Below are 113,669 nucleotides of genomic sequence, written 5' to 3' on the forward strand. Positions count from 1 at the left end.
CGACACCGAACGCTGCGCCGAATACCCCAGATGGTTACACAACTACAATCACCACCGCGGCCACACCGCACTCGGCGGCCAACCACCGGCCACCCGCGTACCTAACCTCTCAGGTCAGTACATCTAGTCGGCCAGCTCCAGCCCGGACTTCAGGCCGGACAGCTTGAGCGGCCAGGCGTGCGAGATCTTGTCCCGCACGGTGCTGCCCGGGTCGAATCCACCGTGGGTCATGGTGAGCTTCACCTGATCCGCGACCGGGTCGATGTCGAACGACACCTGCGACCGGCGTTCGGTCGCAGGTGGGGTGACGGGGTGCTCGCTCAGATCGGGGGCGACCTGCTCCAACTCGGGCGTACACGTGTGGAACGTGAAGGCCAAGCGCTGATAGGGATCGGACTCGACGATCACCTGCTCGGGGTCCTCGATCCGCAGGCCGTCCTCGACCCAGACGTAGGACGAGCCCTTCTGCCATTCGGATTCGATGGCGTGCCCCATGTAGCTGTGGGAGAACGCCGGGTTGGTGATCGCCTGCCACAGTCTTTCCGGGGTGGTGCGGATGTAGGTGGTGTACGAGAACTCGCCGGCCATGGTGGGACTCTCCAACACCGTCTTGACCTCCGCGAGCATCTCCAGCCTCGTGGCGTCGAACCGGTCGATCCAGCGGTCCGCTATGTCAACGATCGGTTCGGCGTTGACGTAGTGCAGCTTTTCCCGGCCCCGGCGGAGTGTCGTGACAAGGTTGGCCGTCTCCAGCACTGCCAGATGCTTGCTCACTGACTGCCTGGCCATCGACAGGCCGCCGCAGAGTTCTCGCAGAGTCTGTCCGTTCCGGTCGTTGAGGCTGTCCAGCAGCAGCCGCCGGTTCGGGTCCGCCAACGCTCTGAAGACCTCGTCCACTCTCACCGTCTCCCTTTCGCGCCGGCGCCGACCGCCTCAGACAATCATGCAGCCGACAGGCTGCATGTCAAGCGCCGCCGACGCCACACGTAAAGGGGCGGACCCCCGAATCGACGCTTCCGGCCGGGCGCGGCCAGCCACCTTCGAAGCCGGTGCCGACGTTGCCGGACTCACCGCACCCCGTGCCGTCCAGATGGGAGGCATCACCGTGCACCCGGTCGACCGTGCGCAGACCTCCTCCGAGCCCGCGGCTGGCGGACCAGGTGCCGAAAACGCCCTTCCATCAATGTGTTTCGCGATGTTCTTGCGTACTGCAAGATCACAATCATCACCGCGATTCACAGCACAAGCCCAGTGCCACAGCACTATTGGCGATGGCGTGGAAGCGTCGCCGCCCCACTGGCAAACAGGTGTCAGTGGCAACTGAATTACCCGCGCAGCCAACCCCGCTCAAACCCGAAATGGGTGAAGCAGTCCATATGCGGCAACCGTTGTGAACGGAGTCACATATTTTGCCCGCCCAAAATCGGCTCTGCTAGCGTCCCGCCGCATGTTTGCTATCGCGACGCTTATGGCGCTTGTCCAGCAAGTTTCGGGCACGCCGTACATCTCCGGTGGAGACTCCCCGGCCGGCACGGACTGCTCCGGCCTGGCTTCCTGGGTCAGCAACATGGCCACGGGTCGCCCGGTCTACGGGGACCGCTTCAACACGGGTAATCAGGAGCGCGCCCTCCTGGCCCGTGGCTTCAAGTACGGCACCCAGCCCGGCGCCCTGGTGATCGGCTGGAACAGCGGCCACACCGCGGTGACCCTGCCTGACGGCACGCCCGTGTCCTCGGGTGAGGGCGGCCACGGTGTGAGGGTCGGTGGCGGCGGTGCCTATCAGCGCCAGTTCAACCACCACATGTACCTGCCCGTGGCACCGGAGGCCCCGCAGGATGCGCCTGTGGATGCGCCCCTGCCCTTCGGCGCACCGCCGCCTCCCCCGGCCCCCATCGAGCAGATGGCCGCTCCGGCCCCGGTCGACCCCTTCGCGCCGCCGCCCCCGGCCGATCCCTTCGCGCCGCCACCGGCCGATCCCATGGCCGCTCCGGCACCGGTCGACCCCATGGCCGCTCCGGCACCGATGGACCCCTTCGCGCCGCCGCCCCCGGCCGACGCGATGCCCCCGGTAGCCCCGATGGACGCTCCGGCACCGATCGTCCTGGACGTGCCGCCCCCGCCGGCTCCCCCGGCTCCCGAGGAACCGGCGCCGATCGCCATCTGACATCACACCTGTCGGTGGCCAGGGGGCCACGATCGTTCGGATAACGTCTGGATGTGATCGTGCTCCTGCCACCGTCGGAGACCAAACGCACCGGCGGGGACGGCCCACCGGTGCGTTTGGACGTTTTGAGCTCGCCGGAACTCAACCCGCTTCGCCAGTCACTGATCGACGAGCTGGTCGATCTCGCTGCCGACCCGCCCGCGTGCCGCAAGGCCCTCGGCATCTCGGCAAGCCAGGACGCTGAGATCCAGCGCAATGCCGGTCTCCGACTGGCGCCCACCATGCCGGCCATCGAGCGCTACACCGGAGTGCTGTACGACGCCCTCGACGTAGGTTCACTACGCGGCAGCGCTGCCACGCGAGCCCGCGCCCGGTTGGCCGTCGGATCGGCGTTGTTCGGTCTGCTTCGGGCCGACGATCCGGTGCCGGCGTACCGGCTCTCCGCCTCATCCAAGCTCCCGGCACAACCCGGCCTGGCCAAACGGTGGCGCCCGCTACTGGAGCCGGTGCTGGCCGACCTCGCCGCCGATCAGCTGATCGTCGATCTTCGTTCCGGCTCGTATGCGGGCCTGGGCAGAATCCCCGGTGCCGTCCGCGTGCAGGTTCTGGCCGAACACGCCGACGGGCACCGCACCGTGGTGAGCCACTTCAACAAGGCCCACAAGGGTCACCTGGCCCGCACGCTGGCGAGCTCCCGAAGTGAGCCCTCCGACGCCGCCGCGGTCGCCGGGGTCGCCCGCCGGGCGGGGATGCACGTGGAACGCGACGGGAACGAACTCACCGTCGTGGTGCCGGCCTGACGGCTCGCCGGACAGCCAGCGGTGGGTGTATCCCGACAACTGGCTGATCGCGAGTCCAGACGAAGACCCTCCGGAAGACGATATGGCCCCACTCCCCCTCGAAAGCGGCTGCAAATATCGGCGATTCGCCGCTAGCGAGGCCGGCCCCAGGGCTTTACCGGTTTGAATCGGCGTGACTTGAATCCTCCCGACCGTGAACGATCGGGATTCCTGGCTTAGGCTGCCTGGTCGCTCGGCGAGCGTTCAGGTCTTACGCCGTCGACACCAGCCGGGTTGAAACCAGCCCGGTTGAGCATGACGTGTGCGGAGTTCTTGTCGCGTTGGGCGACGTGTCCGCACTGGTCGCACCGGTAAGTGCGTTGCGACAGCGGCAGGCGGTGTTTGGCTCTGGCACCGCAGTTCCCACAGTCGGTGGTGGTGTACTTCGGATCGATCAGCATCAGTTGGCGGCCATGTTTGCCTGCCATCTCGATCAACGCACGTTTAGTGGCGGCGATGGCGCCGTCTGCAGCTTTGCGCGCCATCGTTGAGCGCGCCAGGAACTTGGGTCGGAAGTCCTCGACCGCGATCCGATCGAAATCAGTCACCACGGCTTTGGCCCATTTGCGGCCGGTGTCGGCACGCTGGGCCGCGACGTGAGCGTGCTGTTTGGCCGCGGCGCGTTTCGCGGACTTGTAGCCACCCGAGGCCGATTGTCCAGGGACAGGTTTACGACGGGCCATCATGCGCTGATACCGAGCTAAACGGGCCGCCGCTGTGCGGCCGTGCTGCCGGTGCGGCAGGTCGTGCTCGTCACTTGTCGTGGTCGCTACATCGGTGACGCCCCAATCGATCCCGACCGACCGGCCCGTCGCAGGCAACGGCTCCGTCTGCGGTCGGGCTACGACAAATGAACACCACCACCGACCCAGCGCATCGCGGTAGATGCGCACACTAGACGGCGAGGCGGGTAGTTCGCGCGACCACACCGGCCGCACAACAATCCCGCCCGCGACCTTCAATTGCTTTCCGTCGAGAACAAATCCGCGCAACGTGTAGTTCAGACTCGGGGCCGCACGGTGCTTGGCCTTGAACCGTGGCAGTCCACGCCGCTGCCGCGGGGCCAGCGCCTTGTCTTTACGATCCTTGAGGGCTTTCGCACGTGCCCGCGCGAAATCGCGGATCGTCTGCTGGGCAGCCACACTCGACCCTGCGGCCAACCACTCATGTTCGCCGCGCCACCCGGTCAGCCGCTTATCGAGTTGCGCCGGCCCACATTCGACCTTCACGCCGGTGGTCACCGACTCGCGGTGCGCGGCGTTGGAAGCCTCGACGCACTGATTCCACACCCAGCGGCAGCGGTCCCATTCCGCCAGCAACAACCGCTCCGTTGAGCCCGCGAGCCGCAGCCGGTACTTGTACCGCACCTTGCCCTCGCCGATGGTCGAGCCCACAGGACAACGGTAACGCCCGACACCGACAACCGGGCCGGACCGCCAACCGTGCCGGACACGATGCCCACCCTGAGCCCGTGGCACCGGCCAGAACGCAACTTGAGGTGCAACGTCGCCGCAGCTCGGTCTACACGTTGCACGCTCATCTGGTGTTCGTCATCAAGTATCGGCGTCCGGTGTTCAACGACCGGATGCTCACTTTCGGTGAGCGCCTCATGACGACATCTGTGGCGATCTCGGCGTCGAGCTGCGAGGGTTCAAACGGGGAGAATGATCACCTGCATCTGGTCGTGAACTATCCACCGAGCCTGTCGATCTCGACGATGATCAACCCGACTCAAAGGGCGCCTCATCTCGCCGGCGACGCCAGGACCACTCTGCGCACGTTCGGAAACACCTATGGGGCAATCACTTCTGGTTCCCGTCCTACCTCGCCGCCTCCTACGGCGGCGCTCCGCTATCGCTCATAAGCAGTACATCGAACAACAAGACCGTCCCGACTAACACGGCCAGCTACGCCGGCCACACAAAACGGGATCTGCTTCCGCCCAGCCGCAAACGGCCAGGCTTCCGCCGAAGAAAAGTCGGTGAATGACGCTCGGCGCTTGCGGAACCGCGGCGGCGTTGCCGGCCGCGGTGCGAGCAGACGGCCCAAATCGCTTCTGCCTGCGGCGCACTGGCTCACCAAAGGACTATGAGTACGAATCTCGCTGTTGCCGAGCTAATCTCAGCTCGCACGCGCGCCCGTCCCACGCCGAAAGGACTTCTCACCGAATTCCCGGGTGTTGCCCACAACGCCCCACCTCGTCGTGCACAATATGACCTCGCGTCAGTGCCTGCCGCCTGACGCCTTTCGCCTGTGCCCACCACACCGCCGTTCCCGGGGAGCAAGCTTGGCCACCTGCCTCGTTTCCACACCGCATCCGCCGTATCAACCGGCTCGCCGTGGACGGCACAGGAAGGCGCCGCAACGACGCTGGCTGCCCGTCGGCATCGGAGTGGCGGCCACAGCCGTGGTCAGCTCCTTGCTCACCGCGTTCGTCATCCTCACCACGTTCGCCTCCAAGTTCTCGGCCAAGGATTCGGTGTACGCCGTCGGCGCCAGAACATATGAGGTGAAACCCAACCGGGCGCCGCAACGCGGCGACTCCGCGCAGACCGCTGCTTCGGCAGTCGCGGCGTTCGCCTCCGACGGATCAGGTTTCGTCGATTCCGCGGCGCGGTGCCGTGACACCCAGACGGCGCGGGCCATCGGCCGCACCGAGCGGTCACTCGTGGTCATCTGCCTGGACCGCACCGGCCGGCTGGAATACCACGGTGTCCGACTGTCCGACCGGGCCGCACTGGCCGCGTCGGCCGATGTCACGCCCGGCCGCCGCTTCGTCGCGCGCAACTATCAGGTCGATTACGCGGTCTCGCCGACCGAACTGCTCGTCACCTCGGGTAGCTCGGTGCTCAAACGCGAACCGATGGTGGAATACCGGGAGATCCTGTCCGCACCGGTCGTCGTCGCACCCCGGTAACCTCAGCCATCGCACCTCGCGCCGACCCGCAGCACCCTACGGCCGGACACACCAGCGATCTCCCGGAGTGACGTGAGTATGGATTCCCCGTCGGCATTCGAACTGGCCCGGACCGACGCGATCGGCCAGGCGGCGCTGGCCGCGAACGGTGAGCTGACCGCCCTCGAGTTACTCGACGCCGCGATCATTCGGGTCGAGGCAACCCGTGGTCTGAACGCCGTGATCACCGACCTGTTCGAGCGGGGGCGCGCGCAGGCCGCTGCGCTCGACGCCTCCGGTGTGCTTCGCACCGGGCAGGCCGGTCCGCTGGCAGGGGCGCCGTTCCTGCTCAAGGATCTCGGGGCAGCCCTCGCCGGTGCCCCCGAAGCCATGGGGTCACGCGCGTTGCGCGACCATGTCGCAACGGAATCCGCGTGGACCGTGGACCGCTATCTGGAGGCCGGCCTCGTCGTGTTCGGCAAGACCAACACCCCGGAGTGGGGCAACCATTGCACCACCGAGCCATTGTTGTCCGGCGCCACGGTGAACCCGTGGTCCTCGACCGTGACCCCGGGAGGATCCAGCGGGGGGTCGGCGGCGGCCGTGGCCGCGGGCGTGGTGCCCGCGGCGTCGGGCGGGGACGGCACGGGTTCGATCCGGGTGCCGGCCTCGTGCTGCGGCGTCGTCGGCCTCAAACCGCGGCGCGGACGGTCCTCCTTCGCCCCCGACAGCGGCCACGGACTCGAGGGCCTGGTGAACGGTCACGCACTCACCCGCACGGTGCGCGACTGCGCGGCTCTGCTGGATGTCATCGCCGGCACCGCACCCGGTGACCCCTACAGTGCGGCCGTGCCGGAGGTCTCCTTCCTCGAGGCGGCGACCCGAACCCCGTCGGCACAGCGCATCCTCATCGCCACCTCGTCGCCGTTTCCGACCGACCGGATCGACCCCGAGGTGGTGTCAGCCGTCGAGGCGACCGGCCGGCTTTTGGAAACCCTCGGCCATCACCTCGAGCCAGGGACCCCTTCGATCGACGCGGATGCGGTGGCCGAGGCCATCGCCGTGCTGCACACCGTGAGCAACGCCGAACTGCACGAACTGGCCCGCCAACACCTGGGCCGAGCGCCCCGCGAAGACGAATTCGAGGCCAGCACGTGGGTGATGATCCGCGAGGGCTTCACCACCACTGGTATCGCCTACGCCGAAGCGATCTCGACCATCCATGCCCAGACCCGTCGGTTCGCCGCCGCAATGGCCGGTCACGACGTGTTGCTCGTGCCGACCCTGCTCACCGGACCACCGCCGTACGGGCTGTTGAACCAGCCCCGCGGCACCACCCGAGCTTTCTTCGACGTCGAGTTCGCCACCACCGGATGGACCGCATTGGCCAACGTGACGGGTTGGGCTGCGATCTCACTGCCCTTGGGGCAGACCCGCGACGGCCTGCCGATCGGTGTCCAGTTGATGGCTCCCGACGAATCGGTCCTGCTCAGCCTGGCCGGCCAGCTGGAACATGCTGCCCCGTGGGCGGCCCGCACCCCACCTCGATGGGTGGCCGCTGCCGCCGGGACGTAGCCGCCTATCCTCTGAGTCGAACTGTGCGCCACTGTGGTGTGCGCCTCAGCAGCAGAACAAAGCAGGACACCGTCTTCAAAGGAGTAGACAACCTCATGGCGAACCAGCAGCAGGCCGACAAGATGACCACGGGCAAGGGCTTCATCGCCGCGCTCGACCAGAGCGGTGGATCCACCCCCAAGGCGCTGCGTCTCTACGGGGTCGAGGAGAGCGCCTACTCCTCCGAAGAGGAGATGTTCGACCTGATCCACCAGATGCGCTCGCGCATCATCACCTCCCCGGTGTTCAACGGTGACCGCGTGCTGGCCGCGATCCTGTTCGAACAGACCATGGACCGATCCATCGAGGGCAAGCCCACCGCCACCTACCTCTGGGAGGACAAGGGCGTGGTGCCGCTGCTCAAGATCGACAAGGGCCTGGCCGACGTCGAGAACGGCGTGCAGGTGATGAAGCCGATGCCCGGGCTGGACGATCTGCTGGCCCGCGCGGCCAAGAACGGCATCTTCGGCACCAAGGAGCGTTCGGTGATCGGCGCGGCCAACGCCGAGGGCATCGCCGCCGTGGTGGCCCAGCAGTTCGAGGTGGCCAAGCAGGTGCTCTCGCACGGCCTGATCCCGATCATCGAGCCCGAGGTCACCATCTCGATCACAGACAAGGCCGAGGCCGAGGACCTGCTTCGCGACGAGATCACCAAGAACCTCGACGCGCTGCCCGCCGATCAGAAGGTCATGCTCAAGCTGACCCTGCCGACTCGTGCCAACCACTACCAGTCGCTGGTCGAGCACCCGAAGGTGATGCGGGTGGTGGCGCTGTCCGGTGGTTACTCACGCGACGACGCCAACAAGAAGCTGGCCGAGAACACCGGCGTGATCGCCAGCTTCAGCCGCGCGCTCACCGAGGGCCTGTCGGCCCAGCAGAGTGATGACGAGTTCAACGCGACACTGGACAAGTCCATCCAGTCGATCTTTGATGCCTCTGTCGCTTCTGGCGCAGAGTAATCCGGAACGCGCAGATGGTCATCCCGATCGATCGCCCCAAACTGGAGGGCAATGTCGCCGTCGGCGACGGCCGTCAGCTCGGCTTCGCCGAATTCGGTGACCCGCAGGGCCGTGCGGTCTTCTGGCTGCACGGCACCCCGGGTGCGCGCAGGCAGATCCCGACCGAGGCCCGGATCTACGCCGAGCGCAACCACATCCGGTTGATCGGGGTGGACCGTCCCGGCATCGGTTCCTCGACCCCGCACCAGTACGACCGCGTGCTGGATTTCGGTGACGATCTGCGCACCATCGCCGACACGCTGGGCATCGACAAGATGGCCGTCATCGGCTTGTCCGGTGGCGGCCCCTACACGCTGGCCACCGCGGCCGCCATGCCCGACCGGGTGGTGGCGGCCGGGGTGCTCGGCGGTGTGGCTCCGATGGTCGGCCCCGACGCCATCAGCAGTCCGCTGATGAGGCTGGGCGCGGCCGTCGCACCGATCCTGGAAGTGGCTGGTGCGCCGATCCGGTTGGCCGCCTCCGGGTTGATCCGGCTGATCCGGCCGGTGGCCTCCCCTGCCCTGGAGATCTACGCGCGGATCTCGCCCGAGGGTGACCGACGCATGCTCGCCCGGCCTGAGTTCAAGGCCATGTTCCTCGACGATCTGCTCAACGGCAGCCGCAAGCAACTGGCCGCCCCGTTCTACGACATCGTGGTCTTCGAGCGTGACTGGGGCTTCCGGCTCGACGAGGTCAAGGTCCCGGTGCGCTGGTGGCACGGCGACCACGACCACATCGTGCCGTTCGCGCATGGTCAGCATGTGGTCTCCCGGCTGCCCGACGCGGTCATGACCGAGCTGCCCTATGAAAGCCACTTGGGCGGGCTGGGCTGCGCCGAAGAGATCATGGGCACCATGATCTCGATGTGGGACGAGGCGAGCACGGACTGAACTCCCCCTGGGGGTTGACCTCAACCATTGTTGAGGGTCGAGGCTGGTGTCATGGCAACTCCGATCTCCCCGCCGATGACCCAGATCCGGACCGACCTGTGGGAAACCCGTACCGACACACCGTTTCCGGGTTTGACCACCCATGCCTACCTATGGACGCCGGGCGGCCCGAACGCACTGTTCTACTGCCCCGTCGGCGACGCTGACTTCGCCGCACTGGATTCACTCGGCGGGGTCGACGACCAATACCTGTCCCACCAAGACGAGGCGGGCCCGATGCTGGCCCGCATCGCCGAGCGGTTCGGCTCCCGCCTGCACGCTCCCGCCGCCGAGCGCGAGACCATCGAGCGGCACACCCCGATCGACGTACCGCTGAGCACCCGGCACATCGATGACCGCGGTGTCGAGGTGATCCCCACCCCGGGGCACTCTCCCGGCAGCACCAGCTACCTCGTCGAAGGCGCCCAGGGCCGGTACCTGTTCACCGGAGACACCATGTTCGTCGCCGCCGACGGCCGATGGTCGACGTTCGTGATCCCCGGCGTCGGCGACGCCGCGGCCATGGCCGACAGCCTGCATCTGTTGGCGAGCCTGCGGCCGGATGTCGTGATCTCCAGCGCCTACGGGGCGCGTGCGGTCACCGTCCTCGACGAGGGGGCCTGGCCGGCATGCGTCGACGAGGCGTTGCTGTCGATACCGGCGACCCGGTGACGTTCGAGTAGCGCACTACTCTAGGCCCGGCCCCGGCCTGCTCCGATACTTCGAACAACTGGCGACGTGCCAGCTCGGTCCGGAGGTCGGCAATGGCAACGATCGGCAAACACGCAGTGGTGCTGGGCGCGAGCATGGGCGGGCTGCTCGCCGGCCGCGTCCTGGCCGATCACTTCGACACCGTCACCCTCGTTGAGCGCGACGTGCTGCCCGACGGCCCCGCCCAGCGACGCGGCGTCCCGCAGGGCAGGCACGCCCACGGCCTGCTCAGCGGTGGGCTGCAGGCGCTGGCCGAATTGTTTCCCGGGCTCCCCGAGGAACTGGCGGCCGACGGTGCGACGGTGCTCGACGGGGCGACTCTTTCGCTGATCTCGTTGACGCTGGGCGGGCACACCCTCCATCTCGATGGCGCGCCCGCCAAACCGATCGCCTCGTATCTGGCCAGCCGACCGTTCCTCGAGGCCCACATCCGGGACCGCGTGCGCGCCATCGACAACATCCACATTCTCGACGGACACGATGCGGTCGAGTTGCTGATGGACGAGGCCCGGCGGGTGACGAGCGTGCTGGTGGCCGATCGGAACGGTGGTGACGGCCGGGCGATAGCCGCCGATCTGATCGTCGACGCCATGGGTCGCGCCGGACGGACCCCGGCGTTCCTGGAGAGCGCGGGATTCGGGCGGCCGGCCGAACACCGCATCGCCGTGCAGGTGGCCTACTCCAGCCAACTGTTGGGCTTCGGCGACAACGTCCCCCGCGATCGACTCACCCTCGTGGGCGCTGTCCCTGAAAGACCTTATGGTGGTTCGCTGTTCGCCTACGAGAACAACACCTGGCTGCTCACCACCGCCGGGATGGCGGGCCAGGAGCCACCGGCCGATCTGGCCGGGATGATCGACTTTGTCGAGGAGATGTTCTCACCCGAAACGATTGCTGCCCTTCGCGACGCGCGACCGATCGGCCCGCCGGCCACCTTCCGGTACCCGGCCAGTGTGCGGAGGCGCTATGAACGGATGGCCCGGTTCCCCGAGGGCCTGCTGGTCTTCGGGGACGCGATCTGCAGCTTCAATCCGGTGTACGGGCAAGGCATGTCGGTGGCCGCGCTCGAGGCGCTCGCACTGCGCGACTGCCTCTCCCACGGCGGCGACGATCTGGGCCGCAGATTCCTGCGGGCCGCGGGCACCTGCGTCAACACGGCATGGCAAATGGCCTGCGGCGCCGATCTGGCCCTGCCGCAGGTCGCCGGTCCACGGCCGACGTCGGTGCGACTTTCCAACTGGTACACCGAGCGGGTACTCAAGGCCGCCGAGCACGATCCGGCGGTGACCGAGGCGTTCTTCCGGGTGATGAACCTGGTTGATCCGCCCAGCCGGCTGCTGCACCCGTCGATCGTGCGGCGGGTGGCCACCGGCGGCTCCCGCCGGCACCGAGAAGCGTCCCGGCGCCAACCCGTTGCCACAGCCGCGGCGGCCCGCGAGGAAGTATCGGGCTAGGCGGCGGTTCCGGCGAGCGCCCGACGCAGCAGGTGCATCGCCACCGTGGTGGCCCGCTCCCGGATGTCGGATCGGTTGCCGGGCAGGTGAAGCGTACGGGTGATCGCCGCCGATCCGGATCGGACCGCGAAACACACAGTGCCGACCGGCTTGTCCGGACTGCCGCCGGCCGGGCCGGCGATACCGCTCACGGCCACCGCCGTATCGGCACCGAAGTGATGCAACGCCCCGCTGACCATCGCTTCCACCACCGGTTCGGAAACCGCGCCGTACTCGGTGATCAGCACCGGATCCACGTTCAGCAGTTCGGCTTTCGCCTCGTTCGAATAGCTGACCACTCCACCGGTGAAGTAGTCCGAGCAGCCGGGGATGTCGGCCAGCCGGGCGGCGAGCAACCCGGCGGTGCAGGATTCGGCGGTGGCGATCCGGTGCCCCGCCAACAGGGCCGCCACCTGCTCGTCCACGGTCGAACCGTCCTCGGAGTACAGCGCGGCGCCGTGCCGATCGCGCAGCAGCGCGACCACGTCCCGGTAGGCGCGTGCCGCATCGGGCTCGTAGCGGGTGACGATCTCGAGTTCGCCGCGCCGCAAGCAGGTCGTGATCTCGAGCGCGTCGAAACCCGCGATCGCGGTCTCGGCCTCACGCAGGGTCTCGGCCAGGCCGGATTCGGCCAGGCCGAACATCCGAACCGTTTCCTGCCGGTAGTCGGTCCGGGCCGAAATAGCCTGTTGCACAGCCTCGGTCGCCAGCGCGGAAAGCCACATCGGCTGCAACTCCCTCGGCGGCCCGGGCAGCACGACAACTGTTGGGCTTCCGCTGACAACCACCCCTGGCGCCGTGCCGACGGGTGCGAGAACCTCCGCACCGACCGGCACCATGGCCTGCTTGCGGTTGGCGGCGCGCACGGCGTCGAAATCCACGCCCGGGCGGTCGCCGATCAGCTTCCGCAGGATGCCCGCGATCCGCTCCTCCATGGCCTCGTCCAGAACGAGTTCACGACCGCAGAACTCGGCGACCGTTGCCACGGTCAGATCGTCGGCCGTCGGTCCGAGCCCGCCGCTCGTAACGATCAGATCCACGCCCTCGGCCGCCAGGAACCGCAGCTGTGCCTCGATGTCCCGAGGACGGTCACCGCAGATGGTGATGTGGGCGAGTTCCACGCCCAGCTCGAGGAGCTGGTCGGCCAGCCACGGACCGTTGCGGTCCTGAACCCTTCCGGTGAGTACTTCGGTCCCGGTAACGACGATGCCTGCACGTGCGCTCACCAGGTGAACACTACGCAGCGGCTTGCCGCGTGGCTCAGAAGCTGTAGCCCAGCTCGGCCGGAACGTCGCTCGCGAAGGCAGCGCCGAGCCGCTGCACCGCCTCTGGGTCCTTGGCCCGCAACCGGTTTGCCGCGACAAAGGATTCCGGCCGGTGGGTACCGAGATACAGGCTCCCCAGTACATCGAGGTCGAGCGCGATGTCGGCCGGTGCGTCGGTGGATTCGCACCGGGCCTGGCCGCCACGAATCCGCAGGGCGAACCTTCCGCCGTCACCGCGGAAACCGTCGGTGACATCCAGCACGGTGTCGAGGTCAGCCTGATACCTGCGGCCCTCAAGCGCGACCGGGATGTTCATGATGCGGATCCACAGGTCGTCGCTGCTGGAGGTCACCCGGGCCAGCCGGGAGTTGGTCAGCAGGTAGGGCACGATGTCGCCGGGATGCGTCCAGACGCTCACCTTCTCCATGAGGTCCATTCCCAGCAGCGCCCGCCACAGTGCGATGTGGGCGTCGGTGGTCACGGCGGTGACCTCGCGCACACGCAACGTCCTGGACTCCTCGCCGTGCACGCGGTACAGCGCGTAGCCGTCGGGGTGCAGGAACGCGAACAACTCGGTGCCGCCGTCGCGGGTGTTCTCCCGGTCGGCGAGGACGTCGTCCCACAGCGCCGTGGGGCACACGAGGCCGCCGGGCGTCCGCTGTCGCCAGCGGTCGTAGATCTCGGCGAAGGTGTCGCGGTGATCGGCAGGTTTGACCAGACGCACGCCACCGGGATCGGGGACGCGGGCATGGAACTCGGCGAACCTGCGGTCGATCGTCATCAGGTGCACGGTGGTGGCGGGGCCGTAGCCGAATCTCCCGTAGATTCCGCCTTCGCTCGCGGTGAGCGCGGCGATCGGATACCCCGCCTCGGCGATCCGCTCGTGCAACTCGGTGTACATCGAGCGCAGGATCCCGCGGCGCCGGTGGGTGGGGGCGACGGCAACGTAGCTCAGGCCGGCCGCGGGCAGCACCGCACCGCCCGGAACGGTCAAGCTGAGATCGAGGAATATCGACTGTCCGACGATGTCGGCGGCCGCGTCCCCGGCCAGGCCACCGTCGCGGGCCACCACGCCGCCCCCGGCGGGAACCATCTGCTGCCACGCCGCCTGCGAATCCGGGTGGCCGACCTCACCGAAGGCGGTGTTGCCGAGCAGTGCCATGCCCGCCCAGTCGGCGTCGGTGACGCTGTGCAGGGTCAAAGTTGTTGTCGGGGAAGCCACGTTGTCGATCACAGAACCTGACGGTGCCACACCGTCGCGGGTCGACGCGACCGATTTTTCGCCCGCCGACCCGGCCGCTAGCTGCTCAGCGCTTGAGCCACGCGTTCAAGGTCGCCAAGTCGCGCGTGTAGGTGGTCATGATGTCGTCCTGGTACAGCGTCGCCCCACTGATCGTGGTCGGCCCCTGCCACACCACCCGGATCCGGTTCGCGCCGCGATGGTAGACGTCCACCCGGTCGAGATCCCGGTGCAGCCATCCGCCGCTCTCGGCCAGCCGGCCGACCTCTTGGCGCTCATCGGTTGTGGTCATCAGGCGATCCTATCGTCGTGCCCCCTGGTCGATCGGTACCACCGCCGGTGCGCTGTTGTAGCCGCCGACGCGGACCCAGTTCGCCTCGGGCTCGGATCCCGTCACCGTGCCGGTCACCTCCACGGTCTCCCCTGGATAGACGGTGACGTAGTTGTCGGTGTATTCGATCGGCAGGATCTCGTCGCCGTCGCGGGTCGTGGTGATCTCGGCACGTTCGAAGAATGCGATCTGGCTGCCGGGATTGTGCAGGCGGATCAGCACGGCGGCGCCGCCATCGGACGACTCGGTGCGCTGCGCGGTCACCTGCAGCGGTGCGGGCGCCATCGTGTTGAGCGGCGTCATGTCGGCCCAGCTGCTCTGCACGAGGTCGAACGCCTGGTCGTTGACCGGCGGACCCACATCGTCGAGTTGCTGGGACTGCCAGTAGGTGTTGTCGGCGACGACGTCGCCGTTCTCGTCCAAGACTTCGCAGCGGACGAACACCACCGGAGAGTCGACGGCCAGACGCGGCAGCGTCAGCCCCGGTGCCACGCCGTTCGACGGCACGGACGGCACATCGGAGCTCCGGTCGTCACGCATGCGGCCGGTCAGGTCGTAGGTGCGCACCCGCACCGTCAGCCCCGTCTGCTCGTGCGGCGACTGGTTGACCACGCTCACGTGGGCGGTGTCGTGATCACCGGTCGCATAGGAATCGAACACCACCGACAGCGGCCGCAGGCCCTTCTTGGCCCCGTAGTAGGCGCCGCCGGGCCGCAGGTAGTAGTCGAAGAGGTGGCCGAAGAACGACGGCCAGTGGTTGTTGAGCATCCAGTAGATGGTCATCTTGTGGTTGTCCCACCCGCCGGCTGCGAAAGCCTCGAACTGCGCACGAGTCGACTCGTAGTGCGCGAGTTGCGCTTTGCGGGCGAATTCCTCTGCGCCACTGGATGATCCGTAACGCTGGACCACCGCGGTCCGGATACTCTCCAGCGCGGCGTTACTGGGGTTCGCGCCGGCATGGAAATACCAGGCCTCGTTGATCGGCCACAGTTTGTCCGGCGGGATGAACTTCCGCAGGCTGGCGAACGGCGGGACGTGCTCGTTGTCGCCCTGCTCGGCGTTGGAACCGCGGGTGGCCTGATACCGGCCGCTGAACCAGTAGCTCGGCGGGCGCCAGGTGTACGGGCCGGCCATGTGGATGCCGTCCCAATCCGGTTCGCCGTTGGCGTCACGGGCCAGGGAGGACACCGTGTCGACGACGGTGTTGGGCCAGTGCAGATCACGCAGGATCCCGTGATAGCCCTCGAGCACCGGCGCCGGGGGCTTGCCGTCGCTGCCGTTGGCCCACAGGAACGCCGACGCGTGCCCCCGTAGCGAGAGGATCTGCGAGCGCATGCTCTCGTCGGCCACCCGCCGATCCTCGTCATCCCACTGCCACCACTTCTCCCACTGGTTGCAGCACATCCATCCGTACATCAGCGGAATGCCCAGCTCGTCGGCCCGCTCGATGATGTTGTCGCCCGGGAACTTTCCCTCAAGGCGCAGCATGTTCAGCCCGAGATCGCGCACGTATCCGAGGATCGCGTCCTCACGTTGAGGGTCGTAGGAGAACAACAGGTCGGGTGTGTACGCCGCGCCGCGGACCAGGAAATCGCGGCCGTTGACCGTGAGGTAGAAGCTGCCGCCGCGGCCGAGGTCGGGATACTGCTCATCGGTGTCGCGGTGCTGCGCCACCGTGCGGATCCCGAATCGGGAATCCAGCGTGTCGGTGGCCCGGCCGTATCGCACGAACTCCAACCGCAGGTCGTACAGGTCAGGCGTGCCCATGGTGTAGGGCCACCAGAGATCCGGGTCGCTGACTCGCAGCGCCTCGAAAGTGTCCGGGTCGAACTGGATTTCACGGCTCTCCCCCGGTGCCAGGCTGATCGCTTGATCCACCGAGATCTCCGGCTTGCCGGGCCGCGTGATGCGGGCCCGCACCACACCCCGCATCGGCACGTCGGCGGTGTTGCGGATGTCGGAGTAGACGGTGAGCCGGGCAGAGTCCGTGGCGGGCAGCGGCAGCTCGGAGATGACCAGCGGGTCACTGAGCACCACTTGCCCCGAGTAGCTCAGGTAGACGGGTTTGAAGATGCCCGCATTGCGGTCGGCGACATAGGAATTGCCGCGCAGCGGGTTCTTGTCCGGACCCTGATAACCGATGCGGTTCCAGTTGAGCCAGTCCCACCAACTGTCGGCCAGTTCGACACCGTCGATGTCCTGCAGTGCCTGCTCGGGAGTGACCTTGACCGCGAGCGTGTTGACACCGCCCGGGTTGATCCACTGAGTCGCGTCGACCTCGTGACTCGTGTGCATGCCCACCAGTAGTGAACTGCCGGCGATCATCGTGCCGTTGAGCCAGACCTCGGCGCGGTAGTTGATGCCGGAGAAATCCAGCCGGTAACTTGAACTGCCCCGGGGCGCTGTGAAGGTCGTGCGGTACCACCAGTCCTGCCGGAACAGGTCGTCTGGCACGTCGGCGAGGTTGTCGCCCACGTAGAGGTCCGGGTAGGTCCCGTCTTCCTGCAGTGCGCCCAACACGGTGGACGGCATGCGCTCGACGGGGTGCCAGTCGGCGTTCACCTCGCCCGGAGTGGACATCGCTGCCCCGTCGGCCGTCACCGTGCGCGCCGAGGCCAGTTGCCAGCCCTGTGCCAGTTCGATGCGTCCGGAGGGCGGCTCCGGCTTGGCGAACTGCGGGAAATCGGCGGCACTCAGCGACAGCACCAGCAGCGAAGCAAGGACAAAGCCCGCAATCCTGGCCCGAGGGCTCAGGCCGGCGCGGCGATTCCGGGCGGAAATGGGCAGCTCCTCACAGACCGGTGCGGCACCGTGTCGATGAGTCGATGCCCTGCGTGGTCATTCTGCCGTGGCAGGAACCGCAGCGTGCGGCCGGTGCGTCAGAGCTTGTGCGGGACGTCGTTGACGAGGCCACCGTCCATGACGAACTCGGCTCCAGTGGCGTAACGGGATTCATCGCTGGCCAGGAACACCACGAAACTGGACACCTCATCGGGTTGCCCGGGACGGCCCAGCGGGATGGTCAGCATGTCCTCGGGGAAGTGCTCGGTCATCGGGGTGCGGATGAATCCGGGATGGATCGAGTTGACCCGGATCTGCTTGGAACCGAGCTCGAGTGCCGCGGACTTCGTCAGTCCGCGAACCGCCCACTTCGAGGCGACGTACGGGTGGACCATCGCCGCACCGCGCAATCCCTCGATGGACGAGACGTTGATGATCGAGCCGCCGCCGGCGGCCTTCATCGCCTTGACGCTCGCCTGCATGCCCAGGAACGTGCCGGTCAGGTTGACGTCGAGCACCTTCTGCCACTGGGCCATGTCGAACTTGCCGATCTGGCCGATTGCCACGATCCCGGCGTTGTTCACCAGCACGTTGAGCAGACCGAATTCCTCGGTCGCCGTTGCGACGGCAGCGTCCCACTGGTCGGCGTCGGTGACGTCGAGGTGCACATAACGAACCGCGTCGCCGAGTTCGGCCGCCAGCGCCTTGCCCTCGTCGTCGAGGATGTCCCCGATCACCACCTTGGCGCCCTCGGCGATCAGCGCCCGGGCGTGCTCGGCGCCCATTCCCCGCGCCCCGCCACTGATGAGTGCCACTTTTCCATCTACCCGTCCCATGACGGGTGAGGCTACCGCCTGCGGCGCGAAATTAGAACCTGTTCCAATTTTGGCGCCCGATCGGCATACTGCGATTGGACCGAACACCTTGAGGAGACCTGTATGGCCATTCGCGTGGCGATCGTCGGCACCGGAAACTGCGGCCGGTTGGCCCTGATCCAGCTCATCGACGACCCTCGGTTCGAACTCGTCGCGGTGGGCACCTCGACCGAGGCGAAGGTCGGCCTGGACGCCGGCGAACTGGCCGGGCTGGGCGGCGTCACCGGGGTCACCGCCACGCTGGGCATCGATGGCGCGATCGCCGCCAAACCGGACTGCCTGGTGTACTGCGCGATGGGTGACACCCGCCCCGTGGAAGCCACCCGCGATGTGATGGCCGCACTGGCCGCCGGGATCAATGTGGTCGGCTCGGCCCCGGGCGGCCTGCAATTCCCCTGGGGCGCCATGCCGGAGAAGGCCATCGCACGGGTCGAAGAAGCTGCTCAGGCGGGTAATTCAAGCGTGTTCATCACCGGTGTCGACCCCGGGTTCGCCACCGACCTGCTGCCGTTCGCAATCGCCGGCACATGTCAGCGCATCGATCAGATCAAGACCATGGAGATCGCCGACTACGCCACCTATGACGGCACCGAGGTGATGTCGATCGTCATGGGATTCGGCAATCCGATCGACCAGCCCGGAATGTTGTTTCTCCCCGGAATCCTCAGCGCTGCTTGGGGAACCGCGATCCGGATGCTCGCCGCCGGGCTGGGCGTCGAAGTCGAAGAAATCACCGAGCACTACGAGTTGGAGCCCGCACCCGAGGACATCGAGGTCGCGACCGGCGTCATCGCCAAGGGCACGGTGGCGGCGATGCGGTTCCAGATCAACGGCATGGTCGGCGGTAAGCCGGTGATCGTCGTCGAACACGTCACCCGAGTGCGTACGGACCTGCGACCGGACTGGGCGCAACCTGCCCAGCCCGGCGGCTCCTACCGCGTCGAGATCACCGGCGAGCCGTCGTATGTCGTGGACATCTGCCCGACCAGCGATCGAGGCGACCACAACCACGCCGCGATCGTGGCGGCGGCCGGACGGATCGTCAACGCCATCCCCGACGTGGTGGCCGCCGAGCCGGGCATCCGCACCACGCTGGATCTACCGCTGGTCACCGGCAAGGGCCTCTACAGGTTGGGTTGACCGGATTCGATCAGGCTCCGGGCCGCAGGCGGCGATCGCCGCGGCGCCTGCCGTTCGGGCGCGGCAAGGTGAGCACCGGCCAATCCCGGTCGGTGGCGGCCGCGGCCAGACCCGGCCGCGGATTCACCGGCCTCGGATTGCCCACCAACCGCATCAGTGCGCGGTCCTCGTCGCCGTCGGCATAGAAATAGCTGTGCGCCAGGTCAACCTGCTCGGTCCGGCAAAAGGCTTGCACCGCAGCGGCTTTGCGGGTGCCCCAGATGATGGGCTCGACGATCCCGCCGGTCAGCCGCCCCCGCCCATCGGTCGTGAAGTGATTGCACAGAACGTGGTCGATGCCGAGGTGCCGAGCGACCGGCTCGGCGTGGATTGTCAGCGCCGAGGAGCTCAACACGACGGTGTGGCCGCGGTCCTGGTGCCGGCGGACCACGTCACGCATATGCGGATAGACGCGTTGCGCGATGCGGTTCTCGAACAGGTACTCCCCCAGCTCGTCGAGTTCGGACAGGGATTCTCCGCGCAGGTACCCGGCCGCCCGCACCAGAAGGCGCTCGAACGGCATCCGGCCGATCCGGTAGCGCACCGAGGCTTCGACGATCCCGAGGATCTCGCCGGCCGCGGCCTGCCGCCTCCGGATGCGGTGACCGGCATGCGCCGTCGCCGTGAAGCCGTCCACCAATGTGCCGTCGAGGTCGAAAAACGCCCCCACCTGCGCCCCGCCCGGACCGGTCCCGATCTCGAGCAGCGACTCGGGTGGCGACAAGGTGCGGCCCATGCAGCCAGTACACCAAGCCGCCACCGCTCTCGGCCAGTTGAGACTAGAAATGGGGCATGACCCCAACCGCACCTTCCATCGCCATCAAGGACGTCGCGGCCGTCATCTCCACCGCACGATTCGAGGAGGCAAAGACGTGGTACGCGCGGCTCCTCGGCCGCGAACCTGATCTGGAACCAGTTCCAGGCGTCGCCGAATGGCAGCTGACAGCGACCGCCTGGCTACAGGTCATCACCGATTCCTCCGGCGCCGGGCGATCGGCAGTTCGATTCGGTGTGGACGATCTGGACGCTACCGTCGACCGGCTGCGCGACGGTGGTGTGGACGTGACAGAACCCCAGGTCATCGCCGATATGGTCGCCGTGATCGACATCGCCGATCCAGACGGAAACGAAGTGTCGTTCGTCGCCGAGCTCGCGTGAATATCCCGGGTCATGTCCCAAACCAGCCACAGGTGGTACTAAACTAGAACACGTTTCACTTCCGTCCGGGTCGCATGACCGAGGACCCTCAGACCGCACCGCCACTCAAGGAGCTCCGAATGCACACCGCACTCTGCGACGAGCTCGGGATCGATGTCCCGATCTTCGCGTTCACCCACTGTCGCGACGTTGTCGTCGCCGTCAGCAAGGCCGGTGGTTTCGGCGTGCTCGGCGCTGTCGGGTTCACTCCCGAACAGCTTGAGATCGAGCTCAACTGGATCGACGAGCACATCGGTGACCACCCCTACGGCGTCGACATCGTGATCCCGAACAAGTACGAGGGCATGGATGCCAACATGTCCGGCGACGAGCTCAAGGGCATGCTGCAGTCCCTGGTGCCGCAGGAGCACCTGGACTTCGCCAAGAAAATCCTCGCCGACCACGGCGTGCCGGTCGACCACAGCGACGACGACGCGCTTCAGCTGCTCGGCTGGACCGAGGCCACCGCGACCCCTCAGGTCGAGATCGCGCTGAAGCACCCCAAGATGACGCTCATCGCCAACGCGCTGGGCACACCCCCGGCCGACATGATCAAGCGCATCCACGCCGAAGGCCGCAAGGTCGCCGCCCTGTGCGGATCGCCTTCGCAGGCCCGCAAGCACGCCGATGCCGGCGTCGACATCATCATCGCCCAGGGCGGTGAGGCCGGCGGCCACAGCGGCGAGATCGGGTCCATCGTGTTGTGGCCCCAGGTGGTCAAGGAAGTCGCCCCCGTCCCGGTGCTGGCCGCCGGCGGTATCGGCAGTGGCCAGCAGATCGCCGCGGCGCTGGCACTGGGCGCGCAGGGCGCCTGGACCGGATCCCAGTGGGTCATGGTCGAGGAGTCCGAGCACACCGAGGTGCAGCACGCCGCATACGCGAAGGCGACCAGCCGCGACACCGTCCGCAGCCGGTCGTTCACCGGCAAGCCGGCCCGCATGCTGCGTAACGACTGGACCGAGGCCTGGGAGAACCCGGACAACCCGAAGCCGCTCGGTATGCCACTGCAGTACATGGTGTCGGGCATGGCCGTGGCCGCCACGCACAAGTACCCCAACGAGAGCGTCGACGTCGCGTTCAACCCGGTGGGCCAGGTGGTCGGCCAGTTCTCCAAGGTCGAGAAGACCTCCGCGGTGATCGAGCGCTGGGTCCAGGAATACCTGGAGGCGACGGGCACCCTCAACTCACTGAACGAGGCCGCCGGCGTCTGATCGGCTCGGCCGCGACAGCGACGAAACGGCTGCGAGAACTTTGGTTCTCGCAGCCGTTTTCTCATTTCCGGGATAGCGCCAACCGCGACCATCCGCATTATGTAGGGTGTCATACATAGTCGGGTGAAAGGATGTCGAGATGGCGGGCCCTCGTGAGCGCATGGTGGCGTCGGCGGCATTACTGATCCGGGAGCGCGGAGCACATCCGACCGCGATCGCCGACGTACTGGCCCACAGCGGCGCGCCTCGCGGCTCGGCCTACCATTACTTCCCCGGCGGGCGCACCCAACTCCTGTGCGAGGCAATCGATTACGCCGGCGACTATGTGGTTACCCGGCTGGCCGAGGCCAAGGGGGCCGAGGCACTGCTCGACGGCATGATCGAGATGTACCGCAAGCAACTTCTCGGTTCCGACTTCCGCGCGGGCTGCCCCGTCGTCGCCGTCGCGGTCGAGGCCGGCGATCCGCAGCAGGCCGACGCGCCCGACCCGGTGCTCGAACGCGCCGGGGCCGCGTTCAACCGCTGGACCGGTCTGATCGCCGACCGACTGCGCGGCGACGGCGCCGACCCGGACCGTGCCGACGAACTGGCCATGTTGATCCTGTCGGCCATCGAGGGCGCGATCGTCGTCGCCCGCGCCACCCGTGACGTCAAACCACTGGACCTCATCCACGGACAACTGCGTGCGCTCCTGCCGAAAGGGACATCGTCATGACCGTCGATCAATGGCAACCGACCGCCTGCATCCTGTGCGAGTGCAACTGCGGCATCGTGGTGCAGACCGAAGGCCGGTCCATCACCAAGATCCGCGGCGACAAGGATCATCCGGCGTCACAGGGTTACACCTGCAACAAGGCGCTGCGGCTCGACCACTACCAGAGCAGCACCAATCGGCTCACCTCGCCGCTGCGGCGGACGCCTGACGGCGGTTATGAGGAGATCGACTGGGACACCGCGATTTCCGAGATCGCCGCGCGCTTCCTGGCGATCCGGGACAGCCATGGCGGGGATAAGATCTTCTACTACGGCGGTGGCGGACAGGGCAATCATCTGGGCGGCGCCTACAGCGGCGCGTTCCTCAAGGCGATCGGGTCCCGGTATCGGTCAAATGCTCTGGCGCAGGAGAAGACCGGTGAAGCCTGGGTCGATGCCTACCTCTACGGCGGGCATACCCGCGGTGAGTTCGAACACGCCGAGGTCTCGGTGTTCGTCGGCAAGAACCCGTGGATGTCACAGAGTTTTCCCCGGGCGCGGGTGGTGCTCAACGAGATAGCCAAGGATCCGGGCCGCGCGATGATCGTCATCGACCCGGTCATCACCGACACCGCCAAGCTCGCCGACTTCCATCTGCGCGTGCGGCCGGGGACCGACGCCTGGTGCCTGGCGGCGATGGCCGCGGTGCTGGTGCAGGAAAACCTTTGCGACGAGGCGTTTCTGGCCGCACACGTCAACGGCGTCGACGCCGTCCGCGATGAGCTGAGGCAGGTGCCGATCGGCGACTACGCGCAGCGGTGCGGCGTCGACGAGAACCTGCTACGCCAGGCGGTGCGCCGCGTCGCAGCAGCCGACAGCGTGGCCGTCTTCGAAGATCTCGGCATCCAGCAGGCGCCCAACAGCACGCTGTGCTCATATCTCAACAAGATGCTGTGGATCCTCACCGGCAACTTCGCCAAACGCGGTGGGCAGCACCTACACTCGTCGTTCGCACCACTGTTCGGCTCTGCCGGTGTCGGGCGCAGCCCGGTGACCGGCGCTCCGGTGATCGCCGGTCTGGTGCCGTCGAACGTGGTGCCGCAGGAGATCGCCACCGACCATCCCGACCGGTTCCGGGCGATGATCGTGGAGAGCAGCAACCCGGCGCACTCGGTGGCCGATTCGGCCGCGGTGCGGACCGCACTCGAATCGCTCGAGCTGCTTGTGGTCATCGACGTCGCGATGACCGAGACCGCACGGTTGGCTCACTATGTGCTGCCCGCGGCCAACCAGTTCGAGAAGCCCGAAGCGACGTTCTTCAATTTGGAATTCCCACACAACAGCTTTCACCTGCGCCACCCGTTGTTCGATCCCCTCCCCGGGACCCTGCCCGAACCGGAGATCTGGGCCCGGCTGGTCCGCGCCATCGGCGCGGTCGACGACGCCGAGCTGCAGCCGTTACGGCGCGCCGCCCGCGAGGGCCTCGATGCCTACGCAGCAGCATTCCTCGGCGCGGTGGGCGCCAACCCGGCGCTGGGTCGCGTGCTGCCGTACGTGCTCTACGAGACGCTGGGACCGGTTCTCCCGGACGGCTTGGCAGGAGCGGCGGCGCTGTGGGGCCTGGCCCAGAAGACCGCGATGACCTACCCCGACGCGGTCCGCCGCGCGGGCCACGCCGACGGGAACGCGTTGTTCGAGGCCATCCTGGCCGGACGGTCCGGGTTGATGTTCACCGAGCACGAGTATCACGACGATTTCGCCCTGATCGGCCACCCGGACCGCAAGATCGCCCTCGACATGCCCGAAATGCTCGAAGCGGTAAGGGCTTTGCCGACCACGCCGGATGCACTGACCACCGCGGAGTTCCCGATGGTGCTGTCCGCCGGGGAGCGGCGCGCCTACACCGCCAACGACATCTTCCGTGACCCCGCCTGGCGCAAGCGAGACACCGACGGCGCCCTGCGGATCAGTGTCGAAGACGCCGAGAGCATCGGCCTGTTCAACGGCGACCGGGCCAGGATCACCACCGCGACCGGCAGTGCAGAGGCCACCGTCGAGATCAGCGAGGCGATGCTGCCCGGGCACATCTCACTGCCCAACGGGTTCGGCACCGACTACACCGACCGCGACGGGCAGGCCGTCGCACCCGGCGTCGCCCCCAATGAACTCACCTCGTCGCAGTGGCGCGACGAATACGCCGGCACACCGTGGCACAAACACGTGCCCGCTCGCGTCGAGCGGATTCCGCTCGCGAGCGTTCCAGTCTGAGCAGTCGAGCCGGCCCGTCAGGGTGCGGGCGCGGGCGCGGGCGCCGGGAGCTGACCGGCGGGAGCCATCGGCGCAACCGGACCTGTCGGGCCCGCGGGACCTGTGGGCGTTGCCGTGCCCACGGGCACGGGCGCTCCCGGCGGCACCGGGGCCTCGGGCGCGATCGGCACGTTCGGGCCGGGCACCTGACCCGGGACGGGCGTGTTCATGCCGCGCTGCGCGAGCCCGAGAACCAAGGCTTCCTTACCGCTGATCTCCTGGTTCTGCACGGCGTGCCACAGATCCTTGAGATAGCTCAGGTTGGGGGTCTCCGTCCCCTGTCCGCTGGGGTCCATCGTGGCTCCCGGTGGCAGCGCATCCGGGCTGGCCAGGTGCGGAACCCCCGCGGGAGCCGCGGCAGCCGGGTCTCCGGCCGCCTGAGGCGTCGGCCCCGGCCCGGGTGCGGGCGCGGGCACCGGACCCGGCGCGGGTGGCACGGCGGGGCTGGGCGGCTCCGCGGCCGCCGCCGCCGCCACTGACAACGCAACGATGGGACCCGACACACAGCACACGACGACAGACGTGAACCTTCGGATGTCGACTCGCATAATTCAGTGGCCTCCTGCTGTTGCTCCAGGGACAGATGGTAGCGCTGAGTGCTTCGTCGCGCTCGTTCAACCGTTACAGATCGAGAATCGGAACACGTTCCAATACCGACGATGTGGGAGTTTCCGAAACCCGCTCCATGGGGCCCCACCTGTGGTGTAGCAATGGCTTACGCCACTACACAACGTCGTCGCGAGGAGCGCCCACGCCATGCCGACACTGCACCTCCCACCTGGATTCGACTTCACCGACCCCGATATCTACGCCGAACGCCTGCCCGTCGAAGAGCTCGCGGAGATGCGAAAGCTGGCTCCGATCTGGTGGAACGAACAGCCGGTGGGTCAAGGGGGCTTCGACGACGGCGGGTTCTGGGTCGTCACCAAGCACAAAGACGTCAAGGAGGTGTCACTGCGCAGTGATGTCTTCTCCAGCCAGGAGAAGACCGCCCTGCCCCGCTACCGCGAGGGCACCATCCAACAGCAGATCGACCAGGGCAGGTTCGTGTTGCTCAACATGGACGCCCCGCACCACACCCACCTGCGCAAGATCATCTCGCGGGCCTTCACACCGCGCGCGGTCGAACGCCTGCGCGCCGATCTCGCCGAGCGGGCCCGCGCGATCGTGGAGACCGCGGCCGCCGAAGGCTCGGGAGACTTCGTCGAGCAGGTGTCGTGTGAACTGCCGCTGCAGGCCATCGCGGGACTGATGGGGGTGCCGCAGGAGGACCGGAAGAAGCTGTTCGACTGGTCCAACCAGATGGTCGGCGATCAGGACCCGGAATTCGCCACCAACGATGCGATCAGCGCCTCCGTCGAATTGATCATGTACGGGATGCAGATGGCGGCCGAGCGGACCAAGAACCCCGGCGAAGATCTGGTCTCGACGCTCCTGCAGGCCGACGTGGAGGGGCACAAGCTCTCCGACGACGAGTTCGGCTTCTTCGTCATCCTGCTCGCCGTGGCGGGCAATGAGACGACCCGGAACTCGATCACCCAGGGAATGATGGCGTTCGCCGATCATCGCGACCAATGGGAGCTGTTCAAGCGCGAGCGCCCCGGTACCGCCGCCGACGAGATCGTGCGGTGGGCCACGCCCGTGACCTCGTTCCAGCGCACCGCGTTACAGGACACCGAACTGGCGGGTGTGCCGATCAAGAAAGGCCAGCGGGTGGTGATGTTCTACCGCTCGGCGAATTTCGACGAAGAGGTTTTTGAACACCCCTACTCTTTCGATATCCTGCGGGATCCCAATCCGCACGTGGGATTCGGCGGCACCGGGGCGCACTACTGCATCGGCGCCAACCTGGCCAGGATGACGATCGACCTGATCTTCAACGCCATCGCCGACGGGATGCCCGACCTCACCCCGCTGTCGGCGCCCGAACGGCTACGGTCAGGCTGGCTGAACGGCATCAAACATTGGCAGGTGGATTACCGCGGCCGCTCGGATAGTCGATGATGGATCGCCAATAGTCCTCGGGGATCTCGGTATTCGATCGCAACACGATCGCCAGACCGGTTGCCATCGCGATGCCGAGGAGTCCGAGCCACAGGCCGGCGGCGGCGATCGCCAGCCAGAGGACGGTGGTCAGCACGGGCCACGGCGATGCCAGCACCAGCGCAGGCGCGAAGAAGAAACCGGTCCCGATGTAGGCCGCCGACCCCGCCCGGTCGGCGGCCATCACGAAGTGCAGCCAGCGTGGAATCGATGGGGGCGACTGACGTGGCTGTCTCATCGTTGACTCCTTTGGTCGTGCCGTACCCCAACGATGACCGGTGCGGGTAATAGCGGCAATTACCCCTCAGGTAGTGGTTATCTGACGTCGGTTCGGTGAGACTCAGGTGGTGACGAGTGCGCCGACCCAGACACCGATCGGTTCACTGATGCGCGACTGGCGACTACGCCGCCGGATCAGTCAGTTGGACCTGGCCATCGAGGCCGACGTATCGGCACGTCATCTCAGCTTCATCGAAACCGGACGCTCGGTGCCGAGCCGGGCCATGGTCCTGAGACTCGCCGAAGCCCTGGAAGTGCCACTGCGGGACCAGAATCAGCTGCTCCTGGCGGCCGGCCTGGCACCGGTCTACGCCGAACGACCTCTGGAAGACCCCGAGATGACCGCGGTGCGCGAGGGCGTCACCCGGGTGTTGGACGCCTACAACCCGTTTCCCTGTGTGGTGGTCGATCACACCTGGAATCTGTTGCAGGCCAACGCCGGTAGCGCGGTCATGCTGGAAGGCGTCGCTCCACATCTGCTGGCACGGCCCAATGCGCTGCGGATCACCCTGCACCCCGACGGTATGGCCCCACGCATTCGGAACCTGGCGGAATGGCGTCATCACCTGATCAGCCGACTGCGCCGCGAGGTCACCGTGAGCGGATCGACCGAGCTTGCCGACCTTCTCGCCGAGATCGAGTCCTATCCGGGCGGCATGGAACCGGTTCGCGACCTCGGCGGCGTCGTTGTCCCGCTCGAACTCAGCGCCGCCGACGGCACCGCGTTGACCTTCCTCAGCACCGTGACGACGTTCGGCACGGCTCTGGACCTGACCGCCGCAGAACTGAGCATCGAAGCGTTCCTGCCCGCCGATGCCGATACCGCTCGCGCGCTGCGCTGAAATCAATTGGTCTTACCACTTGACCTCTGACCGCGTGGTGGGCAGCATGGGACGCATGGCCCTGCAACCGGTGAACCGCCGCTCCGTACCCGAAGACGTCTTCGACCAGATCGTCGGCGAAGTGCTCAGTGGCCAGATGCAGCCAGGAGAGTCGCTGCCCAGCGAACGCAGACTCGCCGAGGTACTCGGCGTGTCCCGCCCGGCCGTACGCGAGGCGATCAAGCGGCTCACCGAAGCCGGCTTGGTCGAGGTTCGACAGGGCGACGCGACCACGGTGCGGGACTTCCGCAGGCATGCCGGTCTCGACCTGCTACCCCGACTGCTGTTGCGCGCAGGCGAACTCGACGTGGGTGTGGTTCGCAGCATCTTGGAAACCCGCCTGCACAACGGCCCCAAGGTGGCGGAGTTGGCCGCTCAGCGAGCCCCTGCCGAAGTGGTCGCCCAGCTCAGCCGCACGGTGGATGCCCTGGCCGCAGAATCCGATCCGGTGACACAACAGCGCCACGCGCTCGCCTTCTGGGACCACGTCGTCGATGGCGCGGACTCCATCGCGTTTCGGTTGATGTACAACACCCTTCGGCAGACCTATGAGCCCGCACTTCCCGCATTGGCCACCATGATGGCCGACGAGGTCGGCCGTCCGGACGCCTACCGTCGGATCGTCGAGACGATCGAAGCGGGTGACCCGGGGGCTGCCCGCGAGGCCGCTCAGGCATTGCTGGAGCCGGCCACCGTCGCGCTCATGGGCGCTCTCGACGCGCTGGAGGAAATCCGATGACACGCAACGCCTTCACATTGGGCGACGCGGTACGGGAATTCGTCCGGCACCCCTCCCCCTGGATGATCGGCACCGCCCTGGTTGTCAGCGCGGGCGCGCGCTACGCCGCCGGGGACTGGCAACCCACCGATGCGCTCGTGCCCGTGGTGATGCTGGCGACGTTCCCGTTCTTCGAATGGGTCGTGCACGTCTTCGTACTGCACTGGCGACCAAGGCGATTCGGCCGGATCTCCGTGGATTCACTGCTGGCCCGTGATCACCGGCGCCACCATGTCGATCCGCGCGACATCCCGCTGATCTTCATTCCGTGGCAGTCGTTGCTGTGGATACTGCCCGTCGCCGTGGCCGTCGCGCTCCTGGCGTTCCCTCGACTCGGGCTGGGCCTGACTTTCCTGTCATTCCTGACCGTGCTGGGCCTGTCCTATGAATGGTGCCACTACCTGATCCACAGCGACTACAAGCCGAAAACCCGCGCGTACCGAGCGATTTGGCGTAATCATCGCCAACACCACTACAAGAACGAGCACTACTGGTTCACGGTAACCACCGCCGGAACCGCCGACCGGGTGCTGGGTACTCATCCCGATCCGGCGACGGTATCCACCTCACCGACGTCGAAGAACCTGCATGCGGCTAAGCCTGCACGACAATAGGATCGCCCAGATTCACCGTGTTGTAGTACCAATCGGCGTTGTCAGGGCTCAAATTGATGCAGCCGTGGCTGACGTTGGAATAGCCCTGCGAGCCCACCGACCAGGGCGCACCGTGCACGTACACACCACCCCAGGTCACCCGGACCGCGTCGTACACCGTGAGCTTGTACCCCTCGGGGTCGCTCAACGGAATGCCGATGGTACGCGAATCCATCACCACCACAGGCTCTTTGCCGAGTGCGCTGAAGGTGCCGATCGGAGTCGGAAACTTGGGCTTGCCCATCGACGCGGGCATGGTGCGGGCCACGGCGCCGTCGATGCTGACGGTGAAGGTGTGCGCGCTGACATCAGCCACACCGAGCACCTCGGCGCCGGTCTCGAAGCTGGTCTTGGCGCCGCCGGCGGATACCGAGATCTTCGAGTGAGCCGGCCACAACTGATCGGGCTTCCACTGCATCACGTCGTCGCTGAGCCAGGTGAAGGTGCCGTCAGGGGTGTGCGGTGAGTTGATCCGCAGGCTGCTCTGTGCTGCGTTCCGGTCGGTGACGGGCCGGTCGAAACTCACGGTCAACGGCATCGCGACACCGACCACCGAACCGGCGGCAGGCTCGATCGTCAGTCCCGGCTCAGGCGTGCTCACTGCGGCCGCTGCGACATTGACCGTGCTTGCGGCGGCCAAGGTGGCCACACCAATCGCCGCAAACACTTTCAGTACCGACGCTCGAACGGTTCCGAATGACGACGATGGGACGCTCAGCATTCCACCAGTGTAGGTGCTCACCGGGACTACACCGTCCAGGCGCAGCGTGACGGCGGGAGATCGGTGTCGGTGGTAACGCAGTGAGTGGCCCATGGTGAACACATCGACACGACGTGTCAGAACGTTTCACCGCAGCAAAGGCGACCTCACGCCGGCCTCAGCAACGTCACGGCGATCAGGGTGCAGGGGCTACCGGCTCCGGAGGCACGGGCTCCGCCACGGGTTGCGCGGGTTCGGCCGCCGGTGGCGCGGCTTCCGGCGCAGGCGGCACCGTTTCGGCCGCCGGAGCCTGGGCAGCCGTCTGCTGTACCGGTGCCGCCTCTTGTGGTGCGCTCGGTGGAGGCGGTGGCGGCGGCGCGACCTCGGAGGGGGGAGGTGGCGGCGGTGGAACCTCAGGGGCCGGAGGCGGCGGAACATCCGATGCCGGGGGCGGTGCCTGCGACATTGCCGCCTCTCCCGGCGGCAGCTGGCTCGGCGGTGCCTGTGGTCCCGCGTCGGGCGCCGGCGCAACAGGTGGCTGCTCGGGTGATCCCGGTGCCGGCTCCGGTGCGGCCGGGAACGGCTCCGACCCGTCAGGGACGAGTTGCTCGCCCGGCACAGCGGTGTTCTCGGATGGGGCCGTTGGGGTTTGGCCGATCGCGTACTCCGGCGCAGCGTCTTGCACGACCGTCTCGACCACCGGAGGTGCCTCGGACGGCACGGGGATCGCGGCTGTAGAGGGCTGCTGCACGGCGGCCGAGTCGCCCGAGGTGCTCACCACCGGACGGGTGCTCCGGTGCGGAGTCGGCTCCGAACCGGGCAACAGCTGCTGACCGATGGCCAGAGCCAGCGATACCCCGAAGGCCAGCACTCCACCGACCAATATCGCCAGCGGCGTCAATTGTCTGGTGGGCCACCGCCATCCGGCTGCGCCCGTGCCGCCCTCGCCCGTCAACCGGCCGCGCCGCACCGAGGCCAACGCGGCGCCCCTGGCCAACGGCAGTCCGGGTTCGGCCGGGGTGAACACCGGCACCGCCAGTGCCTGCTCCAATTTCGGCAGCACCGAGTCCAGGTCGACGGCAGATCCCACGACCACCAGCGCATCGGGACGCCGGTCGGCCGCATCGAATACCTCGGACAGCCAAGTGGTCAGGCCGGCAACGGTTTCGATGCCACGGCTGACCGAGGTCTGCACCGGGTGGTGGCCGTCCACCGTCATCGCCTGCACGACGTCGGGTTCCAGGACACATACACCGGTGGTGTCGAATCCGACGATGCCGGCAACGCGCCGCGCCAATGCGTCCGTCGCTTGCGGCAATCGCACCGGAACCACGTCGGTGAAACCGGCGTCCGCGAACTTCTTCAGCAGCACCGCGGCCTCGGAAGCCGCCCCGGAACTCCAGGTGACACCGATCGCCCCGAGCCGCAAACCATGTTCTGCGGCAACCCTTTCGGCGCGCCGAACCGCCTTCACGACATCGGCGCAGATGTCATCGGTTCGTGCGGGCGCAAGGCCACGGATGTCAAACGCGTCGTGGTCGACGGTCGCCCCGTCAGCCTCGCGGCCCTCGACCAGGACCAGGCCGACGGTCGACGGTGTCATCGAAACACCGAGCACCGCGTCCACATGCACCCCCGAAAAGTGTGGCCGTCGTCCAACGTTTCACGATGACATTACCGGGTGGCAGCATCGCACCGGTCCCCTGGACCTCGGCCGCCGCGGCCCTCACCCGGTGTGAAATGTGCTGTGCCGCAGAACAGCGAGGACAAGACGAAGTATCGGTTTGCCACCGGTACCGCCAAACGTCGGGCCGCAAACCGTTCGCATGGCCAGGCGGTGACCCGTGGTGGTGTAAACGTGGGAGCGGCTCCCGTTCCCTGACCATGGCGCCGGCCTTGTTCTCCGGCGGGCCGGAAACGGCGGTGTCAGGCGTGCTTGCCCAACCTGCCGATGGAGGTGTTCACCGACCGCCGGACAAGATGTCGGCCAGCAACACCGGGTCCACATTGCCGCCCGAGACGATGACGACTGCCGGGCCGGGGGGCGCGGCGGCCTTCCGGTACCCCGCCAGCGCCACAGCACCACTGGGTTCGGCCACCAGGTGAGCACGATGCGCGAGATCTCTGACCGCTGAACGGATCTCGTCCTCGGTGACGGTGATGACATCGTCGAGCACACGTTGCAGGTGCGCGAACGTCAACGCCGACGGCGCCGAACGCAGGCCGTCCGCGATGGTCCGGTTGCGTTGCGCCACAGGCCACTCCACGCGATGACCGGCGGCCAGGCTTTCGGCGGTATCAGCCGCGAGTTCCGGCTCGACACCGAATATCTCGGCCCGCGGGCACAGGGCACGTATCGCCGTACCCACCCCTGAGGCCAGGCCACCGCCGCTGATCGGAATGAACACCGATGCGACATCGGCCAGATCCTGCGCGATCTCCAACCCGATGGTGCCCTGACCGGCGATCACGTCAGGATGGTCGAACGGTGGCACCAGCACACCCCCGGTGCGCTCGACCAGTTCAGCGGCGACCGATTCGCGCTGTCCGGCGCCGCACAGCACCACGTTCGCGCCACGATCCCGGGTGGCCTGAACCTTCACGGCCGGCGTTTCCTCGGGCATCACGATGTGGGCCGCCACGCGAAAGGCCGCAGCCGCATATGCCACCGCCTGAGCGTGATTGCCGCTGGAGTACGCCACCACTCCCCTGGCCCGCACCTCGGGATCGAGCCGGCCCAACGCATTGAACGCGCCGCGAATCTTGAAGGCCCCGATCGGCTGCAGGTTCTCCGGCTTGAGCCACAGCGGCCGATCGGGATCTCCCCAGCCGGCGGCGAGCAGCGGGGTTCGCACGATATGGGAGCCGATCCGCCGGGCCGCGGCGTCGATCTCGTCGAGGGTCACCAGCTTCACCGCACAAGTCTCCCCCGCGGAGCGGGTCGGCGAAACTCCGGGCCGTCGGCGCCGGCCGTTACCGTGGAGCGGTGACCCAGTACAGCTTCGGCATCGTTCCGCGCTACGCCGAGATCGACCAGCAGGGCGTGGTGTTCAACGGTCACTACCTCACCTGGTTCGACGAGGCGTGCACCGCGCTGTTCGACCACCTCGGGATGAGCTACCCCGATCTGATCGCCGATGGACTCGACATGCAGGTGGTACACACCGAGATCGACTTCCGGGCGCCTGTCCGATGGCGGGAGCCGGTACGGATCGCGGTGCGGTGTCAGCGCATCGGTACCACCAGCTTCACCCTGGGCTTCACGGTGCTGGGCACCGACGCTTCCGGTGACGAGCAGCCCAGGGTGTCCGGGAGCAACGTCTACGTGGTGGTCTCGACCGCCGACTGGGCCAAGCGAGACGTTCCGCATGCCATTCGCGTCGCACTCAGTTCCGTTCCCGGCCAATGATTTCCCGGCCGCCGGCACAGCGGCCCGAAATTCGCGTTGAATCGTCAGTTCACAAGTAGCACAATCGGTGTGCACGGCGATGCCGGTCGGTGAGGGGGCAATGATGACGAGCACCAACGGTGGCGGATTCGAGGGCGACGGTTTCGAAGACGACGCGCCCGAGGCAGACGTCGTCGAACAACTGATACCGGTCGGTGTCGACGACGAGGATGACGCGATCTCGGATCTGCGGCGTGTGCGGATCTCGACGGACACCGATGCCACCGAGGCGGACCTGATCGATCAGGCCATCGTGGTGCCACTGGACGACGAGTCCGACTTCGATCGCTGAGAACGAAGGATGCCCAGCATGCGCTTGCCCGATGCGTTCGACAGCATCAACGCTGATGACACGACAACCTCACGGGTGTTCGGCGACCCGTATGTCACGCCCGACGGGGCAACGGTGATACCCGTCAGCAGGGTTCGGCACCGGCCCGACAGTGGACGGTCCGATTCCAGACCGCTGGGGATTTTCGTCGTCAAGGACGGCAAACCCACCTGGGTTCCTGCCATGGACAACACGCGGATCGCGTTGATGGGTGAACTGATCGGGTTGGTGGCGGCCACACTGGCAACGCTCGCTATGGTGCGTCGTCCACCGTGGCCGGATGTGCGTGGCGTGTTCTCGCGACGAATCTGACGCGCCACAGACCGACTGCCAGCAACACCAGCAGAGCGAGCACCCACGGCCACGCGCCGTGCCGATGGACCCATCCCGCGAGCGTGCCCTGCAGACGTCCTGCGGCGGCGATCACCGGGTCATCGGGATTGCCTGCGGCGCTGAATAATTGGACCTCGTACCAGCCGTAGTAGGCGACGTACGCGCCGACGGCGATCAACAGTGCTCCGCTGATCCGGCTGATGTAGGGAACGAGGCGCCGCAACCGGTCGACCACCGCCGTGCCTGCCAGCGCCGTCGCGACCGCCAGCACCCCGACCACCAGGGCGAAACCCGCCGCGTACGCGGCGAACACCGCCGCCCGGTGCAGTGCCGTGTCCGATTCCAGTGTTGCGCCGGTGACGGCCAGGAACGGCCCGACGGTGCACGACAGTGATGCCACGGCGTAGCCGACGCCGTAGCCGGCCATCGAACCGAGCCGGGCAGTCGGCGCCCAGCCGGTATGGCCCGCCACGGCGTCGGGAAGGAGCAACCCGAGCCGGCGGCCGGCCAGCAACCAGACGCCGAGAACCATCAGGACGGCACCGATGATCAGCGTGACGTAGGGCAGGTAGCGCTGAACGGTGCTCGCGGCCGCCACGGTGAGGAGCCCGAACGTGCCGAACACCGCGACGAACCCGGCGGTCATCACCATGGTGGCCACCAGCGCCCGCCCCACCGCGGTCAGCGGTCCGCGCGCCGAGGCTCCCCGCACCACCAGCGCGAGATACCCGGGCAGCAACGCGAACCCGCACGGATTGAGCGCCGCGACCAGTCCAGCGCCGAACGCCAACCCCACCAGGTTGTTGTCGAGCACGCGGGCGGCTAGCTCTTCAGGGCCGCGACCCGGTCGGCCAGCTCCTGCTGCGACATCGCCGACGTCGGGTTGTTGACGAACGTGGACGAACCGTCGGTGCGGTAGAAGACGTAGGCGGGCTGCCACGGCACGTTGTACCGGGCCCAGATGGAGCCGTCGGCGTCATTGAGATTGGGGAAGTTGAGGTGGTACTTGTCGACGAAACCCTGCATGGCGCCGACGTCGGAGTGCGCCGCCACCCCGACGAAGCTGACCTGAGGATTGGCGGCGGCGACCTGGCTCACCGAGGGTGCCTCTGCGTTGCAGAACGGGCACCACGGTGTCCAGAACCACAGCACCGCGGGCCGCCCGGACAAGCTGGACCCGTTGAACGGGGCACCGGACAAGGTGGTCCCGGTGAACTGCAGCCGATCGTCGGCAGCCGCGGTCGGCGCCGCGACCAGCGCGAACACCATCGCGAGCGCGGACAGCAGGCCCGCCAGGCTCGGTGTCAACGGCAGGTGCAACCGCGGAAGTCGCATCCTCATGGCAGTCTCCTTCGCTCAGGGCGCAGCACGCGCACGGCCTGCGCATACCCCCTGACACGACGATCGACACTCCAGAGTTCAACGCAGCGGCGTTTGCGCCCCGCCGTCAGTTCTGCCGGGGCAGCAGCTCGGCGGTGAACCGCTCCAGGAATGCAGTGCGGTCACCGTGACCGGCCGGCCTGATCACGAACTTGGTCAGCCCGGCGGCGAGATAGGCATCGAGTTGGCGGTGCAGGGCCGGCCAGTCCGCGGCGACGAGTTGTTCCGGGTCGACATCGGGTCGACGGCGACGGACCGCGGCGAGCACATCGGCCGGGAGGGTGCCGTCCCCGACGGCCAGGCTGATGCCGTAGTGGTCAGGCTCGATGGTGCGCCCCGCAGCAACCGCTGCGGCCTCAATGCGCAGGCGGGCCGCGCCCGCCTCCTCGGGCGTGAGGAAACTGCCGAGCCACCCGTCCGCGAACTTTCCGATGCGGGTCAGGGCTGCCGGGGCCGACCCGCCCAGCCAGATGTCGATCGGGGTGTCCGGTAACGGCTGTACCTGTGCGGACCGGACAGTGAAGTAGTCGCCCTCGAACGGCGCGTCGTCGCCGCGCAGGGCCGAGCGCAGCAAGGCCAGCGATTCGTCGAAGACGGCGGCCCGGCGGCCGTCGGGCACGACGAAGATGTCCCGCTCGGCGGGCAGGGCCGAATGCAGGCCGAACGCGGGCAGCACCCGCTTGGGTGCCAGCGCCGCCAGCGATGCGAGCTGTTTGGCCACCAGAACCGGATGGCGTCCCGGCAGGATCGCCACCGAGGTCCCGACCTTCAGCCGGCGGGTGCGGGCCAGCGCGTAGGCCATGCCGACGAACGGATCCACCGCAGGGGTGTAGACCAGCTCGGAGAACCACACCGAATCGACCCCGGTGCTTTCCAGGTGATCGACGATGCCGGCCAACTCGTCTGGGGTGGTCTCGGCGCCGAGTCCCACGCCGAAGCGCACCTTCATCGCAGCTTTCCCATGCCATCCATACTTGGCCCAACACCGAGGAGGCCCCTCTTGTGCCCGCTCGTCCGGCGGTTCAGAGTAAGACAATGAGCGAACAATGGATTCAAGGGTGCTTGGTCCAGCGGATCTCGTTTCGTGATGGCCTGGTGCTCGATCTCGACGACTACAACGAACTGGTCATCTCAGTTCCGCTGCAACTGACACTTCCGGCAATCGGTACCGACGATTCCGAAGTGCTGTCGCTCGACCCCCGTGCACTGCGCAACGAGGTCCGCCCGCTGTTCGATTTCGCAGGCCAACGCTGCACGCATGCCGACTGGGAGGACGACGGCAGCCTTCACCTGAGCTTCTCCGACGGCCACCGAATCGATGTCCGGCCGGACGAGGGCCGCACCTCGTGGGAGCTGTACGGGAAGCACCACGGCTACGCCGCATGCCTGCCGCACGGGCGGGTCCGCGTCGTCCGCCACGATCAGGAGGACCTCGATCAGGACGGCGACGACGTCCCCACCCGCGAGAGCGGCTGACCGGCGCGCCGCGGTGCCACGGCACTACCGATGCGGCATCAGCGGACGTCGACCCCGATGATCGGGATCCATACGCCGAACAGCCACACGCCCCACTGCCGGAAACCGTTGTCCCACACCGGGTTCAAGTTGTATCCCCAGTAGTTGACGGTATGCGGCAGCGGTCCGCCGTTCCAATGCAGCGGCGGCGGCGGGCCCCAACCCCACGGCGGCGGACCTTGACGGTCATCCCACCAGTCGTGCCGGTTGTTCGCCCACCAGGGACCCTTGTCGTCCCAGTGATCACGATGGTCGAAATCAGGGCCGCGATCGTGCCCACGACCGTCGAAATCACGGTCGTGACCGGGTGGCCCGCCGTTGCAGAACGGGAAGCAGTCGTCATTGCCGTGCCCCGGCTTGAGCGGAGCCGGCACAGCCGGCGACGCCGAAGCCACCGGCGTCCCGAACACCGTGACCCCCATAGCGAACGCACCGACCGTCAACGCAGCCGCCACGAACTTGGACAGTTTCATACCTGAACCTCCTACCGTCGTGACCCGGGCGCCGGCCATCCCCCAATGACCCGGCGCTGCAACGCCTTGCAACCCAGCCCTGACGCGAGCGGCGAAACGTGCACCCCAGTGAGGTATCGCCACACCTGATCCCGGCGTTACCCACTGTCCGGCCGGCTCCGGTCATACCCTGGCGGAGTGGGTATCGGACCGCGGGTCAACGGGACGCCTCCTCCGGCAGTGCGGCGCTCGGAGATCGAACTAGGGTCATGGCAGTTCTGGCGTGAGGATGACGACATCCGCGACGGCGCGTTCGCGGTACTGCGCCGTGAGGACCCGGTCTCATATCACCCGGCATGTGTCCTCGACGGTTTTCCCGAGAGTCACGGACACTGGGCGGTGACCAGGTATGACGATGTGTTCCATGCCAGCCGCCATCCGGAGATCTTCAGCTCGGCGTCGGGGATCACCATCGGCGATCAGACGCCGGAACTGGCGGAGTATTTCGGCTCGATGATCGTGATGGACGATCCTCGCCACACCCGCCTGCGCAACATCGTGCGCAGCGCCTTCACGCCGCGGGTGGTGGCGCTGATCGAGGATTCCGTCCGCGATCGGGCCCGGCGACTGGTGGCCGACATGGTGGCCAGGAATCCCGACGGCAACGCCGAACTGGTGACCGAACTCGCCGGCCCGTTACCGCTGCAGATCATCTGCGACATGATGGGCATCCCGGAGCAGGACCATCAACAGATCTTCCACTGGACCAACGTGATCCTCGGTTTCGGCGATCCGGATCTGACCACCGACTTCGACGAGTTCCTCAAGGTGGCGATGGACATCGGCGCGTATGCGACCGCGCTGGCAGACGAGCGCCGCGCGGTGCCCACCGACGATCTGACGACCAGCCTGGTTCAGGCCGAGGTCGACGGTGAAGGGCTGACCTCCGCCGAGGTGGCCTCGTTCTTCATCTTGCTGGTGGTCGCGGGCAACGAGACCACCCGCAACGCCATCAGCCACGGCGTGCTCGCCCTCACCCGCTACCCCGAGCAGCGCCGGAAGTGGTGGTCACGGTACGAGGAGTTGGCGCCGACGGCGGTGGAAGAGATCGTGCGCTGGGCGTCGCCGGTCAGCTACATGCGCCGCACGGTAACCCAGGACACCGTCCTCGGCGACACACCGCTGCCGGCCGGCGCCAAGGTGACACTGTGGTACGGATCGGCGAATCGCGACGAATCGAAGTTTGCCGATCCGTGGATGTTCGACGTGACCCGTCATCCCAATCCCCACCTCGGATTCGGCGGCGGCGGTGCGCATTTCTGCCTGGGAGCGAACCTGGCCCGGCGTGAGATCACCGTCGCGTTCGAGGAACTGCACCGGCAATTGCCCGACATCGTCGTGACCGAGGAGCCCGACCGGCTGCAGTCACAGTTCATCCACGGCATCAAGCGCATGCCCGTGGCCTGGGGCCACGAGCCGCGTTGACTCAGCCGGTGGCCGGCGCGCCACGACGATCTGCCGAGGTCACCTCACCGTGAGCGTGCCCAGCATCGCGGGGTGGTAGAGGCAATAGAAGGCGTACTCCCCCGGTTCCGTGGGAGCCGTCAGCGTTGCCCGCCCCTTGCCGTCCACATGGGCGTCGAACAGGCCCTCGGTCCGCGACGTGACCGAATGCTCGACCTCGTCGTTGTTGACGATGGTGATCTCGGCGCCCGGTGCCACCGCGCCGAGGGATCCGAATCCCATCCCCTCGATCGCGATGACCGGCCCGGTGGGCGCGGACGTTCCGGGACTGGCGGTGAGCGTCTCGGAGTGCTCGCCATGGCCGCCCGGTGAATTGGCTTGCCCGCAAGCGACACTCATCCCGGCCAGCAGGAATATCGACACCGTCAACACCACAAGTCGAAACATCCGCGCCCCTGACATTCGTCGTGACCGCGGCCAATTATCCGCCGCGGCGCGCCGTGATGTGCCCGAATCTGCCGATCCGGGCACCCCGGGAAGTTCGGGGCATCAGAAGCGATGCAGGACAATGGTTTACCTTGCCCGGCGGTTTATCTGGCCCGGCGACCCACTGCCACACCGCCCGCGAACGCCGCAACGAGCACACCGACGATCACCCAGGCCAACACGCTGGAACCGCCCACCAAGTCGTTGAGGTTGGTCAGGATCAGCACCAGCGCTCCCAACAGCCCGGCCAGCCCTAGGGCCGGTGCGATACGCACCCGCCACAGCGAATGTCCATGGCGGTCAGAGGCGAAATAGACCAGCACCGCCACGCTGGTGGCGATCATCAGCACCACCACACCGACAGTCGTCGCACCGGCGAACCAGGTGTAGAACTGGGCAGCCGGGTCCAACCCGAACACGACCGCCAACAGGACGCTCACCGCCACCACGCCGGAGATCCACAGCGAGGCCTGGTGCGGCGAGCCGTGCCGGTCGTGCGGCACGCTCAACCGCGCAGGCAGCACGTCGCGCTGCGACAGCGCGAACACGTAGCGCGACGCCACATTGTGGAAAGCCAGGATGCAGGCGAACAGGCTGGTGAAGTACAACACCGTGATGAGGTCGGCACCGACCGCGCCGATGTACCGGTGCGCGGTGTCACCGAGGAAGGTGGAACCCGAGTCGGTGGCACGGGTGACGGCCTGCTCGTCGCCCCAGCCCGAGATCAAGGCCCAGCTGGTGCCCGCGTAGAACACCCCGATCAGGATGAGCGCCAGGTAGGTGGCCCGCGGAATCGTGCGCTCGGGGGTGCGGGCCTCGTCGCGGAAGATCGCGGTCGCCTCGAATCCCACGTAGCTGATGATCGCGAACAGCAATCCGATACCCAGCGAGCCGGAAAAGATCGCACTCGGATTCACGATGCCCGACGACAACCCGGACTGGCCGCCACCCTGCACCACGATCACCAGATCCAGCACCAGCACGATCAATATCTCGGCGGTGAGCAGGACCCCGAGCACTCGGCTGGACAGCTCGATGTTGCGGTAGCCCAGATACGTCGTGACGACGAAGGCTGCCGCGGCGAACAGCCACCAGGGCAGAGCCGGCCCGCCCGCCAGCTCGAGAACGCTGGCTCCGGCCGGGCCGAGCAGTCCGTAGACACCCGCCTCCAGTGCCACGTAGCTCACCAGTGCCACGACCGCGATACCGATTCCGGTGGGCAGTCCGAGCGACTGACGGACATAGGAGAAGAAGGCGCCCGCCTCATCGACATACGGTGTCATCGCGGTGAATCCGACCGCGAACAACAGCAGGACCACCGTGGAGGCGATGAACGTGGCGGGGAAACCGGCACCGTTGCCCGACGCGATACCCAGCGGCACCACACCGCCGATCACCCCGAGAGGCGCCGCCGCGGCCACCACCATGAAGACGATCGAGGCGACCCCGAGCTTGCCGCGTAGCTGTCGACCGGTTGGCGGCGGCTGATAGCCCAAGGATTCTGGGGCTGTGGTGGTTTCGGACATGCTCGACCGTCCTTCTGGCAGCGTGCGCGCAAATATGACCCGCGGAACATAGGGCCGGGGCTTACCGGCACACCAGGTCTGGCGTCAGCGTGCGCAAAACTCCGCCGTCAACACGCTCCCAGTACATCGAGCATCCCGGCCGCCGATCGTGGCCAGGTGAACTCCTCGGCCCGTTGCCGCGCGCTGCTCCGCCGCTGCGGTTCCGGCCGGCCGATCACCGACGTGACCGCGCGGGCGATGGCGTGCGCATCGTTGTCGGCGGTGGCCCCGCTGTCGCAGGTGAGGATCTCGGCCAGCGCAGAGGTCCGTGATACGACGGCCGGAGTTCCGCAGGCCAGCGCTTCCAGTGCGGCCAGACCGAACGTCTCGTGCGGTCCCGGCGCCAGCGCGACGTCTGCGGAGGCCAGGATGGTCGCGACGGTGTCACGGCAGCCGATGTATCCGGTGAACGCCACCGGCAAGCCGCTGGCCTGCCGTTCCAGGCGGGCTCGCAGCGGACCCTCGCCGACTACCACCAACCGCGCGTCCACGCCTGAATCACGCAGAGCCGCAACGGTACCGATGCTGCGGTGGGCATGTTTTTCCACCGACAACCTGCCGCAGTGCACCAGCAAGGTCTGCTGCGGCGCGGCCCAGCGGCTCCGCATCTGGGCAGACCGGCGCCGGGGATGGAACTGCTCGAGGTCTACACCGAGCGGGACGGTGGCGACATTCTGCGCGCCGATCCGCTCGAATTCTTCTCGCGCGAAACCTGTCGTACACACCACGGCGTCGTAGTTGGCCGCGGTACGGCGATTGGCGAAGTCCGCCACCATGACTGCGGTCGACCGCGGCAGCACCTGACCGACCAACCGGTCCAGGCGTTCGTGGGAGACCATCACAGTGGCCACGCCGTGCCTGCGACCCCACGGACCAAGCGATCGCAGCGTCAACCGGTCGGACACTTCGATGGCGTCGGGCCGCAGTTGCTGCAACAAGGCCGTCACCGGACCCGGCAGCACCGCGCGGTAGCCACCGGTGAACGGGATGAGCCTGGCCGGCAACGACATTCGCACGACACCGCTGGCGAGTACGTGCCGACCCGGCCGCGATCCCGGAACGATGAGGTAGACCTCGTGGCCCAAGGCGCAATATTCGGCGCCCAGCCGGTCGACCGCGGTCCGCAGCCCTCCCGATCGCGGGCCGTAGAAGTTGGCGACCTGGACAACCCGCATGCCCCTGATCAGAACCGGGCCGCGTGTGCGGTCAACAACGAGGCTGCGACCGAGAATTGAACAACCGCTGAACAAGCCCCAGCCGACTCAGGTGAGATGCGTGGCGAACCAGTCCTGGATGCGGCGCCAGGCATCGGCGGCGGCCGCCGCATCGTAGCGATCCCCGGTGTCGTTGAAGAACGCATGGTTGGCACCGGGTTCGGTGATCAGCTCATGCACCATGCCGGCCTTCTCGAGCGCAGCGCGGGCCACCGGTTCACTTGCGTTCACCCGTTGATCCAGGGCGCCGTAGAAGGCCAGCACCGCGGCATCGCGCGAGCCACCGAAATCCGGATCATCGGGAGCCGGACCGTAGAACGGCACCGCGGCGGCCAGCGCAGGGGTGCCCCCTGCCAAAAGCCGCCAGACCAGCCCACCGCCCATACAGAAACCGACAGCGGCAACCTTGCGTCCCGGTACGCGGCGCTGCACCTCGTCGATGCCCGAGCGCAGATCGGCGATGAACTCGGGCGGTTCGATCCTGCTCAACGCAGCCGTCGCGGCGGCTTGATCGGCGAACGCCGAGGTTCCGCCCTGCGCCGAGAGCAGGTCGATCGCCAGAGCCGAATACCCGATGCCGGCGAACCGCCCGGCCACCGAACGGATGTGGTCGGTCAGCCCCTTGTTCTCGTGGATCACCAGCACCGCGCCCTTGGGCTCCGGGGCGGCGGCCCATGCGCCGCGCAATTCACCGCCGGGCCCGGCCCAACGCACCTCACTGGTCGGTAGCGCGCTGTGAACCCCCGGGGGCGGGGCCGTTTCCGGTGCCGCGCCGCCAGTCGGAGCGGGCGGGGAGGCGGGAGCCGCCTGCTTCGTCTCACCGCACGCGGCGATCAGTGCGCCCGCCGCGGCGGCACCGATTCCCAACAATCCCAGCCGGCGCAGCGCCTCCCGGCGCGACAACAGCCCGTCGAGGTGATCGGTCGCGATTTCCTCGGCGATATAGCGCTGCAGTGGAGTCACCCCCGCAAGTATGCGCCGATATGCCGAACCACAGCTATAGAACTGCATGCGGCGGGATACTCATCGGATGGGCTGGACACCGGACCGGGACGCACTGCGCGGCCGCATCGCTGTGGTCGCCGGGGCCACCCGCGGGGCCGGCCGGGGCATAGCCGCGGCGCTGGGCGAGGTCGGTGCGACCGTGGTGTGCACCGGGCGCAGCAGCCGAGACGGAAACCGCGACTCCGACTACCACCGGCCCGAAACCATCGAGGAAACCGCCGAATTGGTCACGGAGCTGGGTGGGATCGGCGTCGCCGTACAGGTCGACCACCTCGACGTGACACAGGTGCGCAAACTGGCCGGGCGACTCAAGGCCGACTACGGGCATATCGACATCCTGGTCAACGACATCTGGGGCGGTGAGGTGCTCAAGGGCCCGCCCCACACGTGGGGGCGGCCGATGTGGCAGCACGACCTCGACGACGGATTACGGATGCTGCGACTCGGAATCGACACGCACCTGATCACCTCCCACTGCATCCTGCCCCTGCTCGCCGACCAGCCCGGTGGACTACTGGTCGAAATCACCGATGGGACAACAGAATTCAATTCCGAGAACCCCAGGCTCTCGGTGTTCTACGACCTGGTCAAGACGGCGGTGAACCGACTGGCCTTCACCCACGGGCACGAGCTCGCCGCATTCGGCGCCACCGCCGTCGCGGTCACGCCGGGCTGGCTCCGCTCGGAGATGATGCTCGACAACTACGGCGTCACCGAGGCCAACTGGCGGTCCGCCCTCGACCTGGCACGCACCGACGGCTATCCGGCGGCGCCGCCGGGATTCGCCGAATCCGAGTCGCCCCGTTTCGTCGGGCGCGGCATCGCCGCCCTGGCCGCCGACCCGGGCCGGGCCCGCTGGAACCAGCGGTCGGTCAGCTCGGCCGCCCTGGCGCGCCACTACGGGCTCAGCGACCTCGACGGGCGCTTGCCAGACGCGTGGGCACCGCTGTAACCCCAGGTGGATGGGCCCTGACCGATCCAGTAGACATTTTTTGAGATCTGTTTACTGTTTTCATTGACACCGGCAATACCCGGCCTGTTCTATGACTGAGTGAGCTTCGACACAATCATTCGCAATGGCCGCTGGTTCGATGGAACCGGCGCGCCCTCGGCAGTGCGCGACATCGGCATCCGCAACGGGCATGTGGTCGCCATCTCCCCCGACCGTCTGGATGCGACCGACTGCCCCCAGGTGATCGACGCCACCGACAACTGGGTGATGCCCGGAATGCTGGATATTCACACCCACTACGACGTCGAGGTGCTGGGCGGCCCGTCGCTGTCGGAGTCCCTCCGCCATGGCGTGACCACCGCCATGCTCGGTTCATGCTCGCTGTCGACCGTCCACGTCGGCGGTGTCGACGCCGGCGACCTGTTCGGCCGGGTGGAGGCGATCCCGCGCGAGCACGTCATCGCCGCGGTGGACGACAACAAGACCTGGACTGACTGCAACGGATACGTGACGGCGCTGGAATCGCTGCCGTTGGGCCCCAACCTGGCCGCCTTCATCGGCCATTCCGATATGCGCACCGCCGTGATGGGGCTCGACCGCGCCACCCGCAGGGACGCGCGGCCGACCGCCGCCGAGCAGGCTCGCATGGAGCAGATGCTCCAAGAGGCCCTCGATGCCGGATTTGTCGGAATGTCTTCGCAGCAGCTGCTTTTCGACAAGATCGACGGTGAGACCTGCCGGTCCCGGACCCTGCCTTCCACCTACGCCAAGCCGCGGGAGCTGCGCAGGCTCAAGTCGATGCTGCGCCGCTCGGGCCGGGTGCTGCAGTCAGGTCCGGACATCCAGAACCCGCTCAACCTGGTCTCGCAGTTGGCGCAGTCGCTCGGGCTGTTCCGCGGCACCCTGAAAACCAGCCTGCTCTCGGCCGCCGACATCAAGGCCAACCCGTACTCGATCATGATCATGGGCCCGGTGGCCCGGCTGGTGAACAAACTCGGCGGGAACTTCCGGTGGCAGCACCTGCCGGTGCCGTTCGAGGTATATGCCGACGGCATCGACCTGGTCGTGTTCGAGGAATTCGGTTCCGGCGCAGCGGCTCTGCATTTGCGCGATGAAGTCGAACGCAACGAATTGCTGCGCGACGAGTCCTACCGGCGCAAGTTCCGCAAGGACTACGACAACAAGTTCGGGGTGCGCGTGTGGCACCGGGACTTCTTCGACGCCGAGATCGTCGCGTGCCCTGACGAATCCGTGGTCGGCAAGTCGTTCGGCCAGGTGGGTCAGGAGCGCGGCGAGCTGCATCCCGTCGACACCTTTCTGGATCTGGTCCTCGAGCACGGCACCGCGCTGCGGTGGCGCACCACCATCTCCAACCACCGACCCGAGGTGCTCAAGAAACTGGCCCGCGACCCGGGGATCCAGCTCGGGTTCTCCGACGCCGGCGCCCACCTGCGGAACATGGCCTTCTACAACATGGGGCTTCGGCTGCTGCGCCACGTCCGCGACGCCGATCGGGCAGGCACACCGTTCATGTCGATCGAACAGGCCGTGCACCGGCTCACCGGTGAGCTCGCCGACTGGTACCGGATCGACGCCGGCCACCTGCGCATCGGAGACCGCGCCGACATCGTGGTCATCGACCCGGAGCACCTCGACGATTCGCTCGACGCCTACGCCGAGGAGACGGTCGACCAGTACGGCGGATTGTCCCGGATGGTCAACCGCAACGACGAAACCGTCACCGCCGTTCTGGTCGGCGGACGAACCGTGTTCGCCGACGGTCGGCTCACCGAGCTGGTCGGCAAACAGCGCACGGGCAGATTCCTGCGGGCCGCACGCCAGACCCCGTCGATATCCACCGAGGAAAGCGAGCTCACCGGTGTCCGCTGAGAACATGGCGCTTGAGGAAACCGTCCACGGCATGTGGAAAGCGCTGTCCGAACGCGATTGGGAACTGCTCAAGACATATTTGTCGGAGGACTGCATCTATCTCGACATGCCGGTGGGCCCTGCCGCTGCCGCAAGAGGGCCCGAGGACATCGTCAAGCGACTCAAGATCGGTCTCGAACCGCTGGCATCGTACGAGAACTTTCCGGGACTGCTCGTGCAGAACGGTCGCGATGCCATGTACGAGCATCACGAGGAATGGCATTGGGCCAGCGGCGAATCCGCCGTGCTGCAGTTCGTCACGGTGCACCGGGTCGAGAACGACAAGGTGACCCTGTGGAAGGACTACTGGGACATGGGGGCACTGGCCAACCATGCCCCGCCGGACTGGCTGGAGAACTTCGCCACCGCCGACATGTCGTGGGTGTTCGACGCCACCGGGCTGGTGTGACGGGCGCGGCCGTTCAGCCGATACCCCACACGAGGCAGAACGGGTGCCCGGCCGGATCCCGGAACACCCGGAAGTATTCCTCGCCAACGGCATCAGTGACGCGGACAGCCCCCAGTGCCAGAACCCGACGCTGGGCCTCGTCCGGATCGTCGACCTGGATGTCCAGATGGATCTGCTGGGACCCCCGGGGATCGGGGAACTCGGGCGGCTCGTGCTCCGGTGAATACTGGCAGGCGACTCGCCGGCCCGCCGGGTCGGTCACCACCACCCAGGTGTCGTCCTCGGCCGTGACGGTTCCACCGAGCAGTTCGGCGTAAAAGGCCGCCAGTGCAGCGGGATCCCGGCTGTCCAGCACGATGGAGCGAAGTGTTCCGATCATCTCACCGATATAGCCGTACGTCGCGCCGGCCAAACCGGCCGACCGCATCCGGTCACAAGCTCCAGGCCATCCTGAACCTCTCGGTGAGCTGCTCGGCGTCGAGATCGCCGAAGTTCGCCTGCTCGTAGTCGCGGACCGCGAGGACGGAGTCGACCGCCTGATCACCGAGGATCTCGCGGATCAGCGTCGAAGAACGCAGTGCGGCAAGGATGTCGGCCTGCCGGTTCGGCAGGAGCGCGATTCCGTCGTCGGCACGCTCGGTGTCGGTCAGCGAGTCCGGGTCGACCTGCACCTCGGCTGCCGGCGCCAACCGTTGACTGATGCCGTGCTGGGCCAGTCCGAGGATGGTCGCCGTCGCCAGGTAGGGGTTGGCCGAGGGGTCGATGACCTTGACCTCGACATTGGCGCCGTAGGGATTACTCGGGCCGCCGATCAGGAAACGTACGGCGGCTTCGCGGTTTTCGGTACCCCAGCAGTTGTAGGCGCCCGCCCAGTATCCCGGCTGCATACGCAGCCCGGACAGCACAGATCCGCACAGCACGCCCTGGGCGGCGGGCAGCCCGGCGAGCAGTCCGGCCAGCGCGGACTCGCCCTCGGGCGTCATGCCCTGTGTGCCGGTGCCGCCCGAGAACAAGGGCACACCGGCCAGGCTCAGCGAAAAGTGCTGGTGTGCACCGGAACCCACACCGGAGGCAAATGGCAACGGGGACAGGCTGACCCGCATTCCATAGCGCCGGGCAACCCGGGCCACGATGATCCGGGTGAGAATCAGCTGGTCGGCGGCGGCCACCGGCGGCAACGGCGCCAGCGATATCTCGAACTGGTTCTTCCCGTACTCGGGATGAAACTGTTCGATCGTCACTCCCGAGCCGTTGGCGGCATCGGTGACGTCGCGGACGAATCCCTCGAACTCGAGCAACCCGGCCAACCCGTACTGCGCCCACAGCAACGACGGCAACCGGCCCCCGTCGGGCCCCACCAGCACGAACTCCACCTCATGCCCGACGAGTGCGGTGAGCTCGGCAGCTTCCAGCCCGTCCTGCACCCGCTGCAGCACACCGCGGCTGCAGTACGGATCGGGAGAGCCGTCCTGGTTGTAGAAAGCCGCTGGGGCCCAAGCCAATCCGTCGCCGAGGATCCGCAATGCGCCGAGGTCGATGCGGATCCGCTGATCCCCCACGACGCCGATGCCGCCGCCCATCGCGATACCGGTCTGGTCGATGGTGAACGCGTGAAACACCGGGCTGGCGCCCAGGCCCGGGTCGGCGAAGATGCCCATGCGGCGCAGCGGAACGGTTTTCGCGTGCGCCAGGCCGGCCGGACCGATCACCGTGCCGATCAGCGTCGCGACACCGTCGGATTCCAGCTGCGCGATGGCTGCCGCAGCCAGCGGTTTCGCCGGTCCTGACGATCCGGTGGTCACCACCTCATTGTGCGCCGAGGGGCCGTGGGCTACAGCGTGATCTTGCAGGTTTGGCCGATGTCGAGCGTGCGCAACATCCGGCCCATGCCCAGCCACATCGCGCAGGACAACGCCAGGTCCGTGAGCAGCTCGGCATCGAACTGTTCACCGGCCCGCTCCCAGAAGTCCTCGTCGTCACGCAGTCCGGTGTGATCACTCGCGAAACGCTCCGCGAACTCGGCCGCGATCCGTTCCTGCGGGCTGTAACCCGGCCAGCTCCGCCACTCGGCGGCGTGATCGTAGAGATCCTCGTCCACTCCCGCCGCGGCTCCCTCGGAGTCGCGGGTGTTCTGGCACACCACGCATTCGTTGTCGAGCGCGATCACCATGCGGGCCAGCTCACGCACCCGCAACGGCAGCCGTCCCTTGGTGTACACCGCATTGGTGTAGTTGGCCATGGCGGTGCCGATCTCGGGAGACCGCAGGATCCAGCCGGCCACGTCATCGTCGGGAAATTCTCCGATACGGCTCATGGCCGAATCGTACGCGCGGACCGCCGATTCTGGAACAAGTTCTAGTTTTTGGTTCCGGGGCCGGTCAACTCCGGGGTGCGGTCCTCACCCCAGTCCCGCTGCACCACCACCCGGTGAGCGATCCGTTCCAGAGCCGCCTCCACCTGCACACGGTCGGGACGGCCCTCGAACGACGGTGATTCACCCAGCTTGTCGACGATGCGCCCGATCAGTGCGGCGGACACCCCGTCGACCTGACGCATCCCGCTCTGCGTCAGCCACAAGGTGTCCCCGGTGCGCAGGACATAACCGTCCTGCACCAACCGGTTGAACGTCGGCTCGAGCACTTCGTAGGGCACGACGAGCCGATCGGCGATCTCGGTGAGGCGGGCGGAGCCGAATATCTGGCTGTGCCGGTAGATCTTGAGCAGGGCCCACAACCCGGCGACGTCCAGCTCGCACCCTGACGTTCCGGCGACACTCCGCAGCCGAATTTCGGGTGAGCTGCGCATCAGCCGGCTGACCACGGTCTCCAGGACCTGATCCGAAGATTCCGCGCTCGGCATGCCGAAGCCTTCGCCGAGGTCGACCGCCGACGTCGCCTCCGCGTCGACCAGCGGCACCTCCTTGAGGAACAGCGCCACGATCAAGCCGACCAGCGCCACCGGCGCGGCACAGAGGAACACCAGGTCCAGCGCGTCGGCATAGGCGTTCACGATCGGGGCGGCGACCTCGGGCGGGAGTTCGTGCAGTGCGGCCGGAGATGCGCCCGCGACGGGCGGAGCGCCACTGGCCGCCAACGCGCCCGGCAGCCGGTCCGAGAGGAACCCGGCGAACAGCGAACCGAAAATCGCCGCGCCGAACGAACTCCCGATGGTGCGGAAGAACGTCACCCCCGACGTCGCGACGCCGAGATCGGTGAAATCGGAGGTGTTCTGCACGATCAGAACGAGCACCTGCATGCACATGCCGATCCCGGCGCCCAGGATCAACAGGTACAGCGACTGCAACGGGATCGGGGTCGCGGCGTTCATCCGCGACAGCAGAACGAAACCGACGAGCATGATCGCGGTGCCGGCGACCGGGTAGATCTTGTAGCGACCGGTGCGTCCCACCAGACTGCCGCTGACAGTTGACGTGATCAGCAGGCCGAGCACCATCGGCATCGTCCGCAATCCCGATTCCGACGGTGACACACCGTCGACGAACTGCATGAAGGTGGGCATGAAGGTCAGCGCACCGAGCATCGCGAATCCGACGACCAGCGACAGCACGCAACACATGGTGAACACCGGATTGCGGAACAGGCGCATCGGCAGAATCGGCTCGGCTGCCCGGGTTTCTGCCCGGACGAACATCGCCAGGGCCAGGACCGAGCCGATGGCCAGCCCGACGATGGTGGGTGAGGTCCAGGCCAACTCGCCGCCGAGGCTGGTGGCCAGGGTCAGGCCGGATGCCCCGATGCCGACCCAGACGATTCCGGCGTAGTCGATCACCGGGCGGGAAGCGCGGGAGGCGACCGCCGGGATGGTGGCAGCGGCGACCAGGAGAACAACGACACCCACCGGGATGCTGAGCCAGAACGCCCAGCGCCAGCCGAGGTGATCGGTGACGAAGCCGCCGAGGAGCGGGCCGGCCACGGTGGTGACACCGAACACCGCGCCGAGCGCACCCTGGTAGCGCCCACGGTCCCGGAGTGGGATGACCTCGGCGATCAGAGCCGAGGAGGTCACCATGATCGCGCCGCCGCCGATGCCCTGCAGCGCCCGCGCGGCCACCAGCATGGCCATCGAACCCGACAGGCCGCTGAGCACCGAGCCGACCAGAAAACACACGACGGCCGTCTGGTAGACGACTTTCCGGCCGAAGATGTCACCTACCTTCCCGACCACGGCGGTGACCACGGTCGAGGCCAACAGGTAACTGGTGACCACCCAGGCCTGATGTCCGGCCCCACCCAGATCTGCCACCACCGTCGGCAGTGCGGTGGCGACGATGGTCTGGTTCAGCGAGGCGAGCAGCATGCCGAGCAGGACTGCGACGAAGACCAGATTGCGCCTGCGCACGCTCAGCAGCGCGCCGCCAGAGGTCTGCTCGTCGGTGGTCGTTGGGGTGGACATGAGTTCCTTTCACCGGCCTGACCAGTACAACCATTACTATCGTTAGACAGGCTATGAAAGTTACAGCATGACCAAAGCCGCCCCGGGCAACAGCCTGCGATGACCGGCTACCCAGGGCGGCTTCGAACGAAACTGACGGCGCTCAGCGGACCTTACTGCGGCGGGCGGGAGACGCACTGCGCGGCGTAGAGCGCGTCGCCCAGCTTCTCCATGAGCTCCAGCTGGGTCTCCAGATAGTCGATGTGCGACTCTTCGTCGCCCAGGATCGTCTCCAGGATGCGCGCCGAGGTCGCGTCCTCCTTTTCGCGGCACATGATTATCCCGGGCCGCAGCCGGGCAACCACCTCGTACTCGATTGCCAGGTCCGCCTCGAACTGTTCCCGAAGCGTCTGGCCGACGCGCAGCGAAAACAGTCGTTGATAGTTGGGCAGACCATCCAACAGCAGGATTCGATCCGTGATGGTCTCCGCGTGCCGCATCTCTTCAAAAGACTCGGCGCGGGTGTGTTCAGCCAGTTCGGTGAATCCCCAATTGTCCTGCATTTTCGAATGCAGGAAATACTGGTTAATTGCGGTGAGTTCGCTGGTCAATTGCTCATTGAGCAATTTCAGAACATCCGGATCGCCTTGCATCGTTACTCCTAAGCACCTTGAGGGCTGGTCAAGTGTTGCCGTTTGCCATGCACTTCCAATCTAGTCCAGAAAGCACTGTGGGACGCAATGGTTGACACCCAATTCGGCGTGTTCTTGCGGTATTAGCAGAACTTCTGGGGCGCGCGGACCGAGGCGTGGCCACGAAGAGTGGACTGGCTGTCCTAACTAAGGTTAGACTGCGCTAATTCCTTGTCGCACCCCGAAAGAAAGGCCGGTAACAATGAGTGAGTACGATTTGCACTCGCTCATACTTTCTTGCGATTTCCGCGTCGACGACGTCGAGCAAATGTGGAAATGGATGAAGAAGCACCGTTCCGGCCTATTGTCGATCGGCGCCCATCATGTGGTGCTGTACAAATCAATTTGGGAGCCGGGCCGGGTATTGGTGACCATCGGCATCCGCCATGCCAGGTCCATCCGCGATGTGTTGCGTTCACCGGCGATTTTCGAATGGTTCGATATTTCCGGCGTCGAAGATATCCCGCCGATATTCGGCGGCGAAGTGGTGGAGAAAATCGATCTCGTCGAGCCGTCCCCGGAGGGGCATGTGGCCGGGGTGATCGTGGGTGCGGTTGCCACCGTCGACGACGTGCCGACCTTGATGCGCAAGGTGCACGACGGCCTGGCCCGCTTCGAGCAGGGCGGCATCCGCAAGATCTGGGTCTACCAGGCGCTCGACGACGGCCAGGAAGTGATGATCCTGCAGGAGGTCTCCGACGAGATCAGCGCCAGGCAGTGGATCGACCATCCGGACGCGGCCGCCGAGTGGATGACGACCGCCGGATTCGGCGCCTACCCCAGCCTGTTCGTGGGCAAGTTGGCCTACATCATGGACGTCGACGAGCGGGAAGACTGATGTTCGTCTGCCTGTGTACCGGCGCGACGAGTCAGGTCGTCAACGAAATCGTGGAGTCCGGGGCCACCACCTCCAAAGAGGTCGCCGAAGCCTGCGGCGCGGGGGCCGATTGCGGACGATGCCGGCGCACCATCCGCGCCATCATCGCCGCCCATCAGGCAGCCGAGGGCCGCCCCTCGGAGTTCAACGGTTGCCCTTCGCGGGCCAGGCACTAACGCTTGCGATCGGCGAACTGGGCCAGCGCATCGACGTTGGCCGCAGCGCCCACCAATTCGACGAACAACCCCTTCTCCCGCTCCACGGCCGCCGCGATCTGCTCGCGGATCGGGGCCACCATCGCCTGCTTGACGGCGACCAGGCTCGAAATCGGTTTGGCCGCCAGGGTTTCGGCATAGCGGCGAGCCTCGGCCAGCAGAACGTCGGGCTCACAGACCTTCCACACCAGCCCCATCTCACGAGCCTCGGTCGCATCCACCCATTCCGACGACATCAAGAGCCACGCGGCATTCTGCCTGCCGAGCAGCCGTGGCATCAGATACGACGAGGCGGCCTCGGGCGCCACGCCAAGACTGGTGAACGGGCACTTCAACCGGGCCGTGGACGACATGAACGCCAGATCGGCGAACCCCAGGATGGTTGCGCCGATACCCACGCCGACCCCGTTGACCGCGCAGATCAGCGGCTTCGGGAAATCGGCCAGCACCTCGAGCATTCCGTAGAAGCCGTGCTCACCCGGGGTGAATTCCGGGTTGGTGATGCGGGTCTGCATCTCGACGAGGTCATTGCCCGCGCTGAAAGCCCTTCCGGCACCGGTCAGTAGCACCACCGCCACGTCGGGATCCTCGGCCGCGGCACGCAAGGCAACCGTCGTCTGGTCGTACAGCGCCTCGTTGAACGCATTGAGCGCATCCGGGCGGTTGAGGGTCAGGGTGCGAACCCGGTTGTTGTCCTCGATCAGCAGGGCCATTTCTCACTCCTCGCGTACGCGCCGTGACCGCTGCAGCCTAACTAGAACACGTTCCACTATTGCCGGCCGGGTGCGGACAAACCGTCGCCGAGGGGGCTGGCGTAGACATAACGGCTGGTCGGCACCGTGTCGATGTTGCTGCTGGCACCGAAGGCGTCGGTGCTGGCGACCATCCGGCGCATGCGGTCGGCCAGGTCGTCATCGTCGGCAGCACCGAAGAACGCGTGCAGATCCGAGACCGCCTGCTGGCGGAACAGCTCCTCCACGATGCCGTCGATCGCCGGGGCGTCGTCGGTCAAGGCACGGACCACGGTGTTCTGGGTATAGCCGAACGTGTCCTGGGTTTCGATGGCAACCGACGTGTGATCCACGTGCCAACGATGCAACCAGGTGGCCGCATCGAGATCCGGTGGCCTGCGCAACAGCGCGATATTGGCCAGCCCGTCGGTGCGCTCCCCCACCCCGGTCGGCGGCGGCGACATCGGTACCGATTCGGTGACCAGATACGCGGCGAGTGAATCACATTCAGCGGCAAGGATTTCCAAGGCCCGGCCGACCTGTTCACCGTAGTACTGCTGAACCCACAGGCTGATCACCGCCACCACCGGCGGGTCCAGCGTCGTCAACGTCATCAACGACTCACGCACCGCGTCGTCGCGAACATTGACCGTGAGGCCGGGGAGACCGAGAGCCAGCAGCTCATCGGCGACGCGGCTGCGCAGCCGCTCACACCACTGCTGATCCGACTGCGGGGCGCGTAGCAGGACGATGACTTTCTCCACGGTGGGAGAACCTACCCGGCCCATCACCCACCCACCGGGGCACCGATCCGCGCCACGCGTGGGCGGTTGGCACACGGGCGGCCCGCGCCGAGTGAGAATGGTGGGGTGCACACGGGTGGACAGGCAGCCGACGCGCTCCGGCTGAACACCCCCGACGCCGGCGCGGTGGCCCGCAGCCTGATCGGCGTCCTGGCGGTGACAGCCGTCGCCATGGCGTGGGGTTCCGGCGCCACCGCGATGTGGACACTGAGTGCCGGCGTCATCGCCGGCGCCATCGCGCTACAGCGCAGCCCGGGCGGCCGCGTCCCCCTGGTCATCACGGGCTCCGTCGAACTGGCCATCGCGGTGCTGCTCGGAACCATTGCCGGCCGGGACAGCCCGCTGTTCATCGCCGTGGTGGCGCTGTGGTGCTTCGCCGCAGGCATGCAGTGGTCGCTCGGAGCCAATTCGGGCCTGGTGGCCTCGGCGGCGAGCGCACTGCTGGTGCTGGCGCCACCGGTCGCCCCCACGCCGGCACAGGTCGTGCTGGCACCCGTTCTCGTGGTGTTCGCCGGTGTGGTTCAGGCGGTGCTCATCGTCGTCTGGCCGCCTCGGCGCTGGCGGGTCCAACGCGACGGGCTCACCCGCGCCTACCGGTCATTGGCCGCCGATTCACGCAACGTCGCGGCCCACAGCGCCACCGATGTCGACGACGCGCCGCTCACCTGGTTACGTGAGGTGTTCGCCGACAGCCAGGTGAGCCAGCGGCCCCGGGCCTACCACGGCGGATATCGGCTGCCCGAACGCCTGGCCGGCACACTGGCCGCGCTGCACGCCACCGCCGACAACAAGAACGACGACCAGGCCGACGACCAATCGGCGGCCGACAACGGGCTGGCCCAACTGCTGACCGCCGCGGCGGCGCTGCTCGACGCGATCGCCGATCACGGTCACACCGCCCGACGGGACGCCGAGCATGCCCTGGTACGGGTTCAGAGCGCCACGGCCGCCGTGACAGGTCCCGAAGCTGCGCTCGCACAACGATTCTGCGAACAACTGCGCGAGGCAACGGTACTTCGGTTCGGCCAGTTGCACCGTCCCGACCTGATCGGCTCGCTGGCCTCGGCGCCTGCGGTGGTGCGCTCGCACCTGACCTGGACGTCGCCGATCCTCCGCCACGCCATCCGGCTGTCGGTCACAACGGCGCTCGCGGTCGCGGCGGCCCGGTACGGCGGGCTCGAGCACGGCTACTGGATGCCGTTGGCCGTGGTGGTGGTCATGCGGCCGGAAACGGCGCACACCTACACGCGGTGCGCCGGTCGCATCGCAGGCCTCTGCGTCGGCATCGTCGTGGCCTCGATCCTCACCTCCATCTGGCAGCCCGGCCCGATCGGCTCAGCGGTATGCGCGCTGCTGTTCGTCGGTCTGGCCTACGGCGTCGCGCGGTTCGGCTATCTCGCCGTCGGCGCGACGGTCGGCGCGATCGTCATGTTCGCCATCGGGGTGAGCGCATCGGCGCCCTGGTCCGGCAACGCCGACCGGCTGTTCGCCGTGATGATCGGCGGTGCCCTGGCGGTCATGGCGCATGTGGCGCTGCCCGACCATGCCATGATCCGGTTGCGTCAGCGGGCCGGGGAACTGCTGATGACCGAGATCGACTACGCCGCTCTGGTGATCAAGGCATTCGTGCACGAAATCGACCACCCGGCGGAGGTCCTGTCCGCGGCCTGGCAGCGGGCGTTCCGCGCCCGGGCCGCATTCGAGGCCGCGTGGGGCGCCACCAGTCTGGACCCACCGATCCTGCGGCGGTGGCTACGGTCCTACCGCACCGCCCTGAACTCGGTGACCAGTGCCTGCACCACGCTGGAGAACAGCCTGCCGACGCATCCGTCGTCAGCCCTGCACGGCGAGTTCATCGCCGCGGTCGACGATTACGTGGAGGCGCTGCGCGGAGCACCCCCGAGCCCCGCCGTGCCGTGGAGCCTGGATACCGCCGAACTGTCGACGGCACTGCGGCGGGTGCACAACGTGGCCTCGACGTTGTCCGCCGACAACGGTGCGGCCCGCATCCTGATCGGCGAACTCAACACGATCACCCGCAGCCTCGAGGACATCGCGATCGATCGCGTCGAGCCCGCAAGCGACTCGCCCTAGTTCACCCGCGCGCCCATTTCGGCAGGATGAAAACCCCCTCGGCCTCTGCGGTGATCCCCTCCGCATCCGAAACATGGCCAGAGGCAAAGGCTTTGATCCCGTCCGTACGGGTGATCCGCCCCTCGGCATGCAGATCGCCCAGCGGAGTCGCCCGCAGATAGCGGATGGTTAGCGTGCCGGTGAACCGCGGGCGATCCGAGTCGCTGGCAGCCACCTCCCCCAGCACGTGATCGAGCACCATGGCGACCATGCCGCCGTGCACGTGGCCGGGCGGCCCTTCGTACGGCGCCCCGAGGTGGAAGTCGGTATGGACGGTGCCGTCAGGATCCTTGACCATCACCAGCGGCGGCGCGATCGGATTGCGGATGCCGATCGCCGGGTTGCCCCACGGCATCCGGTCCCCGTCGGAGGTGAAGCGCACACCGAACGGCCCGTCGATCTGTTTGGCCTGCAACCGCGCGGTCGCATCCTCGATCTGGGCCCGCACCGCCGCGACCTCGTCGGCGTCGACCTCCGAACGGATGCTGGCGTCGATGAGAGCCCGCACCGAACCGGCCAGCGGTTCCCACACCGACCGCAGTCGCCGCACGTCCGCAGAACTGAGACCCTCGACATGGGTGTAACCGGGCATTGGTGAACTAGAACATGCTCTGCGCGCCGGTGTCGAGCCACCCCGGCTTCGGCTCAGCCGTTCCTCCAACCGTAGGCACCGGCACGGTTGCTGAACTAACGTCAGCACCGTGACCGATGCCGCCCAGACCGAACCGTATTACCAGCTCGGGACCTACCACCGGCCGACGGACACCCCCTCACCCCCGGCGCAGATCTGGTTCGACCGCGGCATGATCTGGTCCTACGCCTTCAACCACGAGGAGGCCATCCGCTGCTTCGAACGTGCGCTGCGACTCGACCCGGATTTCGCGCTCGCCCGCTGGGGTATTGCCTACGCGGTCGGGCCCAACTACAACAAGGCCTGGGACGCGTTCGACCCCACCGACCTGAGCAGGTCGCTGACCCGGGCCCGGGCTGAGCTCGAAAGTGCCGCCACGGGCCGTGCCTCGACTCTCGAACGCGGCCTGATATCCGCTCTGCACAAGCGATTTCCGACCGCCGACCCCGAGGATGCCGAATCCCTGACCGCAGGGCACGCCGCTTACGCCGACGCGATGACGGCGCTGGCGGCGGCCCACCCCGACGACATCGACGTACAGACGCTGGCCGCCGATGCCCTGCTGAACGTGACGGCGTGGGCGTTGTGGGACGGCCGCACCGGTGAGCCGGCCCCGGGATCGCGTGTGGTGGAGGCGAAACGGATCCTCGACGCCGCGCTGTCCACGGACGCCGGACGGCAGCACCCCGGTGCGCTGCACCTGTACATCCACGCGATGGAGATGTCGACGACGCCGCAGGCCGCACTGCCCGCCGCCGATCTGCTGCGTGGGCTGGTCCCCGACGCCGGGCACCTGCAGCACATGGCCAGCCACATCGACGTGCTGTGCGGTGCCTACCGCAACTCGGTGACGGCCAATCTCGCTGCGGTACAAGCCGACAGGAAGTTCGTCGAACGCGAGGGCGCGCTGAACTTCTATTCGCTCTACCGTGCGCACGACCTCCATTTCGTCGTGTATTCGGCGATGTTCCAAGGCAGTTCGCAGATCGCGCTGGACGCCGCCGAGGAACTGGCCGCCCAACTGACCCCCGAGGTGCTCTCGGTCCCCTCACCGCCGATGGCGGACTGGCTGGAGGCCTTCGTCCCACTGCGGGTGCACGTGCTGGTGCGTTTCGGCCGCTGGGCCGACCTGATCGCCGAACCGCTGCCCGTCGATCCCGAGTTGTACTGCACCACCACCGCGACGATCCATTACGGCCGCGGCGTCGCGTATGCCGCCACCGGGAACGTCGAGCAGGCCCGGGCGGAGCGGGACGACTTCCTCGCGGCATACCGGCGCGTACCCGATACGAGGTACCTGTTCAACAACACCAGCCGCGACATCCTGGCCATCGCCGAACAGATGCTGAACGGTGAGATCGCCTACCGGGAGGGCGATTACGACACGGCCTTCAGCCATCTGCGCCGCGCCGTCGAACTCGACGACGCGCTGCCCTACGACGAACCATGGGGATGGATGCAGCCCACCCGCCACGCCTACGGCGCACTACTGCTCGAGCAGGGGCACGTCGAGGAGGCCGCCGAGGTCTACGCCGCTGATCTGGGCCTGGACCCCACGCTGAGCCGGTCCAGTCACCACCCCAACAACGTGTGGAGCTTGCACGGCTACCACGAATGCCTGCGCCGGTTGGGTCGCGACGCCGAGGCAGTCATCATCGGACAGCTTCTGGAGTTGGCCCAGGCCCGTGCCGACGTCACAGTCCGGGCCTCCTGTGCCTGCCGCCTCGACGTGGCGACACATCCGTGTTGCGACGGCGACTGAACCTGCCGGCGCCGGCACGGGCGTAAACTCGCCGGCGTGGCCATCACCGAAGACGACCTCGATCACCTACGCAGATGTGTCGAGTTGGCCCGCGAAGCACTCGATGACGGTGACGAACCCTTCGGATCGATCCTGGTCGACCACACCGGAGCGACGGTGTTCGCCGACCGCAACAGGGTCAAGGACGGGGACGCCACCCAGCACCCCGAATTCGCCATCGCCCGTTGGGCCGTCGAGCATCTGAGCCCCCAGGACCGCGCCAGCGCCACGGTATACACCTCCGGTGAGCACTGCCCGATGTGCTCTGCCGCGCACGCATGGGTGGGGCTGGGCCGCATCGTCTACGCCACCTCGTCGGAGCAACTGGTCGGATGGCTGTCCGAGTGGGGTGTGCCGCCCGCTCCGGTGGCCCCGCTGCCCATCAGCGCCGTGGCCCCCGGCGTGGAGGTGGACGGGCCGGCGCGGGAACTGGCCGCGACCATGAAAGATCTGTACGCGGCGAAGTTTCGTGTCTGAGCCGTCCTGGGTCGCGCATGCCGTCTGGTGGCAGATCTATCCACTGGGTTTCGTCGGCGCGTTCCCCGCCGACCCGCCACCGTCGGCCGGCGAGCACCGGCTGCGCCGCATCGTCGGATGGCTGGATCACGCTGTGCGGCTCGGCGCCTCCGGTATCGCGCTCGGGCCCGTCTTCGCCTCACGCACCCACGGTTACGACACCACCGATCACTTCCGCATCGACCCGCGCCTGGGTGACGACGACGACTTCGATCACCTTGTCGCCGAAGCGCGCCGGCGTGGGTTACGAATCCTGCTCGACGGCGTGTTCAACCATGTCGGCACCGATTTCGGCCGATACCGCGAAGCCGTCGACGGCGGGCCCGACCACCCTGCGTCACGGTGGTTTCGGCGCGGCGCAGGCACATCCGGATTCGCTACGTTCGAAGGGCACGGCGAGCTGATCGCGCTCGACCACGACGAGCCCGAGGTGATCGATTACACCGCCACCGTGCTGCGCCACTGGCTCGACCGGGGCGCCGACGGCTGGCGCCTCGATGCCGCCTATGCGGTGCCCGACCGGTTCTGGGCGCGGGTGCTGCCGTCGGTGCGCCGAGACTTCCCCGATGCCTGGTTCGTCGGCGAGGTGATCCACGGCGACTATTCCGCGACGGTCCACGCATCCACATTCGACTCGGTGACGCAGTATGAGCTCTGGAAGGCGATCTGGAGCAGCCTCAACGACGGCAACTTTCACGAACTGGACTGGGCGCTCAAGCGGCACAACGACTTCCTCGACACGTTCGTACCGCTGACCTTCGTGGGCAACCATGACGTGACCCGGATAGCCAGTCAGTTGCAGAATTCCGCGCACCTTGAGCATGCCCTGGTGCTGCTGATGACCACGGGCGGAACGCCGAGCATCTATGCCGGCGACGAGTTCGGCCACCGCGGCGTCAAAGAGGAACGCCGCGGCGGCGACGATGCGGTTCGCCCGGAATTCTCCAGCCTCCCAGATGATTCCGACGAGCTCCGGCTGCATCAGTATCTGATCGGACTGCGTCGGCGCCATCCCTGGCTGCACACCGCGAAGACCTCACCGCTGCAGGTGACCAATACCCACTACGTCTATCGGACCGGCCGGGGTGACGATTCACTGGTCGTCGCGCTCAATATCGACGACGCGCCGCTGCCGGTCGCGCTGCCCGACCTCGGAGTGACCTCGGGCCGAGTGGTCGCCGGTTCCGGTGCACCGCCGCAGGACGACATCAGCCATCCTCACGTTCCGCCACACGGGTGGTTGATCATCGAGCCGCACTGAGCATCTCGAGGGTCAACCGATCCCCGCGCCCGTCATAGAACTTGTCCAGTACGGCCTGAAAGTCCCCTTGCTCGGCAGGGCCGGCGGCGGCCGCGGCGAACAACGTCATGGATGACCGGACCTTCAGACAGTCCGGCCGGCCGAAGATCTGCTCGGCGGTGCGCCCCTCGACCTGGGCCACCAACCGGGCGCACTCCCGTAACCGGGGACCGAGAACATCGTGGGCCAGGTAGGCCCTGGCCTCCTCGCGCGACGCGATGCCGTAGTGCCGGGCGGTCGAGCTTCGGCCCAGCCCGCGCAACTGCGGGAAGATGAACCAGATCCAGTGGCTGCGCTTGCGGCCTTCGCGCAGTTCGTCGCAGACATCGGAGTACACCCCGGCCTGGGCGTCGAGAAATCTCTGCAAGTCGAACGGCGCGCTCATGAGCGCAGTTTGTCGCGCAGCCTCACGCAATACATCGTGACAAGCTAATCTTCGGGATTCAATGACTACAACAGCCGACGCAGAGCACGTCGCCCCGCCCAGAACTGCGCGCCGGCCGGTCCTGTCCCGGATCAGCATCCAGTCAAAGCTGCTGGTCATGCTGCTTGTGACCAGCATTCTGTCGGCCGCCGTGGTAGGTGCCATCGGATACCAGTCAGGGCGGTCGTCGCTGCGGCAGTCGGTGTTCGACCGGCTGACCGAGGTGCGCGAATCGCAAACCCGGCAGCTGGAGTCCAAGTTCTCCGATCTCGAGGACTCGCTGATCGTCTATACCCGGGGGACGACGACCATCGAGGCCGTCGAGGCGTTCTCCGGCGGATTCGGTCAGCTCAACAACTCGACGATCAACCCGCAGCAGTGGCAGTCGATCGTCGACTACTACAACTCCGAGTTCAAGCCGTACGAGCAGGAGCAGACCGGCGACGCCGTCGACGTGTCCCGCCTGCTGCCCACCTCCAATGCGCAGAAGTACCTGCAGGCGTATTACACAGCACCGGTCGCCGACCCGGAAAAGTCCATCCGCGTCGACGATGCCCGTGACGGCAGCGCATGGTCGGCCGCGAACGCCAGGTTCAACGACTACTTCCGAGAGATCGTGGAACGCTTCCGATTCGAGGACGCACTGCTGCTCGACACCGCAGGCAACGTGGTCTACACGGCGTACAAGGGCGTCGACCTCGGCACCAACATCCTCACCGGCCCGTATCGCCAGAGCCTGCTGAGAGACGGCTACGAGAAGACGCTGGAGTCGAACGCCGTCGACTATGTCGGCATCACCGACTTCGGTGACTACCAGCCGGCCGATGAGCCCACGGCGTGGATGATGGCGCCGGTCGGCCCGCCCGGCCGGGTCGAGGGAGTCCTTGCCCTTCAATTTCCCATCTCCGAGATCAACCGGCTCATGACAGCGGACAAGCAATGGGAAACCGCAGGCATGGGTGCTACCGGCGAGACGTTCCTGGTCGGGCCCGACGGTCTGATGCGGTCGGATTCGCGGCTGTTCCTTCAGAATCCGGAAAAGTTCGAACGTGACGTCATCGATGCCGGGACGCCGCCTGCCGTGGCGGCGAAATCGCTGCGCCAGCACGGGACCACGCTGGTGCAGCCGGTGGAGACCACCGCGACCCGGTTGGCCCTGCGTGGCCAGAGCGGCACGGTGATCGAAGACGACTACCTGGGCGACGAGACGCTGCAGGCCTACGCGCCGGTCACGCTGCACGGGCTGAACTGGTCGGTGGTCGCGAAGATCGACACGGCCGAGGCCTTCGCTCCCGTCACGACGTTCACCCGCACCCTGGTGTTGTCGACTGTGGTCATCACCTTCATCGTGTGCCTGGCGGCCATGATGTTGGCGAGGTTGTTCGTCCGGCCGCTGCGCCGGCTGGAGGCCGGTGCCCAGCAGATCGGCGCGGGCGATTACGACATCTCGATCCCGGTGCAATCCCGAGACGAATTCGGTGATCTGACAATGGCATTCAACGACATGAGCCGCGCGTTGGCGATCAAGGAAGATCTGCTCGCCGAGCAGCGTCGGGAGAACGACCGGTTGCTGCGCACGCTCATGCCGGAGTCGGTGGTGCAGCGATACCGGGACGGCGAAGAGACGATCGCGCAGGACCACCACAACGTGACCGTCCTGTTCGCCGACACGGTCGGTCTGGACGAGCTGACATCAGGAATGCCCTCAGAAGAGGCGCTGGCGATCGTCAACCGCCTGGTGCACCAATTCGACGCCGCCGCAGACGATCTGGGGGTCGAGCGGGTTCGCACCCTGCGTAACGGCTACTGGGCCAGCTCGGGGTTGAGCGTACCGCGGCTCGACAACGTCCGGCGGATGGTGGATTTCGCCCTCGAGATGCAGCGCATCATCGAAAGATTCAACACCGAGGCCGGCGCGGCACTGAAGCTGCGCGCGGGGATCGACACCGGCGCGGTCAGCAGTGGCCTGGTGGGACGTTCCAATCTGGCGTACGACATGTGGGGCTCGGCGGTGAATCTCGCGTACCGGGTTCAGCGGGGCTCACCACAGCCGGGCGTGTACGTCACCACGCGGGTGTTCGAGGTGGTGGGCGATACCCGTGATCTCGAGGCAGCGGGCACGGTGCAGGTCGACGGCGCCGACGAGCCGATCTGGCAGTTACTGGATCGACGATGACCGGCGTCCTCGACGCTGGTTGGTTCTACTGGGCGATCGGTGTCGCGGTCGGTTTCCCGGTCTGCCTGGTGGCGCTCACCGAGCTCCACAGCGCACTGCGGCGGCGCGGCAGCTTCCTGGCCGGCCCGGTCCACCTGGTCCGCACCTACATCCTGCCGCTGGCCGCGCTGCTGGTCCTGTTGATCCAGGCGATGCAGATCTCCGGAGAAGCCACACCGGTGCGCATCGTGGCGACGGTGTTCGGCTTCGTCGTGCTGGTCCTGTTGCTGTCCGGACTCAACGCGACGCTTTTCCAGAGCGCCCCGGAAGGCAGTTGGCGCAAGCGGATTCCGTCGATCTTCCTGGACGTGGCCCGGTTCGCGCTGATCGCCATCGGTATCGGTTTGATCTTCGCCTACATCTGGGGCGCCAACATCGGTGGGCTTTTCACCGCCCTGGGCGTGTCCTCCATCGTCCTGGGTCTGGCGCTGCAGAACTCCGTCGGCCAGATCATCTCGGGGCTTCTTCTGCTCTTCGAGCAGCCGTTCCGGCTCGGTGACTGGGTCGACGCGCCGTCGGCGCGAGGCCGCGTCGTGGAGGTGAACTGGCGGGCAACCCACATCGACACCGGAAGCGGCCTGCAGGTGATCCCGAACTCCGTGCTGGCCGGAGCATCGTTCACCAACCTGAGCCGTCCGGCAGCCGCACACACCATCAGTGTGGTGACCGTGTTCGCCGTCGACGATGCTCCCGACGAGGTCTGCCGCATGCTCACCGAAGTGGCCCGCCGGCTGCCCCACCTCCGCCGTGACGGCACGGTGTCCACCGTCGCGGCCGGATCGTTGCAGTACAAGACCATGGTCCCGCTGCATTCACCCGCCGACGACTTCGCCGCGAGGTCCACGTTCCTGCGTTGGACCTGGTACGCCTCCCGGCGGGCGGGTCTGCATCTGGACGAGGCCGAGGACGAGTTCGCCACCACTGAGCGCGTCGAACAGGCGCTTCGTCTCATCGCCCCGACCCTGCGCTTGAGCTCCGAGGACCAGCAGGAGCTGCTGCCTCATGCCAGGCTCACCCGGTACGGCACCGACGAGGTCATCCAGGTCGTCGGTCAGGTCCCCAAGAAGATGAGCTTCGTCGTCGCCGGCACGGTGCAACTGGCCGTGAACGGCACCGACGATCTCTTCGTCCCCGTGCTCACCTTGGAGAAGGGCGACTTTCTCGGCCAAACTGCTCTGACCCGCGAACCGGTGACCACAACGGCATACGCGCTCACGGAGGTCACCGTCGCGCAGTTCGACCGCGAGTGCATCGAAGATCTGGTCGCGCGAAAGCCTGTGCTGCTTCAGGATATTGGCCGCGCGATCGAAGAGCGCCGGGCCAGCGTCAAGCAGGCGCTCACCGCACCAGGGCGGTGACGGCGCCGCCGACGGTCTCGGTGCCGAGTTCCAACCGTTAGTAAACCGCGATCTGCGCGCGCGGTGTTGTTACCCGTGTGACTGATGGGACGCGTGATTCACTACCGGAGCAAGCGGCAAACTGCTTGGCATACGTGCAGAAAGGACGGTTGGTTGCCGTTATGAAGTTCCTCAACAAGATTCGCGGAGCGTGGATGCGCCGACTGGCAGCGGGGGCAATGGCAGCCGCCACCCTGCCCGCGCTGATCGGCTTCGCAGGAGGTTCGGCGACCGCTGGTGCATTTTCTCGCCCCGGTCTGCCGGTCGAGTACCTCGACGTGTTCTCGCCGTCCATGAACCGAAACATCCGCGTCCAGTTCCAGGGTGGCGGGCCGCACGCGGTCTACCTGCTCGACGGCCTGCGCGCCCAGGATGACTTCAACGGCTGGGACATCAACACCCCCGCGTTCGAGTGGTACAACGATTCGGGCCTGTCGGTGGTCATGCCGGTCGGCGGGCAGTCCAGCTTCTACACCGACTGGTACCAGCCGTCGAAGGGCAACGGTCAGGACTACACCTACAAGTGGGAGACCTTCCTGACGAGCGAGCTGCCGACCTGGCTCGCCGCCAACCGTGGCGTGTCGCAGACCGGCAACGCCGTCGTCGGTATCTCGATGGCGGGCAGCGCGGCCCTGACCTACGCGATCCACCACCCGCAGCAATTCATCTACGCCGGAACGCTTTCGGGCTTCCTCAACCCGTCCGAGGGCTGGTGGCCGATGCTGATCGGGCTGGCGATGAACGATGCAGGCGGCTACAACGCGGAGAGCATGTGGGGGCCGTCGACCGATCCGGCATGGAAGCGCAATGACCCGATGGTCAACATCAACCAGCTGGTCGCCAACAACACCCGCATCTGGATCTACTGCGGCACCGGAACCCCGTCGGATCTCGACGCGGGCTCCAACGGCGGCAATCTGATGGCAGCCCAGTTCCTCGAAGGACTGACGTTGCGCACCAATGTCACCTTCCGGGACAACTACATCGCCGCCGGCGGCACCAACGGGGTGTTCAACTTCCCCGCCAACGGCACACACGCCTGGGGCTACTGGGGACAGCAGCTGCAGCAGATGAAGCCCGACATCCAGCGGGTGCTCGGCGCGCAGTCGGCCACCTAGAGATCCACCCACCCAGGGAGCCTGCCGTTTCCCCTCACGGCAGGCTCCCTGCTCTGTGCGCAGGAGTACCTTGGGGACGATGACCCAGTCCTCGTCCGGGTCCACGGCTGAGTCCACGTCGGCGTCCTCACCCACGTCCTCGCCCAACGCCCGGATGCTCGGCGGCGTCGCTGCCGCCGCGGTTTCGCTCGGCATCGCCGCGATCGTTGCCATACCGTTCCGCGCGCAGGCCGAACCACGCGGCGCGATCGGCTCGGCAATCGTCGATCTGACGCCCGGCCCCGTCAAAGAATTCGTGATTCAGACGCTGGGCAACCTGGACAAACTCTTCCTGGCGGTCGTCGTGCTGGTCGTGATCGCCGCTCTGGCCGCCCTCGCCGCGACGTATGAAACCCGACGCCGTCCGATCGGCAGCGTCGTCTTCGTCGTCGCGGGGCTGCTCGGCTGTGCCGCCGTGCTCACCCGGCCCGGCGCAACGCCTTTCGACGTCGTGCCCACCGTGGTGGGAACCGCCGCGGGCGTGGCGATACTCCGCCTGCTCGCGCTGCGGATATGGCCCGCCCCAGACCATGAGCAGGCGGGCGGCGCCGATAAATTCGACGCCTCCCGACGAACATGGCTCACCACGGCCGGTCTACTCGGGTTCGGGGCGGCAAGCGGACTTCTGGGTGTCGTCATCGACCGGTTGGCCAGTTCCGTGGCGGCAGAACGCGACACCTCCGTGATCCCTCGCCCGCGCATCCCCGCGCCGGCGGTCGCGGCCACCGTGCAGCCGCAAGGCGTTGCGCTGCCGAGCTTCATCACCGACGCCGGGGACTTCTACCGCGTGGACATCGCACTACGTGTGCCGCAGTTGAGCCGCGACGAATGGCGGTTGCGCATCCACGGCATGGTGGACCGCGACATCAGCTACAGCTTCGCCGACCTGGACCGGTTCGAAGTGGTCGAGAAGGCCGTGACACTGACATGCGTGTCCAATCCAGTTGGTGGCGAATATATTTCGACCGGGATGTGGACCGGTTATCGGCTGACCGACCTGCTGGCCGCCGCAGGGGTGTCCCCTGACGCCGACATGGTGCTGTCGACGTCTGCCGACGGGTTCACCGTGGGCACCCCGGTGGAGGCCCTCGCTGACGGCCGCGACGCGTTGCTGGCCATCGGCCTCAACGGGCAGCCGTTACCCGTCGAACACGGCTACCCGGCCAGGCTGGTGGTGGCCGGGCTCTACGGCTACGTGTCGGCCACCAAGTGGGTCACCGACCTCGAACTGACCCGCTTCGACCGGGCAGAGGCCTACTGGACCAAACAGGGCTGGGCACCACGCGGACCGATCAAGACCGAGTCACGCGTCGACGTTCCCAAACGTGGCCAGCGAATACCGGTGGGCCCGACGACCTTCGGCGGAATCGCATGGGCGCAGAACCGGGGCGTACGCCAGGTCGAGGTCCAAATCGACGGCGGCCCATGGCAAGCCGCCCAACTCGGCGACGCCTACTCCAACCAGACGTGGCGGTTGTGGAGCTATCCCTGGCAGGCGAGCGGCCCGGGCCGGCACACCATCACGGTGCGGGCCACCGACAACACCGGGGCGGTCCAGACATCCGAGGAGGCCCCCACCGTGCCCGACGGCGCAACGGGTTGGCATTCGGTGGACTTCACCGTGGTATAGCCGTGGCGCCGGCGGTCACTTCGACGAGATCTTGCGCCAACTGAAGACGGAGATGACGATGCCGATCACCACAGTGATCGGGCCGATGACCGACCAGGTGGTGGTATTGCTCATCGGACTGCCCTGCAGTACACCGAAGCCCTGCAGTGCCCAGATCAAACCGAACAGCGCCACGATCACACCGAGCGCCAACGTCACGACGAATGCCCTGTTCATGCCTGGATGCTACGCGCCGGAAGTGCTGTGCGCCCGCACACCGCACCGTCGCCCGGACAAACGATCTGCGGGTCCCGTGTCACGGCCTCAGCACCAATTTGCCTCTGGTATGGCGCTTTTCCAGCTCTGCGTAGGCCGTCCGCACGTCGTCGAGGCCGAACACCCCGGCGATCGGCACCTCCAGTTCCCCGGCCGCGGCCAGTTCCGCCAGCTCGGCGATCACGGCGATGTCAGAACCCTCGGCATTGCCGGCACCCTGGACACCGAACTGCTCGATCGCGGGGAAATCGATGATGGTGTCGACCCTTTGGGGATCGACATGCAACTCCTCGACGGCCAGCTTCACGTATCCGCCACCGAAGAAATCCAGGAAAGCACCGACGCGACCCGATGGCGACGCGGCGCGCAGCCTGGTGGCCAGCCCATCGCCGTAGTTGACCGGGATGACACCGTGCGCCGAGAGCCATTCGTCGTTGCCGGGTCCGGCAATGCCGAGCACGTCGGCGCCCGCGCGCTTCGCGAGCTGAACCGCGATGGTGCCGACACCGCCGGCCGCGCCCGCGACCGCCACCGTGTCGCCAGGTTGCAGGCGCACGGCGCGGACTGCCGCGTAGGCGGTGGCCCCCGCGACATACAACGACCCGGCCACCTCCCAGGACAGGCCCGACGGTTTGACGGCCAGTTGCGTGGCGGGCACCGTCACATACTCGGCGTGACTGGACCTGGAATCAGAGAATCCCAGCACCTCGTCACCGACCTGGAACCCGGTGACGCCCGGTCCGGTCCCGGCCACCACACCGGCGAGGTCGCTGCCCTGGCCGGAGGGAAAGGTGGCGGGGAACCGGTCATGCAGGGCCCCGCGGCGAATCATGGCCTCTCCCGGATTGATTCCCGCCGCCCTGACTTCGACCAGCACCTCACCATCGGCGGGAACGGGCCGCGACACATCACGCACCTGCAGGACGTCGATCTCACCGTATTCGTCGAACTGCACTGCTCTGCTCATAAGCCCTAGGACGAACCTGGGGCCGAAAACATTCCGCATCCAGGCGATTCACAGAGGATGTCCATATCTTCGCCGACGTGAGCCGAGAACCCTCACTGCGTCCGGTGATGCGGGGCATCGCCGAGTAGCCCGAGTTCGCCCAAGGCGAACCCGTATCGCTGAATGCCGGGAACAAACCCAGGCCGGCCAAGGTTGAGCGCATCAGACTGAACTTTGGAGGTTTGATGTCTGAATCAAACGCACTGCCCATCCTGTTCGCCAGCGAGCCGGTCGTCCTGCCCGGAATGGTGGTGCCCGTCGAACTCGACGATGCCGCCCGCGTGGCGGTCGCCGCGGCCCAGGCAAGCGAATCCGGCAAGCTGCTGATCGCGCCGCGCCTGGACGACCGCTACCCCACCCACGGTGTGATCGCGTCGATCGTGCAGGTCGGGCGCATGCCCGGCGGCGCCGAAGCCGCCGTCGTGCGCGGTGAGCGCCGGGCCCACATCGGGTCGGGAACCACCGGCCCGGGCGCCGCCCTGTGGGTCGAGGTGCAGGAAGCGCGGGAGGCCGGAACCACGTCCGACGAGATCAAGTCGTTGGCTGCCGAGTACAAGAAGCTGCTGCTGGCCATGCTGCAGCGCCGCGAGGCCTGGCAGATCATCGACGTGGTCAACAAGATCACCGATCCGTCGGCCCTGGCCGACACCGCCGGGTACGCCTCATATCTGACCGACGTGCAGAAGCGCGAACTCCTGGAGACCGAGGAGGTGGGTCGCCGCCTCAGCCGGCTCATCGAGTGGACCGGCGAGCATCTGGCCGAGGTCGAGGTCACCGACAAGATCGCCGAGGACGTCCGGGCCGGCATGGACAAGCAGCAGAAGGAATTCCTGCTGCGCCAGCAGCTGGCCGCCATCCGCAAGGAACTGGGCGAATTGGGACCCGATGGTCAGGGAGAAGAAGCTGACTATCGGGCCCGCGTCGAGGCCGCCGAGTTGCCCGAGAAGGTGCGCGAGGCTGCGCTGCGCGAGGTCGGCAAGCTGGAACGCTCAAGCGACCAGAGCCCCGAGGGTGGCTGGATCCGCACCTGGCTGGACACCGTCCTGGATCTGCCGTGGAACGTGCGGACCGAAGACTCGACCGACCTCAAGGGTGCTCGCGAAATCCTGGACGCCGACCACCACGGGCTGGACGACGTCAAGGACCGCATCGTCGAATACCTGGCAGTGCGGGCGCGTCGCGCCCAGCGCGGCATGGCCGTCGTCGGCGGCCGCGGGTCGGGTGCGGTGATGGTGCTGGCCGGCCCTCCCGGAGTCGGCAAGACCTCGCTGGGTGAGTCCGTCGCCCGGGCTCTGGGCCGCAAGTTCGTGCGTGTCGCCCTGGGCGGTGTGCGCGACGAGGCCGAGATCCGCGGCCACCGGCGTACCTACGTCGGCGCGCTGCCGGGCCGGGTCGTGCGGGCCATCGGCGAGGCGGGTTCGATGAATCCCGTTGTGCTGCTGGACGAGATCGACAAGGTCGGCTCGGACTATCGGGGCGACCCGTCGGCGGCGCTGCTGGAGGTGCTGGATCCGGCGCAGAACCACACGTTCCGCGATCACTACCTGGAGCTGGATCTGGACCTGTCCGACGTCGTGTTCCTGGCGACGGCCAACGTCATCGAGAACATCCCCTCGGCTCTGCTGGACCGGATGGAACTGATCCAGCTCGACGGGTACACCGAGGACGACAAGGTCGCCATCGCCCGGGACTACCTGCTGCCCAGGCAGGCCGAACGTGCGGCCCTGACCGATTCCGAGGTGACGGTGACCGACGCGGCGCTGCGCAAGATCGCCGCGGATTACACCCGCGAACCGGGCGTGCGGCAGTTCGAGCGGTTGCTGGCCAAGGCGTTGCGCAAGGTCACCACGAAACTCGACGACGGCGGAATCGTGAACGTCATCGTTGATGAGCCGAATCTGGTTGAGTATCTTGGCCGTCCGCGATTCACCCCGGAATCCACCGAGCGCACCGCGGTGCCGGGTGTGGCAACCGGCCTGGCCGTCACCGGCCTGGGCGGCGACGTGCTCTACATCGAGGCGAACTCGAACGACGGTGAGCCGGGGCTGAAGCTGACCGGTCAGCTGGGTGACGTGATGAAGGAGTCGGCGCAGATCGCGCTGTCCTACGTCCGCGCGCACGCCGAGCAGTTGGGTGTGGATCCCACGGCGCTGGATCGGCAGATTCACGTGCACGTGCCCGCAGGCGCGGTGCCCAAGGACGGTCCTTCGGCCGGCGTCACGATGGTGACCGCACTGGTCTCGATGGCCACCGGGCGGCAGGTGCGCGGCGATGTCGGGATGACCGGCGAGGTGACGCTGAACGGCCGGGTGCTGCCGATCGGCGGCGTCAAGCAGAAGCTGCTCGCCGCACAGCGCGCCGGTCTGAAGACGGTGTTCATCCCGCAGCGCAACGAGCCCGATCTCGACGAGGTGCCGGCCGAGGTCCTGGAGGCATTGGAGGTCAAACCGATGACCGATGTCGCCGACATCATCGCCGAGGCGCTGGAACCGGCCCACGAGGCCGCTTCGATCGCCGCATAACCGAGGCGCTCGCCGCCAGAACAGGCGTGCGCCGGGTGACCTCAAGGTCACACGGCGGACGCCTTTTTGGTGGGCTGTTCGGAGGCAATCTGCTCAATAGCGGCGTCAGCGGGGTCCATCACGAGCAGCATGGCGAACGAACCTTGTCGGGCAGAGCGGGAGCGACGATGGACGAAACCGAACTCGACCAATGGGATCCGGTCGTCACGCGGCAGATGGAGTCGTTGGCCGGCCCGATAGCGAGGTGGTGGTTTCGCTCCGAGGTGCGCGGCCTGGAGAACATCCCGGGCGACGGCGGTGCTCTGGTGGTCGCGAATCACTCCGGCGGCATGCTGACACCCGACGTCCTGGTCTTCGCACCAGAGTTCTACCGCCACTTCGGATACCGCCGTCCGCTGTACACCCTGGCCCATTACGGGGTGTTGCTCGGTCCGACAGGGGATTTCTTCCGGCGACTCGGGGTGATCCACGCCAGCCGGGAGAACGCTGCTGCGGCCCTGCAGTCCGGTGCGGTCGTGCTGGTGTTTCCCGGCGGGGATTACGACGCCTACCGCCCCACCGCCGGGGCGAACACCATCGATTTCAACGGGCGAACCGGATACGTGCGCACCGCGCTCGCCGCCGGTGTCCCGATCGTGCCGACCGTCTCGATCGGCGCCCAGGAAAGCCAGCTGTTCCTCACCCGCGGCAACTGGCTGGCCAAACGGCTCGGTCTCCCCCGCTTCCGCCTGGACATCCTGCCGGTGAGCTTCGGGGTTCCGTTCGGCCTCAGCGTCATCGTGCCGCCCAACCTGCCGCTGCCGACCAAGATCGTCACCGAAGTCCTGCCTCCGGTCGACATCACCGCACGGTTCGGCCCCGACCCCGATGTCGGCGATGTCGATGCGCACATCCGCGATGTCATGCAGACGGCTCTGGACCGCCTCGCCGCCCAGCGCCGGTTCCCGATATTGGGATAGCGGCCGTCGAAAATGCCGGGCTGGCTGCAGCCCTCATCTCCTCGCCTGCGATCCTGTCGGGTGATGTCTGACACCATTGAGGCCGCCGAAGGCGAACGCCATCTCTCCCGCCAGCTGTCCAATCGGCACATCCAGCTGATCGCGATCGGCGGTGCGATCGGAACGGGCCTGTTCATGGGCTCCGGCAAGACCATCTCTCTGGCCGGCCCGTCGGTGCTGTTCGTCTACATGATCATCGGCTTCATGCTCTTCTTCGTCATGCGGGCGATGGGCGAGCTGCTGCTGTCCAACCTGCACTACAAGTCGTTCGCCGATTTCGCCGCGGACCTGCTCGGCCCGTGGGCGGGGTTCTTCACCGGCTGGACATACTGGTTCTGCTGGATCGTCACCGGTGTCGCCGACGTGGTGGTGATCGCGGGGTATGTGGCGTTCTGGTGGCCGGACCTGCCCCTGTGGATCCCGGCGCTGGCCACGGTCGTGGTGCTCATCGCACTGAACCTGCCGACCGTGCGCGCCTTCGGTGAGACCGAGTTCTGGTTCGCCCTGATCAAGATCATCGCGATCGTGACGTTGATCGTCATCGGCCTCGTGATGATCCTCACCAGTTTCGAAGCCCCCGGCGGCGCCCAGGCCTCCTTCGCCAACCTGTGGAACGACGGCGGGTTCTTCCCCACCGGCCCAATGGGATTCGTGGCCGGATTCCAGATCGCGACCTTCGCATTCGTCGGCATCGAACTGGTCGGCACCACTGCGGCCGAGGCCAAGGACCCCGAGCGCAACCTGCCCAGGGCCATCAACTCGATCCCTGTGCGCGTCATGCTCTTCTACGTCGCCGCCCTGACCATCATCATCGCGGTCACGCCGTGGCGCGAGATCGATCCCGAACTCAGCCCGTTCGTGGCCATGTTCAGTCTCGCGGGCCTGGGAATCGCCGCCTCGGTGGTCAACTTCGTGGTGCTGACCTCGGCGACGTCGTCAGCCAACTCCGGCATCTATTCGACCTCCCGGATGGTCTACGGCCTGGCCGCCGAAGGCGATGCGCCGAGCCTGTTCGGCCGGCTCACCTCACGCCGCGTACCCGCCAACGCGTTGTTCCTGTCCGGGGTGTTCCTGCTGTCGGGTGTGGTGATGGTGGCCGCAGGCGACTCGATCGTCGCGGCCTTCACCCTGGTCACCACGATCTCGTCGCTGTGCTTCATCTTCGTCTGGACGATCATCCTGATCAGCTACCTCGTGTACCGCAGGCGCCGGCCGGAACTGCACGAGGCGTCGAAGTTCAAGATGCCCGGCGGCATTGTCATGTGCTACGTCGTCCTGGCCTTCTTCGCCTTCCTGCTGTGGGCATTCACCCAGAAGGAGGACACCCTGCAGGCCGAGCTGGTGACCCCGGTGTGGTTCCTGGTACTGGGTATCGCCTGGCTGGTGCTGCGGCGTCGCCCCGGACATCTGGCCCGGGAAGCGGCATTCCGCGCCGAACTCAAAACGACAGACTCCGACTGACGGTCCAGAGCGACATGGCTTTCGATCCGGACCTCGCGGACCGCATCCGTGAACTGACGGCGATCGAAAGCGGTCTCGACGAGAAGCGCATGTTCGGTGGGCTGGCGTTCCTGATCAACGGCCACATGGCCGTCGCAGCGTCCCGGGACGGTGGCCTGATGGTGCGCGTCGCCCCCGACGACAGCGAGAAACTGCTGCGGCGCGACCATGTCGAGCCGATGGTGATGGGCGGCCGGCAGATGCGGGGCTGGCTGCGGATCGACGGCCCCGGCATAACGTCCAAACGGCAACTCAAGTCGTGGGTCGACCGCGGCATCGCATATGCCAAGCAGCTGCCGCCCAAATGAATTCCGGGACGACGAGCCAGAATCACCGTTAACATAGAGCCCGTCTGACAACGACGGGGGCGCACTCACATGTTGACCGCAGTACGCAAGATTCTCGGCTTCCAGATGACCATCGCCGAGTGGATCGGCACCGCCGTCATCCTGGCTGCCCCCTATCTGCTCATCGGTCTGGTCTGGTCGCTGACCCACACCAGCCACTTGGCGGGGATGGCCGGTACCGACGCCACGGTGTCCTTTCTGGGGTCCATCGTCTCCTGGCCCGTCCTGCTGTTCACCAACGTCTGCATGAGCTGAGGGCCGGCGAATGTCTTTGGGCGACAACACCCCAGCCAACCGCATCTCGATCAGCCGACGCACCGCACGCTGGTCCGACGGAGACGTCACCATCGCCGACGCGATGGACCTGTGGGGCTTCGCCGCCGGCGCGGCCAACGTGATCATGCAGCTGTCCGTGCCGGGCGTCGGCTACGGAGTCGTGGAGAGCAAGGTGGATTCGGGCAATCTGCTCAAACACCCGTGGAAACGGGCCCGCACCACACTGAGCTATCTGGCGGTGGCCATCCTGGGAACCCCCGAGGACCGGGTCGCCTTCCGGGACGCCGTCGACACCGCCCATCGGCAGGTCCGGTCCGGGCCGTCAAGCCCCGTGCAGTACAACGCCTTCGACCGCGACCTGCAGCTGTGGGTGGCGGCCTGCCTGTTCGTCGGGCTGGAAGATGTGTACCAACTGCTGCGCGGTGAGATGACCGGCGCACAGGCCGAGCAGTTCTATCAATCCGCCGCGACACTGGGCACCACACTGCAGGTCAGCCCGGAGCAGTGGCCGGCGACGCGGACCGATTTCGACACCTACTGGGACAGCGCCTGCAAGCAGGTGCAGATGGATGACGTCGTCAGGCGGTACCTGCACGACCTGGTGGACCTACGGATGATCAACCCGCTGCTGCGCATACCGTTTCGGCCGCTGCTGAAATTCTTGACGGCGGGTTTCCTCGCCCCGGTGTTCCGCGACGCCGTCGGCTTCGGCTGGGGCCGCGGCCGGCAGCGGCTGTTCGAGTGGCTGTTCCTGGCCGTGGCATTCGGCAACCGGTTCCTGCCGGTCTTCCTCCGCCAGGGTGGCAGCTACTTGCTGCTGGCCGATGTCCGCCGACGCGTGGCGGCGGGCAAGGCGCTGATCTGATGGACAGGATCCGCCGCGCCCTGAGCTACAAGCTCAGTGTCGAGCAACTGATCGAGACACTCATGTGGCTGTCCCTGCCGTACCTTCTGATCGGCCTGGTGTGGACCTTTTTCCACCCCGAGCAGGTGCAGGTCATCGAGACGAGCCTGCTGACCAAATTCCCCGCCGGCGCCAATCTGGTGGCCTTCGGTCAGGTGGCGCTGCTGTGGCCGGTGCTGCTGATGGGGGCCGACGTGTGCGTCACGATGTGATGCCCCGGGATCGGCCGACGGGTCTGGCGAAACTCGACGCTGATGCCCGCGAGTTGCCGACGATTGGCTAGGGTTTTGCGTCGTGAAGGCTTGCCTCGTCGTCGGTGCAATCTGTGGAGCCGCCGTCTCCGCGCTTTCCGGATGCGCGTCGGGAACCGTCGTCAACACCGACGACGCAGTACCGCCGCCGCCGGCGAGCACCACCTCGGCACCGCCGACGTTCGGCACCGCGCACCTGGTCAATGCGGCCGACTACATGCTTGAGGTGGACGGCCGTAAGGCCTACTACTTCAGCACCCCGAGCGGGCGGTGGCAGTGCGCGATCCTGCCCCGCGAGCGCGCCGGCTGCCAACCCGCCGGCGGCGCGTCGGCGATGTCGGTGACCGGCGCCCCGACCGAGGTGCCCGATGCGGCGGGCGGGACCGCCGCACCGAATGCCCTTGTGCTCGACCGGGATACCGACGCGCACTTCGCCAACTTGGCACAGCCCGAATTCGCGCAATCCGCCGCGGCCGTGCTGCCGTTCGGGAAGGTGCTGGCAGTGGCCGGATTCCGGTGCAACGTCCAGGAGCAGTCCGGGGTGTCCTGCGTACGGGAGCTGACGGGCCGAGGTTTCACCTTCTCGGCAGAGGGCTACACCCTCAACTACACAGACGTCCCCTAGCGATGGCACATGATCAGGATCGGCACCTCGGGCTGGTCGTACGACCACTGGACCGGTGTGCTGTATCCGAAAGGCACACCGGCGAAATCAAGGCTGGCCCACTACGTCGACGAGTTCGACACCGTGGAACTCAACGGCAGCTTCTACCGATGGCCCGCTGAGACCACATTCACCGGGTGGCGCGAACAGATGTCCGACGGCTTCACCATGTCGGTCAAGGCACACCGCGGATTGACCCATTACCGGCGACTTCGGTCACCGGAGAGCTGGACGCCGCGGTTCGAGCAGTACTGGCAACTGCTCGACTCGCACAACGAGGCACTGCTGGTGCAACTCCACCCGGCCCTCGAGCGGGATGACGGGCTGCTCACCGGATTCCTGTCACAACTGCCCGGCAAGATCCGGGTGGCGATGGAACTGCGCCACCCCTCCTGGCATGACCCTGCGGTCTTCGCGCTGCTGGAGCAGTACGGGGCCGCGTATGTCGTGATGAGCGGACCTGGATTGACCTGCCGCACAGTGGCCACCGCCGATCTGGTCTACGTCCGCATGCACGGCCCGGGCGGCCACGGCATGTACGCCGGCAGCTACTCCGACGACGACCTCAGCCGGTGGGCAGAGCAGATCCGCCAGTGGGACCATGACGACCACCGCGTCGTCGTCTACTTCAACAACGATCTCGGTGGTCATGCGGTACGCAACGCCCGAAAACTGAAGCAACTGTTATCGGACGAGTAGTCTGGATCGATATGACAACGTCGTCCACCTTCGCGATCGTCGGCGGTGGCCTGGCAGGAGCCAAGGCTGCTGAAGCACTGCGGGACAACGACTTTGACGGTCATGTCGTGCTCTTCGCCGCCGAAGACCATCTGCCCTACGAACGTCCGCCACTGTCCAAGGACTACCTGGCCGGTGACAAGTCCCTCCCGGACTTCACGGTCGATCCGGCGGCGTGGTACCGCGACCACAACGTCGACCTGCGGCTCGGAACCGAGGTCGCCGCCGTCGACGCCGCCGAGCACACACTCGCCCTGCCCGACGGCTCCACCGTCGGTTACGACAAGCTGCTGCTGGCCACCGGATCCACGCCGCGCCGACCGCCGATCCCCGGATCCGACGCGGCGGGGGTGCACTATCTGCGCACGATCGACGACGCCGAGGCCCTGAGCGCGGCACTGACCCCGGGTTCGACGCTGGCCATCGTCGGCGCCGGATGGATCGGATTGGAGGTCGCCGCGGGAGCCCGCAGCCGCGGCGTGGACGTCACGGTCGTCGAGGCCGCACACCAGCCGCTGCTGGCCGCCCTTGGTCCCGAGGTGGGTGAGGTGTTCGCACAACTGCACCGTGAGCACGGCGTCGATCTGCGACTGGACCAGTCGGTGCAGGAGATCACCACCGACAACGGCACCGCAACCGGAATGCGGCTCGGGGACGGCTCCGCCGTCACCGCCGATGCGGTACTGGTCGCCGTCGGCGCGGCACCGAACATCGGACTGGCCGAACAGGCCGGGCTCGCGATCGCCGACGGTGGAGTGCTCGTCGACGCCTCACTGCGCAGCAGCGACCCCGACATCTACGCCGTCGGCGACATCGCCGCCGCACAGCACCCACTGTTCGACGTTCGAATCCGCACCGAGCACTGGGCCAACGCACTCAAGCAGCCTGCCGTGGCGGTCGCAGGCATGCTGGGACACCGCGCCGAATATGCCGAGCTTCCCTATTTCTTCACCGATCAGTACGACCTCGGCATGGAGTATGTCGGCCACGCACCCGAATATCAGCGGGTAGTTTTCCGCGGCGACGTTGCTGGGCGGGAGTTCGTCGCGTTCTGGATCGATGCCGGAAACCGCGTTCTGGCGGGCATGAACGTCAACGTGTGGGACGTCCTTGACGACGTCAAGGAGCTGATCCGGTCGGCCACCCCCGTCGATCCGGAACGGATCGCCGACCCGTCACAGCCGCTGCCGGCCGGGTAGCTGCAGGCCCCCAGCACACCACGCGGGCGAAAACCGTGCGGCGCAACAACATTCTCGCGCGGTCAGGGGTACACGCTAACGTGCATGAGACACGTGCCGGTATCGCCCCGCCCGCGTGCAAACCCACGATGGCAGGGAGGTGAGCATCCGTGAACGTCACACCCGACGAGCTGACCGGCACCGAGCAGGCAGTTCTGCTCGTGCTGATGGCCGAGTCCCGCCCGGTGCCCAACCCTGAGCTGGAACGGCTCGGACCCAAACTCGACAAACCACAGCGCGACCGGCTCAACCGCTTGGGCCTGATCGAGACCACCGGCACCCGGCCCCTCGTGCACGAACTGACTGACGCGGGCTGGGCCCTGTGCCGGGCGCTGTTCGCCGCCGCTCCTCCGCCCCGGTCCAGCGGCCAGGGCAGGGCCATGTACACCCTGCTGAACGCGTTGCACCGCTATTTCGAACACGCCGAACTCGTTCCGGCCGACGTGTTCCTGCCCCCAGAAGAGCCCGAGGAGCCCGCCCAGGCAGCCGCGCCCACGCCTGAAGCCGCGCCCGAAATCCAGCTGCGTACGGCCTATTCCGGGCTGGCCGCCCGTCCTGGCGGCTGGGTCAGTCTGCTGCGGCTGCGTGAGGCCGTGCCCGGGCTCACCCGACCAACCGTCGACGCCGCTCTGATCAGCCTCTACCAGCAACCCGGCGTCAGCCTGATCCCCGAGGAGAACCAGAAGGTGCTCACCCCCGCCGACCGCGAAGCCGCGGTGGAGATAGGCAACCAGAACAAGCATCTGATCGCGATCGAGTCCTGATGGAACTCTCGCACCGCGAAGCGCTCAGCGCGCTCCGCCTGACCTGGGCGCCCACCGCCGACGACCTGTGGCACTCACAGGGCGCGCTGCATGTGCGCGGCCTCCATGACCGGCCGATGGCCGACGTGATGGCCGCCTTCGGCGACGCCGAACGGGAAACCGACTCCAGCCCACTGGGCGTGGTGGTCCGTGGCCCGGCCGGATCCGGCAAGACGCACCTGCTCGGCCAGGTGCGCGAGCAGGTGCAGACCGGCGGCGGTTTCTTCTTCCTGGTCGAACTGCTCGATGCGGCGAGCTTCTGGCAGTCCGCCCGTGCCGGCATCCTGGAGAGCCTGGGCCGGCCGGGCAGCGAGCGCGAAACCCAACTCAAAGACCTGCTGTGGGAACTGTCCTCGGTGGCCCACATCTCCCGGGCCAATCGCCGGGCCGTGATCGGCGACGACGACCTGACCCCCGAGATCCTCACCGACTTCGTCAACTCGCTGCACAAGGTTCACCGCCACACCGTCAAACGGGCACACCACACACTGCGTGCCCTGGTGTTGCTCGGCGCGGGCGACCTCGAGCTGCAGGACATCGGCGAGGCATACCTGACCGGCAGCGGTGAGAAGGAATCCTGGGGGCTGCCCGCGCCGGTACTCACCCCCCAGGAGTCGGTGCGCGACATCTCCCGGCTGATCGCGCTGGCCGGACCTTCGGTGCTGGCTCTCGACCAGATCGACACGCTGCTGGCCCAGTCCATCGAACGCACCGACACCGCCGACGAGGGCCGAACCGCCCAGATGGCGGGCAACCGGGATCTGGAGCACATCGCCCACGGGCTCATGTCGATCCGCCAAACCATGCGCCGCACGGTGGGCGTGGTGGCCTGCCTGCCCGCGGCGTGGGAGGCGATCCAGGACCGGGCCACCGCCACCGTGCAGGACCGGTTCCGCACCACTGCGCTGCTGCAGGGCCTGCCGACGCCGGAGGTCGGCCGCGCCATCCTGGAACGCCGGTTCACGTCCAGCTACGCGGCCATCGGATTCACCGCGCCGTATCCGAGCTGGCCGATCCTGCCCTCGGCGTTCGACGAGGCCACCCAGTACACACCGCGCCAGCTGCTCAAGCGGGCCGACACCCATGTGCGCCGGTGCCTGGACCAGGACAGGGTCGAAGAACTCACTCAGCTCACCGGTGAGGTGGCCCCGCCACCCGAGCACACCGGCAGCGGGGCAACAGCTCTGGGCGCCACGGACGAGCTGGACCGCCGCTTCACCGAGTACCGGAGCCGCGCCGTGACCGTCGCCGCGTTGGATCCCGACGGCGAGGACACCACCATGCCGGGCCTGCTGTCGGCGGCGCTGGATGCGTGGATCACCGAACTCGGCGAGGCCGGGCAGGCATTCCGCCCGGATCCGCTCCCGGGACAGCGCGTGGTGTTGCACGGGCGGCTGCGCCAGACCCTCGATGCCGCGACCGACGACGAGCGGCACTGGGCATTTCGCGCCATCTCGTCCGGCAACGCCGTCGCCGTGCAGAACAGAGTCCGAAAAGCCTGGGAGGCAACCGGTTTCAACCCAGACCGGCGCAAGCTGTTCCTGCTGCGCAACACCGGGTGGCCCAAGGGCGCGAAGACCGCCGTGATGATCGCCGAGTTCGAGGCGGCCGGCGGCCGGGTGCTGCCGATGAATGAGGACGACGTGCGCACGATGACCGCGCTGCGCGATCTCATCGACGACAATCACCCGGACCTGCCCGACTGGCTGCGCCGGCGCAGGCCTGCCCACGGAATCGGCTGGCTGCGTGCCGCGCTCGGAGACATCGCAGGCGATCCGCCACCACCGGCCCAGATCGACGTGGAGGCAGAGCTCGCGACCGGACCGATACGCACCCAGCAGCCTGCGCCCGTCATCGAGCACTCGCCCACCGCGATAACCCTCGGCCTGGACAGCACCGGCGGCCGGCCGGTGTCGGTCGACCTGGCCGCGCTGCGGAAGCACACGGCGATCTTCGCCGGTTCCGGGTCGGGCAAGACGGTGCTGATCCGGCGCCTCGTCGAGGAGTGCGCGCTGCGGGGCGTGTCATCGATCGTGCTCGACCCCAACAACGATCTCTCCCGGCTGGGCGCACCATGGACCGAGCATCCCCCGGGCTGGCACCCGGCCGACGACGAGCGCGCCGAGACCTACTTCGACAACACCGAGGTCGTGGTGTGGACGCCACGCCGGTCGACCGGCCGCCCGCTGTCCTTCCAGCCGCTGCCCGACTTCGCCAGCGTCATCGACGACGCCGACGAGTTCTCCGATGCCGTCGAATCCGCCGTCGCCGCACTCGAACCCCGCGCCCTGATCGCCGGTAACACCGCCAAGGCCGAGCGCTCCCGCGCGGTGCTGCGGGAGGCCCTGCGGTTCTACGGGGCGAGCGCATCGACCAGCCTCGAGGGCTTCATCGACCTGCTGGGCAATCTGCCCATCGAAGTCAGCGCATTGGGCGGTGCGCAGAAACTGGCCGCCGAGCTTGCTCAGAACCTGCGCGCCGCGACCGTCAACGACCCGCTCTTCGGCGGCACCGGTACCGCCGCCGATCCCGGGATGCTGTTGACACCGTCGCCGGGCTACCGGGCCCGCGTTTCGGTCATCAGCATGGTCGGTCTGACCAGCGATCAGCAGCGCGAGGGTTTCGTCAACCAGCTACAGATGGCCCTGTTCGCCTGGATCAAGCGCAACCCCGCCGGGGACCGGCCGCTGGGCGGGCTCCTCGTGATGGACGAGGCCCAGAACTTCGCACCGTCCAGTCACACCACGGCCTGCACGCACAGCACCTTGGCGCTGTCGTCGCAGGCCCGCAAGTACGGGCTGGGGCTGGTGTTCGCCACGCAGTCGCCGCGGGGTCTTCACAACCACATCCCGGGCAACGCCACGACGCAGTTCTACGGCCTGCTCAACTCCCCCGCCCAGATCGCGGTGGCCCGCGAGATGGCCCGGGTGAAGGGCGGTCACGTGCCCGACATCAGCAAGCTGCGCTCGGGCCAGTTCTATCTGGCGTTGGAAGGCGACGCCTTCCACAAGATCCAGACGCCATGGTGCCTGTCACACCACCCGCCCAGCCCGCCGACCACGGACGAGGTTCTCGCCCTGGCGCAGCGGGAGTTGGCCGCGCGCTGAGTCGTCGCGCCCCCGGCGCCCCTCCGGCGCTCAGAGCAGGGTCGCGCTGCCGTCGGCGTGAACCTGGACCTTCGCCCCGGCGATGTCCTCGGACATGGTCGCCGCCGCCTGTGACTCGTCGACGATCCGGGCCAGCGTGCGGGCGTCGTCAGGGGTGCGCACGGCCAGGAAAGCCCGCTCCGCGGTGCCGTCGCGGCCGACGGGCGTGGTCCAGGATTCGACGGTGCCGGTGCCGGTGAAGTCCACCCGCAGCTCGCGGGTCGGCTCGGCATCGACATCGGATTGCACATCCTGCCAACGGAATTCATGTGCCGGCGGCTCCGTGCCGTACACGCCGAAGCTGTGCTTGGTGAGGTAACCGCCGTTGGCGGTGATCAGCCCGCGGGTCCCCGGGTTGGCCACCAACCGCTCGGCCATGGTCGCAATGGAGTGGGACACGTAGTTGTTCCACGGGCCGCCCGCGAAGGTCAGCCCGCCGGTGACCGTCAGCGGCCGCGACGGATCGGCCAGCGGCAGACCGATCTCGGCCGCCGCCACCTGCACCGCCGACGGGAAGCACGAGTACACGTCGACGAAGTCGATCTCGTCAAGACTGACACTGGCGAGTTCCAGCACCCGTCGGCCGGCGATCCGGATCGCCGGCGAACGGTACAGCTCTGCGCGCTCACCAATCGCGTAGGTATCGTGCGCATCCGTCCCGGCATACGGGAAAACCCAACGCTCGGAGGGGATCTGAAGATATGTCGCCTTCTCGACGGTGGTCAGGATCAGCACCGCACCCTGGTCCACCATGTTGTTCGAGTTCATCAACTTGGTGTAGGGCCAGCTGATCATCCGGTTGTCCGGGCCGGGTTGCCAGATGTGCTCGGCGGTCACCGCCTCCCGGCTCCAGGCGTGTGGGTTGTCAGCGGCTACCGCACTGAACCGTGACCACAGTGCGCCGATCCGGCCGCGGTGTTCGTCGCTGGACTCACCGGCGGCGATGCGCAGCGCCTGTTCGAACATCGGGTACACGTGGGCCGGCCGGTCCAGCTGGATCCGCAGCTCGGCCTCACCGGCCATCGGCACACCCTCATGCGCACCCGGGGCCTCCGGCACCGATTCATCCTGTCGGGTCCAGTCCGGCTTTTCGCCGCGGGCCCGCAGCCGGCTGCGGGTCCGCCAGGTCTCGGCGCCGGCGATGAGGACCACGTCTGCCCGGCCGCCATGCAGGTCCCGGCAGGCCTCGTTGACCAGCGTCTGCGGTACGTTGCCTCCCACCCCGGTGTAACGCGTCGCGGCCTTGTGAGCGCGGATGCGTTGCGCCAACAGCAAACCGGGATCGCGGTAGTGCCAGGACAGCAGATTGACGACCCGCACCGAATCGACCGCCTCCAGCACGCGTGGATCCGCGGCGGCCCTGGCCGCCGCGGCCATCAGATCCACCGGTTCGACGTCCGGCTTCTCCTCCCGTTGGTTGACCTGGCCATAGCCCACCAGTACCGGGGTTCGCGGGTCGAGAGCGCTGGGGACCGTCATGCCCACGAACCTAGCCGACGGGGTGTACCCACCTGAGAAACCGGTCGGCGGACGATCCGTCGGAACCGTTGCGGACGGCGTTTCGCGTTGTGTTGGTTGACCGCTGCGAATTCGGGTAATCGGGATCGCGGGCGCCATTCACCGACACCGGCCACTATGGAGAACATGAGCGACGCGACTCTCTCACCGGCACTGACCGATACGGAACTCGAGCAGCTCGACGCATACTGGCGCGCAGCCAATTACCTGTCCGTCGGCCAGATCTACCTTCTGGACAACCCGTTGCTCGATGAGCCGCTGGCGGCCGAGCACATCAAACCGCGACTGCTGGGCCACTGGGGCACCACCCCGGGATTGAACCTGCTCTACGCCCATCTGAATCGGATCATCCGCGAGCGCGACGCGAACGTCATCTACGTCACCGGGCCCGGTCACGGTGGTCCCGGACTGGTGGCCAACGCCTATCTGGAAGGCACCTACAGCGAGGTCTACACCGGTATCGGGCCGGACACCGACGGTCTGCGGAAGCTGTTCCGCCAGTTCTCGTTTCCCGGTGGGATTCCGAGCCACGTGGCCGCCGAGACGCCCGGTTCGATCCACGAGGGTGGCGAACTCGGCTACGCCCTGGTGCACGCCTATGGCGCCGCATTCGACAATCCCGACCTGGTGGTGGCATGCGTCGTCGGCGACGGCGAGGCCGAAACCGGCCCACTGGCCGCCAGTTGGCATTCGAACAAGTTCCTCAACCCGGTCGTCGACGGCGCGGTGCTGCCCATCCTGCACCTCAACGGCTACAAGATCGCCAATCCCACGGTGCTGTCGCGCATTCCGGCAGAAGAGCTCGAATCGCTGTTCTACGGCTACGGCTACCGACCCATCACCGTGGCCGGAAACGATCCGGCCAACGTGCACCAGCAGCTGGCCGCCGCCATGGACGAGGCATTCGACCAGATCGCGGCGATCCAGCGCGCGGCCCGTCTGGACGGCGAGCCGGGCCGGCCGCTGTGGCCGATGATCATCCTGCGCACCCCCAAGGGCTGGACCGGCCCGCACGAGGTCGACGGGAAGCCGGTCGAGGGCACCTGGCGCGCCCACCAGGTGCCACTGGCGGAGACGCGGACCAACCCGTCACACATGGCGCAGCTGGAGACATGGCTGCGCAGCTATCGACCCGAAGAACTGTTCGACACCACCGGGGCGTTGCGGCCCGAACTACGCGCACTGGCCCCCTCGGGCACCCGCCGGATGAGCGACAACCCGCATGCCAACGGTGGATTGCTGCTACGTGACCTCGACCTACCGGACTTCACCGACTACGCGGTGCCCGTCGAGAGCCCGGGCACCGGGACCGCCGAGGCGACCCGCGTACTCGGCACGTTCCTGCGTGATGTCATCGCCGCCAATCCGGACCGCTTCCGGCTGATGGGCCCGGATGAGACCGCCTCGAACCGGCTGAGCGCGGTGTTGGAGACGACTGACAAGGTCTGGCAGGCCGAAACCCTGCCCGTCGACGAGAACCTGGGCCCCGACGGCCGGGTGATGGAAGTGCTCTCCGAGCATCTCTGCCAAGGCTGGCTTGAGGGATATCTGCTGACCGGGCGGCACGGGTTGTTCAACTGCTACGAGGCCTTCGTCCACATCGTCGACTCCATGCTGAACCAGCACGCCAAGTGGTTGTCCAGCAGTTCGCACCTGACCTGGCGACGGCCGATCGCCTCGCTGAACTATCTGCTGACCTCCCACGTCTGGCGCCAGGACCACAACGGCGCCTCACATCAGGATCCGGGGTTCATCGACCACGTCGCCAACAAACGGCCCGAGGTGGTCCGTGTCTACCTGCCTCCGGACGCCAACACCCTGCTGTCGGTGGCCGACCACTGCCTGCGCAGCCGCCAGTACGTCAACGTCATCGTGGCGGGCAAGCAACCCGCGCTGACGTATTTGACGATGGACGAGGCCGTCGCGCACTGCACCCGCGGCCTTGGCATCTGGGAATGGGCGAGCAACGCGACCGGGGAACCCGATGTGGTGCTGGCCTGCGCCGGAGACATCCCGACGCTGGAGACCGTCGCCGCTGCCGACATCCTGCGCCGCCGGCTTCCCGAGGTGAAAGTCCGCGTGGTCAACGTCGTCGACATCATGCGTCTACAACCCGAGTCCGAACATCCGCACGGGTTGTCCGACCGCGAGTTCGATTCGATCTTCACCACGGACAAACCGATCATCTTCGCCTATCACGGCTACCCGTGGCTGATTCACCGGCTGGCCTATCGACACACCAACCACGACCAACTGCACGTGCGCGGATTCAAAGAGCGGGGCACCACGACCACGCCGTTCGACATGGTGATGCTCAACGACCTCGACCGGTTCCACCTCGTCATGGACGTGATCGATCGGGTCGAGGGGCTGGCGGTCAGCGCTGCCGGGTTACGTCAGGAGATGGTCGACGCACGACTCGCCGCCCGCAGCTATACCCGCGAACACGGCGAGGACGATCCAGCCATCGCCAACTGGACCTGGACCGCAGTGTGACCTGGGTAATTGCGCGGCGCCGGTACGATTGGCAAGTCATGTCTGATCAGAGCGCCGTGGCCGCGCATCCCCATCCCCTGGTGGCCCAGCTCTCGGCATTGCACCATTTCCGGATCTACGCCGACGTCGGCATCGTCGTCGTCATCCTCACGTTGACCAACCTGATCGCGCACTTCACCACTCCGTGGGCGAGCATCGCGACCGTCCCGGCCGCAGCAGTGGCCCTGCTGGTCCTGGTGCGGGCCCGCGGCCTGGGCTGGACCGAGCTGGGGCTGGGCCGCGAACACTGGCGCTCAGGCGTCGGCTACGCGCTCGGCGCTGTCGCACTCGTGGTGTCGGTGATCGCCATCGGGGCGGCGCTGCCATGGACCCGGCCGATGTTCATGAACGACAACTACGCGACCATCTCGGGCGCGCTGCTCGCGTCGATGGTGATCATCCCGCTGCAGACCGTGATCCCCGAGGAGCTGGCGTTCCGTGGCGTGCTGCACGGAACCCTCAACCGCGCCTGGGGTTTTCGCGGTGTCGCCGCCGGCGGTTCGCTGTTGTTCGGACTGTGGCACATCGCCAGCTCGCTCGGGCTCACGAGCGAGAACGTCGGCTTCACGCGATTGTTCGGCGGCGGTGTGGTCGGGATGATCGCCGGTGTGGTGCTGGCCGTGATCGCCACCGGCATCGCCGGCTTCGTGTTCACCTGGCTGCGGCGACGCAGCGGTAGCCTCATCGCGCCCATCGCCCTGCACTGGTCACTCAACGGGGTAGGCGCACTGGCCGCCGCCCTGGTGTGGCACCTGTCCTAACCACCCGCACGCCTGCGCGCGCGGAACTCCCGGTTCTTCAACTTGTTCCCACACTCGGCCATCGTGCACCAGGTACCGCCATGGTTGCGGGAGCGGTCGTAGAACGCCCACGTACATTCGTCGTTCGCACACGCTTTGAGCCGTGCCCACGTGCCGTCGCGCTGCGCGTCGCGCATCACCAGCAAAAGCTCAAGGAGGCGCTCGCCCACGCTCGGCCCCGCGGCTGACAACCGCACGGTGCCGTCTTGACCCAGATCGACCCGTGCGGTGGACGCGTCGGTGAGCGCCCGCAGCGCTGCGAGGTGATCGGCTTCCGGCGGCGGTCCGCCGGTGTTGTGAATCAGCAGCGCACGCAAGGCCTCGCGCACATTCCGCACCAGTTCCAGATCGGCCGGAGTCGGCCTCGTCCCCGCGGGAAGCAACCCGTTGGCCGCCAGCCAGGGCGCCGCATGGTCTGGATCGGCGAGCCGGTCGGTGCCGGCCGGCAATTCGATGGTGTTGACCAGGGACTGAATCCGGGCCAGTGGCTCCGGCGCAGGCTTGGACTCGGTGTCACCGGCCCACGTCGTCGTCATCTCTCCAGCCTACCGCCGTGACCGCTAAATTGGTTTGACTAGTCATTCATGACCGGCGTACGTTATTAGATAGTCACGCTGCTCGGGCTCGGCACACGGAAACCTACGAGGTATCGCCATGAACGACAACCGAATTTCTGCGACACCAGCGACCACATTCCGCCGAGCACCCATCCCCTGCCGCCCGCCCCTCCGGGCTCGTCTGACCGCACGCATCCGGTCGGGCAGATTCGACGCCATGCTCGCCGTCGGCGCACCGATTCCCCCGGGCAGTGCGATCGCCGCCCGCGCGGCCAGGCTGACATCGGCCTCGGAACGGGTGGCCCTCGCCCGTGCGCTGCGCCGCTGCGTGCGCGAATCCGCCGACGACACGATCTTGTGGTCGTCACGAATCCCGTTGCATCGGAAGAACATCGCCGCGGCACGGACCACGATCGAGGCGATCATTCAGCGGCTGCACTCGCCCATGCCGGTCGACGCACGCGGTATGGCCCGGCTCACCAGGGTGATCAACGACGGCCTCGGACCGTTGTACGCATTCGGCCACGGCGATCTGGACGGCAGATTGGGCGCGGCGCTGGCCGCACTCTGACTACACCCGCAACACCGCGGCGCCCGAGATGCGGCCGGCGCTCAAGTCTGCCAGCGCCTCGTCCGCCCGGTCCAAGCCGTACACCGGGGCGCTGACCGCCATCCGGTGTCCCCCGGCGAACGCCAGGAAATCACGGGCGTCGGCGCGGGTATTGGCGGTGACGGACCGGATCTCGCGTTCCTGGAAGAGGTGCTCTTGGTAATTCAGGGTCGGGATGTCGGTGAGGTGGATGCCCGCGATCGCCAGGACGCCGCCGCGGTCGAGCGCCGCCATCGCGGGCAGCACCAGGTCCCCGACCGGGGCGAACAGGATCGCCGCGTCCAACGGCTCAGGCGGCATGTCGGCGCTGCCCTGCGCCGACGAGGCCCCCAGCGCCAGCGCGAGTTCGCGGGCCCGCTCACCACGGGTCATCACATGTACGCGGGCCCCCTGAGCCAAAGCCACCTGAGCCGTCAGATGCGCGCTACCGCCGAAGCCGTAGATTCCCAGCCGTCCGCCGCGGGGTAGGTCGGTACGCAACAGCGCCCGGTACCCGATGATGCCCGCACACAACAGCGGCGCCAGCTCGACATCGGAGTAGCCGGCCGGCAGCCGGAGTGCGAATGCAGCCGGGACAGTCGTAAATTCGGCATAGCCGCCGTCGGCGTCCCACCCCGTGTACCGCGAGGACGGGCAGAGATTCTCCCGGCCGCGCAGACAGTAGACGCAATGTCCGCACGTGTGCCGCAACCAGGCCACACCGACACGATCACCCGGTGCGAAACCGCCGCCGGTCTCCGCGCCGACCGCGACCACCTCGCCGACGACTTCGTGTCCCGGGATCACGCGGGGCCGGTGAACGGCCAGATCACCTTCTGCCACATGCAGATCCGTACGACACACCCCGCACGCCAGGACCGCGACGAGCAATTCGTCAGGCCCGGGCTGCGGGGTGGGCACGCTAACCCGTTGCAGCGGATGCGAACTCACCGGTCCCGGCCTGGCAACCTGCCAGGCCGTCATGGCCCCGGTGGTCCGGGTGGCCATTTCCCGAGCCGGTCAGGTGCGGTTGCGCACGAGCCCGACGATCCAGAGCAGGATCACCGATCCCAGAATTGCCGTGAAGAGGGTGAACCACCAGCCCCCGGAAGCGGTGTCGAGGAAGAAGCTGAGAAGGAATCCGCCGATGAGTGCACCGATCACCCCGATGACGATGTTCATCAGGATGCCCGCTCCACCGCCCTTGACGATCTTGCCCGCGATCCATCCGGCGATCGCCCCGATGATGATGTAGCCGATCCAGCCGACACTCGTCTGCGTAGACGAACGAGCCAGGATTTCGGTAGCCGCCATCAAGTCCATTGCAGGTCTCCTGCCTGTCACTGGCCATGCCCAGCGAGCTCGCTGAGCCACACCCCAGGTGTACCTCCCGAACGTAACAATTCGGTCGGCTTCTTGGGAACGATCAGCGGTCGGCTCGCCGAATCCTCGTTCGGCCGGCAGCCCGGCATCAGGCCGGCGGCTGCATCTCCGGCGGAGCGTTGGTCACCGGGACCGGCACCCCGACACCCGGACGGGGCGGCGGAGCGTTCGGGTCAGCCGGCGGCGGTGCCGCGTTGGGGTCCCCGGCCGGAGCCTCCGGCGGTGTCCACGGCCGGATCGAGTTGGCCAGCGTCGCGGCCGCTGCTTTGTCGACCGGATGGCTGGCCGAACCAAGCCACACCACGAACCAGCGTTCCGGCGCCCGCTGCCCGCGCGGGGTGCCCGGGGCGGGCGGCGCACCGACCACGCCGGCCCAGATCTGGCCGTTGGGCTTGTTGGTGTCGGTGAACTTCACTTCGTAGTACGAGGCGACGCCGCTGAGGCCATTGGCATCGAGCGGGACGGTCTCCTGATTCACCCGGGTCCCGGGGAACGGCATGAAGAATTCGCCCATGTCGGAGGCCAGGCGGACGGCTGCCTTGGCATTGTCGGCCTCGGCACCGGCGAACAGCTTGAGGTCGAGGCGCCCCAGCAACACGCTGGTGTCGTTCGGCGGCTCAGGCGTGCCTTCCGGCGGAATCTTGGTCAACAACGCCTGGCCATAGGACAACTGGGTCGCGTCGGACACCTTCCAGCCCCCGGGCACCACATAGCTGAAGCCGCCCGCGGCGTTGTCCACGCGGCCTGGCTCCGGCGCGGGCGCGGCGGGAGCCGGAGCGTTCGGGTCGACAGGCGCCGGCGGGGGCGGCGGTGCGTTCGGGTCGAGCGGAGCCGGGGCGGGTGCGGGAGGCGGAACCGGCGCATTGGGATCGACGGGGGCGGCGGGTGCCGGGGCGCCGGGGACCGGGGCACCGGGAGCGGCAGCAGGCGCAGGCGCGGCCGGTGGGGCAGGCGCAGGCGGGGCACCGGGAACCGCCGGTGCCGGCGCAGGCGCCGGAGGCGCGGGCGGCACGGGATCCGCATACGCCACCGCCGGCAGCGCAACGGCCGCGGCAGTCGCGCCGGTCAGCGCAATGAGCGCCAGCTTGTTCGACAGACCCCTGCGCCGATGTGACATCGCATCCGACTCGTCCATGGGAAAGAAACTACCGTGTTACGGCCGTGACGCAAGTGTGAGTTGCTCTTAGAGTGCCAAAAAGTGCGGTTGCGACAGATGAGATACGAGCAGCTAGACAGCAGGGTGTGCAGTTGCTGACACGCGGGCGTGTCGGGCGCCACGCCGGACCTGGCAACCCGCATCCCGACCCGGCGGCGCCGGGCCCCTTCACCACGTGAATCGGACCCGCGCAGGCCTGCGTTACGCCGGGCGGGCAGTCATTGCGCGTGTCCCGCGGGATGGACGGCGACCTCCTGCGCCTTCACCGAGAAATACACCGTGTCGCCGGGAGTCAGCCGCAGCTCGGTGGCCGAGTCCGCGGTGATGTCGGCAGCCAGTCCCGGAGCACCGTCGGGCTGCTCCTCGGCGCGCACCCGGATGCCGGGCCCCCGGCTGTCGAGCTCGGCGACCGTCACGGCGACAGTGTTGCGCGGACTGCCATGCGGCTCCTCGCGGTACACCGCAACCGACGCCGGCGAGAACACCGCCACCACAGATGCACCCTGTGGCACCTCGCCCGCCGGCGTGCCATGCCAGTGCGCATCCCAGGATGTGGCCAGGACGCCGTCGCCGGCGGCCGTGCCGCTGATCAGGTTCACCCCGGCGAACCGGGCCCCGAAGTGACTCTTCGGAGTTGACAAAACCTCTGCAACAGAACCACTTTCGACGATCCGCCCGCCGTCGACCACGATCACCCGATCAGCCAAGGTGAGGACATCCAGCAGGTCATGGGTGATCAGTACGGCGCACCTGCCACCACTCGCCAACACCCGACGCAGCACCTTGCGCATCGATGCCGCCACGGCCACGTCCAATCCCGCCAGCGGTTCATCGAGCAACAGCACCTCGGGATCGGCGGCCAGCGCCCGGGCCAGCGCCACGCGCTGAGCCTGGCCTCCCGACAGCCGGCGTGGGCGACGGTGCGCGAGATCCGTGGCATCCACCTCGGCCAACCACCGGTGAGCGCTCTCGTACGCGGCCGCACGCCCGACCTGGCGTCCCTTGCGGGCCCCGAACGCCACGTTGGCCAGCACACTGAGGTGCGGAAACAGCAGCGACTCCTGCAACAACAATCCGACCCGGCGGTCATGTGTCGGCACTTGCACGCCGGCTGCCGCGTCGGTCAGCACCCGATCCCCCACCTGAATGCGTCCGGCATCCAGGTCGACCAGGCCGGCGATCGAATGCAGGGTGGTCGACTTGCCGGCACCGTTCGGGCCGAGCACTGCCAGCACCTCCCCGGCCGGTACGACGAAGTCCACGTCCAGGCCTCGGCTTTCGACGACAGCGCGCGCCTGCAACGTCATGTCCAACCGCGTCATGTCCAACCGCGTCATGTCCAACCGCCCGCTTTCAGCCGGCGGCCACCCAGTCCGATCACCACGACCGCCGCGACCACCACCAACACCACCGACAACGCCACCGCGGCGTCGGCGTCGCTCTCGCGCTGCAGGTAGATCTCCAGCGGAAGAGTCCGGGTGACACCCTGACGCGAGCCGGCGAACGTCAACGTGGCGCCGAACTCGCCGAGAGAACGCGCGAAGGCGAGCACCGCTCCCGAGATCAGACCGGGGCCCAGCAGCGGCAGGGTCACGCGCCACCACACCGTCGTCGGCGATGCGCCCAGGGTCGCCGCCACCACCTCGAAATCGGCGCCGGCGGTGCGGGCTGCCCCTTCGAGCGAGATGACCAGGAACGGCAGCGACACGAAGGTCTGCGCCAGCACGACCGCCACCGTGGTGAAGGCGATCTGGATCCCGGCGGCTTCCAGGTAACGCCCGACCAGCCCGAGCCGCCCGAAGGCGTACAGCAACGCGATGCCTCCCACCACCGGCGGCAGCACCAGCGGAAGCAGGATCAACGGCCGGACGATCCGGGTCACCACGCCGCCGGTGCGGGCCAGCACCAGCGCGAGGGGTACGCCGAACACCACGCACAACACCGTGCTGGCCACCGAGGTCTCCAGGCTGAGCCGCAACGCCGCGGTGGACGACGCGCTGGAGATCAGCGACCCGAACCGCGGCCAGTCCACCTTTGCCACCATCGCCACGAGAGGCAGAACGACGAATACCGCCCCGGCGGCGGCGGGAAGATATATCCAGCGCGGAAGCCGTGGCGGATTCGTCACGATGCGGCCTCGCCGACCACGTCGACGCAGGTGAGAGCGCTGGGTCGAATCATCCCCGCCACCTTATGTGAGCCGACATTTGGCGCGCCGAGTTTCGTGTCCTAGCTACTGTCCAGTAACATTGACCGTTGGTCGCCCCCGTCCGGCGCGGCGATCCCCGGGTACATGGAGGTACATCATGGCGGAGGTGCTGGTCACCGGCGGCGACACTGAACTCGGCCGCACGATCGCGGCAGGTTTCCTCGACGCGGGCCACAACGTGGTTATCGCGGGCGCCCGTCGCGAGGATCTGGAGTTGGCTGCCAAGCAGCTCGACGTCGCGTCGATCGTCTTCGACAACACCGACGCCTCCAGTCTCGAGAACGCCCGGTCGCTGTTTCCCCACCACCTCGACACCCTGGTCAACGTCCCGGCCCCGCTGTTCGAGTCCAAGGACCCCCGCACGTTCACGCTGACCGACATGGCCACCGCCTGGCGCAACGCGCTGGATGCCACCGTGGTCTCGGCGGTGCTGACCGTGCAGATCGTCGGCGATCACCTGCGCTCGGGCGGATCCGTGATCAACGTCGTGCCCGCAAGCCCGCGCGAGGGCAGCGCCGAAGCCGCGATCAAGGCAGCGCTCAGCGATTGGACGGCCGGTCAGGCCGCCTACTTCGGCACCCGCGGAATCACCGTCAACGCCATCGCCCCCGGCCTGTCCGCCGAGCCCGGCTACGACGGCCTGGGCAGCACGCCCCCGTCGGTCGCCGATGAATTCGCCCGTCTCGCAGTGTTTTTGAGCACCCCGGCGGCCCGCCACATCACGGGTCAGACCATGCACGTCAGCCGCGGCGCGATGGCGACCCTCGGCTGAGAGGGTTACGGTTGACGGAGTGACGATCAGACTCGCACTCCAGATACCCAACTTCTCCTACGGCACCGGCGTTTCCGAGCTCTTCCCGACTGTCATCGCGCAGGCGCAGGAAGCCGAAGCGGCCGGGTTCGACTCGGTCTTCGTGATGGACCACTTCTATCAGCTGCCCGGTCTCGGCACGCCCGACCAGCCGATGCTGGAGGCCTACACCGCGCTCGGCGCGCTGGCCTCTGCGACCCAGACGGTCCAACTCGGCACCCTGGTGACCGGCAACACCTACCGCAATCCGACCCTGCTGGCCAAGGCCATCACCACGCTCGACGTGATCAGCCAGGGCCGCGCCATTCTCGGTATCGGCACCGGCTGGTTCGAACTCGAACATGATCAGCTCGGCTACGAGTTCGGCACCTTCACCGAGCGGTTCGACAAACTCGGCGAGGCATTGCAGATCATCCTCCCGATGCTCGCCGGCGAGCGTCCGACCTTCACCGGCAAGTACTACCGGACCGTGGAGGCGATGGCCAATCCCCGCTTCCGTGAGCACATTCCGTTGATGATCGGCGGCAGCGGCGAGAAGAAGACGATTCCGCTGGCGGCACGGCACTTCGACCACCTCAACATCATCGCCAACTTCGACGAACTGCCCCGCAAGCTCGACGTCATCCGGCAGCAGTGCGACCAGATCGACCGCGACCCGGCGACACTGGAGACCAGCATGCTGGTGATCGCCCTGATCGGCGAGCAATTCACCGCCGACGCCATCCCACCCGACTTCCAGCAGCGGGCGGTGTTCGGCAGTCCTGAGCAGATCGCCGAGCAGCTCAAGACCAAGCTCTTCGACACGGGGGTCGACGGGGTGGTCCTCAGCCCGGTGACCATGGGCGGATACGTGCCCGGTGGCATCACCGAAGTGGCCGAAGTCTTGAAACCACTGATATCCGGGTAAACATTCGGTTCGTTGGCCATCTCACCGCACAGCCGGGAATCGCGCCGACTAACCTGACTGTTATTACGAGTGGCAAACACGTCCGCGAGGAGCAGCAATGAGCCATCCCGGAGCTACGGCGTCGGATCGGCATAAGGTAGTCATCATCGGATCGGGTTTCGGCGGTCTGACCGCCGCCAAGACCCTCAAACGTGCCGACGTCGACGTCAAGCTGATCGCCCGCACCACCCACCACCTGTTCCAGCCGCTGCTGTACCAGGTGGCCACCGGCATCATCTCCGAAGGCGAGATCGCCCCGGCGACACGCGTGATCCTGCGCAAGCAGAAGAACGCGCAGGTGCTGTTGGGTGACGTAACCCACATCGATCTGGAGAACCAGACGGTGGACTCGGTGTTGCTCGGGCACACCTACTCCACTCCGTACGACAGCCTGATCATCGCGGCAGGCGCCGGGCAGTCTTACTTCGGCAACGACCATTTCGCCGAGTTCGCTCCCGGCATGAAGTCGATCGACGATGCGCTGGAACTCCGTGGCCGCATCCTCGGTGCGTTCGAACAGGCCGAGCGGTCCAGTGACCCGGTGCGCCGGGCCAAGCTCCTGACCTTCACCGTGGTGGGCGCCGGTCCGACCGGTGTCGAAATGGCCGGGCAGATCGCCGAATTGGCCGATCAGACGCTGCGCGGCAGCTTCCGGCACATCGATCCCACCGAGGCCCGGGTGATCCTGCTCGACGCCGCACCGGCAGTGCTGCCGCCGATGGGCGAAAAGCTGGGCAAACGAGCCCAGGAACGGCTGGAGAAGATGGGTGTCGAGGTTCAACTCGGCGCCATGGTGACCGACGTCGACCGCAACGGCCTGACGGTCAAGGACTCCGACGGCACGCTGCGGCGCATCGAATCGGCCTGCAAGGTGTGGTCGGCCGGCGTCTCGGCCAGCCCGCTGGGCAAAGACCTGGCCGAACAGTCCGGTGTGGAGCTGGACCGCGCCGGCCGGGTCAAGGTGGCACCGGATCTGACGATCCCGGGTCACCCCAACGTGTTCGTGGTCGGTGACATGGCTGCCGTCGACGGTGTGCCCGGCGTCGCTCAGGGCGCGATCCAGGGCGGCCGCTACGCGGCCAAGCTGATCAAGCGGGAGGTCGCCGGCACGAGCCCGAAGATCCGTGCCCCGTTCGAGTACTTCGACAAGGGCTCGATGGCCACGGTGTCGCGGTTCTCGGCGGTGGCCAAGGTGGGCCCCGTCGAGTTCTCCGGGTTCTTCGCCTGGGTGTGCTGGCTGGTGCTGCATCTGGTGTACATCGTCGGGTTCAAGAGCCGGCTGGTGACCGTCCTGTCGTGGGGTGTGACGTTCCTGAGCACCAAACGTGGACAGCTCACCATCACCGAGCAACAGGCCTACGCGCGCACCAGGATCGAAGAACTCGAGGAGATCGCGGCTTCCGTGCAGGAAACCGAGAGAGCGGCGTCCTAGCCCTCTGACCCTTCTGTAGCCTCAGGCGGCAGCCGGTCCCCTTGCCAGGTGGCCAGGCTGCCGCCGCGGGCCAGCGCCAGAACCGTTCCGTGCGCCTCGAATGAGGGTGCGGGATAGCGCAGTTCACTCGCGCAAGCCCTGGGTGCAGCCAAAACGTCGTCACCCACTGCACCGCGACCCAGTTCGATCCGATGACGCAACAATGGCGTCGACCCGACGTCGGCGTGCAAGCTGGACGACCAGAATCCTTGCTGTTCACCGGTTCTGCCGATTTGCACCCGCTCTCGCAGGCGGACCTGTGCGGACTCGGCGAGGTGCAGTCGCGTCGTGGTGTGATGTACCGAACCGCCGGCCACCACGGTGGGTTGTGGATCGAGATCCAACTGTCCGGCCACCTCGAGCTCCCAATGTGCCCCCGACTGCAACGTGTGACCGCCGGGAAGCACCATCGTCGCCGCGGCGGTCCGGATGCGCAGCCGGGCGCCGGCTTCCACCACGAGCCGCACCGTGAGAGTGTCTCCCCCGAGCGGGGTGGCCGCCGTGGAGATCAGATGCACTGTATCGGGTTCGGTGCAGCGGCCGGCCAGCCCGCCACGGGCCTCGATCCGCGGCAACCGCCCGGGCGTGGCCGTGATGACGACGTGGGTCTGCATCACGCGGACGAGGCCTGCCCGACCTTCAATTGCTCGCGCACCCATTCCAGAACCGGCCCCGCCGACGGGTCCTCGGTCAGCGAGATGAGCGCCGTCGGCCGCTGGACGCGGACCGCGGCCGCGTCGCGGCGCATCACGTCCAGATCGGCACCCACCAGCGGCGCCAGGTCGGTCTTGTTGACCACCAACAGATCCGAGTACGTCACCCCCGGCCCACCCTTGCGTGGCACCTTGTCTCCCCCGGCCACGTCGATGACGAAGATCTGCACGTCCACCAGGCCCGACGAGAACGTCGCGGTCAGATTGTCCCCGCCGGACTCGACGAGGATCAGGTCCAGTGCCGGGTTGGCCTCGATCAGATCGTCGATGGCATCGAGGTTGGCGGTGATGTCGTCACGGATCGCGGTATGTGGGCATCCTCCGGTCTGCACCGCCGCGATGCGCTCGTCCGGCAACACCGCGTGCCTGCGCAGGAAGTCGGCGTCCTCGGTGGTGTAGATGTCGTTGGTCAGCACCGCCAGCGACAGCTCGTCGCGCAACTGCCGGCACAACGCCGCCACGAGCGCGGTCTTCCCGGATCCGACCGGGCCGCCGACACCGATGCGCAGCGGCTCACCGGGCAGACGAACGCGCTTTGGCCGGTCGACGTGGGTGTGCGGTTCGCCGTCGAGGAAATGCGGTGGCATGGTGGACCTTTCGAGTGCGTGACTAACAGATTCAGGAGACGAACAAGGGCCGGTCGCGTTCGGTGTGCCGCTGCGCCAGGACGTCGAGCAAGGGATCGGACAGGTCGGCGGGCCCGGCGGCCGCCTCGGCCGCCACCGCGTCACACAACCCGCACAGCTCGAAGGTCAGCGCCGCGACGTCGGCGGGGTCCAGCGCGAGCAGTCGCTGCGCCGCGGTGGCCGACCCGGTCATGGTGGTGTACACCACCGACAGCGCGGTCTCGGCCGGATCCAGCCCGGCCGCCGCCCCGACCGCACCGGCCGCGACCGGCAGATGCGGCCGAGGTCCGAGCATGTCCCAGTCCCGCTGCGGCCAGACCCGACGGGACAGCCGGACCAGTCCGCGCCCCTGGGCTCGCGAGGCCTCGCGTGCCGCCGGAGCCGGTGTACGGGCGTCGGTTTCGGCGTCAGCACGCTGGGCATCCAACGCCCCGGTCTGCACCGCGACCGCCATCGAAGCGGCAACCAACCCGCTGGTTCGGATCCGCCGCACCAGATATGCGCGCACCGTCGCGACGTCGGTGAGCAGGCCGCTGGTGACCGCCTCCTCCACGCCACCGGAGTGCACGTGCCCGCCGGTCGGCAACCGCGAGTCGGCCAGCGTCAGAAGCGTTGCCAGGCTTCTCATCTAGAACAGGAAATATCGCTGGGCCATGGGCAGCTCGGTTGCGGGCTGTTCCTGCCACACCTGCCCGTCGATCCGAACCGTGAACGTGTCCGGCTCGACCTCGATATGGGGCAGCGCATCGTTGAGCGGCATGCGGGCCTTACCGATCTTTCGAACGTTCTTGACCGCGGCGAGCTTTCGGCGGATGTCGAGCCGATCGGCCAGACCGTCCTCGATCGCCTGCGGCGAGACGAAATGCACCGACGTGGCGGCCGCCGCGGCCGGGGCCGCGCCGAACATCGGGCGAGGCAGCACAGGCTGCGGGGTGGGAATCGACGCATTGGCATCACCCATCGCCGCCCAGGCGATCATGCCGCCCTTGAGCACCGCATGCGGGCGCACCCCGAAGAACGCGGGTTCCCACAGCACCAGATCGGCGAGCTTACCGACCTCGACGGAGCCCACCTCGTCGTCGAGGCCGTGCGCAATGGCCGGGCAGATGGTGTATTTCGCGACATACCGACGGACGCGGTTGTTGTCGGCCGGCCCATCCCCGTCCAGGGCACCACGCCTGCGCTTCATCACGTGCGCGGTCTGCCAGGTTCGCAGCACCACCTCGCCGACCCGGCCCATCGCCTGCGAGTCACTGCCGATCATCGAGATGGCGCCGATGTCGTGCAACAGATCCTCGGCGGCGATCGTCGACGGCCGGATCCGGCTCTCGGCGAAGGCCAGATCCTCGGGCACGCTCGGATTGAGGTGATGACACACCATGAGCATGTCGAGGTGTTCGTCGAGGGTGTTGACCGTGTGCGGACGGGTCGGATTCGTCGAGCTGGGAAGCACATTCGGATGCGAGGCGACCGTGATGATGTCCGGTGCGTGGCCGCCGCCTGCACCCTCTGTGTGATAGGCGTGGATGCCGCGGCCCTTGATGGCGGCCAGGGTGTCCTCGACGAATCCGGCCTCGTTCAGGGTGTCGGTGTGGATGTTGACCTGCACCCCGGCGGCTTCGGCGACCGTGAGGCAGGCATCGATGGCCGCCGGCGTGGTACCCCAGTCCTCGTGCAGCTTGAAACCCGCTGCGCCACCGCGCAACTGCTCCCACATCGCCTCGGAACTGACCGTATTTCCCTTGCCGAGTAGCGCGACGTTCAGCGGCCAGGAGTCCAGAGATTCCAGCATCCTTGCCAGGTGCCAGGCACCCGGTGTGACCGTGGTGGCCTTGCTGCCCTCGGCCGGCCCCGTGCCCCCGGCCACGATCGTGGTGATGCCGCCGCCGATGGCCTCTTCCATGATCTGCGGACAGATCAGGTGCACGTGGCAGTCGATCGCTCCGGCGGTCAGGATGCGACCGTTGCCCGCGATGATCTCGGTCGACGGTCCGACGACCAGGCCGGGGTGCACCCCGGTCATGATGTCGGGATTGCCGGCCTTGCCGATGGCCACGATCCGGCCGTCGCGGATGCCGATGTCGGCCTTGATGATTCCCCAGTGATCGATGATCACCGCGCCGGTGATCACGGTATCGGGTGCGCCGTCGGCGCGGGTCGCCCTCGACTGCCCCATCGACTCACGAAGCACCTTGCCGCCGCCGAACACCGCCTCGTCGCCGGCCAGGCCCGGGCCGCCACTGCGGTCCTCGGTGATCTCGATGAACAGATCGGTGTCGGCCAGCCTGATCCGGTCACCGGTGGTGGGGCCGAACAGCGCCGCATAGCGGGCGCGGGTCAATTCGGTCATGCGGGTCCCAATCGGCCGGGCGGATGCAGACTGATGCCGTGGACCTCACGGGCGCCACCGAGCGGCACCAGTGAGACACGCTGGGCCACACCGGGTTCGAAGCGCACCGCGGTGCCGGCCGGAATGTCGAGCCGATGACCGCGGGCGGCCGTCCGGTCGAAGTCCAGCGCGGCGTTGGCCTGCGGCAGGTGCACGTGGCTGCCGACCTGCACCGGTCGATCACCGGTGTTGACCACATCGAGAATCAGGCGGGGCGCACCGGCATTGAGCGCGATGGCACCGTCGCCGAACACGACCTCACCCGGAATCATCGACATCTAGGCGATCGGGTTGTGGACGGTGACCAGTTTGGTGCCGTCGGGAAAAGTAGCCTCGACCTGTACATCGTGCAGCATCTCGGGCACTCCCTCCATGACCTGTGCGCGGGTCAGCACATCGCGTCCGCTCACCATCAACTCGGCAACCGTGCGGCCGTCGCGAGCGCCTTCGAGCAGGTGATCGGTGATCACCGCGACGGCCTCGGGATGGTTGAGCAGCAAGCCGCGAGCCTGTCTGCGCCGCGCCAGTTCGGCGGCATACGAGATGAGCAGACGGTCCTGCTCATGCGGGGTCAAACGCATAGTGCGCGATATTGCCACGTCGAGCGGGGTTCGGCAGCGCTCGGTGCGCCTGCCCCACCCCGGCGGCCCGTCCGCTACTCGGGGACGTTCTGCAGCCGCACCTGGCCGCGCGCGACGAGCTTGCCGTTGTCGTCGGTGATGGTGATCAGCCACAGCTGCTGGCGCCGGCCTCGGTGAATCGGCTCGGAAACTGCTGTGACAGTGCCGGATCCGATGGCGCGCAGGAAATCGGTGTTGTTGTTGACGCCGACCACCGTGCCGCCGCCGTTCTCCGACAGCCAGATATGGCCGGAAACACTGGCCAGGCTTTCGACGATCGAGCAGTACACGCCGCCGTGCACGATTCCCCAGGGCTGCAGCAGCTTGTCGTGGATCGTCAGCTGCGCGCGGCCGCCGTCGGGAGTGAGCTCGAGATAGGTCAGGCCCAGTTCGGTGTCGAAACCCTTGCCCAGGCCCTCAGGGGAAACAGTGGTCACAATCCTCGTGTCTACACGTCGTACCGCAACAAAGATGCGGGCGGGTCCCGCGTGTAAAACGCGGGACCCGCCCTCGAGCGGACCGGGGGTCTCTGCAGCCCTCAGGACTCCGGCACGGTCCGTTAGCCTCGTATCTACATAATAGGCAAGGCTTCCCTAATTTAACAAGACCTTCCCTGCGCGGCCGCACCCGCGGACCGGGAGACCGAACCCCACCAGGGCGTCGAGCACCGCCTGACCCCGCCGCATGCTCACCACCTCGCTGGACCCGGCCAGCAGCGGCACCTGCGTAGCCGCGCCGACCACGGCCGCCCCCACCATGTGCCACATCGCCGCGACCGACATCGCGCCATCGCTGATCTGCACCAACCGCGCGAACAACGGCTCCAGCGCGCGATGGCTGCGATGGGCGACCCAGGTGGTCAGCGCAGCCTCGCTGGGCAACGCGACGATCCCGTCGTGGGACGCACTGGCGAATCGGGCGGCACGGCCGGAGTAATGGGGATCCTCGGGCAGGCCGCGCAAAGTCGGATCGACGACGCCGACCCAGTCGATCGCACCTTCCGAGTCGACGTGCACCCACAGGTTCTCCAGCCCCGTGTCCCACGCGCGCCCTTCCAGCACCAGCAGCGGCACCACCCTCCCGATCACCACATGGATGAACGTGGCGGCCAACTGCTGGGCGACGGCGGCGGAATTCCCCGTCTCGGCCATCGCGGCGTCGAACATGCCTTGCAATCGATCCGCGGACAACGCCTCGGCCAGCGGCCACCACCGCCGGCGCGACAGGTCGCCCACCACGGCCACGCCGTAGACCCGCGGACACTCGGGATACAGCTCGCGCAGGCGCCGGCTCGATTCGTGCAGCGGCAGCGTGCGCTCGATGGCCATGCCCGCGATCAGCGGGTCTTCGATCAAGACAGTCATGCCACCTCCGAAGGCTCCAGTTTCACTTAGGTTAGCCTTACTATAGTCAGGTGCACGATGAGAGCCACCCCCTGTGACTCGATTCACAACCCACCCCTCATATGGCGCTGACCTTGACCTAGACCGCTGCACAGGGCAGTTCGAGCGCCTTCGCCAAACGCATACGACGCGCGGTAGTAAACCCGTAGTACGCTGGCTTTACTGCTCAGGAGAGTGAACGGAACATGGCCAAATTGACGCGTCTCGGGGACCTTGAGCGCGAGGTGATGGATCACCTGTGGTCCGCACCCGAACCCCAAACAGTGCGCCAAGTCCATGAGGCGCTGGCCGCCCGCCGCGACTTGGCCTACACCACGATCATGACTGTGCTGCAACGGCTGGCGAAGAAGAACCTCGTCGTACAGCACCGGGATGACCGCGCGCACCGCTATGCGCCCACCCACGGGCGTGACGAGCTGGTCGCGGGCCTGATGGTCGACGCCCTCGACCAGGCCGCGGACTCCGGCAGCCGCGAGGCCGCGCTGGTTCATTTCGTCGAGAGGGTCGGTGTCGACGAAGCCCGGGCATTGCGTCGGGCGCTGGCCGAACTGGAGAGCAAGCACCAGCTGCCCCCACCGGCTGGTAATTCGGGCACCGGCTGAGAGAGACTTACAGCGTGTCCGCGCTGGCCTTCACCCTCGTCGCACTGGCCCTCGTCGGACCGGTGCCGGCAGTGCTGGCCCGCGCGGCTTGGCCGTTGCGCGCGCCGCGCGCGGCGATCGTGCTGTGGCAATCGATCGCACTGGCCGCGGTCCTGTCGGCCTTCTCCGCTGGTATCGCGATCGCCAGCCGCCTGTTCGTACCCGGGCCCGATGGCCGGCCGACGGCAACCATCACCAGCGAGATCAAGGCTCTGGGCTGGCCGTTGTGGCTGCTCTACGTCGTGGTGTTCACCTTGACCCTGTTCATCGGCGGCAGGCTCTGCGTCGCCGTGATCCAGGTGGCGGTCGCCACCCGGCGCCGCCGCGCACATCACCGCATGATGGTCGACCTGCTCAGCAAGTCGCGCGACGCGGTGCCCGCCCATCTCTGTACGGCGCACCGCCCGCTCGCCGGCGACGGACTGCGCATCCTCGACGTCGCCCAGCCCCTCGCGTACTGCCTTCCCGGGGTCCGCAGTCGCGTCGTGGTCAGTGAAGGAACCCTGACGACGTTGTCCGACAACGAGGTCGCCGCGATCCTCACCCATGAACGGGCCCATCTGCGCGCCCGTCACGATCTGGTGCTCGAGATGTTCACCGCCGTCCATGCCGCATTCCCACGGTTCGTGCGCAGCGGCAACGCCCTGGACGCAGTCCGGCTGCTGATCGAGCTCCTGGCCGACGACGCCGCGGTACGCACCGCGGGGCCCACTCCCCTGGCCCGCGCCCTGGTGGCCTGCGCGAGCGGCCGCACCCCGTCAGGCGCACTGGCCGCCGGCGGACCGACCACCGTGATCCGGGTGCGACGCCTCGGCGGCAAGCCCAACAGCCTGGCCATGGCGGTCACCGCCTATCTGACCGCGGCCGCCGTTCTGGTGGTACCCACCGTCGCCGTCGCAGTCCCCTGGCTCACCGAGCTTCACCGCCTGTTCGCCGGGCTGGGATAAACCCCTGTCCGACAGGCGTTCTGGTACAACAAAACAACGAAAGGCTGCTGCATGAGCAAGACCAGCACTTCCGGTACGGCGCAGATCGGGGTCACCGGCCTGGCCGTGATGGGCTCCAACCTCGCTCGTAACTTCGCCCACCACGGCTATACCGTTGCGCTGCACAACCGGTCGATCGCCAAAACCGATGCGCTGCTGGCCGAGCACGGTTCCGAGGGCAAGTTCGTGCGTAGCGAGACGATCGCGGAATTCCTTGACGCCCTGGAGAAACCACGTCGGGTGATCATCATGGTCAAGGCCGGCCACCCGACCGATGCCGTGATCAACGAGTTGGCCGACGCCATGGAGCCCGGCGACATCATCATCGACGGCGGCAATGCCCTCTATACCGACACCATCCGCCGCGAGAAGGCGATCCGCGAGCGCGGCCTGCACTTCGTCGGCGCGGGCATCTCCGGTGGCGAGGAAGGCGCGCTCAACGGCCCGTCGATCATGCCCGGCGGCCCCGCCGAGTCCTACAAGAGCCTCGGCCCGCTGCTGGAGGAGATCTCCGCCCACGTCGACGGCGTGCCCTGCTGCACCCACATCGGCCCGGACGGTGCCGGCCACTTCGTGAAGATGGTGCACAACGGCATCGAATATTCCGACATGCAGCTCATCGGCGAGGCCTACCAGTTGCTGCGCGACGGGCTGGGCAAGTCCGCACCCGAGATCGCCGACGTCTTCGCCGAGTGGAACAAGGGTGAGCTGGACAGCTACCTGGTCGAGATCACCGCCGAGGTGCTGCGCCAAGTCGACGCCAAGACCGGCAAACCACTGGTCGACGTGATCGTCGACGAGGCCGAGCAGAAGGGCACCGGGCGCTGGACCGTGAAGTCCGCCCTGGACCTCGGGGTTCCCGTCACCGGCATCGCCGAGGCGGTGTTCGCCCGCGCGCTGTCCGGGTCGGTGGCCCAGCGCAAGGCCACCACGGGCCTGGCGTCCGGCGAGCTGGGCGCCAAGCCCACCGACGCCAAGCAGTTCATCGACGACGTCAGCAAGGCGCTGTACGCCTCCAAGATCATCGCGTACGCCCAGGGGTTCAACCAGATCCAGGCCGGCAGCGCCGAATACGGCTGGGATATCACTCTCGGCGACATGGCGACGATCTGGCGCGGCGGCTGCATCATCCGGGCCAAGTTCCTCAATCGGATCAAAGAGGCCTACGACCAGGACCCACAGTTGGCCACCCTGATCGCCGCGCCGTACTTCCGCAGTGCGGTCGAGGCCGGGATCGACAGCTGGCGCCGGGTCGTCGTGACGGCCACCGAACTGGGCGTCCCGGTCCCGGGCTTCGCGTCGGCGCTGTCGTACTACGACGCGTTGCGCACCGACCGGCTGCCCGCCGCGCTGACACAGGGCCTGCGCGACTTCTTCGGCGCACACACCTACGGGCGCACCGACGCCGAGCCCGAGCAGAAGTTCCACACCCTCTGGAGCGGCGACCACAGCGAAGTTCCCGCCTGATTCTCGACCGCGAGCAGACAGAAAACTGCCCATCTCGTCCCGAGATGAGGCAGTTTTCTGTCTGCTCGGCAGAGGAACCGCGCCACTAGACTCGGTGGCGTGCGATTTCTGAACGGACACACGCCGCCGTATGACCTGACCTACAACGACGTCTTCGTCGTCCCGGGACGGTCCGAGGTCGCGTCGCGGTTCGACGTCGATCTGTCCACCTCCGACGGATCCGGCACCACCATCCCGGTGGTGGTGGCGAACATGACGGCCGTGGCAGGTCGGCGCATGGCCGAGACCATCGCCCGGCGCGGCGGCATCGTGGTGTTGCCGCAGGACCTGCCGAACGGGGTGGTGGCCGACACCGTGCAGTTCGTCAAGAGCCGCGATCTGGTGGTGGACACCCCCGTGACGCTGAGCCCCGACGACTCGGTGTCCGACGCGGCGGCGTTGCTGCACAAGCGTGCCCACGGCGCGGCCGTGGTGGTGGCCGCGGACGAGCGGAGCACATCAGGTGGGGCGGGACGCCCGATCGGACTGGTCACCGAGGCCGGCTGCGTCGGGGTGGACCGATTCGCCCGCATCCGTGACGTCGCGGTGTCAGACTTCGTCACCGCGCCGGTGGGCACCGACCCCAGGAAGGTGTTCGACCTCCTCGAGCACGCACCGATCGATCTCGCGGTGCTCACCGCGGCCGACGGATCCCTGGCCGGTGTGCTGACGCGCACCGCCGCGGTGCGGGCCGGTATCTACACCCCGGCGGTCGACGCCGCCGGACGGCTGCGCATCGCCGCCGCCGTCGGCATCAACGGCGACGTCGCCGCGAAGGCCCGGGCGCTCGCCGAGGCCGGGGTGGACCTCCTGGTCATCGACACCGCCCACGGTCATCAGGTCAAGATGCTCGACGCCATCAAGGCGGTGGCCGCACTCGATCTCGGGCTGCCGCTGGCAGCGGGCAACGTGGTCTCTGCCGAAGGCACCCGCGACCTCATCGAAGCCGGCGCGTCGATCGTCAAGGTCGGCGTGGGCCCCGGCGCGATGTGCACCACCCGGATGATGACGGGCGTGGGCCGGCCGCAATTCTCCGCGGTCGTCGAATGTGCTGCTGCGGCAAAGGAACTCGGTGCCCATGTGTGGGCGGACGGCGGCGTGCGGCACCCTCGTGACGTGGCGCTGGCGCTCGCCGCCGGGGCGTCGAACGTGATGATCGGGTCATGGTTCGCCGGTACCTACGAGTCGCCGGGGGACCTGCTGCACGACCGGGAGGAACGCCCCTACAAGGAGAGCTACGGCATGGCCTCCAAGCGTGCGGTGGCCGCCCGCACCGCCGGGGACAGCCAGTTCGACCGGGCCCGCAAGGCGCTGTTCGAGGAGGGCATCTCGTCATCGCGGATGAGCCTCGACCCGGGCCGTGGCGGTGTCGAGGACCTGCTCGACCACATCACCTCCGGGGTGCGCAGCACCTGCACGTACGTCGGCGCCACCAATCTCGCCGAGCTGCACGAGAACGTGGTGCTGGGCGTGCAGTCGGCGGCCGGCTTCGCCGAGGGCCATCCGCTTCCGACCGGCTGGTGACGTTTCGGCGCTCGCGTCTGCCGCCGATTCCCCACCACGATCGCGATAGTATTGGGGCTCTGCGTATACCGAGTGGACGGTCGCACGTCACCCGGTCGCCCGCACTGTGTCAGATCGAACGAAAGGGTTCACGTGCCGCAGGCACCCACCGAGGCCTCCGGTTCTGAACCGGCCTTCGGGGTGGAACAACAGTCACAGCTGAGCGCCGAAGCTGACGACCCCTCTCCTAGTCGGCCGGGCTCCGGGCCCGGCGCAACCCTGGTGAGGCTCTGATGGGCAGCTCGACGGGTGTGGTTTTCTCCCTGCTGTCGATCCTGGCGATCGTCCTGCTCACCTTCGGCACCGCGGTGTTCGTGGCCGCCGAGTTCTCCCTGACCGCGCTTGAGCGCAGCACCGTCGAGGCCAACGCCCGCACCGGCGACCGCCGCGACCAACTGGTCCGTCGCGCACACCGCACCCTGTCCTTTCAGTTGTCCGGGGCCCAGGTCGGCATCTCGATCACCACACTGGCCACCGGTTACCTCGCCGAGCCCGTCGTCGGCGAACTGATCCGGCCCGGCCTGGACGCTCTCGGTATCCCCGCCAAGTTCGCCGGTGGTTTGTCCCTGTTCCTCGCGGTGCTCATCGCGACGTCGCTGTCGATGGTGTTCGGCGAGCTCGTCCCCAAGAACCTGGCGGTGGCCCGTCCGGTACCGACGGCCCGCGCTGCCGCACCCTTCCAGTTGCTGTTCTCGATGCTGTTCACCCCGGTCATCCGGCTGACCAACGGCACCGCCAACTGGATCCTGCGCCGGCTGGGCATCGAGCCGGCCGAGGAACTGCGGTCGGCACGCTCGGCGCAGGAGCTCGCATCGCTGGTGCGCAACTCCGCCCGCAGCGGATCGCTCGACGCGTCGACCGCGTTGTTGGTGCACCGCTCGCTGCAGTTCGGTGAGCGCACCGCCGAAGAGCTGATGACCCCGCGCTCCAAGATCGAGGTGCTCGACGCAGGCGATTCGGTCGCCGACCTGATGTCTGCCGCGATCCGCACCGGCTACTCCCGCTTCCCGATCGTCGAGGGCGACCTCGACGAGACCATCGGCGTCGTGCACATCAAGCAGGTGTTCTCGATTCCGCGCGAGGACCGGGGCCGGACCCGGCTGGCCGCGCTCGCGCTGCCGGTCGCGACCGTGCCCTCCACCCTCGACGGCGACGCCGTGATGACCCAGATCCGCGCCAACGGGTTGCAGACGGCGCTCGTCGTGGACGAATACGGCGGCACCGCAGGCATGGTGACAGTGGAGGATCTGATCGAGGAGATCGTCGGCGACGTGCGCGACGAGCACGACGACGCCACCCCCGACGTGGTGCCGGCCGGGGCCGGCTGGCAGGTGTCCGGGCTGCTGCGCATCGACGAGGTGGCAGCGGGCACCGGTTTCCGCGCCGCCGAAGGCGAATACGAGACCATCGGTGGACTCGTCATGCAGGAGCTCGGCCACATACCGGAGAACGGCGAATCCGTGGAGCTGGCCGCTTTCGATCCCGACGGAGACCCCGACAAGCCGGTGCGCTGGCTGGCCACCGTGGTGCGCATGGACGGCCGGCGGATCGACCTGCTCAAGCTGACCAGCCTCGGCCACCGGGAGAGCAACCATGGGTGACATTCTCGGTGTGCTGTTGACCGTGCTGCTGCTCGCGGCCAACGCATTCTTCGTGGCCGCAGAGTTCTCGCTGATCTCGGCTCGCCGGGACCGGCTGCAGGCCTTGGCCGAACAGGGCAAACGCAGCGCCGTCACCGTCATCCGGGCCGGTGAGCATCTGTCGCTGATGCTGGCCGGTTCCCAGCTGGGCATCACGATCTGCTCGATCCTGCTGGGTCGGGTCGGCGAGCCCGCCGTCGCGCATCTGTTGGAGAAGCCGTTCGCATTGGTCGGCGTTTCCGACACCGTGCTGCACACGGTCTCGTTCTTCGTCGCGCTGGCCATCGTGGTGATCCTGCACGTACTGCTCGGCGAGATGGTGCCGAAGAACATCGCCATCGCGGGCCCCGAGACGGCCGCGATGCTGCTGGTCCCGCCGTACCTGCTGTACATCCGGGCGGCGCGGCCGTTCATCGCGTTTTACAACTGGTGTGCCAATGCGACCCTGCGAGCGTTCCGTGTCGAACCGAAGGACGAGCTGCAATCCGCCGTGTCCACCGTCGAGTTGTCGGAGATGATCGCGGAGTCGGTGTCAGAAGGGCTGCTCGACACGGAGGAGCACGGGCGGCTCACCCGGGCCCTGCAGACCCGCAGCCGCACGGTCAGCGATGTGGCGATGCCGTTGAGCGAGATTCACGCCATCCCGGTCGCCGCCGAAGGCAGTGGTCCGACCGTCGGGGCCGTCGAGCGGGCCCTCACCGAGACCGGCTATTCGCGCTTCCCCGTGACCGACACGTCGGGAGCCGTGGTCGGGTATCTGCACATCAAGGATGTGCTGCCGCACATCAACGATCCCGACGCGGTGCTCGCCGCGACGATGGTGCGTCCGCTGCCTCGCGTCTCTGCGTCGACGCCGTTGCCGGATGCGCTGTCACTGATGCGGCGGAGTAACAGTCACCTCGCCCTGGTGGTCGCCGATGAGCGCTCGCGCGAAGAGCATGACCGGCGTGAGCGCTCGCGCGAAGAGCATGACCGGCGTGAGCGCTCGGCCGACGAGCACGGTGACGATACGCACGACACGGTCACCGCGATGGTCGCGTTGGAGGACCTGGTCGAAGATCTGGTCGGAACGGTGCGCGACGACACGCACCGCATCTGAGCCGTACGGGCTATCGCTCGAGCACTCCGCGCAAGATCAGGCCCGCCAGGTCGGCGGCTGCGCGGTCGACGTCCTGCTCGTCGATACCGCGCACGCACACCGCGTACATGGCGGCCCCGCCGATCGCGTCCATGATGGTGTCGACGTCGACCTGCGCGCGCACCCTTCCCTGCGAGGCGGCCTCCCCCACGAGTGACGCGAGCTGGGTGCGCGCTGCGGCGTCGAGCCGTTCGGTCATCAGCCTGCGGACGTCAGGGTCGGCGCGCAGGTCGGTCAGCAATCCCGGAATCGATTCGCGCACAGCCGCATCGCAGAACATCAGAAATGCGCCACGGCACAGCCGGGTGATCTCGGCGACGATGTCGTCGCTCGGTGCGGCAGGGTCCAGGTCCGGGAAGACCGCTTCATGGACCAACTGCGCCTTGGACTTCCACCTGCGGTAGATGGTTGGCCGGCTGACCCCGGCCGTGCTGGCGATCAGGTCGATGGACGTCGCCGCATACCCGCGCTGCACCAACAGCCGGCGGGTGGTGGACAGCACCGCCTCGTCGATCGACGGGTCCGGACGTGAGCCCTGACGCCGATGACGGGTGCCGGCCGAACGCGACTCCACGTTGTCTCCTCACATCGCCGGGCGGGTCAGCCGAGTTTGGCACACCCCGGCAGCAGGGAGTTCACGCTGCACCGCCCGGCTATTGCCATGGTGCCACATTTGTTGTTACATCATGTAACGACAAAATCTCATGAGAGGTGCGAACGCCTTGGGATCACAGCTTCCGCTCGCGGCGCGCGGACTCGACGGCCGCCATCTGCACAGCTGCCCGTTGTGTGAAGCCATGTGCGGCTTGGAGATTCACGTCAACGGCGGCCGCGTCACCCGCATCGCGGGTAACCCGGAGGATGCGTGGAGCCGCGGTCACATCTGCCCCAAGGGCGCGTCCCTGGGCGCCCTGCACGAGGACCCGGATCGGATCCGGCGCCCGATGATCAAGACCGACGGAACCTGGCGCGAGGTGAGCTGGGACGAAGCGTTTCGCCGTTGCACCGAGCTACTGGCCCCCGTCATCGATGAGTACGGCATCGGTGCCGTCACCGCCTACACGGGAAACCCACTGGGACATACATTTTCGCTGAGTCGCTATGCCGGGGTGCTGATGGGGATGTCGGGGATACCGTCCACCTATTCGCCGGGAACCATCGATCAGTGGCCGAAGAACCTGTCGTCACACCTGATGTACGGCAGCTGGTGGAGCTTCCCGATCCCCGATCTCGAGCGCACCGACATGTTCGTCATCATGGGCGCCAACCCCGCTGCCTCCCAGGGGTCGATGATGTCGGCTCCCAATGTCATCGGCCTGATCGACGAGATCAGCAAGCGCGGCAAGGTGATCGTGGTCGACCCGGTCCGGACCGCGACCGCCGCCCGGGCCGACGAATGGCTGCCGATCACGCCGGGAACCGACGCTGCGCTGCTCATGGCGGTGACACACGTGCTGCTCGACGAGGATCTGGTCCGCACCGGCCACCTCGCACCCCACCTCGACGGGATGGATCGGCTGCGCGTCCTCGCCCGGGACTGGTCTCCCGAGCGCGTTGCCGGCGCGTGCGGAATCGACGCGGGCCGCATCCGGGAACTGGCGCGCGAACTCGCCGCCGCGCCACGGGCCGTGGTCTACGGCCGAATCGGGTTGTGCAATCAGGAATTCGGCAGCCTCGCCAGCTGGCTGGTGGACGTGGTGAACATCCTCACCGGACACTTCGACACGCCCGGCGGCGCGATGTTCCCGCGCCCGGCGGTCTGGACCCTGACCACCGAGACCCTGCCCGGGCTTGAGGACGGCGCGGCCGCGTTCGGGCGCTGGCACACCAGGGTGCGTGGAGCGAAGGAAGTCCTCGGCCAGGCCCCGGTCTCCTGCCTCGCCGAGGAGATCGCGACCCCCGGGACGGGCCAGATCAAGGCACTGATCACCGTCGCGGGCAATCCGGTGCTCTCCACCCCGGGCGGACACAAGCTCGACGACGTGCTGCCAGACCTCGAAGCGATGATCTCGGTGGACATCTTCCTCAACGAGACGACACGGCACGCCGACGTCATCCTGCCCGGCCTCTCACCTTTGGAGCAGCCACACCACGACGATCTGTTGCTGGGCTTCGCGATCAACAGTTTCGCGAACTACTCGCCGCCGGTGTTCTTTCCCGAGGATCCCGATCGGCCCGAGGAGTGGGAAATCCTCATCCGGCTCACCGGGCTGTGCACCGGCACCCCGGCCGAGGACGTCGACGTCGCCGCGATCGACGACGGATTCTTCGACTACATGGCGTTCACGCGGGGGCTCGACGGCGCTGCCCTGCGCGAGCGATACGACCGGGGCGGGCCGGAACGGATGCTCGACCTGACCCTGCGCACGGGCCCGTTCGGCGATCGGTACGGCGAGAACCCCGACGGGGTGACCCTGGAGACGCTCAAGGAGCAGCCGAACGGCATCAACTTCGGGCCCATGGTGCCGCGGATCGCCGAAGTACTCCGGACTGCCGACGCCAAGATCCGCCTCGCGCCGGACTATCTGACCGACGATCTGCCACGGCTCGCGGCACGCATCGCCCGCCCTGCCGACGATCTGGTGCTGGTCAGCCGCAGGCATCTGCGGTCAAACAACTCGTGGCTACACAACACGCCGCCGCTCATGAAGGGCAAGAGCCGCTGCACGTTGCTGATCCACCCCGCCGATGCCGAGCGCCGCGGCGTCCTCAGCGGCGACCTGGTGACCGTCACGTCCGCGGCGGGCAGCGTCGACGTCCCCGCCGAGGTCACCGACGACATCAGACCGGGCGTCGTGTCGATGCCGCACGGCTGGGGCCACGCCAAGGCCGGCACCCGGCTGCGGGTCGCCAACGCCTCCCCGGGCGTGAACACCAACATCCTGTCGCCACCGACCTTCGTCGACGAACCCTCCGGCAACGGCGCACTCAACGGCATCCCGGTGACCGTCGGCGCGGCGACCCCCCTTCACCACCATGAAATGGAGAATCAGTGAACAATACTGCGGCCAAGGCGATTTCGGCTGAAGCGTGGGTGGCGACCGCCCTCGGCGATCCGGCCAAGGTGCTCGAACGCCAAACCGTCGAGGTGCGCGCGCCCGGGCCGGGCGAGGTGCGCGTCGCGGTCCGCGCGTTCTGCCTCAACTTCAACGACATCGACATCATTCAGGGCCGGTACACCACCATGCCCCTGCAGCCGCCGTTCATCCCCGGCATGGAGGCCGTCGGCGTGGTCGAGAGCGCGGGTCTCGGCGCCGAGCACATGGTGGGCCGGCGCATCGTGGGTATCCCGTCGATGGCGTTCGGCGGATACGCCTCCTACGCCATCGTCGACGCCGCGACCGCCCTGGATCTGCCCGATTGGATCAGCGACACCGACGGCGCCGCCCTGCACTACCCGTTCCACCTGGGCTGGTTCGCGCTGCACGAGCGGGGCCGGCTCAAGGCCGGCGAGACTCTGCTGGTGCATGCGGCGGCCGGCGGAACCGGCTCGGGCGCCCTGGTGCTCGGCAAGGCTCTCGGCGCGCGCGTGATCGCCACCGCGGGAAGCGACGAAAAGGTCGAGTTCTGCCGCCGGCTCGGTGCCGACCATGCCATCAACTACCGCAACAGCGACTGGGTCGAGCAGGTCATGGACCTCACCTACGGTCGCGGGGTCGATGTCGCATTCGACGCGGTGGGCGGCAGCGTCACCACCGACACCTTCCGCTGCATGGGCCTGCACGGGCGGCACCTGATGGCCGGTTTCGCCGAGGACATCGCATTGGAGGACGGCGACTACCTCTCACCCCGGCCCATCGCCTACGGCAACTTCGACGTGTGCGGCGTATGTCTGGTCTACGTGACCGACCCGCTCGCGGTCCGCCGCACCCTCGGATTCAACTGGCCCGCCCGTTCCGAGGGCCTCGACGCCCACGCCAGGCTGCTCGAAATGTTGCGGACGGGCGCGATCCACACCGTCGTCGGCGCCGAGGTGGCCTGGTCTGAGCTACCCGCGCAACTGGAGCGGATGCAGGCCCGGCAGACCACGGGCCGGTTGGTGGTCACCACCGGCGCACACGGCTGAGCCCCGCCAGGCCACCGGTAGGCTCGAGCCGCACGCGGCGGTGGGCCATCTGGTGGAGGAGACATGGAAGGACGCGCTGGATCTGACGCGGCCGGCCTGACCCTGCCGGGTGTCGCCGAAGCCGACGAGGTGTTGGCGGCCCCGGACTGGGCGGCCCGGGCGGAATCACACCAGCGCCGCGCCGACGAGTTCCTCACACCGCACCTGCGGCGGCAACACGCCGGTGAACCGCATCCGGTGTGGGATTTTCTCTTCACCTATTACAGCCTGCGTCCCCGGCAGTTGCGGCGTTGGCATCCGG

At 67.4% G+C, this 113,669-nt stretch carries 111 protein-coding genes and 2 pseudogenes (1 of these 113 running past the window's edge); 65 read left to right on the forward strand and 48 right to left on the reverse strand.

Translation table 11 applies throughout. The features are described 5' to 3' along the window. A pseudogene (locus tag QQ25_RS30620) lies at positions 1–127 on the forward strand (IS481 family transposase); the annotation flags it as partial. Here QQ25_RS30620 and QQ25_RS17360 read toward each other — a convergent pair. Further along, the gene (locus QQ25_RS17360; RefSeq protein ID WP_039380130.1) at positions 124–897 is read right to left on the reverse strand and encodes an ArsR/SmtB family transcription factor; all 774 of its coding nucleotides are present in this window, start codon (positions 895–897) and stop codon (positions 124–126) included. The pseudogene QQ25_RS30620 and the gene QQ25_RS17360 sit on opposite strands and share 4 nt — an antisense overlap. A 550-nt stretch (positions 898–1,447) precedes the next feature. On the opposite strand from QQ25_RS17360, the gene QQ25_RS17365 reads away from it, so the two are divergent. Both QQ25_RS17365 and yaaA read left to right on the forward strand, forming a co-directional pair. After that, on the forward strand, positions 1,448–2,164 hold the full coding sequence (locus tag QQ25_RS17365; protein ID WP_039320766.1) for a C40 family peptidase: 717 nt from the start codon (positions 1,448–1,450) through the stop codon (positions 2,162–2,164). Positions 2,165–2,217: 53 nt separating this feature from the next. Further along, positions 2,218–2,964, forward strand: a complete 747-nt coding sequence (gene yaaA / locus QQ25_RS17370) for a peroxide stress protein YaaA (protein ID WP_039380132.1) — start codon at positions 2,218–2,220, stop codon at positions 2,962–2,964. A gap of 215 nt (positions 2,965–3,179) precedes the next feature. Here the strand turns inward: yaaA and QQ25_RS17375 are convergent, their stop codons facing one another. Then, positions 3,180–4,397: an RNA-guided endonuclease InsQ/TnpB family protein gene (locus QQ25_RS17375; RefSeq protein ID WP_039380133.1), complete on the reverse strand. Its 1,218-nt coding sequence runs from the start codon at positions 4,395–4,397 to the stop codon at positions 3,180–3,182. Between the two features lie 176 nt (positions 4,398–4,573). On the opposite strand from QQ25_RS17375, the gene QQ25_RS17380 reads away from it, so the two are divergent. From QQ25_RS17380 to QQ25_RS17410, 8 genes and pseudogenes are all read left to right on the forward strand, one after another. After that, positions 4,574–4,867 carry a hypothetical protein gene (locus QQ25_RS17380; protein ID WP_411431676.1) on the forward strand — a complete coding sequence of 98 codons (294 nt, stop codon included), beginning with the start codon at positions 4,574–4,576 and terminating at the stop codon, positions 4,865–4,867. Continuing rightward, positions 4,798–4,992 (forward strand): annotated as a pseudogene (locus tag QQ25_RS31640) (hypothetical protein); the annotation flags it as partial. The gene QQ25_RS17380 and the pseudogene QQ25_RS31640, both read left to right, overlap by 70 nt. A gap of 298 nt (positions 4,993–5,290) precedes the next feature. Then, the gene (locus QQ25_RS17385; RefSeq protein WP_234711935.1) at positions 5,291–5,920 is read left to right on the forward strand and encodes a hypothetical protein; all 630 of its coding nucleotides are present in this window, start codon (positions 5,291–5,293) and stop codon (positions 5,918–5,920) included. A 78-nt stretch (positions 5,921–5,998) separates the two neighbouring features. Then, positions 5,999–7,474, forward strand: a complete 1,476-nt coding sequence (locus QQ25_RS17390) for an amidase (RefSeq protein WP_039320777.1) — start codon at positions 5,999–6,001, stop codon at positions 7,472–7,474. A 95-nt stretch (positions 7,475–7,569) separates the two neighbouring features. Beyond that, entirely contained in the window at positions 7,570–8,472 is a 903-nt protein-coding gene (locus tag QQ25_RS17395; protein ID WP_039320779.1) for a fructose bisphosphate aldolase, read from the forward strand. Positions 8,473–8,486: 14 nt separating this feature from the next. Then, positions 8,487–9,401: an alpha/beta fold hydrolase gene (locus QQ25_RS17400; protein WP_039320781.1), complete on the forward strand. Its 915-nt coding sequence runs from the start codon at positions 8,487–8,489 to the stop codon at positions 9,399–9,401. Positions 9,402–9,476: 75 nt separating this feature from the next. After that, on the forward strand, positions 9,477–10,112 hold the full coding sequence (locus QQ25_RS17405) for an MBL fold metallo-hydrolase (protein ID WP_039380280.1): 636 nt from the start codon (positions 9,477–9,479) through the stop codon (positions 10,110–10,112). Between the two features lie 92 nt (positions 10,113–10,204). After that, positions 10,205–11,605: an FAD-dependent oxidoreductase gene (locus tag QQ25_RS17410; protein WP_039380137.1), complete on the forward strand. Its 1,401-nt coding sequence runs from the start codon at positions 10,205–10,207 to the stop codon at positions 11,603–11,605. Here QQ25_RS17410 and QQ25_RS17415 read toward each other — a convergent pair. The 5 genes from QQ25_RS17415 to QQ25_RS17435 form a co-directional block, all read right to left on the reverse strand. Then, the gene (locus QQ25_RS17415; RefSeq protein ID WP_039380138.1) at positions 11,602–12,870 is read right to left on the reverse strand and encodes a competence/damage-inducible protein A; all 1,269 of its coding nucleotides are present in this window, start codon (positions 12,868–12,870) and stop codon (positions 11,602–11,604) included. The genes QQ25_RS17410 and QQ25_RS17415 overlap by 4 nt on opposite strands. Before the next feature lie 34 nt (positions 12,871–12,904). Further along, entirely contained in the window at positions 12,905–14,131 is a 1,227-nt protein-coding gene (locus QQ25_RS17420) for an enhanced intracellular survival protein Eis (protein ID WP_039380281.1), read from the reverse strand. An 85-nt stretch (positions 14,132–14,216) separates the two neighbouring features. Next, on the reverse strand, positions 14,217–14,441 hold the full coding sequence (locus QQ25_RS17425) for a hypothetical protein (protein WP_039320786.1): 225 nt from the start codon (positions 14,439–14,441) through the stop codon (positions 14,217–14,219). Positions 14,442–14,450: 9 nt separating this feature from the next. Further along, a complete protein-coding gene (locus tag QQ25_RS17430) occupies positions 14,451–17,192 on the reverse strand; it encodes a glycoside hydrolase family 2 protein (protein WP_409370959.1) in 2,742 nt (913 codons plus the stop codon). 167 nt (positions 17,193–17,359) lie between these two features. Beyond that, positions 17,360–18,097 carry a glucose 1-dehydrogenase gene (locus QQ25_RS17435; protein WP_039380140.1) on the reverse strand — a complete coding sequence of 246 codons (738 nt, stop codon included), beginning with the start codon at positions 18,095–18,097 and terminating at the stop codon, positions 17,360–17,362. Positions 18,098–18,199: 102 nt separating this feature from the next. On the opposite strand from QQ25_RS17435, the gene QQ25_RS17440 reads away from it, so the two are divergent. Beyond that, positions 18,200–19,276, forward strand: coding sequence for an NAD(P)H-dependent amine dehydrogenase family protein (locus QQ25_RS17440; RefSeq protein WP_039380142.1), 1,077 nt, complete (start codon positions 18,200–18,202; stop codon positions 19,274–19,276). A 10-nt stretch (positions 19,277–19,286) separates the two neighbouring features. Here the strand turns inward: QQ25_RS17440 and QQ25_RS17445 are convergent, their stop codons facing one another. After that, positions 19,287–20,051, reverse strand: coding sequence for an HAD family hydrolase (locus tag QQ25_RS17445; RefSeq protein WP_039380143.1), 765 nt, complete (start codon positions 20,049–20,051; stop codon positions 19,287–19,289). Positions 20,052–20,107: 56 nt separating this feature from the next. Between QQ25_RS17445 and QQ25_RS17450 the strand changes: the two genes are divergently transcribed. From QQ25_RS17450 to QQ25_RS17465, 4 genes are all read left to right on the forward strand, one after another. Then, positions 20,108–20,473 (forward strand): VOC family protein, encoded by a 366-nt coding sequence (locus QQ25_RS17450; RefSeq protein ID WP_039320794.1) that lies wholly within the window; start codon positions 20,108–20,110, stop codon positions 20,471–20,473. 119 nt (positions 20,474–20,592) lie between these two features. Continuing rightward, complete coding sequence (locus QQ25_RS17455) at positions 20,593–21,723, forward strand: nitronate monooxygenase (RefSeq protein WP_039321148.1); 1,131 nt, start codon at positions 20,593–20,595, stop codon at positions 21,721–21,723. Between the two features lie 139 nt (positions 21,724–21,862). Next, positions 21,863–22,438 (forward strand): TetR/AcrR family transcriptional regulator, encoded by a 576-nt coding sequence (locus tag QQ25_RS17460; protein WP_039320795.1) that lies wholly within the window; start codon positions 21,863–21,865, stop codon positions 22,436–22,438. Then, entirely contained in the window at positions 22,435–24,684 is a 2,250-nt protein-coding gene (locus tag QQ25_RS17465) for a molybdopterin-dependent oxidoreductase (RefSeq protein WP_039380145.1), read from the forward strand. The genes QQ25_RS17460 and QQ25_RS17465 overlap by 4 nt, the downstream gene beginning before the upstream one ends. Positions 24,685–24,701: 17 nt before the next feature. Here the strand turns inward: QQ25_RS17465 and QQ25_RS17470 are convergent, their stop codons facing one another. After that, the gene (locus QQ25_RS17470) at positions 24,702–25,226 is read right to left on the reverse strand and encodes a hypothetical protein (RefSeq protein ID WP_052235896.1); all 525 of its coding nucleotides are present in this window, start codon (positions 25,224–25,226) and stop codon (positions 24,702–24,704) included. A gap of 253 nt (positions 25,227–25,479) precedes the next feature. Between QQ25_RS17470 and QQ25_RS17475 the strand changes: the two genes are divergently transcribed. Then, entirely contained in the window at positions 25,480–26,727 is a 1,248-nt protein-coding gene (locus tag QQ25_RS17475) for a cytochrome P450 (protein WP_039320798.1), read from the forward strand. Here the strand turns inward: QQ25_RS17475 and QQ25_RS17480 are convergent. Next, positions 26,681–27,004 carry a hypothetical protein gene (locus QQ25_RS17480; RefSeq protein ID WP_039320799.1) on the reverse strand — a complete coding sequence of 108 codons (324 nt, stop codon included), beginning with the start codon at positions 27,002–27,004 and terminating at the stop codon, positions 26,681–26,683. The genes QQ25_RS17475 and QQ25_RS17480 overlap by 47 nt on opposite strands. Before the next feature lie 148 nt (positions 27,005–27,152). On the opposite strand from QQ25_RS17480, the gene QQ25_RS17485 reads away from it, so the two are divergent. From QQ25_RS17485 to QQ25_RS17495, 3 genes are read left to right on the forward strand one after another with little or no spacing between them, the layout of a single operon-like run. Then, a complete protein-coding gene (locus QQ25_RS17485; RefSeq protein ID WP_101906268.1) occupies positions 27,153–27,887 on the forward strand; it encodes a helix-turn-helix transcriptional regulator in 735 nt (244 codons plus the stop codon). Between the two features lie 55 nt (positions 27,888–27,942). Further along, positions 27,943–28,665 carry a FadR/GntR family transcriptional regulator gene (locus QQ25_RS17490; RefSeq protein ID WP_039380286.1) on the forward strand — a complete coding sequence of 241 codons (723 nt, stop codon included), beginning with the start codon at positions 27,943–27,945 and terminating at the stop codon, positions 28,663–28,665. Further along, the gene (locus QQ25_RS17495; RefSeq protein WP_039380148.1) at positions 28,662–29,318 is read left to right on the forward strand and encodes a sterol desaturase family protein; all 657 of its coding nucleotides are present in this window, start codon (positions 28,662–28,664) and stop codon (positions 29,316–29,318) included. The genes QQ25_RS17490 and QQ25_RS17495 overlap by 4 nt, the downstream gene beginning before the upstream one ends. Here QQ25_RS17495 and QQ25_RS17500 read toward each other — a convergent pair. The 3 genes from QQ25_RS17500 to QQ25_RS17510 form a co-directional block, all read right to left on the reverse strand. Beyond that, the gene (locus tag QQ25_RS17500; RefSeq protein ID WP_039380287.1) at positions 29,299–30,078 is read right to left on the reverse strand and encodes a L,D-transpeptidase; all 780 of its coding nucleotides are present in this window, start codon (positions 30,076–30,078) and stop codon (positions 29,299–29,301) included. The two genes, QQ25_RS17495 and QQ25_RS17500, sit on opposite strands and share 20 nt — an antisense overlap. A gap of 175 nt (positions 30,079–30,253) precedes the next feature. After that, positions 30,254–31,690, reverse strand: a complete 1,437-nt coding sequence (locus QQ25_RS17505) for a DUF7159 family protein (protein ID WP_204354904.1) — start codon at positions 31,688–31,690, stop codon at positions 30,254–30,256. 328 nt (positions 31,691–32,018) lie between these two features. Next, a complete protein-coding gene (locus tag QQ25_RS17510) occupies positions 32,019–32,972 on the reverse strand; it encodes a threonine ammonia-lyase (protein ID WP_039320803.1) in 954 nt (317 codons plus the stop codon). Positions 32,973–33,043: 71 nt separating this feature from the next. On the opposite strand from QQ25_RS17510, the gene QQ25_RS17515 reads away from it, so the two are divergent. From QQ25_RS17515 to QQ25_RS17525, 3 genes are all read left to right on the forward strand, one after another. Then, on the forward strand, positions 33,044–33,466 hold the full coding sequence (locus QQ25_RS17515) for an acyl-CoA thioesterase (protein WP_039320805.1): 423 nt from the start codon (positions 33,044–33,046) through the stop codon (positions 33,464–33,466). A 103-nt stretch (positions 33,467–33,569) separates the two neighbouring features. Further along, the gene (locus tag QQ25_RS17520) at positions 33,570–33,797 is read left to right on the forward strand and encodes an Rv3202a family protein (protein WP_039321156.1); all 228 of its coding nucleotides are present in this window, start codon (positions 33,570–33,572) and stop codon (positions 33,795–33,797) included. Positions 33,798–33,815: 18 nt separating this feature from the next. After that, complete coding sequence (locus tag QQ25_RS17525) at positions 33,816–34,148, forward strand: hypothetical protein (RefSeq protein ID WP_039320806.1); 333 nt, start codon at positions 33,816–33,818, stop codon at positions 34,146–34,148. Here the strand turns inward: QQ25_RS17525 and QQ25_RS17530 are convergent. From QQ25_RS17530 to QQ25_RS17540, 3 genes are all read right to left on the reverse strand, one after another. Beyond that, complete coding sequence (locus QQ25_RS17530) at positions 34,090–34,983, reverse strand: cytochrome c biogenesis CcdA family protein (protein ID WP_039380151.1); 894 nt, start codon at positions 34,981–34,983, stop codon at positions 34,090–34,092. The genes QQ25_RS17525 and QQ25_RS17530 overlap by 59 nt on opposite strands. 8 nt (positions 34,984–34,991) lie before the next feature. Further along, positions 34,992–35,510 (reverse strand): disulfide bond-forming protein DsbE, encoded by a 519-nt coding sequence (locus QQ25_RS17535; protein ID WP_039380154.1) that lies wholly within the window; start codon positions 35,508–35,510, stop codon positions 34,992–34,994. 106 nt (positions 35,511–35,616) lie between these two features. Next, positions 35,617–36,498: a TIGR03854 family LLM class F420-dependent oxidoreductase gene (locus QQ25_RS17540; protein WP_039380157.1), complete on the reverse strand. Its 882-nt coding sequence runs from the start codon at positions 36,496–36,498 to the stop codon at positions 35,617–35,619. Between the two features lie 86 nt (positions 36,499–36,584). On the opposite strand from QQ25_RS17540, the gene QQ25_RS17545 reads away from it, so the two are divergent. After that, entirely contained in the window at positions 36,585–37,025 is a 441-nt protein-coding gene (locus QQ25_RS17545) for a DUF6188 family protein (RefSeq protein ID WP_039320814.1), read from the forward strand. Between the two features lie 38 nt (positions 37,026–37,063). On the opposite strand, the gene QQ25_RS17550 is transcribed toward QQ25_RS17545, so the two are convergent. Continuing rightward, entirely contained in the window at positions 37,064–37,537 is a 474-nt protein-coding gene (locus tag QQ25_RS17550; RefSeq protein WP_039380158.1) for a hypothetical protein, read from the reverse strand. A 177-nt stretch (positions 37,538–37,714) separates the two neighbouring features. Between QQ25_RS17550 and QQ25_RS17555 the strand changes: the two genes are divergently transcribed. Beyond that, entirely contained in the window at positions 37,715–39,001 is a 1,287-nt protein-coding gene (locus tag QQ25_RS17555) for a cytochrome P450 (RefSeq protein WP_039380160.1), read from the forward strand. A 39-nt stretch (positions 39,002–39,040) separates the two neighbouring features. Here the strand turns inward: QQ25_RS17555 and QQ25_RS17560 are convergent, their stop codons facing one another. The 4 genes from QQ25_RS17560 to QQ25_RS17575 form a co-directional block, all read right to left on the reverse strand. Beyond that, a complete protein-coding gene (locus tag QQ25_RS17560) occupies positions 39,041–39,427 on the reverse strand; it encodes a cupredoxin domain-containing protein (RefSeq protein ID WP_039380161.1) in 387 nt (128 codons plus the stop codon). 143 nt (positions 39,428–39,570) lie between these two features. After that, a complete protein-coding gene (locus QQ25_RS17565) occupies positions 39,571–40,992 on the reverse strand; it encodes an APC family permease (protein WP_039380163.1) in 1,422 nt (473 codons plus the stop codon). Positions 40,993–41,099: 107 nt separating this feature from the next. Beyond that, the gene (locus QQ25_RS17570) at positions 41,100–42,206 is read right to left on the reverse strand and encodes a glycosyltransferase (protein WP_039320825.1); all 1,107 of its coding nucleotides are present in this window, start codon (positions 42,204–42,206) and stop codon (positions 41,100–41,102) included. A gap of 87 nt (positions 42,207–42,293) precedes the next feature. Next, entirely contained in the window at positions 42,294–43,208 is a 915-nt protein-coding gene (locus tag QQ25_RS17575) for a dienelactone hydrolase family protein (protein WP_039380165.1), read from the reverse strand. A 67-nt stretch (positions 43,209–43,275) separates the two neighbouring features. On the opposite strand from QQ25_RS17575, the gene QQ25_RS17580 reads away from it, so the two are divergent. The 3 genes from QQ25_RS17580 (at position 43,276) to QQ25_RS17590 (ending at position 46,540) form a co-directional block, all read left to right on the forward strand. Then, positions 43,276–44,202, forward strand: a complete 927-nt coding sequence (locus tag QQ25_RS17580; protein WP_039320829.1) for an SDR family oxidoreductase — start codon at positions 43,276–43,278, stop codon at positions 44,200–44,202. Between the two features lie 99 nt (positions 44,203–44,301). Then, positions 44,302–46,092, forward strand: coding sequence for an N-acyl-D-amino-acid deacylase family protein (locus QQ25_RS17585; protein WP_039380167.1), 1,791 nt, complete (start codon positions 44,302–44,304; stop codon positions 46,090–46,092). Between the two features lie 4 nt (positions 46,093–46,096). Beyond that, positions 46,097–46,540, forward strand: coding sequence for a nuclear transport factor 2 family protein (locus QQ25_RS17590; protein WP_039321158.1), 444 nt, complete (start codon positions 46,097–46,099; stop codon positions 46,538–46,540). Positions 46,541–46,553: 13 nt separating this feature from the next. Here the strand turns inward: QQ25_RS17590 and QQ25_RS17595 are convergent, their stop codons facing one another. The 5 genes from QQ25_RS17595 to bfr form a co-directional block, all read right to left on the reverse strand. After that, positions 46,554–46,967, reverse strand: a complete 414-nt coding sequence (locus tag QQ25_RS17595) for a VOC family protein (protein WP_234711936.1) — start codon at positions 46,965–46,967, stop codon at positions 46,554–46,556. Between the two features lie 4 nt (positions 46,968–46,971). Beyond that, a complete protein-coding gene (locus QQ25_RS17600) occupies positions 46,972–48,342 on the reverse strand; it encodes a type I glutamate--ammonia ligase (RefSeq protein ID WP_039380290.1) in 1,371 nt (456 codons plus the stop codon). Between the two features lie 29 nt (positions 48,343–48,371). Then, a complete protein-coding gene (locus QQ25_RS17605; protein ID WP_039320832.1) occupies positions 48,372–48,854 on the reverse strand; it encodes a carboxymuconolactone decarboxylase family protein in 483 nt (160 codons plus the stop codon). Positions 48,855–48,895: 41 nt separating this feature from the next. Further along, on the reverse strand, positions 48,896–50,953 hold the full coding sequence (locus QQ25_RS17610) for an MDR family MFS transporter (protein ID WP_039320834.1): 2,058 nt from the start codon (positions 50,951–50,953) through the stop codon (positions 48,896–48,898). 152 nt (positions 50,954–51,105) lie between these two features. Continuing rightward, a complete protein-coding gene (bfr, locus tag QQ25_RS17615) occupies positions 51,106–51,585 on the reverse strand; it encodes a bacterioferritin (RefSeq protein WP_039320836.1) in 480 nt (159 codons plus the stop codon). A 241-nt stretch (positions 51,586–51,826) separates the two neighbouring features. On the opposite strand from bfr, the gene QQ25_RS17620 reads away from it, so the two are divergent. Both QQ25_RS17620 and QQ25_RS17625 read left to right on the forward strand, forming a co-directional pair. After that, positions 51,827–52,462 carry a hypothetical protein gene (locus QQ25_RS17620; protein ID WP_039320837.1) on the forward strand — a complete coding sequence of 212 codons (636 nt, stop codon included), beginning with the start codon at positions 51,827–51,829 and terminating at the stop codon, positions 52,460–52,462. Next, on the forward strand, positions 52,462–52,677 hold the full coding sequence (locus tag QQ25_RS17625) for a (2Fe-2S)-binding protein (protein WP_039380168.1): 216 nt from the start codon (positions 52,462–52,464) through the stop codon (positions 52,675–52,677). Before QQ25_RS17620 ends, QQ25_RS17625 begins: the two co-directional genes overlap by 1 nt. Here the strand turns inward: QQ25_RS17625 and QQ25_RS17630 are convergent. Both QQ25_RS17630 and QQ25_RS17635 read right to left on the reverse strand, forming a co-directional pair. Further along, positions 52,674–53,429 carry an enoyl-CoA hydratase/isomerase family protein gene (locus QQ25_RS17630; protein WP_039320840.1) on the reverse strand — a complete coding sequence of 252 codons (756 nt, stop codon included), beginning with the start codon at positions 53,427–53,429 and terminating at the stop codon, positions 52,674–52,676. The genes QQ25_RS17625 and QQ25_RS17630 overlap by 4 nt on opposite strands. Positions 53,430–53,485: 56 nt before the next feature. After that, complete coding sequence (locus tag QQ25_RS17635; protein WP_052235910.1) at positions 53,486–54,211, reverse strand: EthD domain-containing protein; 726 nt, start codon at positions 54,209–54,211, stop codon at positions 53,486–53,488. 105 nt (positions 54,212–54,316) lie between these two features. Between QQ25_RS17635 and QQ25_RS17640 the strand changes: the two genes are divergently transcribed. Continuing rightward, positions 54,317–56,344 (forward strand): FUSC family protein, encoded by a 2,028-nt coding sequence (locus QQ25_RS17640; RefSeq protein WP_039380170.1) that lies wholly within the window; start codon positions 54,317–54,319, stop codon positions 56,342–56,344. 1 nt (position 56,345) lies between these two features. Here the strand turns inward: QQ25_RS17640 and QQ25_RS17645 are convergent, their stop codons facing one another. Then, complete coding sequence (locus QQ25_RS17645; RefSeq protein WP_039320843.1) at positions 56,346–56,975, reverse strand: PaaI family thioesterase; 630 nt, start codon at positions 56,973–56,975, stop codon at positions 56,346–56,348. 109 nt (positions 56,976–57,084) lie between these two features. Between QQ25_RS17645 and QQ25_RS17650 the strand changes: the two genes are divergently transcribed. Genes QQ25_RS17650 through QQ25_RS17660 form a run of 3 tightly spaced genes read left to right on the forward strand, consistent with a single transcriptional unit; the run spans position 57,085 to position 60,592 of the window. After that, a complete protein-coding gene (locus QQ25_RS17650) occupies positions 57,085–58,776 on the forward strand; it encodes a tetratricopeptide repeat protein (RefSeq protein ID WP_039380172.1) in 1,692 nt (563 codons plus the stop codon). Positions 58,777–58,812: 36 nt separating this feature from the next. Continuing rightward, on the forward strand, positions 58,813–59,292 hold the full coding sequence (locus tag QQ25_RS17655; protein ID WP_039380173.1) for a nucleoside deaminase: 480 nt from the start codon (positions 58,813–58,815) through the stop codon (positions 59,290–59,292). Next, positions 59,285–60,592: an alpha-amylase family protein gene (locus QQ25_RS17660; protein ID WP_039380175.1), complete on the forward strand. Its 1,308-nt coding sequence runs from the start codon at positions 59,285–59,287 to the stop codon at positions 60,590–60,592. Before QQ25_RS17655 ends, QQ25_RS17660 begins: the two co-directional genes overlap by 8 nt. On the opposite strand, the gene QQ25_RS17665 is transcribed toward QQ25_RS17660, so the two are convergent. After that, entirely contained in the window at positions 60,576–61,016 is a 441-nt protein-coding gene (locus QQ25_RS17665; protein WP_039320851.1) for a DUF1810 domain-containing protein, read from the reverse strand. The genes QQ25_RS17660 and QQ25_RS17665 overlap by 17 nt on opposite strands. 61 nt (positions 61,017–61,077) lie before the next feature. On the opposite strand from QQ25_RS17665, the gene QQ25_RS17670 reads away from it, so the two are divergent. The 4 genes from QQ25_RS17670 (at position 61,078) to QQ25_RS17685 (ending at position 67,454) form a co-directional block, all read left to right on the forward strand. Continuing rightward, complete coding sequence (locus tag QQ25_RS17670) at positions 61,078–63,231, forward strand: adenylate/guanylate cyclase domain-containing protein (RefSeq protein ID WP_039380177.1); 2,154 nt, start codon at positions 61,078–61,080, stop codon at positions 63,229–63,231. Beyond that, positions 63,228–64,628, forward strand: a complete 1,401-nt coding sequence (locus QQ25_RS17675) for a mechanosensitive ion channel family protein (RefSeq protein WP_039380179.1) — start codon at positions 63,228–63,230, stop codon at positions 64,626–64,628. The genes QQ25_RS17670 and QQ25_RS17675 overlap by 4 nt, the downstream gene beginning before the upstream one ends. A 161-nt stretch (positions 64,629–64,789) precedes the next feature. Then, on the forward strand, positions 64,790–65,785 hold the full coding sequence (locus QQ25_RS17680) for an esterase family protein (protein ID WP_039320856.1): 996 nt from the start codon (positions 64,790–64,792) through the stop codon (positions 65,783–65,785). A 154-nt stretch (positions 65,786–65,939) separates the two neighbouring features. After that, complete coding sequence (locus QQ25_RS17685; protein ID WP_039380181.1) at positions 65,940–67,454, forward strand: molybdopterin-dependent oxidoreductase; 1,515 nt, start codon at positions 65,940–65,942, stop codon at positions 67,452–67,454. A 15-nt stretch (positions 67,455–67,469) separates the two neighbouring features. On the opposite strand, the gene QQ25_RS17690 is transcribed toward QQ25_RS17685, so the two are convergent. Together QQ25_RS17690 and QQ25_RS17695 are read right to left on the reverse strand one after the other, a co-directional pair. Continuing rightward, entirely contained in the window at positions 67,470–67,670 is a 201-nt protein-coding gene (locus tag QQ25_RS17690; protein WP_039320860.1) for a hypothetical protein, read from the reverse strand. 79 nt (positions 67,671–67,749) lie between these two features. Then, positions 67,750–68,676, reverse strand: a complete 927-nt coding sequence (locus QQ25_RS17695) for an NADP-dependent oxidoreductase (protein WP_039380183.1) — start codon at positions 68,674–68,676, stop codon at positions 67,750–67,752. A 224-nt stretch (positions 68,677–68,900) separates the two neighbouring features. On the opposite strand from QQ25_RS17695, the gene lon reads away from it, so the two are divergent. From lon to QQ25_RS17755, 12 genes are all read left to right on the forward strand, one after another. Next, a complete protein-coding gene (lon, locus tag QQ25_RS17700; RefSeq protein ID WP_039380185.1) occupies positions 68,901–71,237 on the forward strand; it encodes an endopeptidase La in 2,337 nt (778 codons plus the stop codon). A gap of 167 nt (positions 71,238–71,404) precedes the next feature. Continuing rightward, on the forward strand, positions 71,405–72,196 hold the full coding sequence (locus QQ25_RS17705) for a lysophospholipid acyltransferase family protein (protein WP_052235897.1): 792 nt from the start codon (positions 71,405–71,407) through the stop codon (positions 72,194–72,196). Positions 72,197–72,259: 63 nt separating this feature from the next. Beyond that, positions 72,260–73,696, forward strand: a complete 1,437-nt coding sequence (gene cycA, locus QQ25_RS17710) for a D-serine/D-alanine/glycine transporter (RefSeq protein ID WP_039320868.1) — start codon at positions 72,260–72,262, stop codon at positions 73,694–73,696. A 14-nt stretch (positions 73,697–73,710) separates the two neighbouring features. After that, entirely contained in the window at positions 73,711–74,043 is a 333-nt protein-coding gene (locus QQ25_RS17715) for a TfoX/Sxy family protein (protein WP_039320870.1), read from the forward strand. A 69-nt stretch (positions 74,044–74,112) separates the two neighbouring features. Continuing rightward, positions 74,113–74,337: a hypothetical protein gene (locus QQ25_RS17720; protein WP_039320872.1), complete on the forward strand. Its 225-nt coding sequence runs from the start codon at positions 74,113–74,115 to the stop codon at positions 74,335–74,337. 10 nt (positions 74,338–74,347) lie between these two features. Further along, positions 74,348–75,223, forward strand: coding sequence for an oxygenase MpaB family protein (locus QQ25_RS17725; protein ID WP_039380188.1), 876 nt, complete (start codon positions 74,348–74,350; stop codon positions 75,221–75,223). Further along, positions 75,223–75,474 (forward strand): hypothetical protein, encoded by a 252-nt coding sequence (locus QQ25_RS17730; protein ID WP_039380190.1) that lies wholly within the window; start codon positions 75,223–75,225, stop codon positions 75,472–75,474. The genes QQ25_RS17725 and QQ25_RS17730 overlap by 1 nt, the downstream gene beginning before the upstream one ends. An 82-nt stretch (positions 75,475–75,556) precedes the next feature. After that, positions 75,557–76,138, forward strand: coding sequence for a hypothetical protein (locus tag QQ25_RS17735; RefSeq protein ID WP_039380191.1), 582 nt, complete (start codon positions 75,557–75,559; stop codon positions 76,136–76,138). A gap of 9 nt (positions 76,139–76,147) precedes the next feature. Further along, on the forward strand, positions 76,148–76,876 hold the full coding sequence (locus QQ25_RS17740) for a DUF72 domain-containing protein (protein WP_039380193.1): 729 nt from the start codon (positions 76,148–76,150) through the stop codon (positions 76,874–76,876). A gap of 11 nt (positions 76,877–76,887) precedes the next feature. After that, positions 76,888–78,114, forward strand: a complete 1,227-nt coding sequence (locus QQ25_RS17745; protein ID WP_039320881.1) for an NAD(P)/FAD-dependent oxidoreductase — start codon at positions 76,888–76,890, stop codon at positions 78,112–78,114. Between the two features lie 149 nt (positions 78,115–78,263). Further along, entirely contained in the window at positions 78,264–78,917 is a 654-nt protein-coding gene (locus QQ25_RS17750; RefSeq protein WP_039380194.1) for a hypothetical protein, read from the forward strand. Further along, positions 78,917–82,063, forward strand: a complete 3,147-nt coding sequence (locus tag QQ25_RS17755) for a helicase HerA domain-containing protein (protein ID WP_039380196.1) — start codon at positions 78,917–78,919, stop codon at positions 82,061–82,063. Before QQ25_RS17750 ends, QQ25_RS17755 begins: the two co-directional genes overlap by 1 nt. Positions 82,064–82,093: 30 nt before the next feature. On the opposite strand, the gene QQ25_RS17760 is transcribed toward QQ25_RS17755, so the two are convergent. Then, positions 82,094–83,581 (reverse strand): acetyl-CoA acetyltransferase, encoded by a 1,488-nt coding sequence (locus QQ25_RS17760; RefSeq protein WP_039380198.1) that lies wholly within the window; start codon positions 83,579–83,581, stop codon positions 82,094–82,096. Positions 83,582–83,746: 165 nt separating this feature from the next. On the opposite strand from QQ25_RS17760, the gene QQ25_RS17765 reads away from it, so the two are divergent. Both QQ25_RS17765 and QQ25_RS17770 read left to right on the forward strand, forming a co-directional pair. Beyond that, positions 83,747–86,116 (forward strand): phosphoketolase family protein, encoded by a 2,370-nt coding sequence (locus QQ25_RS17765; RefSeq protein ID WP_039380293.1) that lies wholly within the window; start codon positions 83,747–83,749, stop codon positions 86,114–86,116. 38 nt (positions 86,117–86,154) lie between these two features. After that, a complete protein-coding gene (locus tag QQ25_RS17770) occupies positions 86,155–86,916 on the forward strand; it encodes a CPBP family intramembrane glutamic endopeptidase (RefSeq protein WP_039380199.1) in 762 nt (253 codons plus the stop codon). Here QQ25_RS17770 and QQ25_RS17775 read toward each other — a convergent pair. Beyond that, complete coding sequence (locus QQ25_RS17775; RefSeq protein WP_039380201.1) at positions 86,913–87,491, reverse strand: CGNR zinc finger domain-containing protein; 579 nt, start codon at positions 87,489–87,491, stop codon at positions 86,913–86,915. The genes QQ25_RS17770 and QQ25_RS17775 overlap by 4 nt on opposite strands. A 238-nt stretch (positions 87,492–87,729) precedes the next feature. Here QQ25_RS17775 and QQ25_RS17780 point away from each other — a divergent pair, with 238 nt between their 5' ends. Next, positions 87,730–88,083, forward strand: a complete 354-nt coding sequence (locus QQ25_RS17780) for a hypothetical protein (RefSeq protein ID WP_308205415.1) — start codon at positions 87,730–87,732, stop codon at positions 88,081–88,083. Here the strand turns inward: QQ25_RS17780 and QQ25_RS17785 are convergent, their stop codons facing one another. The 5 genes from QQ25_RS17785 to QQ25_RS17805 all read right to left on the reverse strand — a co-directional run bounded on the left by QQ25_RS17785 (position 88,084) and on the right by QQ25_RS17805 (position 92,768). Then, positions 88,084–89,109 carry a zinc-binding alcohol dehydrogenase family protein gene (locus QQ25_RS17785; protein WP_409370955.1) on the reverse strand — a complete coding sequence of 342 codons (1,026 nt, stop codon included), beginning with the start codon at positions 89,107–89,109 and terminating at the stop codon, positions 88,084–88,086. 12 nt (positions 89,110–89,121) lie between these two features. Then, entirely contained in the window at positions 89,122–89,424 is a 303-nt protein-coding gene (locus tag QQ25_RS17790) for a GlsB/YeaQ/YmgE family stress response membrane protein (protein WP_039320900.1), read from the reverse strand. A 148-nt stretch (positions 89,425–89,572) separates the two neighbouring features. Beyond that, on the reverse strand, positions 89,573–90,619 hold the full coding sequence (locus QQ25_RS17795; RefSeq protein ID WP_039320902.1) for an alanine and proline-rich secreted protein Apa: 1,047 nt from the start codon (positions 90,617–90,619) through the stop codon (positions 89,573–89,575). 239 nt (positions 90,620–90,858) lie between these two features. Then, the gene (locus tag QQ25_RS17800) at positions 90,859–91,977 is read right to left on the reverse strand and encodes a sulfate/molybdate ABC transporter ATP-binding protein (protein ID WP_409370954.1); all 1,119 of its coding nucleotides are present in this window, start codon (positions 91,975–91,977) and stop codon (positions 90,859–90,861) included. Further along, positions 91,974–92,768: an ABC transporter permease gene (locus tag QQ25_RS17805; RefSeq protein ID WP_101906134.1), complete on the reverse strand. Its 795-nt coding sequence runs from the start codon at positions 92,766–92,768 to the stop codon at positions 91,974–91,976. Before QQ25_RS17805 ends, QQ25_RS17800 begins: the two co-directional genes overlap by 4 nt. A gap of 178 nt (positions 92,769–92,946) precedes the next feature. Between QQ25_RS17805 and QQ25_RS17810 the strand changes: the two genes are divergently transcribed. From QQ25_RS17810 to QQ25_RS17820, 3 genes are all read left to right on the forward strand, one after another. Next, a complete protein-coding gene (locus QQ25_RS17810) occupies positions 92,947–93,621 on the forward strand; it encodes an SDR family oxidoreductase (RefSeq protein ID WP_039320906.1) in 675 nt (224 codons plus the stop codon). A 19-nt stretch (positions 93,622–93,640) separates the two neighbouring features. Next, positions 93,641–94,567, forward strand: coding sequence for an LLM class F420-dependent oxidoreductase (locus tag QQ25_RS17815; RefSeq protein ID WP_039320908.1), 927 nt, complete (start codon positions 93,641–93,643; stop codon positions 94,565–94,567). Positions 94,568–94,664: 97 nt separating this feature from the next. Beyond that, entirely contained in the window at positions 94,665–96,038 is a 1,374-nt protein-coding gene (locus QQ25_RS17820) for a type II NADH:quinone oxidoreductase Ndh (protein ID WP_039320910.1), read from the forward strand. Here the strand turns inward: QQ25_RS17820 and QQ25_RS17825 are convergent. The 8 genes from QQ25_RS17825 to QQ25_RS17860 all read right to left on the reverse strand — a co-directional run bounded on the left by QQ25_RS17825 (position 96,035) and on the right by QQ25_RS17860 (position 101,789). Then, entirely contained in the window at positions 96,035–96,691 is a 657-nt protein-coding gene (locus QQ25_RS17825; RefSeq protein ID WP_039380204.1) for an urease accessory protein UreD, read from the reverse strand. The genes QQ25_RS17820 and QQ25_RS17825 overlap by 4 nt on opposite strands. Next, positions 96,691–97,377 carry an urease accessory protein UreG gene (ureG, locus tag QQ25_RS17830; protein ID WP_039380206.1) on the reverse strand — a complete coding sequence of 229 codons (687 nt, stop codon included), beginning with the start codon at positions 97,375–97,377 and terminating at the stop codon, positions 96,691–96,693. The genes QQ25_RS17825 and ureG overlap by 1 nt, the downstream gene beginning before the upstream one ends. Before the next feature lie 31 nt (positions 97,378–97,408). Then, the gene (locus QQ25_RS17835; protein WP_039380207.1) at positions 97,409–98,044 is read right to left on the reverse strand and encodes an urease accessory protein UreF; all 636 of its coding nucleotides are present in this window, start codon (positions 98,042–98,044) and stop codon (positions 97,409–97,411) included. Further along, positions 98,045–99,766, reverse strand: coding sequence for an urease subunit alpha (locus tag QQ25_RS17840; RefSeq protein ID WP_039320926.1), 1,722 nt, complete (start codon positions 99,764–99,766; stop codon positions 98,045–98,047). It abuts the gene before it with no gap. After that, on the reverse strand, positions 99,763–100,077 hold the full coding sequence (locus QQ25_RS17845; protein ID WP_039321175.1) for an urease subunit beta: 315 nt from the start codon (positions 100,075–100,077) through the stop codon (positions 99,763–99,765). The genes QQ25_RS17840 and QQ25_RS17845 overlap by 4 nt, the downstream gene beginning before the upstream one ends. 6 nt (positions 100,078–100,083) lie before the next feature. Continuing rightward, on the reverse strand, positions 100,084–100,386 hold the full coding sequence (locus tag QQ25_RS17850) for an urease subunit gamma (protein ID WP_039320930.1): 303 nt from the start codon (positions 100,384–100,386) through the stop codon (positions 100,084–100,086). 74 nt (positions 100,387–100,460) lie between these two features. After that, complete coding sequence (locus QQ25_RS17855; RefSeq protein WP_039320931.1) at positions 100,461–100,862, reverse strand: PaaI family thioesterase; 402 nt, start codon at positions 100,860–100,862, stop codon at positions 100,461–100,463. 156 nt (positions 100,863–101,018) lie between these two features. Beyond that, positions 101,019–101,789 (reverse strand): hypothetical protein, encoded by a 771-nt coding sequence (locus QQ25_RS17860; RefSeq protein WP_039320935.1) that lies wholly within the window; start codon positions 101,787–101,789, stop codon positions 101,019–101,021. A gap of 224 nt (positions 101,790–102,013) precedes the next feature. On the opposite strand from QQ25_RS17860, the gene QQ25_RS17865 reads away from it, so the two are divergent. The 6 genes from QQ25_RS17865 (at position 102,014) to QQ25_RS17890 (ending at position 109,263) form a co-directional block, all read left to right on the forward strand. Beyond that, complete coding sequence (locus QQ25_RS17865; RefSeq protein WP_039320937.1) at positions 102,014–102,430, forward strand: BlaI/MecI/CopY family transcriptional regulator; 417 nt, start codon at positions 102,014–102,016, stop codon at positions 102,428–102,430. A 14-nt stretch (positions 102,431–102,444) separates the two neighbouring features. Continuing rightward, the gene (locus tag QQ25_RS17870; protein WP_039320939.1) at positions 102,445–103,416 is read left to right on the forward strand and encodes a M56 family metallopeptidase; all 972 of its coding nucleotides are present in this window, start codon (positions 102,445–102,447) and stop codon (positions 103,414–103,416) included. A 51-nt stretch (positions 103,417–103,467) separates the two neighbouring features. Beyond that, complete coding sequence (gene gndA, locus QQ25_RS17875) at positions 103,468–104,922, forward strand: NADP-dependent phosphogluconate dehydrogenase (RefSeq protein ID WP_039380209.1); 1,455 nt, start codon at positions 103,468–103,470, stop codon at positions 104,920–104,922. 99 nt (positions 104,923–105,021) lie between these two features. Continuing rightward, a complete protein-coding gene (locus QQ25_RS17880; protein ID WP_039320943.1) occupies positions 105,022–106,485 on the forward strand; it encodes a GuaB1 family IMP dehydrogenase-related protein in 1,464 nt (487 codons plus the stop codon). Positions 106,486–106,757: 272 nt separating this feature from the next. Then, positions 106,758–108,125 (forward strand): hemolysin family protein, encoded by a 1,368-nt coding sequence (locus tag QQ25_RS17885; RefSeq protein ID WP_039380211.1) that lies wholly within the window; start codon positions 106,758–106,760, stop codon positions 108,123–108,125. Next, positions 108,118–109,263, forward strand: coding sequence for a hemolysin family protein (locus QQ25_RS17890; protein WP_039380212.1), 1,146 nt, complete (start codon positions 108,118–108,120; stop codon positions 109,261–109,263). Before QQ25_RS17885 ends, QQ25_RS17890 begins: the two co-directional genes overlap by 8 nt. 10 nt (positions 109,264–109,273) lie before the next feature. Here QQ25_RS17890 and QQ25_RS17895 read toward each other — a convergent pair whose 3' ends face one another. Continuing rightward, positions 109,274–109,876 (reverse strand): TetR/AcrR family transcriptional regulator, encoded by a 603-nt coding sequence (locus QQ25_RS17895; protein WP_039380214.1) that lies wholly within the window; start codon positions 109,874–109,876, stop codon positions 109,274–109,276. Positions 109,877–110,006: 130 nt separating this feature from the next. On the opposite strand from QQ25_RS17895, the gene QQ25_RS17900 reads away from it, so the two are divergent. The 3 genes from QQ25_RS17900 to QQ25_RS17910 all read left to right on the forward strand — a co-directional run. After that, complete coding sequence (locus QQ25_RS17900; RefSeq protein ID WP_082017588.1) at positions 110,007–112,298, forward strand: molybdopterin-dependent oxidoreductase; 2,292 nt, start codon at positions 110,007–110,009, stop codon at positions 112,296–112,298. Beyond that, positions 112,295–113,368, forward strand: a complete 1,074-nt coding sequence (locus tag QQ25_RS17905) for a zinc-binding dehydrogenase (RefSeq protein ID WP_052235898.1) — start codon at positions 112,295–112,297, stop codon at positions 113,366–113,368. The genes QQ25_RS17900 and QQ25_RS17905 overlap by 4 nt, the downstream gene beginning before the upstream one ends. A gap of 63 nt (positions 113,369–113,431) precedes the next feature. After that, positions 113,432–113,669, forward strand: partial view of a 3-methyladenine DNA glycosylase gene (locus QQ25_RS17910; RefSeq protein WP_101906133.1) — the beginning only. Its footprint extends 689 nt past the window's final position; the window shows 238 of its 927 coding nt (coding positions 1–238); it begins with the start codon at positions 113,432–113,434; its stop codon lies beyond the right edge, outside the window.

This window comes from Mycolicibacterium setense (genome assembly GCF_000805385.1).
GTDB lineage: Bacteria > Actinomycetota > Actinomycetes > Mycobacteriales > Mycobacteriaceae > Mycobacterium > Mycobacterium setense.

What these genes read in the sequence shown, in the direction of transcription:
- QQ25_RS17785 (WP_409370955.1), bottom strand. Translation starts at nt 89,109, where the DNA reads ATGGCCACCCGGACCACCGGGGCCATGACGGCCTGGCAGGTTGCCAGG.
- QQ25_RS17705 (WP_052235897.1), top strand. Translation starts at nt 71,405, where the DNA reads ATGGACGAAACCGAACTCGACCAATGGGATCCGGTCGTCACGCGGCAG.
- QQ25_RS17730 (WP_039380190.1), top strand. Translation starts at nt 75,223, where the DNA reads ATGGACAGGATCCGCCGCGCCCTGAGCTACAAGCTCAGTGTCGAGCAA.
- QQ25_RS17765 (WP_039380293.1), top strand. Translation starts at nt 83,747, where the DNA reads ATGAGCGACGCGACTCTCTCACCGGCACTGACCGATACGGAACTCGAG.
- QQ25_RS17570 (WP_039320825.1), bottom strand. Translation starts at nt 42,206, where the DNA reads ATGCGGGTTGTCCAGGTCGCCAACTTCTACGGCCCGCGATCGGGAGGG.
- QQ25_RS17670 (WP_039380177.1), top strand. Translation starts at nt 61,078, where the DNA reads ATGACTACAACAGCCGACGCAGAGCACGTCGCCCCGCCCAGAACTGCG.
- QQ25_RS17740 (WP_039380193.1), top strand. Translation starts at nt 76,148, where the DNA reads ATGATCAGGATCGGCACCTCGGGCTGGTCGTACGACCACTGGACCGGT.
- QQ25_RS17545 (WP_039320814.1), top strand. Translation starts at nt 36,585, where the DNA reads ATGAGCGAACAATGGATTCAAGGGTGCTTGGTCCAGCGGATCTCGTTT.
- QQ25_RS17495 (WP_039380148.1), top strand. Translation starts at nt 28,662, where the DNA reads ATGACACGCAACGCCTTCACATTGGGCGACGCGGTACGGGAATTCGTC.
- QQ25_RS17820 (WP_039320910.1), top strand. Translation starts at nt 94,665, where the DNA reads ATGAGCCATCCCGGAGCTACGGCGTCGGATCGGCATAAGGTAGTCATC.
- QQ25_RS17580 (WP_039320829.1), top strand. Translation starts at nt 43,276, where the DNA reads ATGGGCTGGACACCGGACCGGGACGCACTGCGCGGCCGCATCGCTGTG.
- QQ25_RS17675 (WP_039380179.1), top strand. Translation starts at nt 63,228, where the DNA reads ATGACCGGCGTCCTCGACGCTGGTTGGTTCTACTGGGCGATCGGTGTC.
- QQ25_RS17840 (WP_039320926.1), bottom strand. Translation starts at nt 99,766, where the DNA reads ATGACCGAATTGACCCGCGCCCGCTATGCGGCGCTGTTCGGCCCCACC.
- QQ25_RS17770 (WP_039380199.1), top strand. Translation starts at nt 86,155, where the DNA reads ATGTCTGATCAGAGCGCCGTGGCCGCGCATCCCCATCCCCTGGTGGCC.
- bfr (WP_039320836.1), bottom strand. Translation starts at nt 51,585, where the DNA reads ATGCAAGGCGATCCGGATGTTCTGAAATTGCTCAATGAGCAATTGACC.
- QQ25_RS17845 (WP_039321175.1), bottom strand. Translation starts at nt 100,077, where the DNA reads ATGATTCCGGGTGAGGTCGTGTTCGGCGACGGTGCCATCGCGCTCAAT.
- QQ25_RS17480 (WP_039320799.1), bottom strand. Translation starts at nt 27,004, where the DNA reads ATGAGACAGCCACGTCAGTCGCCCCCATCGATTCCACGCTGGCTGCAC.
- QQ25_RS17500 (WP_039380287.1), bottom strand. Translation starts at nt 30,078, where the DNA reads ATGCTGAGCGTCCCATCGTCGTCATTCGGAACCGTTCGAGCGTCGGTA.
- QQ25_RS17630 (WP_039320840.1), bottom strand. Translation starts at nt 53,429, where the DNA reads ATGGCCCTGCTGATCGAGGACAACAACCGGGTTCGCACCCTGACCCTC.
- gndA (WP_039380209.1), top strand. Translation starts at nt 103,468, where the DNA reads ATGAGCAAGACCAGCACTTCCGGTACGGCGCAGATCGGGGTCACCGGC.
- QQ25_RS17800 (WP_409370954.1), bottom strand. Translation starts at nt 91,977, where the DNA reads ATGACGCGGTTGGACATGACGCGGTTGGACATGACGTTGCAGGCGCGC.
- QQ25_RS17410 (WP_039380137.1), top strand. Translation starts at nt 10,205, where the DNA reads ATGGCAACGATCGGCAAACACGCAGTGGTGCTGGGCGCGAGCATGGGC.
- QQ25_RS17790 (WP_039320900.1), bottom strand. Translation starts at nt 89,424, where the DNA reads ATGGACTTGATGGCGGCTACCGAAATCCTGGCTCGTTCGTCTACGCAG.
- QQ25_RS17900 (WP_082017588.1), top strand. Translation starts at nt 110,007, where the DNA reads ATGAGAGGTGCGAACGCCTTGGGATCACAGCTTCCGCTCGCGGCGCGC.
- QQ25_RS17560 (WP_039380161.1), bottom strand. Translation starts at nt 39,427, where the DNA reads ATGTTTCGACTTGTGGTGTTGACGGTGTCGATATTCCTGCTGGCCGGG.
- QQ25_RS17425 (WP_039320786.1), bottom strand. Translation starts at nt 14,441, where the DNA reads ATGACCACAACCGATGAGCGCCAAGAGGTCGGCCGGCTGGCCGAGAGC.
- QQ25_RS17450 (WP_039320794.1), top strand. Translation starts at nt 20,108, where the DNA reads ATGACCCCAACCGCACCTTCCATCGCCATCAAGGACGTCGCGGCCGTC.
- QQ25_RS17760 (WP_039380198.1), bottom strand. Translation starts at nt 83,581, where the DNA reads ATGACGGTCCCCAGCGCTCTCGACCCGCGAACCCCGGTACTGGTGGGC.
- QQ25_RS17435 (WP_039380140.1), bottom strand. Translation starts at nt 18,097, where the DNA reads ATGGGACGGGTAGATGGAAAAGTGGCACTCATCAGTGGCGGGGCGCGG.
- QQ25_RS17460 (WP_039320795.1), top strand. Translation starts at nt 21,863, where the DNA reads ATGGCGGGCCCTCGTGAGCGCATGGTGGCGTCGGCGGCATTACTGATC.
- QQ25_RS17540 (WP_039380157.1), bottom strand. Translation starts at nt 36,498, where the DNA reads ATGAAGGTGCGCTTCGGCGTGGGACTCGGCGCCGAGACCACCCCAGAC.
- QQ25_RS17885 (WP_039380211.1), top strand. Translation starts at nt 106,758, where the DNA reads ATGGGCAGCTCGACGGGTGTGGTTTTCTCCCTGCTGTCGATCCTGGCG.
- QQ25_RS17695 (WP_039380183.1), bottom strand. Translation starts at nt 68,676, where the DNA reads ATGAGCAGAGCAGTGCAGTTCGACGAATACGGTGAGATCGACGTCCTG.
- QQ25_RS17395 (WP_039320779.1), top strand. Translation starts at nt 7,570, where the DNA reads ATGGCGAACCAGCAGCAGGCCGACAAGATGACCACGGGCAAGGGCTTC.
- QQ25_RS17520 (WP_039321156.1), top strand. Translation starts at nt 33,570, where the DNA reads ATGACGAGCACCAACGGTGGCGGATTCGAGGGCGACGGTTTCGAAGAC.
- QQ25_RS17720 (WP_039320872.1), top strand. Translation starts at nt 74,113, where the DNA reads ATGTTGACCGCAGTACGCAAGATTCTCGGCTTCCAGATGACCATCGCC.
- QQ25_RS17625 (WP_039380168.1), top strand. Translation starts at nt 52,462, where the DNA reads ATGTTCGTCTGCCTGTGTACCGGCGCGACGAGTCAGGTCGTCAACGAA.
- QQ25_RS17525 (WP_039320806.1), top strand. Translation starts at nt 33,816, where the DNA reads ATGCGCTTGCCCGATGCGTTCGACAGCATCAACGCTGATGACACGACA.
- QQ25_RS17400 (WP_039320781.1), top strand. Translation starts at nt 8,487, where the DNA reads ATGGTCATCCCGATCGATCGCCCCAAACTGGAGGGCAATGTCGCCGTC.
- QQ25_RS17390 (WP_039320777.1), top strand. Translation starts at nt 5,999, where the DNA reads ATGGATTCCCCGTCGGCATTCGAACTGGCCCGGACCGACGCGATCGGC.
- QQ25_RS17860 (WP_039320935.1), bottom strand. Translation starts at nt 101,789, where the DNA reads ATGACTGTCTTGATCGAAGACCCGCTGATCGCGGGCATGGCCATCGAG.
- QQ25_RS17665 (WP_039320851.1), bottom strand. Translation starts at nt 61,016, where the DNA reads ATGAGCGCGCCGTTCGACTTGCAGAGATTTCTCGACGCCCAGGCCGGG.
- QQ25_RS17475 (WP_039320798.1), top strand. Translation starts at nt 25,480, where the DNA reads ATGCCGACACTGCACCTCCCACCTGGATTCGACTTCACCGACCCCGAT.
- QQ25_RS17850 (WP_039320930.1), bottom strand. Translation starts at nt 100,386, where the DNA reads ATGCGTTTGACCCCGCATGAGCAGGACCGTCTGCTCATCTCGTATGCC.
- QQ25_RS17715 (WP_039320870.1), top strand. Translation starts at nt 73,711, where the DNA reads ATGGCTTTCGATCCGGACCTCGCGGACCGCATCCGTGAACTGACGGCG.
- QQ25_RS17755 (WP_039380196.1), top strand. Translation starts at nt 78,917, where the DNA reads ATGGAACTCTCGCACCGCGAAGCGCTCAGCGCGCTCCGCCTGACCTGG.
- QQ25_RS17780 (WP_308205415.1), top strand. Translation starts at nt 87,730, where the DNA reads ATGCTCGCCGTCGGCGCACCGATTCCCCCGGGCAGTGCGATCGCCGCC.
- QQ25_RS17825 (WP_039380204.1), bottom strand. Translation starts at nt 96,691, where the DNA reads ATGCAGACCCACGTCGTCATCACGGCCACGCCCGGGCGGTTGCCGCGG.
- QQ25_RS17745 (WP_039320881.1), top strand. Translation starts at nt 76,888, where the DNA reads ATGACAACGTCGTCCACCTTCGCGATCGTCGGCGGTGGCCTGGCAGGA.
- QQ25_RS17690 (WP_039320860.1), bottom strand. Translation starts at nt 67,670, where the DNA reads ATGAACAGGGCATTCGTCGTGACGTTGGCGCTCGGTGTGATCGTGGCG.
- QQ25_RS17485 (WP_101906268.1), top strand. Translation starts at nt 27,153, where the DNA reads ATGCGCGACTGGCGACTACGCCGCCGGATCAGTCAGTTGGACCTGGCC.
- QQ25_RS17795 (WP_039320902.1), bottom strand. Translation starts at nt 90,619, where the DNA reads ATGGACGAGTCGGATGCGATGTCACATCGGCGCAGGGGTCTGTCGAAC.
- QQ25_RS17890 (WP_039380212.1), top strand. Translation starts at nt 108,118, where the DNA reads ATGGGTGACATTCTCGGTGTGCTGTTGACCGTGCTGCTGCTCGCGGCC.
- QQ25_RS17725 (WP_039380188.1), top strand. Translation starts at nt 74,348, where the DNA reads ATGTCTTTGGGCGACAACACCCCAGCCAACCGCATCTCGATCAGCCGA.
- QQ25_RS17645 (WP_039320843.1), bottom strand. Translation starts at nt 56,975, where the DNA reads ATGCCCGGTTACACCCATGTCGAGGGTCTCAGTTCTGCGGACGTGCGG.
- QQ25_RS17445 (WP_039380143.1), bottom strand. Translation starts at nt 20,051, where the DNA reads ATGGGCCGCACCTTGTCGCCACCCGAGTCGCTGCTCGAGATCGGGACC.
- QQ25_RS17365 (WP_039320766.1), top strand. Translation starts at nt 1,448, where the DNA reads ATGTTTGCTATCGCGACGCTTATGGCGCTTGTCCAGCAAGTTTCGGGC.
- QQ25_RS17605 (WP_039320832.1), bottom strand. Translation starts at nt 48,854, where the DNA reads ATGAGCCGTATCGGAGAATTTCCCGACGATGACGTGGCCGGCTGGATC.
- lon (WP_039380185.1), top strand. Translation starts at nt 68,901, where the DNA reads ATGTCTGAATCAAACGCACTGCCCATCCTGTTCGCCAGCGAGCCGGTC.
- QQ25_RS17465 (WP_039380145.1), top strand. Translation starts at nt 22,435, where the DNA reads ATGACCGTCGATCAATGGCAACCGACCGCCTGCATCCTGTGCGAGTGC.
- ureG (WP_039380206.1), bottom strand. Translation starts at nt 97,377, where the DNA reads ATGCCACCGCATTTCCTCGACGGCGAACCGCACACCCACGTCGACCGG.
- QQ25_RS17685 (WP_039380181.1), top strand. Translation starts at nt 65,940, where the DNA reads ATGCTCGGCGGCGTCGCTGCCGCCGCGGTTTCGCTCGGCATCGCCGCG.
- QQ25_RS17550 (WP_039380158.1), bottom strand. Translation starts at nt 37,537, where the DNA reads ATGAAACTGTCCAAGTTCGTGGCGGCTGCGTTGACGGTCGGTGCGTTC.
- QQ25_RS17865 (WP_039320937.1), top strand. Translation starts at nt 102,014, where the DNA reads ATGGCCAAATTGACGCGTCTCGGGGACCTTGAGCGCGAGGTGATGGAT.
- QQ25_RS17565 (WP_039380163.1), bottom strand. Translation starts at nt 40,992, where the DNA reads ATGTCCGAAACCACCACAGCCCCAGAATCCTTGGGCTATCAGCCGCCG.
- cycA (WP_039320868.1), top strand. Translation starts at nt 72,260, where the DNA reads ATGTCTGACACCATTGAGGCCGCCGAAGGCGAACGCCATCTCTCCCGC.
- QQ25_RS17775 (WP_039380201.1), bottom strand. Translation starts at nt 87,491, where the DNA reads ATGACGACGACGTGGGCCGGTGACACCGAGTCCAAGCCTGCGCCGGAG.
- QQ25_RS17490 (WP_039380286.1), top strand. Translation starts at nt 27,943, where the DNA reads ATGGCCCTGCAACCGGTGAACCGCCGCTCCGTACCCGAAGACGTCTTC.
- QQ25_RS17810 (WP_039320906.1), top strand. Translation starts at nt 92,947, where the DNA reads ATGGCGGAGGTGCTGGTCACCGGCGGCGACACTGAACTCGGCCGCACG.
- QQ25_RS17440 (WP_039380142.1), top strand. Translation starts at nt 18,200, where the DNA reads ATGGCCATTCGCGTGGCGATCGTCGGCACCGGAAACTGCGGCCGGTTG.
- QQ25_RS17835 (WP_039380207.1), bottom strand. Translation starts at nt 98,044, where the DNA reads ATGAGAAGCCTGGCAACGCTTCTGACGCTGGCCGACTCGCGGTTGCCG.
- QQ25_RS17620 (WP_039320837.1), top strand. Translation starts at nt 51,827, where the DNA reads ATGAGTGAGTACGATTTGCACTCGCTCATACTTTCTTGCGATTTCCGC.
- QQ25_RS17535 (WP_039380154.1), bottom strand. Translation starts at nt 35,510, where the DNA reads ATGAGGATGCGACTTCCGCGGTTGCACCTGCCGTTGACACCGAGCCTG.
- QQ25_RS17595 (WP_234711936.1), bottom strand. Translation starts at nt 46,967, where the DNA reads ATGCGGTCGGCCGGTTTGGCCGGCGCGACGTACGGCTATATCGGTGAG.
- QQ25_RS17590 (WP_039321158.1), top strand. Translation starts at nt 46,097, where the DNA reads ATGGCGCTTGAGGAAACCGTCCACGGCATGTGGAAAGCGCTGTCCGAA.
- QQ25_RS17680 (WP_039320856.1), top strand. Translation starts at nt 64,790, where the DNA reads ATGAAGTTCCTCAACAAGATTCGCGGAGCGTGGATGCGCCGACTGGCA.
- QQ25_RS17455 (WP_039321148.1), top strand. Translation starts at nt 20,593, where the DNA reads ATGCACACCGCACTCTGCGACGAGCTCGGGATCGATGTCCCGATCTTC.
- QQ25_RS17610 (WP_039320834.1), bottom strand. Translation starts at nt 50,953, where the DNA reads ATGTCCACCCCAACGACCACCGACGAGCAGACCTCTGGCGGCGCGCTG.
- QQ25_RS17405 (WP_039380280.1), top strand. Translation starts at nt 9,477, where the DNA reads ATGACCCAGATCCGGACCGACCTGTGGGAAACCCGTACCGACACACCG.